At 42.3% G+C, this 115,343-nt stretch carries 95 protein-coding genes, 6 tRNA genes and 1 pseudogene (1 of these 102 running past the window's edge); 49 read left to right on the top strand and 53 right to left on the bottom strand.

The features are described from left to right. Positions 1–43: 43 nt before the first annotated feature. Positions 44–1,237, bottom strand: a complete 1,194-nt coding sequence (locus K333_RS0110415; RefSeq protein ID WP_024990518.1) for a tyrosine-type recombinase/integrase — start codon at positions 1,235–1,237, stop codon at positions 44–46. Positions 1,238–1,572: 335 nt separating this feature from the next. Here K333_RS0110415 and K333_RS0110420 point away from each other — a divergent pair, with 335 nt between their 5' ends. From K333_RS0110420 to K333_RS0110445, 6 genes are all read left to right on the top strand, one after another. After that, the gene (locus K333_RS0110420) at positions 1,573–2,169 is read left to right on the top strand and encodes an HU family DNA-binding protein (protein WP_024990519.1); all 597 of its coding nucleotides are present in this window, start codon (positions 1,573–1,575) and stop codon (positions 2,167–2,169) included. A gap of 53 nt (positions 2,170–2,222) precedes the next feature. Continuing rightward, entirely contained in the window at positions 2,223–2,912 is a 690-nt protein-coding gene (locus K333_RS0110425; protein WP_024990520.1) for a response regulator transcription factor, read from the top strand. Further along, complete coding sequence (locus K333_RS0110430) at positions 2,899–4,074, top strand: sensor histidine kinase (RefSeq protein ID WP_024990521.1); 1,176 nt, start codon at positions 2,899–2,901, stop codon at positions 4,072–4,074. The genes K333_RS0110425 and K333_RS0110430 overlap by 14 nt, the downstream gene beginning before the upstream one ends. Before the next feature lie 108 nt (positions 4,075–4,182). Continuing rightward, positions 4,183–5,265, top strand: a complete 1,083-nt coding sequence (locus K333_RS0110435; protein WP_024990522.1) for an efflux RND transporter periplasmic adaptor subunit — start codon at positions 4,183–4,185, stop codon at positions 5,263–5,265. Position 5,266: 1 nt separating this feature from the next. After that, positions 5,267–8,452 (top strand): efflux RND transporter permease subunit, encoded by a 3,186-nt coding sequence (locus K333_RS0110440; protein ID WP_027452677.1) that lies wholly within the window; start codon positions 5,267–5,269, stop codon positions 8,450–8,452. Further along, complete coding sequence (locus tag K333_RS0110445; protein WP_027452678.1) at positions 8,442–9,854, top strand: TolC family protein; 1,413 nt, start codon at positions 8,442–8,444, stop codon at positions 9,852–9,854. Before K333_RS0110440 ends, K333_RS0110445 begins: the two co-directional genes overlap by 11 nt. On the opposite strand, the gene K333_RS0110450 is transcribed toward K333_RS0110445, so the two are convergent. From K333_RS0110450 to K333_RS0110470, 5 genes are all read right to left on the bottom strand, one after another. Continuing rightward, positions 9,847–11,208 (bottom strand): MFS transporter, encoded by a 1,362-nt coding sequence (locus K333_RS0110450; RefSeq protein WP_027452679.1) that lies wholly within the window; start codon positions 11,206–11,208, stop codon positions 9,847–9,849. The genes K333_RS0110445 and K333_RS0110450 overlap by 8 nt on opposite strands. Positions 11,209–11,232: 24 nt before the next feature. Continuing rightward, a complete protein-coding gene (locus K333_RS0110455) occupies positions 11,233–12,855 on the bottom strand; it encodes an MFS transporter (protein ID WP_024990523.1) in 1,623 nt (540 codons plus the stop codon). A gap of 64 nt (positions 12,856–12,919) precedes the next feature. Beyond that, the gene (locus tag K333_RS0110460; protein WP_027452680.1) at positions 12,920–15,085 is read right to left on the bottom strand and encodes a S9 family peptidase; all 2,166 of its coding nucleotides are present in this window, start codon (positions 15,083–15,085) and stop codon (positions 12,920–12,922) included. Between the two features lie 7 nt (positions 15,086–15,092). After that, on the bottom strand, positions 15,093–17,030 hold the full coding sequence (gene yidC, locus K333_RS0110465; protein WP_024990524.1) for a membrane protein insertase YidC: 1,938 nt from the start codon (positions 17,028–17,030) through the stop codon (positions 15,093–15,095). After that, positions 17,030–18,637 carry a CTP synthase gene (locus K333_RS0110470; RefSeq protein ID WP_024990525.1) on the bottom strand — a complete coding sequence of 536 codons (1,608 nt, stop codon included), beginning with the start codon at positions 18,635–18,637 and terminating at the stop codon, positions 17,030–17,032. Before K333_RS0110470 ends, yidC begins: the two co-directional genes overlap by 1 nt. An 87-nt stretch (positions 18,638–18,724) precedes the next feature. On the opposite strand from K333_RS0110470, the gene K333_RS0110475 reads away from it, so the two are divergent. After that, entirely contained in the window at positions 18,725–19,987 is a 1,263-nt protein-coding gene (locus K333_RS0110475; RefSeq protein WP_024990526.1) for a DUF3078 domain-containing protein, read from the top strand. A 102-nt stretch (positions 19,988–20,089) separates the two neighbouring features. On the opposite strand, the gene K333_RS0110480 is transcribed toward K333_RS0110475, so the two are convergent. Both K333_RS0110480 and rlmD read right to left on the bottom strand, forming a co-directional pair. Next, positions 20,090–21,232 carry a porin gene (locus K333_RS0110480; RefSeq protein WP_024990527.1) on the bottom strand — a complete coding sequence of 381 codons (1,143 nt, stop codon included), beginning with the start codon at positions 21,230–21,232 and terminating at the stop codon, positions 20,090–20,092. Positions 21,233–21,360: 128 nt separating this feature from the next. Beyond that, positions 21,361–22,797 (bottom strand): 23S rRNA (uracil(1939)-C(5))-methyltransferase RlmD, encoded by a 1,437-nt coding sequence (rlmD, locus tag K333_RS0110485; protein WP_024990528.1) that lies wholly within the window; start codon positions 22,795–22,797, stop codon positions 21,361–21,363. A gap of 237 nt (positions 22,798–23,034) precedes the next feature. Between rlmD and ppdK the strand changes: the two genes are divergently transcribed. Next, entirely contained in the window at positions 23,035–25,755 is a 2,721-nt protein-coding gene (ppdK, locus tag K333_RS0110490) for a pyruvate, phosphate dikinase (protein WP_024990529.1), read from the top strand. Between the two features lie 256 nt (positions 25,756–26,011). Beyond that, positions 26,012–27,475 carry a tyrosine-type recombinase/integrase gene (locus tag K333_RS0110495; RefSeq protein ID WP_024990530.1) on the top strand — a complete coding sequence of 488 codons (1,464 nt, stop codon included), beginning with the start codon at positions 26,012–26,014 and terminating at the stop codon, positions 27,473–27,475. A gap of 366 nt (positions 27,476–27,841) precedes the next feature. On the opposite strand, the gene K333_RS0110500 is transcribed toward K333_RS0110495, so the two are convergent. Next, positions 27,842–28,204 carry a winged helix-turn-helix transcriptional regulator gene (locus K333_RS0110500; protein ID WP_036886555.1) on the bottom strand — a complete coding sequence of 121 codons (363 nt, stop codon included), beginning with the start codon at positions 28,202–28,204 and terminating at the stop codon, positions 27,842–27,844. 258 nt (positions 28,205–28,462) lie between these two features. Between K333_RS0110500 and K333_RS0110505 the strand changes: the two genes are divergently transcribed. The 6 genes and pseudogenes from K333_RS0110505 to K333_RS0110525 all read left to right on the top strand — a co-directional run bounded on the left by K333_RS0110505 (position 28,463) and on the right by K333_RS0110525 (position 31,258). Further along, complete coding sequence (locus K333_RS0110505) at positions 28,463–28,918, top strand: cupin domain-containing protein (protein WP_024990532.1); 456 nt, start codon at positions 28,463–28,465, stop codon at positions 28,916–28,918. Positions 28,919–29,007: 89 nt separating this feature from the next. Then, positions 29,008–29,124, top strand: a pseudogene (locus tag K333_RS13700) (pyridoxamine 5-phosphate oxidase); the annotation flags it as partial. A gap of 30 nt (positions 29,125–29,154) precedes the next feature. Further along, positions 29,155–29,382, top strand: a complete 228-nt coding sequence (locus K333_RS13515; RefSeq protein WP_238314507.1) for a hypothetical protein — start codon at positions 29,155–29,157, stop codon at positions 29,380–29,382. A 30-nt stretch (positions 29,383–29,412) separates the two neighbouring features. After that, positions 29,413–29,703, top strand: a complete 291-nt coding sequence (locus K333_RS0110515; RefSeq protein WP_024990534.1) for a hypothetical protein — start codon at positions 29,413–29,415, stop codon at positions 29,701–29,703. A gap of 6 nt (positions 29,704–29,709) precedes the next feature. Next, entirely contained in the window at positions 29,710–30,456 is a 747-nt protein-coding gene (locus K333_RS0110520; protein ID WP_024990535.1) for a protein-ADP-ribose hydrolase, read from the top strand. Then, on the top strand, positions 30,404–31,258 hold the full coding sequence (locus K333_RS0110525) for an SIR2 family NAD-dependent protein deacylase (RefSeq protein ID WP_027452682.1): 855 nt from the start codon (positions 30,404–30,406) through the stop codon (positions 31,256–31,258). The genes K333_RS0110520 and K333_RS0110525 overlap by 53 nt, the downstream gene beginning before the upstream one ends. A 439-nt stretch (positions 31,259–31,697) precedes the next feature. Here the strand turns inward: K333_RS0110525 and K333_RS0110530 are convergent, their stop codons facing one another. Genes K333_RS0110530 through K333_RS0110540 form a run of 3 tightly spaced genes read right to left on the bottom strand, consistent with a single transcriptional unit; the run spans position 31,698 to position 34,027 of the window. Beyond that, entirely contained in the window at positions 31,698–32,573 is an 876-nt protein-coding gene (locus K333_RS0110530; protein ID WP_024990705.1) for a radical SAM mobile pair protein B, read from the bottom strand. Continuing rightward, positions 32,560–33,273 carry a radical SAM mobile pair protein A gene (locus K333_RS0110535; protein ID WP_231480256.1) on the bottom strand — a complete coding sequence of 238 codons (714 nt, stop codon included), beginning with the start codon at positions 33,271–33,273 and terminating at the stop codon, positions 32,560–32,562. The genes K333_RS0110530 and K333_RS0110535 overlap by 14 nt, the downstream gene beginning before the upstream one ends. Further along, the gene (locus K333_RS0110540; RefSeq protein WP_024990707.1) at positions 33,260–34,027 is read right to left on the bottom strand and encodes an MBL fold metallo-hydrolase; all 768 of its coding nucleotides are present in this window, start codon (positions 34,025–34,027) and stop codon (positions 33,260–33,262) included. The genes K333_RS0110535 and K333_RS0110540 overlap by 14 nt, the downstream gene beginning before the upstream one ends. A gap of 142 nt (positions 34,028–34,169) precedes the next feature. Between K333_RS0110540 and K333_RS0110545 the strand changes: the two genes are divergently transcribed. The 3 genes from K333_RS0110545 to K333_RS0110555 are packed head-to-tail and all read left to right on the top strand — an operon-like array spanning position 34,170 to position 36,322. After that, positions 34,170–35,063, top strand: a complete 894-nt coding sequence (locus tag K333_RS0110545) for a helix-turn-helix domain-containing protein (RefSeq protein ID WP_024990708.1) — start codon at positions 34,170–34,172, stop codon at positions 35,061–35,063. A gap of 23 nt (positions 35,064–35,086) precedes the next feature. Beyond that, positions 35,087–35,380 carry a DMT family transporter gene (locus K333_RS12765; protein WP_024990709.1) on the top strand — a complete coding sequence of 98 codons (294 nt, stop codon included), beginning with the start codon at positions 35,087–35,089 and terminating at the stop codon, positions 35,378–35,380. Between the two features lie 15 nt (positions 35,381–35,395). Then, positions 35,396–36,322, top strand: coding sequence for an aldo/keto reductase (locus tag K333_RS0110555; RefSeq protein ID WP_238314573.1), 927 nt, complete (start codon positions 35,396–35,398; stop codon positions 36,320–36,322). Positions 36,323–37,244: 922 nt separating this feature from the next. On the opposite strand, the gene K333_RS12770 is transcribed toward K333_RS0110555, so the two are convergent. Beyond that, the gene (locus K333_RS12770; protein ID WP_154653045.1) at positions 37,245–38,300 is read right to left on the bottom strand and encodes a hypothetical protein; all 1,056 of its coding nucleotides are present in this window, start codon (positions 38,298–38,300) and stop codon (positions 37,245–37,247) included. A 142-nt stretch (positions 38,301–38,442) separates the two neighbouring features. Here K333_RS12770 and K333_RS13240 point away from each other — a divergent pair, with 142 nt between their 5' ends. Then, a complete protein-coding gene (locus K333_RS13240; protein WP_154653046.1) occupies positions 38,443–38,589 on the top strand; it encodes a hypothetical protein in 147 nt (48 codons plus the stop codon). Positions 38,590–38,700: 111 nt separating this feature from the next. Here the strand turns inward: K333_RS13240 and K333_RS0110565 are convergent, their stop codons facing one another. The 9 genes from K333_RS0110565 to K333_RS12495 form a co-directional block, all read right to left on the bottom strand. Next, a complete protein-coding gene (locus K333_RS0110565) occupies positions 38,701–39,192 on the bottom strand; it encodes an RNA polymerase sigma factor (RefSeq protein ID WP_024990027.1) in 492 nt (163 codons plus the stop codon). Positions 39,193–39,286: 94 nt separating this feature from the next. After that, positions 39,287–40,090 (bottom strand): nucleotidyl transferase AbiEii/AbiGii toxin family protein, encoded by an 804-nt coding sequence (locus K333_RS0110570; protein ID WP_024990028.1) that lies wholly within the window; start codon positions 40,088–40,090, stop codon positions 39,287–39,289. Continuing rightward, on the bottom strand, positions 40,087–40,890 hold the full coding sequence (locus K333_RS0110575) for a type IV toxin-antitoxin system AbiEi family antitoxin domain-containing protein (RefSeq protein ID WP_024990029.1): 804 nt from the start codon (positions 40,888–40,890) through the stop codon (positions 40,087–40,089). Before K333_RS0110575 ends, K333_RS0110570 begins: the two co-directional genes overlap by 4 nt. Before the next feature lie 674 nt (positions 40,891–41,564). After that, positions 41,565–42,608: an alpha/beta hydrolase gene (locus K333_RS0110580; protein WP_027452685.1), complete on the bottom strand. Its 1,044-nt coding sequence runs from the start codon at positions 42,606–42,608 to the stop codon at positions 41,565–41,567. A gap of 98 nt (positions 42,609–42,706) precedes the next feature. Next, complete coding sequence (locus tag K333_RS0110585; protein WP_024990030.1) at positions 42,707–43,243, bottom strand: flavodoxin family protein; 537 nt, start codon at positions 43,241–43,243, stop codon at positions 42,707–42,709. A gap of 65 nt (positions 43,244–43,308) precedes the next feature. Beyond that, positions 43,309–43,899 carry a cyclophilin-like fold protein gene (locus K333_RS12775; RefSeq protein ID WP_024990031.1) on the bottom strand — a complete coding sequence of 197 codons (591 nt, stop codon included), beginning with the start codon at positions 43,897–43,899 and terminating at the stop codon, positions 43,309–43,311. A 19-nt stretch (positions 43,900–43,918) separates the two neighbouring features. Next, entirely contained in the window at positions 43,919–44,602 is a 684-nt protein-coding gene (locus K333_RS0110595) for a dihydrofolate reductase family protein (RefSeq protein WP_024990032.1), read from the bottom strand. Positions 44,603–44,697: 95 nt separating this feature from the next. Next, entirely contained in the window at positions 44,698–45,603 is a 906-nt protein-coding gene (locus tag K333_RS0110600; protein WP_024990033.1) for a helix-turn-helix domain-containing protein, read from the bottom strand. A gap of 58 nt (positions 45,604–45,661) precedes the next feature. After that, positions 45,662–45,961 carry a helix-turn-helix domain-containing protein gene (locus tag K333_RS12495; RefSeq protein ID WP_306306341.1) on the bottom strand — a complete coding sequence of 100 codons (300 nt, stop codon included), beginning with the start codon at positions 45,959–45,961 and terminating at the stop codon, positions 45,662–45,664. Between the two features lie 399 nt (positions 45,962–46,360). On the opposite strand from K333_RS12495, the gene K333_RS0110610 reads away from it, so the two are divergent. The 11 genes from K333_RS0110610 (at position 46,361) to K333_RS0110660 (ending at position 59,064) form a co-directional block, all read left to right on the top strand. Next, positions 46,361–46,858: a hypothetical protein gene (locus tag K333_RS0110610; RefSeq protein WP_024990035.1), complete on the top strand. Its 498-nt coding sequence runs from the start codon at positions 46,361–46,363 to the stop codon at positions 46,856–46,858. 18 nt (positions 46,859–46,876) lie between these two features. Continuing rightward, positions 46,877–47,500, top strand: coding sequence for a DUF3256 family protein (locus tag K333_RS0110615; RefSeq protein ID WP_027452688.1), 624 nt, complete (start codon positions 46,877–46,879; stop codon positions 47,498–47,500). Between the two features lie 273 nt (positions 47,501–47,773). Then, a complete protein-coding gene (locus K333_RS0110620; RefSeq protein WP_024990037.1) occupies positions 47,774–49,006 on the top strand; it encodes a nucleoside permease in 1,233 nt (410 codons plus the stop codon). Next, on the top strand, positions 49,006–49,551 hold the full coding sequence (locus K333_RS0110625) for a UvrB/UvrC motif-containing protein (RefSeq protein ID WP_024990038.1): 546 nt from the start codon (positions 49,006–49,008) through the stop codon (positions 49,549–49,551). Before K333_RS0110620 ends, K333_RS0110625 begins: the two co-directional genes overlap by 1 nt. Positions 49,552–49,582: 31 nt before the next feature. Next, entirely contained in the window at positions 49,583–50,314 is a 732-nt protein-coding gene (locus K333_RS0110630; RefSeq protein ID WP_024990039.1) for an RsmE family RNA methyltransferase, read from the top strand. Between the two features lie 15 nt (positions 50,315–50,329). Then, positions 50,330–51,694, top strand: a complete 1,365-nt coding sequence (locus K333_RS0110635) for a DUF4836 family protein (RefSeq protein ID WP_051230965.1) — start codon at positions 50,330–50,332, stop codon at positions 51,692–51,694. Next, on the top strand, positions 51,695–52,339 hold the full coding sequence (locus K333_RS0110640) for an ATP-binding cassette domain-containing protein (RefSeq protein ID WP_024990040.1): 645 nt from the start codon (positions 51,695–51,697) through the stop codon (positions 52,337–52,339). Between the two features lie 17 nt (positions 52,340–52,356). Next, positions 52,357–53,556, top strand: a complete 1,200-nt coding sequence (locus tag K333_RS0110645) for a hypothetical protein (RefSeq protein WP_024990041.1) — start codon at positions 52,357–52,359, stop codon at positions 53,554–53,556. Between the two features lie 182 nt (positions 53,557–53,738). Then, the gene (locus tag K333_RS0110650) at positions 53,739–57,005 is read left to right on the top strand and encodes a TonB-dependent receptor (protein WP_024990042.1); all 3,267 of its coding nucleotides are present in this window, start codon (positions 53,739–53,741) and stop codon (positions 57,003–57,005) included. 28 nt (positions 57,006–57,033) lie between these two features. After that, the gene (locus K333_RS0110655) at positions 57,034–58,635 is read left to right on the top strand and encodes a BACON domain-containing protein (RefSeq protein ID WP_027452690.1); all 1,602 of its coding nucleotides are present in this window, start codon (positions 57,034–57,036) and stop codon (positions 58,633–58,635) included. Between the two features lie 96 nt (positions 58,636–58,731). After that, a complete protein-coding gene (locus tag K333_RS0110660) occupies positions 58,732–59,064 on the top strand; it encodes a cupin domain-containing protein (RefSeq protein ID WP_024990043.1) in 333 nt (110 codons plus the stop codon). A 121-nt stretch (positions 59,065–59,185) separates the two neighbouring features. Here K333_RS0110660 and K333_RS0110665 read toward each other — a convergent pair whose 3' ends face one another. The 15 genes from K333_RS0110665 to K333_RS0110735 form a co-directional block, all read right to left on the bottom strand. Beyond that, on the bottom strand, positions 59,186–60,883 hold the full coding sequence (locus tag K333_RS0110665) for an AAA family ATPase (RefSeq protein WP_051230980.1): 1,698 nt from the start codon (positions 60,881–60,883) through the stop codon (positions 59,186–59,188). A gap of 61 nt (positions 60,884–60,944) precedes the next feature. After that, the gene (locus K333_RS0110670; RefSeq protein WP_027452691.1) at positions 60,945–63,527 is read right to left on the bottom strand and encodes a transglycosylase domain-containing protein; all 2,583 of its coding nucleotides are present in this window, start codon (positions 63,525–63,527) and stop codon (positions 60,945–60,947) included. A gap of 35 nt (positions 63,528–63,562) precedes the next feature. After that, positions 63,563–64,474, bottom strand: coding sequence for a tRNA (adenosine(37)-N6)-dimethylallyltransferase MiaA (gene miaA / locus K333_RS0110675; protein ID WP_027452692.1), 912 nt, complete (start codon positions 64,472–64,474; stop codon positions 63,563–63,565). Next, positions 64,475–65,248: an acyl-ACP--UDP-N-acetylglucosamine O-acyltransferase gene (lpxA, locus tag K333_RS0110680; protein WP_024990045.1), complete on the bottom strand. Its 774-nt coding sequence runs from the start codon at positions 65,246–65,248 to the stop codon at positions 64,475–64,477. A 6-nt stretch (positions 65,249–65,254) separates the two neighbouring features. Next, a complete protein-coding gene (locus K333_RS0110685) occupies positions 65,255–66,640 on the bottom strand; it encodes a bifunctional UDP-3-O-[3-hydroxymyristoyl] N-acetylglucosamine deacetylase/3-hydroxyacyl-ACP dehydratase (protein ID WP_027452694.1) in 1,386 nt (461 codons plus the stop codon). A 13-nt stretch (positions 66,641–66,653) separates the two neighbouring features. After that, the gene (lpxD, locus tag K333_RS0110690; RefSeq protein ID WP_024990046.1) at positions 66,654–67,700 is read right to left on the bottom strand and encodes a UDP-3-O-(3-hydroxymyristoyl)glucosamine N-acyltransferase; all 1,047 of its coding nucleotides are present in this window, start codon (positions 67,698–67,700) and stop codon (positions 66,654–66,656) included. Between the two features lie 46 nt (positions 67,701–67,746). After that, entirely contained in the window at positions 67,747–68,967 is a 1,221-nt protein-coding gene (locus K333_RS0110695; RefSeq protein WP_024990047.1) for an HD domain-containing protein, read from the bottom strand. 5 nt (positions 68,968–68,972) lie between these two features. Further along, complete coding sequence (gene pyrF, locus K333_RS0110700) at positions 68,973–69,794, bottom strand: orotidine-5'-phosphate decarboxylase (protein WP_024990048.1); 822 nt, start codon at positions 69,792–69,794, stop codon at positions 68,973–68,975. Beyond that, the gene (locus K333_RS13365; protein WP_169714162.1) at positions 69,794–69,937 is read right to left on the bottom strand and encodes a hypothetical protein; all 144 of its coding nucleotides are present in this window, start codon (positions 69,935–69,937) and stop codon (positions 69,794–69,796) included. Before K333_RS13365 ends, pyrF begins: the two co-directional genes overlap by 1 nt. Before the next feature lie 21 nt (positions 69,938–69,958). Continuing rightward, entirely contained in the window at positions 69,959–71,071 is a 1,113-nt protein-coding gene (gene prfA / locus K333_RS0110710) for a peptide chain release factor 1 (protein ID WP_024990049.1), read from the bottom strand. 28 nt (positions 71,072–71,099) lie between these two features. Next, a complete protein-coding gene (locus tag K333_RS0110715) occupies positions 71,100–72,263 on the bottom strand; it encodes an AIR synthase-related protein (RefSeq protein ID WP_027452695.1) in 1,164 nt (387 codons plus the stop codon). A gap of 7 nt (positions 72,264–72,270) precedes the next feature. Beyond that, positions 72,271–73,017, bottom strand: a complete 747-nt coding sequence (locus K333_RS0110720) for a shikimate dehydrogenase family protein (RefSeq protein ID WP_024990050.1) — start codon at positions 73,015–73,017, stop codon at positions 72,271–72,273. A 12-nt stretch (positions 73,018–73,029) separates the two neighbouring features. Next, positions 73,030–73,764 (bottom strand): bifunctional demethylmenaquinone methyltransferase/2-methoxy-6-polyprenyl-1,4-benzoquinol methylase UbiE, encoded by a 735-nt coding sequence (gene ubiE / locus K333_RS0110725; RefSeq protein ID WP_024990051.1) that lies wholly within the window; start codon positions 73,762–73,764, stop codon positions 73,030–73,032. An 8-nt stretch (positions 73,765–73,772) separates the two neighbouring features. Next, positions 73,773–74,723, bottom strand: coding sequence for a phosphoribosylaminoimidazolesuccinocarboxamide synthase (locus K333_RS0110730; RefSeq protein ID WP_024990052.1), 951 nt, complete (start codon positions 74,721–74,723; stop codon positions 73,773–73,775). 22 nt (positions 74,724–74,745) lie between these two features. Further along, positions 74,746–75,777 carry a PhoH family protein gene (locus tag K333_RS0110735; protein WP_024990053.1) on the bottom strand — a complete coding sequence of 344 codons (1,032 nt, stop codon included), beginning with the start codon at positions 75,775–75,777 and terminating at the stop codon, positions 74,746–74,748. Between the two features lie 129 nt (positions 75,778–75,906). Between K333_RS0110735 and K333_RS0110740 the strand changes: the two genes are divergently transcribed. Then, a complete protein-coding gene (locus tag K333_RS0110740) occupies positions 75,907–76,746 on the top strand; it encodes a DUF5715 family protein (protein WP_024990054.1) in 840 nt (279 codons plus the stop codon). Between the two features lie 115 nt (positions 76,747–76,861). On the opposite strand, the gene glyA is transcribed toward K333_RS0110740, so the two are convergent. The 3 genes from glyA to pyrB all read right to left on the bottom strand — a co-directional run bounded on the left by glyA (position 76,862) and on the right by pyrB (position 79,710). Beyond that, positions 76,862–78,142 carry a serine hydroxymethyltransferase gene (gene glyA / locus K333_RS0110745; RefSeq protein ID WP_024990055.1) on the bottom strand — a complete coding sequence of 427 codons (1,281 nt, stop codon included), beginning with the start codon at positions 78,140–78,142 and terminating at the stop codon, positions 76,862–76,864. A 141-nt stretch (positions 78,143–78,283) separates the two neighbouring features. Then, complete coding sequence (gene pyrI / locus K333_RS0110750) at positions 78,284–78,739, bottom strand: aspartate carbamoyltransferase regulatory subunit (protein ID WP_024990056.1); 456 nt, start codon at positions 78,737–78,739, stop codon at positions 78,284–78,286. Positions 78,740–78,753: 14 nt separating this feature from the next. Further along, complete coding sequence (gene pyrB, locus K333_RS0110755; RefSeq protein WP_024990057.1) at positions 78,754–79,710, bottom strand: aspartate carbamoyltransferase; 957 nt, start codon at positions 79,708–79,710, stop codon at positions 78,754–78,756. A 114-nt stretch (positions 79,711–79,824) separates the two neighbouring features. Between pyrB and K333_RS0110760 the strand changes: the two genes are divergently transcribed. From K333_RS0110760 to K333_RS0110780, 5 genes are all read left to right on the top strand, one after another. Continuing rightward, positions 79,825–82,134, top strand: coding sequence for a transglycosylase domain-containing protein (locus K333_RS0110760; protein ID WP_027452696.1), 2,310 nt, complete (start codon positions 79,825–79,827; stop codon positions 82,132–82,134). Between the two features lie 4 nt (positions 82,135–82,138). Next, entirely contained in the window at positions 82,139–82,909 is a 771-nt protein-coding gene (locus K333_RS0110765) for a TPM domain-containing protein (protein WP_024990058.1), read from the top strand. 19 nt (positions 82,910–82,928) lie between these two features. Then, positions 82,929–83,513: a LemA family protein gene (locus K333_RS0110770; RefSeq protein ID WP_024990059.1), complete on the top strand. Its 585-nt coding sequence runs from the start codon at positions 82,929–82,931 to the stop codon at positions 83,511–83,513. 241 nt (positions 83,514–83,754) lie between these two features. Continuing rightward, positions 83,755–86,025: a glycoside hydrolase family 3 C-terminal domain-containing protein gene (locus tag K333_RS0110775; protein WP_238314406.1), complete on the top strand. Its 2,271-nt coding sequence runs from the start codon at positions 83,755–83,757 to the stop codon at positions 86,023–86,025. Between the two features lie 160 nt (positions 86,026–86,185). After that, positions 86,186–87,088: a LysR family transcriptional regulator gene (locus K333_RS0110780; RefSeq protein WP_024990061.1), complete on the top strand. Its 903-nt coding sequence runs from the start codon at positions 86,186–86,188 to the stop codon at positions 87,086–87,088. Between the two features lie 5 nt (positions 87,089–87,093). Here K333_RS0110780 and K333_RS0110785 read toward each other — a convergent pair whose 3' ends face one another. From K333_RS0110785 to K333_RS0110800, 4 genes are all read right to left on the bottom strand, one after another. Continuing rightward, positions 87,094–88,782: a putative transporter gene (locus K333_RS0110785; RefSeq protein ID WP_024990062.1), complete on the bottom strand. Its 1,689-nt coding sequence runs from the start codon at positions 88,780–88,782 to the stop codon at positions 87,094–87,096. Positions 88,783–89,496: 714 nt separating this feature from the next. Then, positions 89,497–89,569: transfer RNA gene (locus K333_RS0110790), tRNA-Lys, on the bottom strand. A 26-nt stretch (positions 89,570–89,595) separates the two neighbouring features. Next, positions 89,596–89,668: transfer RNA gene (locus tag K333_RS0110795), tRNA-Lys, on the bottom strand. A 122-nt stretch (positions 89,669–89,790) separates the two neighbouring features. Further along, a complete protein-coding gene (locus K333_RS0110800) occupies positions 89,791–91,362 on the bottom strand; it encodes a glycoside hydrolase family 10 protein (protein WP_373277002.1) in 1,572 nt (523 codons plus the stop codon). A 94-nt stretch (positions 91,363–91,456) separates the two neighbouring features. On the opposite strand from K333_RS0110800, the gene K333_RS0110805 reads away from it, so the two are divergent. The 4 genes from K333_RS0110805 (at position 91,457) to K333_RS0110820 (ending at position 95,044) form a co-directional block, all read left to right on the top strand. After that, positions 91,457–92,902 (top strand): carbon starvation CstA family protein, encoded by a 1,446-nt coding sequence (locus K333_RS0110805; RefSeq protein ID WP_027452697.1) that lies wholly within the window; start codon positions 91,457–91,459, stop codon positions 92,900–92,902. Positions 92,903–92,968: 66 nt separating this feature from the next. Beyond that, positions 92,969–93,580 carry a recombination mediator RecR gene (gene recR / locus K333_RS0110810; protein ID WP_024990064.1) on the top strand — a complete coding sequence of 204 codons (612 nt, stop codon included), beginning with the start codon at positions 92,969–92,971 and terminating at the stop codon, positions 93,578–93,580. A gap of 10 nt (positions 93,581–93,590) precedes the next feature. Further along, positions 93,591–94,028 carry a hypothetical protein gene (locus K333_RS0110815; protein WP_081657257.1) on the top strand — a complete coding sequence of 146 codons (438 nt, stop codon included), beginning with the start codon at positions 93,591–93,593 and terminating at the stop codon, positions 94,026–94,028. Next, positions 94,025–95,044: a glycosyltransferase family 2 protein gene (locus K333_RS0110820; protein WP_024990066.1), complete on the top strand. Its 1,020-nt coding sequence runs from the start codon at positions 94,025–94,027 to the stop codon at positions 95,042–95,044. Before K333_RS0110815 ends, K333_RS0110820 begins: the two co-directional genes overlap by 4 nt. Before the next feature lie 125 nt (positions 95,045–95,169). Here the strand turns inward: K333_RS0110820 and K333_RS0110825 are convergent. The 7 genes from K333_RS0110825 to lon form a co-directional block, all read right to left on the bottom strand. After that, a tRNA-Asp gene (locus tag K333_RS0110825) sits at positions 95,170–95,243 on the bottom strand. Positions 95,244–95,265: 22 nt separating this feature from the next. Continuing rightward, a tRNA-Asp gene (locus tag K333_RS0110830) sits at positions 95,266–95,342 on the bottom strand. Positions 95,343–95,510: 168 nt separating this feature from the next. Beyond that, complete coding sequence (locus tag K333_RS0110835) at positions 95,511–96,848, bottom strand: NADP-specific glutamate dehydrogenase (protein ID WP_024990067.1); 1,338 nt, start codon at positions 96,846–96,848, stop codon at positions 95,511–95,513. Between the two features lie 300 nt (positions 96,849–97,148). Further along, positions 97,149–98,774, bottom strand: coding sequence for a DEAD/DEAH box helicase (locus tag K333_RS0110840; protein ID WP_027452698.1), 1,626 nt, complete (start codon positions 98,772–98,774; stop codon positions 97,149–97,151). Between the two features lie 6 nt (positions 98,775–98,780). Then, entirely contained in the window at positions 98,781–100,061 is a 1,281-nt protein-coding gene (locus K333_RS0110845; RefSeq protein ID WP_024990068.1) for an LptF/LptG family permease, read from the bottom strand. Next, positions 100,061–101,188 carry a tRNA guanosine(34) transglycosylase Tgt gene (gene tgt / locus K333_RS0110850; protein ID WP_024990069.1) on the bottom strand — a complete coding sequence of 376 codons (1,128 nt, stop codon included), beginning with the start codon at positions 101,186–101,188 and terminating at the stop codon, positions 100,061–100,063. Before tgt ends, K333_RS0110845 begins: the two co-directional genes overlap by 1 nt. Then, positions 101,188–103,653 carry an endopeptidase La gene (gene lon, locus K333_RS0110855; protein WP_024990070.1) on the bottom strand — a complete coding sequence of 822 codons (2,466 nt, stop codon included), beginning with the start codon at positions 103,651–103,653 and terminating at the stop codon, positions 101,188–101,190. The genes tgt and lon overlap by 1 nt, the downstream gene beginning before the upstream one ends. 114 nt (positions 103,654–103,767) lie before the next feature. Here lon and K333_RS0110860 point away from each other — a divergent pair, with 114 nt between their 5' ends. Beyond that, entirely contained in the window at positions 103,768–104,466 is a 699-nt protein-coding gene (locus tag K333_RS0110860) for a tRNA1(Val) (adenine(37)-N6)-methyltransferase (protein ID WP_024990071.1), read from the top strand. Between the two features lie 32 nt (positions 104,467–104,498). On the opposite strand, the gene K333_RS0110865 is transcribed toward K333_RS0110860, so the two are convergent. Beyond that, positions 104,499–105,542, bottom strand: coding sequence for a diacylglycerol/lipid kinase family protein (locus K333_RS0110865; protein WP_024990072.1), 1,044 nt, complete (start codon positions 105,540–105,542; stop codon positions 104,499–104,501). 176 nt (positions 105,543–105,718) lie between these two features. Between K333_RS0110865 and spt the strand changes: the two genes are divergently transcribed. The 5 genes from spt (at position 105,719) to K333_RS13245 (ending at position 111,894) form a co-directional block, all read left to right on the top strand. Then, positions 105,719–106,906, top strand: coding sequence for a serine palmitoyltransferase (gene spt, locus K333_RS0110870; RefSeq protein WP_027452699.1), 1,188 nt, complete (start codon positions 105,719–105,721; stop codon positions 106,904–106,906). A gap of 222 nt (positions 106,907–107,128) precedes the next feature. Then, a tRNA-Pro gene (locus K333_RS0110875) sits at positions 107,129–107,202 on the top strand. A gap of 30 nt (positions 107,203–107,232) precedes the next feature. After that, positions 107,233–107,306 (top strand) — tRNA-Pro (locus K333_RS0110880). 731 nt (positions 107,307–108,037) lie between these two features. Next, positions 108,038–111,742, top strand: coding sequence for a M60 family metallopeptidase (locus K333_RS0110885; protein WP_081657258.1), 3,705 nt, complete (start codon positions 108,038–108,040; stop codon positions 111,740–111,742). Further along, entirely contained in the window at positions 111,739–111,894 is a 156-nt protein-coding gene (locus K333_RS13245; protein WP_154653047.1) for a hypothetical protein, read from the top strand. The genes K333_RS0110885 and K333_RS13245 overlap by 4 nt, the downstream gene beginning before the upstream one ends. A gap of 8 nt (positions 111,895–111,902) precedes the next feature. On the opposite strand, the gene K333_RS0110895 is transcribed toward K333_RS13245, so the two are convergent. Further along, on the bottom strand, positions 111,903–112,658 hold the full coding sequence (locus tag K333_RS0110895; RefSeq protein ID WP_024990074.1) for a DNA alkylation repair protein: 756 nt from the start codon (positions 112,656–112,658) through the stop codon (positions 111,903–111,905). Positions 112,659–112,759: 101 nt separating this feature from the next. On the opposite strand from K333_RS0110895, the gene truA reads away from it, so the two are divergent. The 3 genes from truA to dapA form a co-directional block, all read left to right on the top strand. Continuing rightward, a complete protein-coding gene (gene truA / locus K333_RS0110900) occupies positions 112,760–113,518 on the top strand; it encodes a tRNA pseudouridine(38-40) synthase TruA (RefSeq protein ID WP_024990075.1) in 759 nt (252 codons plus the stop codon). A gap of 2 nt (positions 113,519–113,520) precedes the next feature. Continuing rightward, on the top strand, positions 113,521–114,465 hold the full coding sequence (locus K333_RS0110905) for a DMT family transporter (RefSeq protein WP_024990076.1): 945 nt from the start codon (positions 113,521–113,523) through the stop codon (positions 114,463–114,465). A gap of 87 nt (positions 114,466–114,552) precedes the next feature. Further along, positions 114,553–115,343 carry the 5' portion of a 4-hydroxy-tetrahydrodipicolinate synthase gene (gene dapA / locus K333_RS0110910; protein WP_024990077.1) on the top strand. Its footprint extends 94 nt past the window's final position, so 791 of the gene's 885 nt are visible here — the first part of the coding sequence; the start codon lies at positions 114,553–114,555; the stop codon falls past the right edge of the window.

Genomic DNA, 115,343 nt, shown 5'->3' on the forward strand with positions numbered 1-115,343 from the left:
TCTCTTAGGAAGAGAATGAGATTTTTGCTAAACATATCCTTGTTTACAACAATTCGAGTATCATTTTATTGGCTTGGTCAACAACAGATGTTTCCAGCGATGCAAGATAAATCTGTGTCGTTGCTTCGCAATCATGGCCCATTCCTTCACTGATCACAGACAAAGGGATGTTCTTTGCCTTGGCTGCACTTGCCCATGAGTGACGTGCCACGTACATGGTCAATGGTCGTTGAAGTTTTAATATATCAGAGAGGTCTTTCAAATGGTAGTTGACTAGATGAAGGGCATTGTCATATTGTTTTCGCTCATTGCCTTGTCTCCTAATGATTGGGAGAAGATAGTCGGTCTCGTTTTGGGGGTATTTGGCAATGATTTCCGTCATGCATTTCTCCCATCTGATGGTGAGCTCTTGTCCTGTTTTTCTTCTCCGATAGGTAAGAATGCCATTCTTTAAGTTTGACTTTTTGAGGTAGGCCATATCTATGAAGGACATTCCTCTTGTGCAGAAACTGAACAAGAACATATCACGGGCAAAGTCCAATGATGGTTTTAACGATAAGTCCAGTTTCTTCAGAACCCTGATCTCTTTGATGGGGATGGCTCGTTTCACGGTCTTCTCGATTCCGGTATAGACGTGACGGAAGGGGTTGTTCTGTGGGGTGAGTTCTTTCTCTATAGCACGATTATAGACTGCACGAAGGATGCGCATATAGAAGGATATGGTGTTCATACGTACTCCTCTTGCTTTTAGATGTGCTTCGTAAAGGAGCATGAGGTCTGAGGTGATGCCGTCAAGGGGTATGTCTTGTTCTTTACGGAATACCATGAAACTCTTGAGTGTGGCGGTATAGGTTTCGGATGTACGTATCTTTCCCAATTGTTTTAATTGGGCGATGACATCATGCATGAAGGAGAAAAGGGATGTTTCCTTGGTTATCCGGTGGAATGTGGTTATTACATCATTCGTTGTGAATCGGTGGTTGTTGGTTTCTAGTTGCTTGATGGCTCTTTTCAAACGAGCGGTGTCCCATTCTAAATGTTCTTTGATACTGCATAGTATATTGGAGCGATTGCCTTCTGTAATGATGCTTTCTGATTCTGCGTCCCATTCATGTGCATATATTTTGTAGTCTGTATTTAACTGACGAACTACGCGGTTATGAATAATCTGGATGTAGATACATCCTTCTTTGCCTTCGATTATAGAAGGTCTAAACTTTATTTTTATAGATGTCATAGCATGAAATTTTTGTTATACTCGAATTGTTATAACATAACAAAATTGGTGATAAAATGTGGGTGTGTTATTGTGAAAATGTAGTTTCGTTTGGTGCGCGACGGCCGTGGTATACGTGTGCGACGGCCGTCGCACAGTTGTGTCACGGCCGACGTACAGTTGTACCACGGCCGTGGTACATGTAATAAACCAACGAGTTTATCACAATGTTATTGGTCCCGTGCAGTTACATTTCTGAGAAAAATACCGATAAAGATTAGGCTTTCTGATATTTCTTTGTACCTTTGTAGTATAATACGGAATCCTTACGTTATATTTATGGAAAGGATAATAAAATGGAAATAGAAATACGAGAAATTAAAAATTCTGAAGGAAAAGGTGAAAACAGAAAGTTTGTTTGTGTCCGTAATCAGCATGCTAATACAGAGAAAGAATTAGTAGAGGAGATTTCAAGTAGTTGTACGTTGACAAGAGGTGATATCATGGCTACTTATTGTGCTACTTCTGATGTCGGCGCTGAGATGTTGGGAGAGAATGGGTGTTTCTATCTGCCGGAAATCGGACATTTTAAGGTTTCCCTGAAAAATGATTTGCCTGAAGGTTCTTCTGTGGAAGATGCTAAAGCTCCTCATTTTAGTGTTCGTAATATCTCGTTCCGTCCTGATAAGAGCTTCTTGCAGAAGGTCGCACAAAAGGCTAAGTTTAGTAAGTCAAGATATTCTTCACTTTCCCAATCCTATACGGAGAAGGAAATGCTCGATATCGTCAAACAAGAAGTAGATAAGAATAGTTATGTGAATACGCGTATACTCCATCTGGAATATGGACTGAGTAATTATATGGCTCGTAAATGGTTGACTTATTTCGTAGAGAAGGGTATCTTGAATAAGACGGGTGTGCAACGTTCGCCAATATATGTGTTGGCAAAATGATGATGGAATAAACATTTTATGTATCTTTGCACATAAATGTAAACCTTTAGCGTATGAAAAAGATACTGATGGCGGAGGATGAGGAGAATATCTCTGACTTCGTGAGCCGTGGACTCCGGAATTTCAATTATGAGGTGACGGTGGCGGCTGATGGTGATGAGGCTTGGTGGCTCCTGGAAAAGGAAAATAATTTTGATTTGGTGATGCTCGATATCCGTATGCCGGGATTGTCGGGACTCGAGGTGTGCCGGCGTATTCGGGATGCCTTCGGGTATCGTACGCCTGTGCTCATGCTTACGGCCCTTGGGACGACGAATGATATCGTGGACGGTTTACATGCCGGAGCGGATGATTATATCGTGAAGCCTTTCATGTTTATGGAACTCATGGCTCGCATCGAGGCGTTGCTCCGTAGGTCGGGAGCTAATACGGAGCGTGTGATGACTTGTGGTGACCTGAAGCTGGATATTGCTTCGCATCAGGCATTGCGTGGTGATCGGACGATAGATTTGAGTATCAAGGAGTTGCGCCTTTTGCAATATATGATGGAGCATGAAGGTGAGGACTTGTCACGTAGGCAGTTGCTGAAGGATGTATGGGATAAGGATTTTGATACCAATACGAATGTCGTGGATGTGTATGTACGTTATCTCAGACAAAAAATAGATGCTGACTTTGATGCCAAATTGATTCATACGGTCGTAGGAACGGGTTATTGTTTTAGGAAAAATGAAAATAGCTAATAAGATTTCTTTTATCTATTCGGGAATCACGATAGGACTGGTATTGATATCAGCCTTTGTATTCTATTTCTGTGCCTCGAACAATACGAAGAGTATCTACTTCGACTATCTTGAAGAGAAGGCACATGCTGTGGCCGAGGAGAAATTCTCACAGGATGAATTGGATGTGGTGAGATATCAAAATGTGGTGTTACGGCGCAAACGTTCTATTCCTACATCGAAAGAGCTCTTTATCAATCTCTCTGATCTGTTTCGCGCTAAGGCGCAGTTGCGTAAGTATCTTAACGAAAAGGAAATCAAACGGTTGCTGGATAATGAGACCGTGGACTTTGAAACTCCTGAAGGGGTGGGCACAAGTTTCGTGTATTATGATAATACCGGAACTTTTGCTGTCATCGTATTGAGTCGAAATCCTTTTATTGATGATATCAACGAAATGCTTGTATGGGGGCTGTTGGTACTCATCGTGGTTTCTGCTTTCGTGCTCTTTCTGATCAGTAGACTTTATGCTTCGCGTGTACTCAATAGAATCGATCAGGACTATCAGACGGAAAAGATGTTTGTGAACAATGCTTCGCATGAAATCAATAATCCGTTGACGGCGATACAGGGGGAATGTGAGGTGGCCCTGATGAAGGATTATCAGCCTGAAGAATATAAAGGTATGTTGCAGCGTATCGCACATGAGACGCAACGTATTATCATCATCATGAAAGAGTTGTTGCAGTTCTCGCATGCTCGTAATGGTAGGTTTGACGACTCGGATTGGCAACAGGTGAGTATGGCATCGGTAGTGGAAAGGGAATGTAAGGATAAGGTGCAGCTCCGAGTTGTCGAGGACTTTACGGTAAAGGTTGATGTGGGATTGCTCTGTATCGCGATACATAATCTTGTGAGCAATGCCGTAAAATATTCGTTAGGTCATACTGTTGTCGTCTCTATAAATAATAAGGTGCTCATGGTAGAGGATCGGGGAATTGGAATACCGGAGGCTGACCGAGAGCATATCTTTGAACCTTTTTATCGGGCTTCGAATACGGGCGAGGTGTCCGGAAAAGGTATCGGACTGGCCTTAGCGAAAAGTATCTTCGAGAGATTTGGTGCGAAGATCTCAGTAAGTTCGACCGAAGGAAAGGGAACGGTGTTCTTTGTGGAATTCTGATGGTGGGGATAATATTTTTTAAACCTTTAATGAGAGTTTTCTAATCTGTTTTCATACTTTACTTCTTATTAAAAATATACTTTTGCCCCAGTTTTAAAAAGGTAATGTATGAAAAGGAACTTTTGGATTTATCTTGTGCTTTTCATGGGAATGATGTGCGCATGTAAGTCGGAGAAAGCTGGCAATGGTGAGCAAGTGGAATATACCGTTACAAATGCTGAGGTAACGACAATATCGATACCTCAGACGTATGTAGCAAATATTCAGTCGCAACGGAATATTGAGATTCGAAGTCAGCAGGATGGTGTCTTGCAGGCGGTGTATGTCGAAGAGGGTGAACGCGTGAAGGCGGGACAACCTCTCTTCAAAATTGCTGTCGTCGGGGCGAACGAGGAGGTAGCGAAGGCTCATGCTGACGTGGAACAGGCACGTATCGAACTGCAGAATGTGTCGAAACTGACGGTCAACAAAATTGTTTCGCGTAATGCGCAACGGATGGCTCAGGCTAAATATCAGTCGGCTGTGGCGGATTATCGCTTGGCGCAGACGCGTAGAAGGTTGTCTCTGATACGTGCTCCGTTCTCCGGAATTATCGGTAGAATTCCTAATAAGATAGGTAGTTTGCTGCATGATGGCGATCTGTTGACAAGTTTATCGGATAATGATAAGATGTATGCCTATTTTAATGTATCGGAACCTGAATATCTGGATTATCAGATGCATCCGGAGAAATATCGTGATCTGAAACTTACGTTGGTACTTGTCAATGGAGAGGATTTTCCGGCAAAGGGATATATTCGCAATATTGACGGCGAATTTGATAATACGACGGGTAATATATCGTTTCGGGCAGAGTTTCCGAATGTCCGTCAGATCTTACGAAATGGGGAAACCGGTAATATTCGTATAGAGAAACCGATGCCTCATGCGATGATAATTCCGCAACAGGCTGTGTATGAACTTCAAGATAAGAAGTATGTCTTTGTGGTAGATGCTGCCGGTATATTGCATTCGCGTGAGATTCAGATCGCTGCCGAGAAGAGAGGTATATATATCCTGAAGGGTGGTCTCTCTACAACAGACCGATTCCTTGTGGATGGTATACAGAAGGTTAAAGATGACCAAAAAGTAAAAGTACGATTCAAAGATGCACGTGAGGTGCTGAAATCGTTTCAATTAACAGCAGACTAATATGTTCAAGATATTTATCCGTCGACCGGTGTTGGCTATCGTCGTATCACTGGTTATCGTTTTTATTGGTATCATTTCATTGTTTAACCTGCCGGTTACGCAGTATCCTTCCATCTCGCCTCCTAAGGTGAATGTTACGGCCAGTTATCCGGGAGCTAATAATGAACTGACGATCAAGTCGGTGGTGATCCCTCTGGAACAGGCGCTGAATGGTGTTCCGGGAATGAAGTATATAGAGAGTGATGCCGGTAACGATGGTGAGGCTTCGATAAATGTGGTGTTTAAACTTGGTACTGACCCGAATGTCGATGCGATCAATGTGCAGAATCGTGTGTCGGCGGCTACGAATAAGTTGCCTCCTGAGGTCATCAAGGAGGGTGTGAGAATTTCGCGTGAGGAACCTAATATCTTGATGTATATCAACTTGTATAGTGATGACCCGAAAGCTGACCAGGAATTCCTCTTTAACTATTTTGATATTAATATCTCACCGGAACTGCAACGTGTGGACGGTGTGGGTGATCTGGATATTCTGGGTACTCGAAGTTTTGCGATGCGTGTGTGGTTGAAACCGGATAAGATGACGGCTTACGGACTGTCGGCGGATGATATCGCTGACGCGTTGGAAGATCAGAATATCGAGGTGTCACCGGGAAGAATAGGAGAGAGTAGTGGTATGGTGCCTCAGGCCAAGGAATATGTGTTGAAATATTCGGGCAGATATACCACTCCTGAAGAGTATGGTAATATTGTGGTGAAGAGTAATAGCGATGGACAGATGGTTCGTCTGAAGGATGTGGCTGATATACATTTGGGTAGTGAGGTGTATGATATCTACTCTACGTTGAACGGTCGACCTTCGGCTGCCGTTACCTTGAAACAGGCTTATGGTAGTAATGCGCGTGATGTGATCACTCAGGTGAAGAAGACTATGGAGCGTCTCAAGAAGGATATGCCGAAGGGAATGCACTATGAGATCAGTTATGATATCAGCAGATTCTTGAATGCTTCTATCAGTAAGGTCATACATACGTTGTTTGAGGCATTCCTCTTGGTTGCGATTGTCGTGTTTGTGTTCTTGGGTGACTGGCGGTCATCTCTGATTCCGGTGTTGGCTGTGCCGGTATCTTTATTGGGTAGTTTTGCGGTAATGCTCTTCTTCAATATCACGCTCAACATGATATCACTCTTTGCCCTTGTGATGGCTATCGGTATCGTGGTGGATGATGCAATTGTGGTGATAGAGGCCGTGAACGTAAAGATCGCACGTGAACATTTAGCGCCGCTCGAGGCTACACAGGCGGCAATGAAAGAAATCAGTGGGGCTATCATTGCTATCTCGTTAGTGATGGCATCGGTGTTTATCCCTGTCGCTTTCATGGGTGGTCCTGAGGGTATGTTCTATCGCCAGTTCTCTATCGTGATGGCATCGAGTATTCTGCTGTCTGGATTTGTCGCATTGACTTTGACTCCGGCTTTGTGTGCGCTTATCCTTACTAAGGAACAGGAACGCCATGTTCAGAAAGGGACTATCGGTAGATTCCTCGCAAAATTCAATCGGGGCTTCAATAAGGGTAGCGATAAATATCAGTCGCTGTTGCAACATACGATCAAGCACAAGGCTTGGACGATGACGGCTATTCTTGCTTTTTGTGTATTGGCTTTCCTGATTGATAAGAATCTGCCGTCCGGATTTATTCCTCAGGAAGATCAAGGTATGATCTATGCTGAAATCCAGACTCCACCGGGTTCTACGATAGAACGTACCAATCAGGTGGCATTACAGGTGATGAGAATTGCGGAACGTGAAGAAGGTGTAGAGAGTGTGTCTTCTCTGGCTGGTTTCGAGATTCTCTCGGAAGGAACGAGTGCCAACACGGGTAGTTGTTTGATCAACCTGCGAGATTGGAAGGACAGAAAGCGTACGGCCAAGGAGATTATGGACGATTTGGAGAAGAAATGCAAACAGATCACACAGGCTGATATCAATTTCTTTGAACCGCCTTCGATACCGGGATATGGTTCTACAAGTGGTTTTGAACTCCGATTGCTCGACAAGTCGGGAAAGAATGATTATCATGAGATGGAGCGTGTGAGCAAGGAGTTTGTCGATGCGGTGAACAAGCGTCCGGAGATCGGTCGTGCCTTCTCTTTCTATTCGGCCAGTTATCCTCAGTATATGTTGAAGATGGATGATGACATGGCTTTGCAGAAGGGGGTTGCTCCAGGTAAGGCACTGAACAATTTGGCTACACTCGTAGGCTCTGATTATGAAACCGGTTTTATCCGATTTGGTAAACCGTATAAGGTGTTGGTTCAGGCTGCTCCACAGTATCGTGCTTTCCCTGAGGATTTGCTGAAGTTGAATGCGAAGAATGATCAGGGTGAGATGGTGCCTTATGCTGACTTCATGACATTGCAGAAAACTTATGGAATGAGTGAGATTACGCGTCATAATCTTTATAATTCTGCAGAGGTGACGGGTTTACCGGCTTCTGGTTATTCGAGTGGTCAGGCCATCAAGGCTATTGATGAGGTGGCAGCACAGACGTTGCCTCGTGGATATGATTATGACTGGGCGGGAATATCAAAGGATGAGGTCGCTCAGGGAAATACGGCAATCATCATCTTTATCATCTGTCTGGGATTCGTCTATCTGATATTGGCTGGACAGTATGAGAATTTCATCCTTCCTTTGCCGATCATCACTTGTCTGCCTGCCGGTATCTTCGGTGCATTCCTCTTCTTGAAAGCCAGTGGACTGGAGAATAATATCTATGCACAGATCGCGTTGGTGATGCTTATCGGTCTATTGGGAAAGAATGCGGTGTTGATGGTGGAATACGCTGTACAACGAAAGAATATGGGAATGAGTATCCGTGAGGCTGCCATCGAAGGTGCTGTGGCACGTTTCCGTCCTATTCTGATGACGAGTATCGCCTTTGTGGTCGGTCTGTTGCCACTTGTCTTTACTTCGGGTGCCGGTGCGGTAGGTAATCATACTATAGGTACTGCTGCTATTGGTGGTATGCTTGTGGGTACTTTGTGCGGACTCCTCCTCATCCCAAGTTTATATGATATCTTTGCTAATTTAACGGATAAGATCGTACATTATCAGCGTGAAAAACCGTTGAGTGAACAGAAAGATAAAAGCTACAATCATAAAAAGGTTAATCATGAAGATTAGAATATATATGTTTATGTGTCTTGCATGTTTGTTGATGGGGGCATGCAAGACTCCTCAGGGTGTTGCAACTCAATCGGTAGCCCAAGCGACTTTGCCATTGTCGGCAAACGATAGTCTGCGACAGACCGTGCAGTTGCCATGGCGTGAGTTTTTTAATGATGCTGATTTGACGAGTCTTATTGATACTGCTCTGAAGAATAATCAGGATTTGAAAATCACGGTTCAGGAGTTGGCTGTTGCCCGCAGTGGAATTCTCTTTCAACAGGGACAGTTGTTGCCTTCGATATCGGCAGGCATGAGTATTGGTGCTAATAAGGTAGGAAGGTATACGAGTGAAGGTGCCGGTAATGTGGGAACGATGCTTACGGATAAGCATGAGATTCCTGATGTCATGACAGATTTCCATCCGAGTGTACAGTTGGATTGGAATGTCGATATTTGGTCGAAATTGAGTGCTCAGAAGAAGTCGGCATTGGAGAACTATCTGGCAACGGAAGAGGGTAGAAGGATGATTACGGCACAGCTTATCGCTGATGTTGCTGAGAATTATTATCAGTTGCTTGCTCTTGATAATAAACTTGATTTGATTCATCGTTATATTGGACTACAGAAAAAGGCAGTTGCGGTGGCTCAGATTCAAAAGGAGGCTGATGCCGATACGCAGTTGGCTGTGGAGAAGTTCAAGGCTGAACTGGCGAAGGCTTCTTCGAATGAGTTCTCTTTAAGACAGGAGATCGTAGAACGTGAGAATGCTATCAACTTGTTATTGGGGAGATATCCTTGTGCTGTTCATCGGGATAAGGGAAAGTGGTATGTGCTGAATCTGCCTCAGATAGCCAAGGAAGTTCCTTCCAAACTGTTGTTGAACCGACCTGATGTGATGCAGGCGGAACATCAGCTCAAGGCTACCAATTGGGATGTTGAGGCTGCGCGAAAGGAGTTCTTGCCATCACTTAACATATCTGCTGATTTAGGTCTTGATGCCTTTAATCCGAAATATCTCTTGGATTTACCAAAGTCTCTGGCTTTTGGCATCGTAGGGGGATTGACGGCTCCTTTGATTAACAAGAAGGCGATAGAGGCGAATTATCAGAAGGCTACTGCATTGCAGTTGGAAGCTCTTTATAACTATGATAAAACGTTGCTTTCGGCGTATTCTCAGACGTGTACGCAACTTGCGAAGATTCAGAATCTGAACAGATATTTCAGTCTGAAGGAGGATGAGTGTACTACATTGCAGAAGTCTGTGGAGGTGGCCCGACAGTTGTATATGAATAATCGGGCTACCTATCTAGACGTTCTAGACAGTGAGCGTGATGCGCTTGATGCTCAAATGGATTTGATAGATACTCGTTTGTGTCAGTTGTCAACGTTAGTAGAGATTTATAAAGGGCTCATGTAGTCCTTTTCTCTTTTGATGTGAGGATGATTGCCGTTATGGTTGCGGCAATTCCAAATCCGATAAAGATGAACATAGGATGGGTGTAGTCGACGGTGCCTGATGAGGATGTGTTTCTGTCGATGACATCGCCTACCCAAATAGGGACAAGCATCAATCCTAGATTCTGAATGTAATAGATGATGCTATAGGCTGTGCCTAACTGTTTGAGTGGAATGAGTTTTGGAATACTTGGCCATAATGCTGAGGGAACAAGTGAAAACGCTATACCTATCATGAGCATGATGAGGGTTGATATCCATGTGGCGTTTAGGGTTGGAAGGGTGAGCATGATATGTCCTAATGTCAGGATGCCACATCCTATTGCCATTAGGATTCCTCCTTTGCCACTTTTATCAAAGATGGTTCCGAAAAGTGGGGTCAGTATAATGGTTCCGTAGGGGATGATGGATACTACCCATCCGGCGGTGACACTGTTGATGGCATATTTGTTAACTAGTATGTCGGTAGCAAACTTCATGAAGGGACGGATGCTACTGTAGAAAAATACACAGATTAGGGCTATAAGCCAAAAACCCGGATTGCGCAGTACGGCGAGAATGTCGTGGAGGTGGAATCCTTCTTCTTGGTCGGCCTTTGTTTCCTTTTGACTGTTATCGTCGAATTTCTTGTCCATGATGCAATAGACGATGAAGAGGAATAAACCGATGGCAAGGATGGCGGAACCGGCAAGTATTGGGGCTGATATCCCAAAATGCTGGGCGATGATAGGGGATATACTGATGGCACTGGCTGTTCCTAAGCGGGCCAATGCTACTTGTACGCCCATGGCAGATGCTAGTTCATGACCGGTAAACCATTTGGTGACAATCTTGGAGATGGTGATACCCGTGATATCGCATCCCATGCCGAAGAGACCGAATCCGAGTGCTGCTACGAGTACTTGTGCCTTGACATGTTCGGGAATCAACCCAAACATGGTAAACCATACGTTGACTTCTTCAAGGGGGGAAATCATGGTGATGGCTAGATAGTTGATGATGCTTCCAAGGAACATACTCCCTGTAGCCAGTAATCCTGTGAATCGAATGCCAAACTTATCGAGGATGATTCCTCCGAAGAATAGCATCAACAAGAAAATGTTCAGGATGGAATAACTTCCTGCATAGAATCCATATTCTGTTGCAGTCCATGCCATACCTCCTTCTGAAAGAGGGGCTTTGAGTTGTGTGGCAAGGGGAGATACAATGTCCCAAAAGATGTATCCCATCATCATGATGATGGCCACGAGAAAAAGAACTGTCCAGCGACGCATAGTTGAGAATACAAAAAAGACAGATGCCACTATTGCAGGCATCTGTCTTTGATATGATAATGTGTATTAATCTTTAATGTTTGGTTCTTCAAGGCCAAGATGCTTCTTGCTGTCAACGACCTTGAGATATAGACCGATGATGAATGCTGCAATACCAAGACTTGCTAGCATGATCAGTGGCCATGTGTAGTTCAGTTGTGTAGGGTCGGTAACACCAACATTGGTCTTGTCGAGAACTTTACCAATGAGTAGTGGGAACAACCACAAACCGATGTTCTGAATCCAAAAGATCAGTGCGTATGCTGATCCGATAATCTTGGCATCTACCAATTTTGGTACTGATGGCCAGAGGGCTGCCGGAACCAGTGAAAATGATGCTCCTAATACTAGGATTGTGACATAGGCTACGATGACACCTCCTACTTGATTGCCTTTGAACTCTGGGAGTATGTAGGCAAAGGTGAGGTGGCAGAAGATGAGTAGCAATGATCCTAGGATAAGCATTGATGCTGCTTTACCTTTGTGGTCGACATAGTTGCCGAGAATTGGTGTGATTCCTACTGCGAGGAGTGGGAACACTGCGAAGATACTCTCTGCTGACTGACGCATATAACCCATATAGCAATAGCATACAAGTGCTGCAATAGATAATACCATGAGGACGGTCTTCATCACTTTATTCTTCTGGAAGTTGCTTGCGAAAGCACCTGCTGCGACAACGAGCATGATGACATACTGGATGATGGTAACAGAACTTGATGCCCAGAAACTATCTGCTGGAACTTCTGTGAATGAGAGGTTGCACTGGAGCATGTTTACTGCATATTTCTGGAATGGGAAGATGGCACTGTAATAGAGTACACAGAGTAAACTAACCAACCAGAATCCTTGTGATGAGAGAATCTGTCCGAGGTCGCTGATCTTAAATGGGTCGTCTTTCTCTTCTGCTTCACCGGTCTGTGCGTCGAGCTTCTTATCCATGAAGAAGTAAACTACGAGCATGATAAGTGCAATGCAGAGTAAGACAACACCGAATGCTACAGAACGACTTACGTTGATAGTACCGCCGAGCTTAGCAAAGAATGGTGAGAAAATCATACAGGTGGCAACACCGAGACGGGCTAATGCCATCTCTGAACCCATTGCTAATGCCATCTCACGACCTTTGAACCATTTTACGATACCACGTGATACGGTAATACCGCCCATCTCGGTACCGCAACCGAAGATCATGAATCCAATGGCTGCAAACTTGGCTGATGCTGGCATTCCATCGTAGAATGGTGATACTCCTAACTCGTCGAAGCATGGAATGTAGTTCAGGTTGTTGGTGAACCATCTTGCAAGTGAACTGTTATCAAAGGACTCGCTGATGGCATAGTATTCGATGCATGCGCCTACGAGCATGACAGCTCCGGAGAGGAGTGCTGTGAAGCGGACGCCCATCTTGTCGAGGATGATACCTGCGAAGATCAGGAAGAATACAAATACGTTGAGGAAAGTTTCGGCACCTTGCATGGTTCCGAATGCTGTAGAGTCCCAACCTCGCTCTGATAGCATCAGGTCTTTAATAGGTGATAGGATGTCTACGAAAATGTAGGCACAAAACATGGCAAGTGCCAGTAGCAAGAGGGCTGTCCAACGAAGGGCCGCTGAGTCTCGCAATGTCTTTTTAATTTCTTCTGTCATTTTATTTTCTTTTTTATTAAGTCATTTGGTAGTCCTAGTTTGATGATTGGACTTGCTCTTGTGTTTATTTCTTGAGCCAGCGATCAAGCCAGTTGAAGAAGGTGCGTTGCCAAAGAATACCATTCTGTGGCTTCAATACCCAGTGGTTCTCATCAGGGAAGATAAGTAACTCTGCTGGGATACCGCGCATGCGTGCTGCATTGAAAGCGCCCATGCCTTGGTTGGCGTTGATTCGATAATCTTTTTCGCCATGGATGCAGAGGATAGGGGTGTCCCATTCTCCTACAGAAAGGTGTGGACTATTTGCATAGGTCTTCTTCGCTGCTGCTGTCTGATCCTTGTTCCAGTATGCATCATCATATTCCCAATTTGAGAACCATGCTTCTTCTGTGTCGGTGTACATGCTCTCTAGGTTGAATGCTCCGTCGTGAGCGATGAAGGCTTTGAAACGCTTGTTGTGATGACCTGCAAGATAGTATACTGAGAAACCTCCGAAACTGGCACCTACACAACCTAAACGGTCTTTGTCTACATATGGCAGGTTCTCGGTAGCGTCATCGATAGCACTGAGATAGTCTTTCATACATTGACCGGTCCAATCGCTTGAGATTTCTTCGTTCCATTCACTTCCGAAACCAGGAAGACCACGGCGGTTAGGTGCTACAATGATATAGCCATGTGCTGCCATGATGTAAAAATTCCAACGGTAGCTCCAGAACTGTGATACCGGACTCTGTGGACCTCCTTCGCAATAGAGTAGGGTTGGATATTTCTTGTTTGCATTGAAATGAGGTGGGAGGATTACCCATACTAACATTTCTTTGCCATCGGTTGTCTTTACCCAGCGCTGTGTTAGTGTTGGCTTAGCTAGCTGATTGAGGATTTCTTTATTCTCGTTTGTGATCTGTTCTACTTTGCTCTTCTTTTCTACCTTGTTGATAGAGAGAATGTAAAGATCTTCTGGCTGAAGCATTGAATGGCGAGAAACTAATAATTTCTTAGAGTCTGGCAATGTCTGTACACTTCCGAAATCGTACCAGCCATCGCTCAACTGTTTAACAGTACCATTGAGTGAAACTTGATAAACGTTTACGCATGCATGCCAGCAGCCGAGGAAGTATATGCTCTTGCTGTCGTTAGACCATGTGTATTCGTCGACATTGCTATCGAAATTGTTTTTGTTGACAAGGTATGTCTTCTTTCCTGTAGCAATCTCATAGAGACAGAGACGGTTGAGGTCGCTCTCGTAACCGTCGTGTTCCATACTTTGCCATGCGATATACTTGCCATCCGGAGAGAACTTTGGATTTACATCGTAGCCGACATTGAAGTCGCCGTTCTGATGGTTGACGGATTGCTCTCGCATACTCTTGGTCGCGTCTATCGCTGGCTCTTTATAGTCTGCAGGTTTACAAAGATTCTTGGTAGTCTTTGTGGCGATATCGTAAAGATAGATATCTGCATCGGTAGAAATGGCATATTGTACGCCTTCCTTCTTGCGACAGGTGTAGGCGATTTGCTTGGAGTCATTGCTCCAGGCAATCTGTTCGATGCCACCAAATGGGGCTAACGGACTCTCGTAAGGTTCTCCTTCAAGGATATCTGTTGCGTCGCCGATACCATTTGCTGTGACATTGGCTACGAAAGGATGGGCGATGCTTTCTACATAGTGGTCCCAGTGACGGTAGTTCATATCGGTTGCTAATCGACCGGTAGCCAATGGTAGGTCGTCCGGATTCTTCTTGATCGTTCCATGATATGGAATGCTCTTGATGTATACTACTTTAGTACCATCTGGGGAGAAACGGAATCCTTCTACGCTGCCTTCTGTCTTAGAGAGTTGTTTGCGATCGGTGCCGTCTGGGTTCATACTCCAGATTTCTCCTTCGCGGATAAAGGCTATCTTCTTACCGCCTTCTATCCAGGCTGCATCGCTTTCGCTCTTGGCGTCGGTTGTGAGTTGGTGCTTGTTCTTACCATTGATATCCTGGATATATAGGATCGTATGGCTCTTGTTTTCCTTAACGCTATAATAACTTACCTGATAAACAACTTGTTTGCCATTTGGGGATGCTGCTGCACCACTTAGACGTCCCATGGCCCAAAGGGCTTCCGGTGTCATCAGGTCACTGCTCAGTTGAATATTATTCTTCTGAATCATAGTTTGTGCTTGTGCAAAACTGCCGCTCATAGTTAGAGCGGCAGCTGCAATGATCAATGATTTAATCATATGTGTTTTATTTTCCTAGTTGACTCTTTTTGCGCTCGAGCTCTTCTCTCTGCTTGCGAATCTTCTCTTGCTCGCGCTGCTGATACTCTTGCATAGCCTGCATGCGGGCTGCAAGACCGCTCATTTTCTTAGGATTGTTCTTGTTTTCTTGATAGCGTGCTTCAAGGATAGCGAGTAACTTCTCCTCGTTTGTTGTCTTACGCAATGTATACATGATAGCTGCGCTGAAGAACAAACTGACGAAATAGTAGAAGTTAAGACCTGCACTGTAATCATTGAACATGAAGAAGAACATTAATGGCATGAGATACATCATCCATGACATCATCTTCATTTGCTCTGCTTGCTGACCTACCATCTGGTCTTTCTGCTGTTGCATAGTAAACCAACTGTATAAGATTTGGGCTCCACAGAACAATACACAGGTAAGACTCAGGTGGTCACCAATGAGCCAGATGTTTGTTCCCCATTCTATAATTGGATCGAATGTACTCAAGTCGTTGATCCAAAGGAAACTCTGACCACGAAGTTGAATAGCGTTTGGTACGAAGTTGAACATGGCAATCCAGATAGGCATCTGGATAAGCATAGGAAGACATCCGCTCAATGGACTTACTCCATACTTTGCATATTCTGCCATCATTGCCTGTTGCTTCTGCATCTGATCCTCTGGTTTGTCATATTGCTTGGTAGCGGCATCCAATTTTGGTTTGAGCACACGCATCTTTGCAGAACTCATGTAGCTCTTCTTGACCATTGGATAGGTGATGACCTTGAGCAATAGTGTGATGAGTATCAATACGATGCCCATAGGGAATAACTTGCTCAACCAGTCGAATACGTATAGTGTGAACCAACGGTTGATGATACGGAACAATGGCCATCCTAGATATACCAGACGTTGCATCTCTAGGTCTTTACCGAATGTACTTTCTTTCTCAACACTCTGGAGAAGACGGAAATCGTTAGGACCATAGTAGAATTCAAACTCAGAAGGAGTCTTACCGGTAGGATCGAAGAAGGTCTTCATCTTAGCCTGATATTGCTTCAGGTAGTTAGAACCCTTCTGCTGAGGTATGCTAGTCATTAACGCACCTTTCTGGAAATCATTCTTTGCAATCATTACTGCAGAGAAGAATTGATTCTTGAAGGCTACCCAGTCGGTAGTCTCATCGATAGGTTCGTCAATCTTTTCCTTAGTTTCGTTCAAGTAATCCGTGCCACCTTCTGTCTCATGATAGGTGAGGGTGGCATAGCGATTCTCGAAGGTGAATCCACGTTCTTGCTGGCGACATTTGTCTTGCCAGTCGATATCCATGGCATTATAGCCTGGGGCAAAGAGACCTGCCATGCCGTTGGCCTGTAAAGACATATGAAGCATATAATCTTTGCCTAAGCGGTAGGTAAGGGTGATAGATTTACCTGCGCCTGCTTCTGCTGTCATTACTACAGTTGAATCGGTAACGTTGGAAGGTGTGAAATATAGGTCGCTGGTGATGATGTTTGCTTCCTTGGCTGCCAACATGAACTTCAGACTTTGATCCTTAGCATCAAATAAGGTGACGTCTTTGGCATCTTTAGAACCATCCTTCACATTAATATTATGACCTACATATCCTTTGATAACGGCCTTCTCTACGGTACCACCTTTGGTGTTAAGAGTTAATTCAACCTTCTTATTCTTAAGAACTACCTGTTCTGCTTTTCCATTCAAGGCTGAATAGAAAAGTGCTGTGGAGTCGGATTGGATCTTCTCCTTAGCTTCTGCTTGCTTTTTGGCTGCTGCTAACTTAGCGGCTTTCTCAGCCTGTTCTTTCTTGACTGTAGCGATAGAGTCTTGTACAAATTGTGCTCTCTGCTGTTCCTCTGAAGGCTGAGACCACCAACTGAAACCAATCAGTAAGGCTGCTATCAGTACAAAGCCAATGATATTATTCTTATCCATTATTTTTTACGGTTTTCAATTGCTGTTTTAACGAAATCAACAAACAGTGGATGTGGTTTCAATACTGTACTCTGGTATTCTGGATGATACTGGGTACCGATGTACCATTTCAATCCAGGAATTTCAACGATTTCAACCAAATCGCTTTCAGGATTACGGCCTACACACTTCATGCCGTTCTTTTCGTATTCTTTTTCGTAGTCATTATTAAATTCATAGCGATGACGATGACGCTCCTGAATATGCTCTTGCTTGTAGATGTCGAGAACACGACTTCCTTGACGAAGAACGCACTCGTAAGCTCCTAAACGCATGGTTCCACCCATGTTGCTGATGTTCTTCTGCTCTTCCATAATGTCGATAACATTATGTGGCGTCTTCTCGTCCATCTCACGACTGTTGGCGTCTGCATATCCTAATACGTTGCGTGCAAACTCGATAACCATCATCTGCATACCTAAACAGATTCCAAATGTTGGAATGTCGTTGATACGGGTGTAGTGGGCTGCGACAATCTTACCTTCGATACCGCGCTGACCGAATCCCGGGCAGATCATGATACCGTCCTGACCTGCTAACTTCTCTGCAACATTCTCTTCGGTAATCTCTTCTGAGTTGATGAAGGTGATCTTTACTTTATGGTCATTGTAGGTGCCGGCGTGAGAAAGACTTTCTCGAATACTCTTGTAGGCATCCTGAAGGTCGTATTTACCAACGAGACCGATGTTGACAACTTCTGTAGCCTTTTTGCGACGCTCGAGGAATTCTTTCCATGGACCAAGTGCCGGAGCTGGGCCAATAGGTTCACCGGTCTTGCGAAGAATTGCTACATCCAGACCTTGATTTTGCATGTTTACTGGTACTTCGTAGATGCTAGGAAGGTCCTCGCTCTGAACGACACAGTCGAAATCAACGTTACAGAATGCTGCGACTTTCTTGCGAATGCCATCGCCAAGGTGCTTCTCTGTGCGGAGAATCAAAATGTCCGGTTGGATACCGACACTTTGCAACTCCTTTACGGAATGCTGTGTAGGCTTGGTCTTTAACTCGCCTGCAGCCTTCAAATATGGAATATAAGTAAGGTGAACATTAACGGCTTTCTTTCCTAATTCCCATTTCATCTGACGGATAGCCTCCAAGAATGGAGCACTCTCGATATCACCAATGGTACCACCGATTTCGGTGATAACATAATCATAATGATACTTCTGACCGAGAAGTTTGATATTACGCTTAATCTCATCTGTGATGTGAGGAACAACCTGAATGGTCTTTCCCAAATAATCACCGCGGCGCTCTTTGTCTATAACCGACTTGTAGATACGTCCGGTTGTCATAGAGTTGGCTTTAGTGGTTTGGATACCTGTGAATCGCTCGTAGTGTCCGAGGTCAAGGTCTGTTTCCATACCATCAACTGTAACATAACATTCTCCATGCTCGTACGGATTCAGAGTGCCTGGATCAATGTTAATGTATGGATCAAACTTTTGGATAGTGATATTGTAGCCTCTGGCCTGCAGAAGCTTACCTATTGAAGACGATATGATACCTTTACCAAGTGAAGAAACCACACCGCCGGTGACAAAGATATATTTTGTTTCAGCCACGATAAATAAAAAATTAAATTACTTTTGTTATAACAAGTTGCAAAGATAGCATATTTTTCCTATCTTTGCAAGAAAATTTTAATTTTAATGAAACTTAGATTTACATTATTGCTAATACTAGCAACATTTACTTTACATATTAATGCACAGAAACGAACAAAATTTAATGAACCGAATCTTGTCAAAGCATATACCGACAGTTTGTCTCTTCTAAGAACGCGTATTGATACTATGACGATAGATTCTTCGGATATCCGTTCCTCGGTGTTGTTCGAACCGATGACTTTTTATTCGGAACCTATTCGTCAGATGCTGCGACTTGGTGGTGATAAGGATTCTGATTCTGCTATCGTGATGATTAATCGTACCTTGATGAATGTTTATTTGAATCGTCCTGATCTTGTAAGATATACTGAGAAAACGCTTATCGCTAGAAGTAAAACTCCTGATGCTTTAAATCCAAAGGAACAGAAATCACATCCTGACATCATCGATATGGTGGCACCTCGTACGCAGGATGCTGATGTGATGCCGATGGATTTGTTGGTTCAAAAACCTAATTTCTGGACAATCGGGGGTGACTATTATCTGCAGTTTATGCAGAACTATGTATCCGCTAACTGGTATAAGGGTGGCCAGAGTAACTATTCTATGCTGGGAAATCTTACATTAGAGGCCAACTATAATAATAAGCAGAAATTTAAATGGGATAACAAGTTGGAGATGCGTCTGGGTATGCAGACAGCTTCGGGTGATAGTATTCATAAACTTACGACGACGGAGGATTTGCTCCGCTATACGGGAAAGGTTGGCTTGCAGGCGTCGAAGCATTGGTATTATACTTTACAGGTGATTGCTAGTACTCAGTTTACACGTACTTATAAGAGTAATGATCCTTTTGTGTATGCTTCGTTCTTGTCGCCGTTTAAGATGAATGCTTCTCTTGGTATGGACCGCTCTGTTTCGTTGTTCAATAAGCGACTTACGGGTAATATTCACCTCGCTCCTTTTGCTTTGGATTATGTTCATGTGAATAGGCTTGAACTGGCAACGCGCAATGGTATCGATGAGGGAAAACATAATTCTTGGGACTATGGTTCGGAATTTACTGTTGACCTGTCTTGGAAGTTTTCCGATATGGTATCACTAAAGACACGTGCCTATGGTTATACCACTTATAAGCGAACAGAAATGGAATGGGAAAATACCTTTACATTTCAGTTTACTAAGTATATCTCTTCGAAACTTTTCGTATATCCTCGATTTAATGATAAATCAACACGAGATGAGCATTATGGATATTTCCAGTTGAAAGAATATCTTAGTGTTGGATTCTCTTATTCTTTCTGATAGAGAGGAGAATTTGTGTTGTTAGAATGTTAGATGAAATAAATTAAGCCTGCATGCAGAGTAAACTCAGTATGCAGGCTTAATTGTTATATACCTAATGATTTAGAACTTGAATCCTAATTCTATATCAATAACATCAGAGTTAGGTTCTGTAGCTAGAGCAGAACGGTCGTGGATGTGTGCATATTCTCCGCTGATCTTTAGGTTCTTAGAGAGCATGTAGTCGAGACCGAATTCGTATTGAGTTTTCTGTGTAGCACGAGTGGCGTCAGACTCATACATATCGTATCTTACTTTAGCGTGGAATTTGTCTTTGATGATAGGGGCAATGACGAGTGCATAGATACCTTGTGCCTTGTTACCCTTTGTGCCAAGGTTGCAGTCGGTTGATGTGTCATCATTGGCATTGACCAAACTTTTAGCAAAAGCATTACCCGTAGAGTGAGCATATTCAGTACGGAAGGTCCAGTCGTTTACCAGATATTCTGCAGAGAAAGCATAACGGTGTTGCTGGAGCTTACGGATCTTTGCCTTACTACTTTTGTCAACCTTTGGATTTGGATTCTCGCCATCTGTCCAGAACCCCTTACGAGCGTAAGAACCAGTCCAACCGAATGCACCAAGTCGCATACCTTTTACAGGCATTACCCAGAAACCACCGATAAGGTTCTTCTGCTGGTCTATATCTTTGACGTTGATACCTTGTCCGTTGAAAACGCCAACTTGATAGTGTAAAAGGTTGCGGCCATTTGCGTTCTTAAGGAAATCACCTTGAGCTTGAATACCAATGTCACGGCCATTGCTACTATGGGTACCTGCACGATCTGAAAAACCTGCCAAAGCCTGTACGACTTGTCCGTATCCCATAAAACCTTGGTCGATAGGGTTCATAGGGTTCTCGTATGTGAATGGGTTCTTGAATTGACCGAGTTTAACGCGGAAGTAATCGTATTTTTGCCACTCTATGAACATGTCGACAACCTTAGGCGATGACCCGAGGGTTGATGTGTTTCCGTTGAATTGAATTTGAGCCTTCCAATACCAATCACCCATAATTCGTCCATCTAAAGAGAAACGGGCGATACGAAGGTTGAAGGAATTACTGTTTGCCTCGTCCTTGAATGTAGCGGTATACTGCCCAATGCCGTAACCTGATAATTTTACATGATTAACCCAAGGAGTTTTTTGTGCGCTTGCTGTACCTATAGAAGTTGCCAACAGCGCTATGAGTAGTCCTTTTTTCATAAATAGTAATTTTGTTATTAGTTGTTATGTGAGTGCAAATATATGTTATTTACGTGAATATTCAAAAAAAAATATCAACAAAAAATGGCAAAAGTTTTTAGCTCTTGCCATTATGATTGTAATAAATATTATCTTCTAATCAATTGAACGACGTTCTCGACGTGTGGGGTATGTGGGAACATATCGACAGGTTGTACCTGTGCTACCTTGTAATCAGCGTCGAGTAATGCCAGATCTCTTGCCTGTGTCGCAGGGTTACAACTTACGTAGACAATTCGTTTTGGCGCTGCATTCAGAATCACATTTACAACGTCTGGATGCATACCGGCACGAGGAGGGTCTGTGATAATTGTATCTGGACGTCCATGTTGACGAATAAAGTCATCGGTAAGGATGTCCTTCATATCTCCTGCATAGAATTCTGTATTGTTGATGTTATTGATGTTGCTATTTACTTTCGCATCTTCAATAGCTTCTGGTACATATTCGATACCAATGACATGTTTTGCCTGATGAGCGACAAAGTTGGCAATTGTACCGGTACCTGTGTATAGGTCGTATACTAGTTCGTTTCCTGTAAGCTCCGCAAAGTTACGGGCTACGCTGTAAAGGTGATATGCCTGCTCTGTATTGGTTTGATAGAAACTCTTAGGGCCTACCTTGAATTTCAGATCTTCCATGGTTTCATAGATGAAGTCTGTTCCCTTGTATGTAATCAAATCAAGATCATTGAAGGTATCGTTGCCTTTCTGGTTATTTACATATATAAGAGATGTAATCTGAGGGAATGTGTCTGCAATATGTTGTAACAACAACTGGGCACGCTCTTCGTCACCTTCTTCGTCGTAATGGAATTGAACGATCAGCATCCATTCGCCAGTATTGCTGTTTCGGAAGACTAGGTCGCGCAATAGACCATGCTGTTCACGAATGTCGAAGAATGTCAATTGATTTGCTACGGCAAAGTCATAGATGTCGTTGCGAATCTTGTTGCATAGATCATCCATCAAGTGACATTTTGAAACCTGATATATCTTGTCGAAAGCACCATTGATATGGAAGCCGATAGCACCGGAAGCTAAATGACCTGGCTCGCCTTCTTTGCGAGGAGGAAGTTTCTCGAGTTCTTCCTTGGTGTACCATCGCTTATTAGAACAACCGAATTCTATCTTGTTTCTATATTCGCTAGTCTTAACGCTGCCCATGATAGGGTGGAACTCAGGAAGTTCAACCTTGCCAATTCTACTTAGTTGGTCGAAGACTTGCTGTTGTTTCGCCTTTAATTGCTCTTCGTAAGGAAGATTCTGCCACTTACAGCCACCGCAGAATCCGAAGTGTTCACACATTGGTGTCGCGCGTACCTTACTATATTGTATGAATCGTACAACCCTTCCTTCCATGAAAGAATGTTTCTTCTTGGTAATCTGAACGTCGACAACGTCACCAGGTACACAGAAAGGAACGAAAACTACTTTCTCGTTGTAATGGAAAAGACATTTACCTTCTGCAGCAATAGCTTCGATGGTAATATTCTCCAATAAAGGCAATGGTTTCTTTCTACTCATAATTCTTTTATATTTGGGTGCAAAGATACGAAATATTTCCCAAAATTGCTTACTCTTGTTTCTTTTTCTATTATTGTTCGCGATAACATGTGGAAATGTAAGGTCGAGTTGGCAAAAAAGCATAGAAAAGTTTGCATATAAACTAAAAAATCCTTATATTTGCATAACAAAATTCGCACTTAATAAACGAAACTTAATAAAAACATTTAATACAAAATTTAAGAATACCTATTAACTATGAGTGAGAAAAGAGTTTATACCTTTGGAAACGGTAAGGCTGAAGGTCGAGCAGATATGAGAAATCTGTTAGGTGGTAAAGGCGCTAACCTCGCTGAAATGAACCTTATTGGTGTACCTGTTCCTCCTGGTTTTACAATTACTACTGACGTATGTACTGAATATTTTGAGAAGGGTCATGATGCTGTCGTTGCTCTCCTGAAGGATGATGTGGAGAAAGCAGTAGCGCATATCGAATCTTTGATGAATTCTAAGTTCGGTGATGCGGAGAATCCTTTGCTTGTGAGTGTCCGCTCTGGTGCTCGCGCTTCTATGCCTGGTATGATGGATACTATTCTGAACCTTGGCTTGAACGATGAGGTTGCAGCAGGTATGGTAGAAAAGACTGGTAATGCTCATTTTGTGTATGATTCTTATCGCCGATTCGTTCAGATGTATGGTGATGTCGTACTTGAGATGAAACCTGAAAATAAAGAAGATATTGATCCATTTGAGGAAATCATTGAAAAGGTAAAAGCTGAACGTGGCGTAAAACTTGACAAGGATCTAAATGTTGAGGAGTTGAAGAAACTTGTGACCCTTTTCAAGGAGGCTATCAAGACTCGTACCGGTAAGGCTTTCCCTGATGATCCTATCGAGCAGCTATGGGGTGCTATCTGTGCTGTGTTCCGTAGTTGGATGAATGAGCGTGCAATCCTTTATCGTAAGATGGAAGGTATTCCTGATGAATGGGGTACTGCCGTTTCTGTGATGGCTATGGTGTTTGGTAATATGGGTGATACATCTGCTACTGGTGTATGCTTTAGTCGTGATGCAGCTACTGGAGAGAATCTATTTAATGGAGAGTATCTAGTAAATGCACAGGGTGAGGATGTTGTTGCCGGTATCCGTACTCCTCAACAGATTACAAAGATTGGTTCACAACGTTGGGCTGAGCGTGCTGGAATCTCTGAAGAGGATCGTGTTGCAAACTATCCTTCTATGGAAGAGGCTATGCCTGAAATCTATAAGCAGTTGAATGAAATTCAGGATAAACTGGAACATCATTATCATGATATGCAGGATATGGAGTTTACTGTACAGGAAGGTAAACTTTGGTTCCTTCAGACTCGTAATGGTAAGCGTACTGGTACTGCTATGGTAAAGATTGCTATGGATCTGCTCCATGAAGGTATGATAGATGAAAAGACTGCTATCATGCGTTGTGAACCTCAAAAACTTGATGAGTTGTTGCATCCTGTCTTTGATAAGGTAGCTTTGGCTCAAGCTAAAGTTCTTACTCAGGGTCTTCCTGCTTCTCCTGGTGCTGCATGTGGCCAAATCGTATTCCATGCTGACGATGCTGAGTCTTGGCATGATGATGGTCATCAGGTTGTAATGGTTCGTATCGAGACAAGTCCTGAAGATCTTGCTGGTATGTCTGCTGCAGAAGGTATTCTTACTGCACGTGGAGGTATGACTTCTCATGCTGCTGTTGTCGCTCGTGGTATGGGTAAATGCTGCGTTTCAGGTGCTGGTGGCATTAATGTTGATTATAAGAGTAAGACTGTAGAGATTGATGGTAAGGTATTCCACGAAGGTGACTATATTTCCTTGAATGGTTCTACGGGTCAAGTATATGAGGGTAAGATTCAGACTAAGGCTGCAGAACTTAGTGGTGATTTCAAGGAACTGATGGATCTTTGTGATAAGTATACAAAACTTCAGGTTCGTACAAATGCGGATACTCCACATGATGCACAGGTTGCTCGTGCCTTCGGTGCCAAGGGTATTGGTCTTACTCGTACGGAACATATGTTCTTCGATGACAAGAAGATTGTCGCTATGCGTGAAATGATCCTTGCAACAAATGCAGAGGGACGTGAGAAGGCTTTGGCAAAACTTCTTCCTTATCAGAAGGCTGACTTTAAGGGTATTCTTGAGGCAATGGATGGCTTGTCTGTGAATATCCGTCTGTTGGACCCTCCTTTGCATGAGTTTGTTCCTCATGATCTTGCAGGTCAGGAGACAATGGCTAAGGAAATGGGGGTAGACTTGAAGACTATTCAGCAGCGTGTAGCTTCTTTGGCTGAGAATAACCCTATGTTGGGCCATCGTGGTTGCCGTCTGGGTATCACTTTCCCTGAGATTACAGCAATGCAGACTCGTGCAATCTTAAGTGCTGCTTGTGAGTTGAAGAAAGAGGGCAAAGATCCTAAACCTGAGATTATGGTTCCGTTGATCGGTACTGTTGCTGAGTTCAAGCAGCAGAAGGAGATTATCGAAGCTACCGCTAAAGAGGTATTTGCGGAATATGGTGTTGAACTTGAATTCGAAATTGGTACGATGATTGAAATTCCTCGTGCTGCCCTGACTGCTGATACAATTGCTAGTGAAGCTCAATACTTCTCTTTCGGTACTAATGACTTGACTCAGATGACATTTGGTTATAGTCGTGACGATATTGCTAGCTTCTTGCCTGTATACCTTGATAAGAAGATCCTGAAAGTGGATCCTTTCCAGGTACTTGATCAGGAAGGTGTTGGTCAGCTCGTTAAGATGGCTGTAGAGAAAGGTCATAAGGTTCGTCCAAATCTTCGTACTGGTATTTGTGGCGAACATGGTGGTGAACCAAGTAGTGTTAAGTTCTGTGCTAAGATTGGTATGGATTATGCAAGTTGCTCACCATTCCGTGTGCCAATCGCTCGCTTAGCCGCCGCGCAGGGCGCTTTGGAGGAATAAGATAACGTAAAATAGAACTTTAACTAATTGGGGTAAGTCTTTAATTATAAAAGATTTACCCCAATTTTATTTGTTTTTCAAAATTTCCTGTATTTGGCAAAAAAGTGCAGAAAATCAACATTTGTTTAACACATTCTGCACGTGTTTTACGCAAAATGTGCTTGTTTATTCTGTGTGCCAATAGGTAAAAGAATACTGCCGTTTATCTGTTTTTGTTATTATATATTATAAGGTTTAACTTTAATAAAACAGATTTATGGCATTTTTCAAAGCAAAGGTATTACGTCAAAGAAAGGACGGAATGTATGTGGTATACATACGAGTTACACAAAACCGCAAAAGTCAATACATCAGGACTTCATGGATTGTTGATGACATGGGACTGAGCAAGGACAAACAAGATGTAATTGATCCTTTTGTAGCGGAACAGACTTCCAAAGTTATTGCTAGATACTACAGCATCCTGAATAGAATTGACACGCAGAACTGGACGGTTAAGGAAATTGTGGACTATATTCAGAAAGGGAAAGATGGTATATCGTTCTCAATGTACGCTCGTAAGCATATAGAGAAGATGAAAGCTAGAGGTCAGGAAAGGACTTCACGTGATTACAAGTGGGCTCTTTATAGCTTGGAAAAGTATGCGGGAAATAATGAGGTCATGTTTTCCCAATTGACATACTCATTCCTTTCCCGATGGATAGACTCTCTTTCTCAGACGGCAAGGTCTAAAAACAAATACCCAATCAACATCAGACAGATTCACAAAGCTGCTATGTTGGAATGCAACGATGAGGAAAGAGGTATTCAGTTAATCACAAACCCTTGGCCAAAGATTTCAATACCCAAAGAAGATACGCCACACAAAAGAGCGATAAGCCCCAATATGCTTCGCAGGTTCTTTGCCGTCGTTCCAGACTTCAGCAGATTTACGCATCCGCTCCAGGAACTTGGTCAGGATGTTGCGTTGATAAGTTTCTGCATGTGTGGTATCAATAGCATTGATTTATTCTTTGCGAAAAAGAGTCAGTATCACAATGGCATTTTCCACTATAACAGAAGAAAAACAAGTAAATCCCGTTCCGATAATGCATACTTTGAGATAAGGGTGCCACAATTTATAAAGCCCACATTCGAAAAATACATGTCCAAAAACATGGAATCTCCCTGGCTGTTTGACTTTCAAGACCGCCTAAGCACATCAGACTCATTCAATGCCAATGTGAATGCTGGCATTAGTCAAATCTGCAAGAAAGTCTCGCCAGACTTCCATGCCAGCCTGTATTCCTTCCGTCATTCATGGGCAACGATAGCACAGAACGGATGCGGTGCGTCCCTTGGTGACGTTGATTTTGCACTCAATCACTCAACCTACAAGATGGCAAGAGTATATACAAAGATAGATTACTCGCCGGCATGGGAATTGAATGAGAAAGTCATAGACTATATTTTCTTCAGCAATGAAGATATAGACAATCATGAAGATTCCGGTAAATCCTTTGAGAGGATGTCAAAGTACAATCTTATTCGCGGAGAGGCATTCATCGGCGGTGAGTGTATATCAGTAATTGAAGACTCGGGATTCACAAATGTTGAACATGTCATAACAGAATTACTTTTGTCTTTGTCAGATGATATACCGCGTCCAATCAAGGTTCAAATAAAGATTACAAATCTTGACAAGAGGCAAATTCAATTGTATCAGAGGACAATACGATAACATATGTGCTAAATAAACTGCAAACAAATAAGATCTCGTATTATTTCGGTTGAAGACTCAGACGGTACTCGCTGGGCGACTTGCCGAGGTGCTTGGTACAACTAAGTAAATACTGTTCGTATATCGTTGTAGGCAATAGAGACTTATAATACCATTTTGTACAAACTGTCCACAATCAGAAAGCATCGTGGAAGTTTTGTACGGTTATGTAAACTCGGCAACAAATCGCATTTGCTGCCGAGTTTATATTTGTGAAATTAGTTTCTACTGTTTGATATAAGGTTTACTCAATCAAAAAGAAAGAGAGTCCAAATTCCAGAAGCGGAAAAAGGACTCCTTTAATTCTAAATGATAAAAACCTCGTCCTTATAGATCACCCTCATCTCTAACTATATTCTCGAAGTTTTGGGTGGCCCATTCCATCAAACCGATGACATGGGGCATGAGGCTTTGGCCCAATTCAGTAATGGAGTATTCAACCCGTGGAGGAACCTCTGGATATACTTGACGAGCTACAAGACCTATCTGTTCCAGACGTTTCAGCGTTTGTGATAACATTTTCTGCGAGCAGTCCGACATGTCACGCCCCAGATCGTTGAAACGCATGGTGCCACGCTCGTTGAGATGATATAGCACCAACAGCGACCACTTGTCTCCAAACTTTTCTATTACGTTGCGTATGGGGCACGCTTTGTATTTCTCGTCTATTGCTCGATTTATCTTACGCATATGTTTGACTATTTTTAAATCCGAGTGCAAAGGTACAAAACTTTCCGAAAGTAAGCAAATTTCTGAAGTAGTAAATTGCACATAGACAATAATTTTAATCTTTAACATTTTTTATGATTAAAGAAAATGCCTGTATTTCAGCAATTCTAACAAAAAAGTAAGTAAGCCACTTTTTGGTGCCTTCTTGTAACGGTTGCCGAAAGTTAGTACCTTTGCACCGTCGAAACAAAAGTATTAACAATAAAAACAAGAAGAATTATGAAACAGATTGAGACAACAAAGAGTGGTAAGAATTACAAAGTGATTAACGTTGGTAAGTTCAGCGACCTGATGGACTACGAGCTTCCTCTTGGCCCGGACTTCACACTTCACGGTAAGGTGTTCGCTGGTCAGGCTGTAGGCGCAACAGGTAGCGACCTGTCATTCCAGACGCTCGTTCCTGGTCAGGACAGCGGTTTCCTGCACACCCACAAGACTCACGAGGAACTTTACATTATTCTGAAAGGTGAGGGCATGTATCAGGTAGATGGCGAGCAGATTCCCGTCAGCGAGGGCAGTATCGTACGCGTAGATCCTGCTGGCAAGCGTGCGCTGAAGAACACAGGCAGCGAGAACCTGACAATGATGTGCATCCAGTACAAAGCTAATGCTTTTACAGAGGCTGACAGTCCAATGGAGGATGGTGTGATACTACAGGAAGAACTGAAGTGGTAAATCCTAAAGATATGCTCAACAAAGCACTACATTTTCTGAGCGAACACTGCGAGATTGCCTTGGCCACGTGTCAGGGCAATCTTCCTAAAATGCGCATCTTCCAGATTATGCGACGGGAGGGCAATATGCTCTACTTCGCCACTTCTCCCGAAAAGGCTGTATGGCGCGAACTTCAGCAGAACCCCAATGTGGAGCTGCTGGCATACGCGGACAATGTTTCCGTCCGTTGCAGTGGTATGGTAAACTTCGACGTGGAGGATGACGTGAGACAATGGATCTATGAAAATAATCCCGTGTTGCCCCGTCTCTACACCAGTTGGGAAAGTCTGGCTTACTTCTGTCTGCCGATTGCCGAGATGGACTACTTCGACCTGACACCTACACCGCCTCTATTCAAGCATTTCGACCTGATGACGGGTGAAGTCAGTAACGGCTTTGTCGGTGAGCGATTCAAAAACAAATAACTTAGTATAAATTCAAAAAAGGTAAGAACAATGAACGAGGCTCATATCAGTCCGCTGCAGATTGGCAACGCTGCTGCTGTTGACGCTGAGTTGGCAGAGGCCAAGAAGGCTCTCGCTTCTGGTGCTAAGTACTTCATCGGCGGTCATGGCGGTCTAGCTGAGAAGGCTCAGGTAGAGTTCAAGATTGCCTATCTGGAGAAGGTGAAGGAGCTGATGGCAGCCAACAAGGATGCCGCTGCATTCACCGAGGCTCTGAAGGCCGCATATCCCGAACTGCCCGGCGATGCCGATGCACTGGCTCAGGCACTCTATAAGAAGTAAGGACAAATGGACAGGCTGGAAAATCTGAAAAACATCATCATGTATCTGATGGCTGACGAGCATGTCAGCCATCGGATTCCTTCTACACTCGAAGAGCGGCAAAGGATGATGCGGGCACTGATGAACGTATGGGAACCTCGCCCGATAGCAGAAGACATTCTGATGAAGCAGGATGTAGAGTTGCAGATGCAGCGAGAGGACAAAGGGGTTGTGAAAGTTCATGACGAAGGACTGACCATCTGGCAAGGCGACATCACCCGTCTGAAGGTGGAAGCCATCGTCAATGCTGCCAATGCTCAGGCACTGGGCTGCTGGGCACCGCTCCACAACTGCATAGACAACTGCATCCACTCCGCCGCCGGCATCCAACTGCGCAAGGAGTGTGCCGACAAGATGCAGGGACGGCTGCTGGCTACTGGCGATGCCTTCATCACACAAGGCTACAACCTGCCTGCCCGTTATGTCATCCACACCGTTGGCCCGATTATTCCCGACGGCATTCCCACGAAGGAGCAGGAAGAGCAGTTGGCTCAGTGCTACCGTTCCTGCCTTGATCTGGCAGAACAGAACGGTTTGGAGAGCATCGCCTTCTGCTGCATCTCCACGGGCGTGTTCCATTTCCCCAACGAACTGGCTGCAAGGATTGCCATCGAGACCGTCAAATCATATCCACGACATGCACTTAAAACGATTGTATTCAATGTTTTCCTCGACAAAGACCGTAACATCTACCAGCAGCTTCTCAGAGCGTAAAGAATGGCTCGGAGAGCAGATTGCTGAAGCCGACTACGTGCTGATTGGCGCAGGAGCCGGACTAACTACTGCCGCTGGCATCGACTATGCTGGTGAGGACTTCCGCAGGGAGTTCCGAGAGTGGACAGACCGCTACGGCATCACCGACCTCTACAGTGCAGGGTTCTATCCCTTCGAGACCGATGAGGAACGCTGGGCCATGTGGGCGAAGCACATCTGGTTCAGCCGCTATCGCACGGGAGCATTGCCGCTATACAAGAAGTTGCTGAAGATGGTGGACGGGAAAGACTATTTCGTCATCACCACCAATGTTGACGGTCAGTTCGAAATGGCGGGATTTGACACCGATCGCATCTTTGCCACTCAGGGTGACTACTGCTATTTCCAGCCTGCATCGGGTGCGCCCAAGGAACTGTATCACAATCGGAAATGGGTGGAACGTGCTTTGCCAGCCATCCACAACTGCCGCATACCCACGGAACTGATTCCACACACACCCGACGGCCAGCCCGTCAGCATGAATCTCCGTTGTGACGATACTTTTGTGGAGGATGAACACTGGAACCGTCAAGCCCAACGATACAGCGACTTCGTGCGCACGGCATCCGACAAGCGGCTCCTGCTTCTGGAGTTCGGTGTGGGCTTCAACACGCCCGTCATCATCCGCTTCCCATTCGAGCAGATGGCGACTCATTTTCCAGATGCTACTCTCGTCCGCTTTAACCGAGACCACCCACAGCCGTCTTTACAAGGAGTCAAGAGTTTAATAGCATTCACAGAAGATATTAACAGAACAATTTGAGCAGGTATATTATCCTACTTTCTTTTATGCTTCATATTATGCACTAATACACAAATCATATTTGTACATATTGAGTCATACTAATGGATTTCCTTGGAAAGATGAAGGAACAACAGTTACCTTTGCAACCTAATTTCATCCACTCACGGAAGCAGGAACGGCAGACGTTATAATATTTTTCTTTTTGTCGAAGACTGATTTATCAGTCAAAGGTAAATGATTGAAGCGGGTATCAATGATGGTGATTGCTACTTCTCAGTAAAAAGAGAAATTTAGATCCAGGAAGCTAATGCCGGATAAGTTTAGGTTTACGTTTACCCATGTATATATACATGAACCTCTAAACTGAAAATGGTAAACTCAATCACTATGGTTAGGGTTTACTACAAATTATATATAAGAACATCTAAACTTAAACCTAAACTTACACCGCAAGAGTCTATTCGTTTTTCTGCGTCAGCCTGATTTCCTCGTGGTAGAAATAGTTGACCACGACGGGATGGCCATACTCTGAGCGACCATAGGGCAGGTCGTTGATGACGTAGGGCATCTGGTGCTCCTTCGTGTAGGCTTCCACCTGCAGGGCGAGCGTCTGCCAGTAGTCACGGCGCTTGCGCTTGTAGATGTCGTCGTAGAGCGGTAGCAGGTCGGGATGCTCTTCGCGGATGTACTGCATGATGGTGGGCTTGAACTGTCCGCGAAGGTTCAGGTTCTCCAGCCATACAAGGTCAGAATAATCCTTAACACGCTCGATGATGGCAAAGACATCGGTAATGCCTGGGAAGATGGGTGACACGAAGCAGACGGTGCGGATGCCCGACTCATAGACCTGCTTCATTGCAGCCAGTCGTCGCTCGATGCTGGGCGCATCGTCCATCGCTTCCTTGAACTGCTCGTCGAGGGTGTTTACAGACCACGATACCGTGACGCGCTTGAACGTTTTCAGCAGGTCGAGGTCACGCAACACGAGGTCGCTCTTCGTGGTGACGATAATCTCGCAGTCGGCACCCTGTAGCTGTTCCAGCAGTGCACGGGTACGCTTGTATTCAGCCTCCTGCTCGTTGTAGCCGTCTGTCACCGAACCGATGACGATGCGCTCGCCGTCGTACTTGTGCGGATTGGTTATGGCAGGCCAGTACTTCACGTCGAGGAAAGTCCCCCACGGCTCGGTATGACCTGTGAAGCGCTTCATAAAAGAGGCGTAACAGTACTTGCAGGCATGGGTACAGCCCACGTACGGATTGACGGAATAACCGCCCACAGGCAGCGATGACTTTGTCATCACCGACTGCACTTGTTTGTCATTTATAATCATACCCCTGTTGTTTTAATACTTCCTTAAATTCCTGTGGCAACTCCTGTACCATATTTGCCTCCCCCATAATGGGAACGAGGTCTTCCTTCATGAAAACGGGAATGTTCAGCCGGTGTGCCTGTTCTGTCAAATTCTCCACCCAACTGACTTCCGACACGGCCTTGCCCTTGCGCTTACCCGTTTCCGTTCCTATCACAATCCAGCTAATGCCGTGCAAGTCAACCTCTCCAATATCGTTGAACATCGGCTCGAAGGTGACATGCAGGTGAGTTGAACCTACATTCTCCCGCAACTGGTCGATACGCTGCTTTTCCTTCGAAGAGGTCACCGTGACTCCAAACCATCCGTTGTCGGGTGTAACTGACATGTGCAGCAGGTCGGGCCGTTTACTGAGAAACAGATATTGGTGCTGCACGTTCTGGCGCATCTTGTCGAACACCAGTTCACGCCATTCGTCTTTCCACCCCGCGAGGTCACTCATGCCTGTCAGCAGCCAGTTGTGGGGCTTCGGATTGCCCATCAGCCGCAGCTTGCCAGGATAGAATTCCGGCACAGAGAAATCGTCTGTAATGTGGTAGCGACGACAATTGTTGCGGGCATAGCAATAACTACAGCCGATATTACAGCCAATCACAAGATTCATGTTCTGAATCAGGTCTTTGATACAAACACTCATCGTCTCTCGTTTACTTGCTGACATTTACGCTCTCACCGTCCTCGGGAATGTGGACGCGCCCAGCCACTCCATGCTCCCTGGCAGCCTGAAGGAGTGCGGCACGGGTGACGTGATTGTGGTTCACGCCCTCCAGGTGGGTGGCCACGAAGGTGGCCTTCGGTGCGTAGTCCATCGTCTTCAGCACATCGGGAATGTGCATGATGACATGCCCTCCCACATGAAACTTGTTGCCGCCAGCATTGACTATCACCACATCGGGCTGCCAGCGGTCAAGGTTGCGACGCACACCACTATACCAGATGGTGTCGCCAGCCAGATAGGTCGTAGGCTCCGCAGGGTGCTGGAACACATAGCCGCAGGTGTGGCCGGCCTTCGGCAGCATCCACCAGTGGCCGTGATGGCTCTCAGCCTTCGACAGACGAACATCGCCCAGCTGCATCTCGCCCTCAATCACTTTCACCTGCTTGAACCCATGCGACACGACCACCTCACGGTCCAGCTCGTCCTGCACGACGATGAGCATTTCCTTCGGCAGCTGCTCATAAGCGGCATCGTCTATGTGGTCAGTGTGCAGATGGGTCAGCAACACGCAGTCCACATCCCTTAATAGTTCGTCCACCGTCATCGGCAGGTCGTGAATCGGGTTGCGCAATTCCTGATGGTGCGAGAACGGGAACGGAGGCATACAGCCCTTTTCGCCCAGCATGGGGTCTATCAGCATCACCTTACCGGCATACTCAATCTTAATCGTAGCGTTTCTAATCTGTTGAATCTTCATGTTCTTTTCTGTTTTTTTGATTTCTGGGTGCAAAGGTACGGCGAAATGTTAAAGATGTCTATACCAGAACAACATGTTGTTATGCCATTTTGATAAATCACGCTTTTTTCGTACCTTCGCAGCCGAAATCATATAAAGAGGTATGGCAAAAACAACATACAGGCTCGTAGAGGTGCCTTTCAGCAAGACGGAATGTGGTGTAGATTTCTTTATCAACACCGCCCATGGCAGTGAGCGGAGGGGCGTGCTGACGGAATACCCCGTGTTCAAGACCGATTTTTTCGAGATGTTCTTCTTCCGTAAGGCCAATGGCTATCTGTTGCTGGGCTACCAGAAGATAGAACTGCGCGATGGCATGGTGCTCATCCTGAAGCCCCACCAGCAGCAGGAATGGCACATTGACGAAGATGCCCTCGACTACGATTTCCTTATCTTCCGCAACGACTTCATGCGTACGTTTATTGCCGACAAGTTCTTTGTCTATCGCCTGCAGTACTGCCAGCAGACCGACACGCCACCATACTTCATGGCAACAGCCGACGAACTGACGGAATACGAACGGCTGCTGAAGAAAATCCGCAGCGAACTGCGCCAGCCTGTAGCCGACAGCTACCATATCATCGTCAGCGTGCTCTACTATCTGCTGGCCGTCTTGAACCGACGCTATACCGAGACATATAGTCTGCCCTTTGAACTGCCGAAGAACCACTACGCTTTCCTGTTTGTGGAACTGATGGAGCAGCACATCCGCGACCTGCAGCGTGTGCAGGAATATGCCGACCTGATGCACGTCAGCCGGGTGACGCTTAACCAGAGCGTCATGGCGCAATATGGTGTTCCAGCCACCGTCCTGCTGAAGCAACGCCTGCTGGCCGAAATCAAGAACGGACTGTTGTTCAGCCACAAGACGGTCAGCGAGATTGCCTACGACTTCCACTTCTCAGAGCCTTCACATCTGATGCGGTTCTTCAAGAAAGCCACAGGCAAGACGTGTACACAATTCCAGCAAGAATACGAGAATGGAACGTTTGAATAACTCTTTTAGGTAAATTTCAATTTATGAAAGAATGGCTGTTTCTGATTGGTGCCATCTTCCTGGAGACGTTTGCCACCTCGATGCTCAAATACTCCGAGCAGTTTACTAAGCTGCTGCCCACCACCGCAATGGTTGTAGGCTATATGTTCTCGTTCTATTGCCTGAGCCATGCCCAGCGCACAGGCACCAGCGACGAGATTGCCGAGGCAGCAGCCTTCCTGCTGGGAGAGCATGCCAAGTTTATTACAGGTACCGACCTGCTCATCGACGGTGGTGTCATCGCTGCTATCCGCACGGGTGAATATCAATTAGGATAAAAAACAAAGACAACAATGAAAAAGGTAATATTTAGTTTAATCGCATTGATGACAGCAATGGTTATGAACGGACAAGTGAAGCAGACATATCTGACGCTGAACAACGGCGTACAGATGCCACAGTTTGGACTGGGAGTGTATAGTATCCCCGACGGTGATGAGACATACAACTCAGTATTGACAGCCTTGAAATGCGGCTATCGCCACATCGACACGGCACATGCCTACCGCAATGAACGCAGCGTGGGACGTGCAGTGAAGGACAGCGGCATCGACCGTTCTGAAATATGGATTACGAGCAAGCTGTGGCCCAATGAGTATGGCGAGGGCAAGACGCTGAAAGCCATCGACCGCATGTGCGGAAGATTGGGCGTTGACTATATCGACCTGGTTTATTTCCACCAGCCCGTAGGCGATTATGTGGGTGGCTGGAAGGAAATGGAACAAGCACTGGAGAACGGCAAGGTTCGCGCTATCGGCATATCCAACTTCGACGTGAATGACAGCATCTGGAACTCCATCGTCGAGAACTGTCGCATCGTGCCGCAGATTGTCCAAATAGAGTGTCATCCCTACGCCCAGCGTGAGTATTGGCAGAAGATGGCAGCCAAGCACAACATCCAGATAGAATGCTGGTTCCCACTCGGCGGACGTGAATCGAAAGGCGAGCTTCTGCTTGACCCTGTTATCAACGAAATAGCCAAGGCTCATGGCAAGAGTCCTGCACAGATTATTATCCGCTGGCACATGCAGATGGGCTTCTCGGTTATTCCCGGAGCTTCAAATCTAGACTATATCCACGAGAATATTGAGACCTTCGACTTCGCCCTGTCCAATCATGAGATGGAGCGCATCCACCAGTTGAACAAGGAGAAACGCTACTTCAATATGTCGTATGAAGACCAGGTGAAATGGTTCTCACAATTCAATCCAACTGATTAATAAATCAGACGACAAAATACGTTGGTATCATTAAGAAAGGATAAACGAATCCGTAATTTGGGTATAACCAGATTGCGGATTTCTTTGTAATTTTACCATATGGTAATTTTTGCAAACTAATTTCATCCACTCACGGAAGCAGGAACGGCAGACGTTATAATATTTTTCTTTTTGTCGAAGACTGATTTATCAGTCAAAGGTAAATGATTGAAGCGGGTATCAATGATGGTGATTGCTACTTCTCAGTAAAAAGAGAAATTTAGATCCAGGAAGCTAATGCCGGATAAGTTTAGGTTTACGTTTACCCATGTATATATACATGCTTCTCTAAACTTAAACATTAAACCTTCAATCTCCTGATTTAGGTTTACTACACCTTAATTATATATAAGAACATCTAAACTTAAACCTAAACCTCTGGCATTGAAATCCATCCGTTTTTCTTTTAATCGAAACAAGAAATTGGTAAATGGATGTGGTTTTTGCCTTAATTTATATTAAAAACAAACACATTCTGCAAGAAAAACGTGCTAAATAAGTGTAAAGTCAGAAGAAATTGCTAACTTTGCAAACAAAGTTTGCAGAACGTGTTTTTGGAGGCTGTTTCTTCGGGGCATGTGAAGCATTGATAGTTAAGGATTGTGAGACGTAGGGTCGAGCAATTTAGTGTAAAACAAAAATAGAAATAATAACATTAAAATGAAAATTCTGCTCCCCAAACACGTTGTAAGCGTGTAAAAATGCGCAGAATGTGTCGAAAAAGAGTAGCCAGTACTTTACACTAACTCTGTAAGTTGTTGATTTTCAATCCTTGTTAGCCGCCGCGCAGGCAGCAGTTGAAGAGTAATCCAAAACTCTGAAATAAATCAATTGGGTGCAACACTCTTATTATAAAGGGTTGCACCCAATTCTTTTCTAAGATTCACGATTTTGGCTCTGTGCCTCTAATCAGTATAGCTCCCTTTTCTTTCGTTTTTATAGTATTTACGAGAGGTTTCATGCGTATGGTGAGAACGGTGTCGGAAGGCTGGATGTCACAAATGGTCTCATAGCCATCACTATAGACTGTGAGCGTTTTGACAGTGCGAGGTGTCCAGATGATAAAATGACCGGCGGTATCAGTGGCGGTTCCCTGTTCATATTTTGAGAGCGAGACCCAGGCATCAGCCAGCGGCTTGCCGTCATCGCTGATGACGTAGCCTTCTATACGCCTACGCTGGGTCCGCAAATCCGGGTGCTGCTGCATATATATCTCGCTTAGCGTGTCGGTCGTGGTCGTTATTTCGATAATGGCGTCGGCAGATGGCAGGAAGCCGTAGCGTGCCTCGAACTGTTTCTTTAGTCTGTCACCCTTATAAACATTAATAGTGTTTATCATCTGTTGTTGCCTATTGATATAAACATTCCACATACCAATATTCAGTCCTATGGAGTCAGGAAGGATTTCACCATTGACGACAACGACGATAGAGTCTTTTCGATGTGCATGGCCCGAGCCGGTAATTCGTATAGAATGGCTAGTCTTCAAGTTTGCGGGTACAATATTAAGCCCTAAAATATTGTCTTGCAGATATTCTTCGTTTTGTCTCTGGGCAAGGAAAATCTGGCGTTCCTCCTTCGTTGCCAAAAATGGCACGGGAACGCAGTATTTTACGTTCACAGGGTGGCCAAACTGATTTCCCGGAGTCCATTTCGGCATTAGGCTGAGGATGCGCAGGCTCTCTTCACCCAGTTGCTGTTCTATCTGCTGCTTCAGCTGCTGCTGTCTGTCGGCACTCTCTTGGCTCAGGCGCAGGGTATCATAATTCAACTTCATAATCTTAGTAACTTTGTAGTTGGAGGTATAGCCCAGACTGTCGACAGTGAAGGTAGTGATGACGCGCCCTCTTGCGCCATACTCCATGGCCAGGTCGGGATAGCGTATGTTCGACTTGATAAACTCCATCAAGGCACGGTCGCCCCCAGGAAACTGTGGCATTATTTCCCCACAGTCATAGACCTTAGTTTCTGCAGATGGGGTGGGAGCCTGGGCTAGCAATTCTGCCCGCGGCCGCTGCTCAGTCTCCATCCTGACCGGCTCATCCTTCGCAGGCAAAGCGACGGGCTCTTCTGCAGCAACTATGGCCGATTTGTTGTCTGATGCTGTGGGTATTTCTGTTGTATTTGTAGTTTGCTGGGCTATTGCCTGCTGCTTTTCAGCATCGTGGTTCAACAGAAAGATGCCTGTCACCAGTGCGATAGAGGCTGCGATGCCAATGCCCCAGTAGAGCGGTTTCCGCGATGTCGTCTTTTGGTCGATGACCCCGCGTTCAAACTGTGCCCACTCCTTGTCCACGTCGGGCATGCCAATTTTTTTGTCAATATCCTGCTGCTTCATCTTACTTTGCAATTTTAAGGGTTTTACGAATCTTTTCCAGTGAGCGCGTGATGTGCTTGTTCACCGCTGAGGCGCTGATGCCGAGGACGGTGGCCGTCTCTTCGTAGGTCATCTCCTCATCGTAGTGCAGACTCAGTACGCGACGGTCTTGCTCTGTCAGGTTTTTGTCAATGACTTGCTGAAGTTGCTGCAGCAGCTCCTCGCGTTCCTCGCTCTCGCTGGCGGCGATGTCCTGCCGAAGTTCATCCTCCATCTGCCGCTGCAACTGCCGCGAGCGTAGCGTGTGTAGGCACTGGTTGCGCGTAGCCGCCAGCAAGTAGCCTCGGATACTGTCATCGGCTACCTGCGGTTTTCGCTTCCAGATTTGGACGAACACCTGATGCACCGCATCCTTGGCATCGTCAGCATTCTCCACCATCGAGAAAGCCATGCGGTACATGTGCGGATAGCTGTCCTTGAACAGGCGTTCAAACTCTTTTTTACTGTAATTCATAAATGTCTTTTGGCCTTTATTCGTATATAAGACCCTTGGGCGTTCAAATCAAATACCCCTCATTGCAAATATTTTTTATTGAAAGCGTGAATTTTTAATCTCTCTTTCCCTCCATCTTATCTATAAATGTCTCGTAGATGAGAGGATAAGCATCACTTGCATTGAATGTAATGCCTGGACGCAATAGAGATTGCATATCATTGGTAAACTCAGGATCTTCCATCTTCTCCTGCATGTTATTGACAAACTGCTTGTAAGATGGGGCCTTGTCAACGACAAACTCCATATATTTCTTGTAGCATTGAAGAACTTTATCAACATCTACTTCTTTTCGTTGTAAAGCAATATAAAGGTCAAATAGGTCACGACCTTTCTTTCGCTGGTAAAGGGCACGAAGTTTTGTTCCCAACAGTTCTTCAAAATGATAGGTGGTTAGTTCGGCTTCACCAGTGAACCAAGAGTTCTCCATGCGGAAAGGAACTTTGGTCAGTCCAAGTACATTGAAATGTTCAAAACAGTTGATTTCTACTTTCAGACGTATCTGAACAGTGGGAGGTATCTCAGATTCGACTCGGAACAACATCGTGTTGTTGTAGCGTTTCTGTTTGGTGACCCTGTCAGGAAGGAAATCGAGCACTTCACCAAGTCGATACATAATTGGCTTGATGGGACCGGAATTGATTTGTACCAAGTCAATGTCCTCGCTATAGCGTGGCTGGGGTGATAGATAGAGTTTGTGCAAGGCTGTTCCACCTCGGAACGCCAGCTGAGACGCAAGAAACTCATCGCTAAAGATGGAAACCAAGGCACGACATATAATCAGGTCTTGCTCAATCTGGGCATTATCAATCCAAGGTGCGTGATTACTCCATTGTTGTATGGCTGTTCTGTTAATCATAAATCATCTTTTTCAATTTGAACGTTTATATTTACCTTCCATCGACTATTTCTTTCGGAAGTATTATCTTCTGTCGATGTACTTAAAGGCATATACATGAGAGAACCTGGCAAGTTTCGTATTTGGTCATACAATTCATCTGCCAGTTCATTTTCTTCTACTACATGTTCAAGTATGTACCCAAGACGTTGCCAAACCACCTTTTTTACAAAGGTAGCAAGTGGAGCAAACTGGCTCTTAATGTCAATCTGTTCCGACAACTCTTCTAGTACCGTTGCTACGCGAGACAATCCTCCTATGTGCTGTTGATATTGAACAAGGTCGGCAGCAGTCAAGAGAGGATTTGAAATACGAATGGTTCCAGTTTCTGTGTTTTTTGTAATAAGAGCATCCTCTGGTAATCCCTCACGATAGAACCAGTCGATGATGACATTCCGTGTTGAAACGACCCGACGCTTTGGAAATGTGGTCATTACAGAGAATTGCTGTGGACGCTGATGAGCGGCACCAAGCAATTCGGCAGCACTGAGCATACATACATAGTAAGGTTTTTGAAGATAGGCCATTAGCTGGTCAATATAATAGGTTGCAGGAACGGAACCACGTAAAACATATTGAACAGGAATGATAACATAGAAGCCACGATACACACTGGCTATGGTCTTGTTGGAACAGAGTCTGTATAGTTCGTTCTGAAGAATTTGCTCTGAAGAGTACATGCCTGTCTCTCTCACGTCCTCTATAGAAAACGTGGGAAATCCATGAATGGCTCTATCCTTTATCCACTTTTGTAACGTCATATTGAAGGGTTTTGGTGCAAATATAATAATAAAATCATTATAAACGTGCAAATAATCCCCAAAAGGTACTTTATTTTATGCTATTTTAATAAAAAACAGCATTTTTGTCTCATTGAACTATCTTTTTTTTGCCCAAAGTAAAGCATCCTCAGTTAAAAGAGAAGTGTTTTCAGAAGGGGATGGAACACGAGATGGCACATTCTCAGTAAAAAGAGAAATGTTAAAAAACAAACTCATTCTGCAAGAAAAATGAGCAAAACGAACGTAATGTCAAGAGATATTTTTAATTTTGCAAGCAAAATTTGCAGAACGTGTTTGAAACACGGAGATGCAATCAGTGTTTAACAATTAATAGAATAAGAAATTAGTGACAAAGAATGAATAGTATGTTAGAAATAGAGGAAATCGGGTGCAGAATGTGCAGTTCATGCTCATAATGTTTCCAAAATGTTTCCCAGATTTCTGTAATGTACTGATAATCAGTCTCCGTTAGCCGCCGCGCAGGCAGCAGTTGAAGAGTAATTATCACTCTGATATAATTAACAAAGGGACCTGTCCGCTCGGGCAGGTCCCTTTTTAGTATCTTATTTGAGAAAATGTCGAAGTATAATCTTATTCGCGGAGAGGCGTTCATCTACGGTGAATGTATATTTGTAATTGAGGAGTACCTAAGCCTATCTCAAATACGTTTTGAAAAACTCCTCCAGTTTATCCCAAGGAATCATATTCTTGGGTTCGCCCTTACCTACGAGTTCAGTATATCCACCATCGTAGAGGTCGCAATGTGAGGCTCCTGGGATGATGAGCAGCTGCTTGTTCTCTGGGTTGGGATTGGGTTCGCCAACAAACTTGTACCCCTCTGCCTTACCATCAACCATATAGTGATAAGCTGCCTCACCAAAGTAGCGGGAGTGGGCCTTCTCGCCATGCATAACGAGGACGGCAGAGCGAATCTCGTTGATATAATATAGGAAGCGGCTATTGGCGTAGGCCTGGGTGCCGATGACACGCCAGCCATCGTTGGAGTTGCCGCTGCGTGCATGATAGCCTCTTTCTGTTTTATAATAATCATAGTAGTCCTTAACAAATTGTGGCGCATCATCAGGCAGTGGGTCGATGACTCCACCTGCCATTTCCTTCGGATCTGAAAGGCGCTGTTTGGAAAGTGCCTCGCGTGCGGCATGACGGTCAGGCTCGTTGTCGTTGGCATCATAATAGCCGTTGCCGCTCACACGTGTCATGTCGTACATCGTACTCGCAACGGTTGCCTTGATACGGGTATCTGCAGCGGCAGCATTGAGGGCGATGCCTCCCCATCCGCATATGCCGATGATGCCAATCTTCTCGGCATCGACGTTCTCCAACTGCGACAGATAATCGACAGCTGCCATGAAGTCCTCGGTGTTGATGTCGGGCGATGCCGTACGATGTGGCTCACCATTGCTCTCGCCAGTGTACGACGGGTCGAAGGCCAGCGTCACAAATCCGCGCTCAGCCATCCGCATGGCATAGAGTCCGCTCGATTGCTCTTTTGTGGCTCCAAACGGGCCGCTCACAGCGATGGCTGCAAGTTTCCCCTTTGCATCTTTTGGCTCGTAGAGGTCTGCCGCCAGCGTCAGGCCATATTGGGTTTCAAACGTCACTTTCTTGTGGTTCACTTTCTCGCTCAGCGGGAACACTTTGTCCCACTCCTGTGTCAATTCTAACTTCTGTTCCATATCGTTATTAGTAGTTTTTTTGTTGTTACATGCTACGAGGATACTGCATATCAGTATCGTGGCGAAAAAAACCTTTTCATTTTTCTCTACTTTCTATGTTATACCTTTTCTCCTAATTCAAATGCCTCTTGGAGTTTGGGATTACCCATTATCTCACGAGCTTCGTTCACACCTCCACAGAAGAGTGTACCTGCTAAGCGGCTCTTGGGATAACAGTCAATCCATCCCGTCAGTCCTATCTCAGCACGCTTCGGAGTCCCTTCCTCTTCCTCGGCAGCTGTTGTCAGCAGATAGACATCACGGAACTTGTAGTCCTGTTCGTACATACCGTTCATGCGGTCTATGAGGGTCTTCATCTGACCGCTCATCTCATAATAGTAAATAGGTGTAGCCCAACATACTACATCGGCCTCCAGTACCTTTGCCATGATGTCGTTCACATCGTCGTTGATGACACAGCGGCCCAGCTTTTGGCAACCGAAGCAGCCTTTGCAAAACTGTATATTCTTACCTACAAGAGAAATCTTCTCTACTTTGTTTCCGGCAGCCTTTGCTCCTTCAACGAACTTGTCTGCTAACATGTCGCTGTTTGAGCCGTGACGCAGACTTGTGGAAATAACTATAACTTTTTTCATTGTTTTCTAATTATCTTTTTGAACTTTGTTCGAGCTTGCTCACGCTCGGAAATGAAATCAAGTTTTCATTTCACTCGCTTAATCGCAACCTTTCCGTTTTGAATTATGATTCCTTTATGTCCGACTTGAGCCAAAGTTCCACTAAGTGTATATGCTCTCGACTTGCTACCGTCAGCTTTAACCTGACTAATGCCCGTGGTATTGCTCAGCGATAATGTGACGCTAATGTTGCTCTCGCCGGCCTTTAAGAACGTACGCAGCTCACTTTCCGACAATCCGTCAATTTTACCCAGAAGTGTGTAGTTCCATGAGTTTGTGCCGTAGAACATGCAGATATTGCTACCGTTGTAAAGGACGATGTCGCCAGGTTGTGCATTGATCTGTTCGTTGCTTGTTGGCAGCGAGAATCCCAGTGCCCCCCATATCTCAAAACCGCCACTGGAGTTAAGCGTTACCGTGACAGATGCCTCTTGCAATTTGGCGACCAATGCCTGCGTGGCACTATTATTGGTCAGCGTGACGGCCTCAGTCCTTCCATCGATAGTGATGTACATCTTTGTTGTCATTGTCTCGTAGTTCGTTGTCTGTGCTTGAATCTCGTCTCTGCTGCATGACATGACAAGCAACGCAGCTAAAATCATAAAAATCTGTTTCATCGCAATTCTCAAATTTCAATTATGAATTCACGACCTGGTATCTCATCCACACGATTCCGTCCTGCTCCTCCACGCTCTTGAAGGCCAGCCGGACGGGGTTCCGCTCCATCGTCCTACCATCGAAGGCAGCTGCCATGCCCTCGCGCCCGTCGATGCCGTAGCCGTACATTATGCTCACCTCGTCGATCAAACCCTGGTCGAGCAGCGATCCATTGATGTGCCCACCACCCACCACGGCCAGACGGTTCACGCCGAACACCGTGCGCAACGTCTCTAAAGCCGATGCCAGGTCGATGCCATCGCGCCCCGTGGTAATATAAGATATGTGTTTCTGCTTCAGATAGTTCAGATACTCCTGACTGGCCTGCTCCGATAGTATCATCAGCAGCGGACGCCCGAACAGCTCCGTGGTGTCGTCGTCCCATAGTAGCGTGCCGCGAGTATCAACGCCGATGGCATAACCGTTGGCCACTGTGGCCCGATAAATCTGTTGCCCGGCATTCTCATGCGCTTTCTGCGGTTGGAATTCGCCAGTCTGTGCATAGTGCATCGCCAGCGTTATCTTGCCCTCCAGCGTCGAAGGGCATTCGAGTTGTTTTAGTGCCTCGTAGTAGTGGTTCGTGTCATCAATCTGCTCTGTCATTGCGCAGTCTATCCTGCCGTCGAGCGAAGCCATCATGTGGCAAATTACGTATGGTCTCATTCTTGTTTGTTTTAAAATCCGCTGCAAAGGTACGACGATTTAACCATACTCCGCTTAGACGGATTACGGATAAATCTACCAAAAATGATGATTGTTTATTTTTTGCGCTGCTCGGCGAAAAATTGTGAGGGAGTTTGCCCTGTCAGTTGTTTGAAAAGGCGTGTGAAATGGTTAGGATACTCGAAACCAAGCGCATCGGACACTTGCGTGATACTCATGCCGCCAAGCATCAGACTTTTGGCACGCATGATGATGAAACCTCTGATGTAGTCTTTCGGACTCTCTCCCAAAGCACCACGCACGATGTCGCCGAAATAGCCAGGCGACAGACACAGCTCGCTGGCACAGTATTTCACGCTGGGGAGCCCCCCGGTGCGCTGACGGCCTTTGTCGTAGTAGTCGATAAGCACCTGTTGGAATCGGGCTAGGATGTCGCTGCTGCCAGCTGTCATCTCCTTAAATTGGCGGGCATAGAAACGGTTACAGTAGTCCAGAATAAGCAGGATGTAGTCTCGCACGATGTCGTCCTGTACATTATCGTCATCAGTTGTTTGCAGCTCCCTTCGAATGTTCGCCATCAAACCTGATAACGTGTCCTTCTCTTCGGTATTCAGAAAGAGTGCCTCGTTGTTGTTGTACGAGAAGAAATGGTAGTCCTTCATGCGTCGTTCAATCTCCGTGCCGTGGATGAATACAGGGTCGAACAGCAGCACCCAGCCGTGATACTGCCGCCTGCTGCTGTCATCGCGCTTGCCCCCAATTTGTCCCGGAGCAAAAGCAATTAGCGAGCCGTCGCCCTCGTGGTAGATGCCTATGCCGTAGGTCAGGTTCTCAGGGAACTCGCGTTGCAGGAAGATGCCGTAGCAGTCGATGCGGTTCAGCGAATGGCGTATCTCGCCCACCTCGTCGTAATGGATAATGGCGACGTGGGGATGTAGGATTGGCACACGAATGTCACGTGCATAGTCGTTAGCCTCGTTGATATACAGATCCAACTTCATTGCGGGTACAAAGTTACTAATTTTCTTCGAATTAACTGCAGAATAACATAAATGAGTCTTACAAATCAAGCTTTGGTTGCAGACTCAGACGGTATTCGCTGGGCGACTGGCCGAGGTGCTTGGTACAATAGCGACTGAAGTACGAAAGCGTAGTGAAATTCATAATTTCAGCTATCTGGGTAAGCGACAGTCGTTCGTCATTCAGATAGTCTTTTAATATAGGTATGGTATGGCGGTCGATGTATGAGGTGACGCTGTGTCCTGTCATGCGTTTGATGGTAGCAGAAAGGTATTTGGAAGACACGTTTAGTCGCTCTGCATAGTAGTTCACATCACGTTCTGCAAGAAAAACGTGCAAAACAAACGTAATGTCATGAGAAAACATTAATTTTGCAAGCAAAATTTGCAGAACGTGCTGAAAAGTCGTAATGCAATCTGTGTTCTAACAATAGTGTTTAACAACTAAATATTGAAATAAGTAGTCGAAGTGGCAAAAATGGTCGGATATTTTGAGGAAATCGGGTGCAGAATGTGCAGTACATGATCATAATGTTTCCCAAATGTTTCCCAGATTCACCGTAATGTGCTGATAATCAGTTTTCGTTAGCCGTCGCACAGGGCGCTCTCGAAGCTTAGTGAGCAACTGGTGAGATATCAATATTGTATATACAATTTTGAAAGTTAGAATAAATCAGGTGGATGTCCTTGTGGGTGTCCACCTTTTTTTATATATTTGCAATCAAAATAGGAATCAATCATGATGAGGAATTTTTTGTTGGCGATTGTGCTACTGTTCTCATCTGTAGTTTATGCTAAAGATGTAGAGCGTGTCGCAGGAGTTGATTTTGGATGTACGTATGAAAATGCTCTAGACAATTTGAAAGTTCAATGGGGTGAACCGGAGATGTGTGATGCTAATAGCATCGTTTATTTGCATAAGTTGTATGAGGATCTTGATTTCGATAAAATAATATTTGATTTCCAAAGAGATACAGTCTCTAGTTATCTGAATCAAGCTAGGTTCTATTCTGTTAGCAAGAGTAAAGCTGATGCTATAAGGAAAATGAAATCACTTGCTGAAAAACTAGGGGAAGAGTATTCTGTTTCATATGACGAGGAAGATAATCATACCCCTTTTTATAAAGGTGGATGGTCTTCTGTTGGCATGCGTCCTCTGTTTACGCTTTTTGTAGAGAGGGTAGAAGGACAATGGAATTGCATCTTGCGTTATGGAGCTTTCCCTTTTATAAAATAACTTTTTAAAAATAGTAAATTGAAGAAGTTTGTATTTGTAGCGTTGTTATCGTTTACGTTCTCATGTAATATGAGTGCTCAGTCTGTTAGGGAAATGTGGCTGAATATGCCAGATTCTATTATACCGTATCTCAATAAGAGTTTACGGCAGGAATGTATTGACTTTGTTGATATGAATGTAAAGGCAAGTGTGAAGAATCTGTTTCAGGGAGAAAGTATCATGGATACCTTGGCAACCGATTATGCTCATATACAACTTAATGAGTCGTCGATAATGGAGATGAAGATGTTCCCATCTAATACGGGTGACTCCATTCTTTGTGTTGTGCGTACCTTTGTTGGTCCGGCGCGTGAAAGTGAAGTGGCCTTTTATAATAAAGAATGGAATAAAATAGGTGAGGGGTTGAATTTTAAAAAGGCAGACTTTATGTCAAAGCCCGATACGATGGACGTAAAACGTTATGATGAACTTTTGTCTATGGTTCAACCGTTTATGTATTGGGCTAAGTTGTCTCCTCAGCAAAATAGTATCACTTATAGTATGTCTATTCCTTTGGCCTCAAAACAAGATAAAAAGGATGTTGAAGCTATTTCTAAGCAAATAAAGGTTAATTTGAAAGACTTAGTTGTTAAGCGATATTAAATATATGAACTTTTTCTATGATTAATTTGGAGATTACGATATTCTTAGTAATTTTGCATCGTGTTTTTCATGGTATTAGATTATTAAGGTTAATTAAAGATTGGTTGTCGTGATGATAACCAATTTTTTTTTGTGCAAGAATATCGCTGTTTGTCATTTATTCTTTAAATTAGGTAAAAACTGCAAAAAATCTTAATTTCTGTTATCTTATTCTCAATTTTAATCCTTATCTTTGCACTGTAATTGCAATTAAAAGTTAGTTTCAATACCAAAATGAATTTAAAAATACGGTTAGCATTGATGAACTTCCTTGAGTTCGCTGCCTGGGGAGCTTATCTTACTTCTATGGGAACATACCTTGTTAATATAGACATGGCATCAAATATTGGTTGGTTCTATGCTGTACAAGGAGTAGTATCAATTTTTATGCCTGCATTGATGGGTATAGTTGCTGATAGATGGATACCAGCACAACGCCTTTTAGGCTTATGCCATTTGTTAGCAGGCTTGTTTATGTTTGGAGCTGCTTATGCAGGTCTATCGCACAATTATCAGTTTATTTTCCCTTCTTACACCTTGAGTGTGGCATTTTACATGCCAACGTTGGCTTTGGCAAATTCCGTTGCCTATTCCGGTTTGACGCAAGCGGGAATGGATACAGTTAAAGATTTTCCTCCAATTCGTGTCTTTGGAACTGTTGGCTTTATCTGTATGATGTGGGTTGTTGATTTGTGTGGATTCCAACCTAACCAAAACCAATTTATCGTATCAGGTATTGTTAGCATCATATTATTCTTCTATAGTTTCACTTTGCCAAGTTGTTCTGTTGCAGAGGCTGGTGAAAAGAAATCTTTAGTGGATGCTTTCGGACTCCAAGCTTTTACCCTTTTCAAGCAAAAGAGAATGGCAATATTCTTTATATTCTCTATGATGTTGGGTGTTAGTTTGCAGATTACTAATGGATTTGCAAATCCTTTCATCACTTCATTTAAGGATATTCCGGAGTATGCCGGTACATTTGGTGTGCAACATGCAAATATCCTGATATCATTATCTCAGATAAGTGAAACCGTATGTATCCTATTTATACCATTCTTTATGAAGCGTTATGGCATCAAGAATGTGATGCTTATTGCCATGTTTGCATGGGTGCTACGTTTCGGCTTGTTCGGAGCAGGTAACCCGGGTAATGGCGTTTGGATGTTTGTCTTGTCAATGATCGTTTACGGCGTAGCTTTCGACTTCTTTAATATATCAGGCTCCTTGTTTGTCGATAAGTCAACAGATCCTTCATTACGTTCAAGTGCACAAGGATTGTTTATGTTGATGACGAACGGTATTGGGGCGACAGTAGGAACACTTTCTGCCCAGGCAATAGTAAATTCTCATACCGATGATGGTGTAACAGATTGGCAGACTTGTTGGTATATTTTTGCTGCTTATGCTTTGCTAGTTGGTGTTTCATTTGCTTTGATGTTCCGACCTAAAAAGGTGGAGGTAGAGTAATGGACAAAGTTCGGCTGTATTTAAAAGAAATTGTAGAAGTCTCTAGTAATACAGATATAGGACTTCTTATATTGGTTGACGAACAGGAAAAACGTCAACTCGTTATACCGTGTGACAAGTTGATGAAATATGAGTTGAACGCTCGTGTTCAGAAGAAAAATTGTTCACGAAGGTTACCAGAGGTGTTGTTGAATTTACTTAGGAATAATACCGATTTGAGTTTTGAGATACTGTTAACAGACATCATAGACGGAGATTTTAAGGCTCAATTATTTAATCTGGATAGCTTAGAAATGATTCCTATAAATGCAGCCGATGCCATTCTGATTTCAAAGATAGCCCATTTGCCTCTTTTCGCAAGTGAGAGACTGATGTTTCGTCAAAGTGCCAAATACACTCCAGGAGTAGCTAGCGTTTCTTTACCTATAAATATACTGACGAATGAAATGCTGCAAGAGGCTATGAATAAGGCTATCAGTGAAGAAAGATATGAGCAAGCATCACAAATACGTGATGAGTTAAAGCGCAGAGTCGAAGGTAAATAATAAAGATAACAAATTAAATAAATTAATACCGATGAAAGAAGTCCGATATTTCTATGTGCCTGATGCAGCAAGTCAGAATGAAATGCCTTTGGACGAGGCTATGCATGCATTAAGAGTGCTTCGATTGAAGAGTGGCGATGAAATGTTTCTCATGGATGGAGAGGGCTGTTTTTATAGAGCAGAAGTAACTTTGGCTGCTACTAAAAGATGCCTTTATGAAATCAAAGAAACGTTGCCGCAGCAACCTTCATGGAATGGGCACATTCATTTGGCCATTGCTCCAACGAAGATGATGGATCGAATAGAGTGGATGGCAGAAAAGGCAACGGAAGTCGGTTTTGATGAGTTGTCTTTCCTGAACTGTAAGTTCTCTGAGCGAAAAGTTATGAGAACGGTAAGACTAGATAAGATTATTGTTGCAGCTGTAAAACAAAGCAGAAAACCTTGGAAGCCGGTCGTTAATCAGATGGAGCATTTTAAAGACTTTATCTTAACTCCACGGAAAGGAAGGAAATTCATCTGTCATTGTTATGAAGAATTTGAAAAGCTGGATTTCTTTGAAGAATTGAATAAGCCAGCTTTAAATCCTGAAGACTTAGATGTTACGGTTTTAGTAGGACCGGAGGGTGATTTCTCGGTAGATGAAGTACGATTGGCTCTGGAGAATGGTTACGAGAGTGTATCTTTGGGAACTAGTCGGCTTCGGACAGAAACTGCAGGATTGACAGCTGTAATGTTAGCGAATTTAGCTAGACGAAAATAACATACTTAAGAAAAGATGATTAAAGCTAAACATTTTATATATTATATATTCATCGCGTCAGCGTTGTTTTTCAGTTCTTGTTCTGATAGTTATCAAAATGCCATACCAGCAGAAAGTTCTGCTTTAATTTCTGTTGATATGAAAAAGATGGCAGCAAGTTCCTCAAGTAAGCGATTGAATCTTCTTGCTGCGGTATTACATATAAAGAATGTTTCAGATTGCGGTATTGATTTAACCTCTAAAATGTACATGTTTGAGTCTCAGGATGGAAATCTTGGCCTTTGTGCAAAAGTGAGCGATTCTGATGACTTAAAAGAATACCTGGACAAGTTGTCAAAGAAAGGCGTTTGCACAAAGACAAAAGAACGTCGAGGTTTTAACTTCTCAGTATTAAAGGATTCTTGGGTTCTTGGATTCTCTGATGACGCATTGCTCGTTATGGGACCTGTCACTCCTGATGCACAGGCTGAACTACAGCAGAGTATGGCAAGATACCTGAAGCAAAGCGAAGATGAGAGTGTCGTATCCCGTCCGATTTATGAGAAGTTGGATAGTATAGAGGCCCCGATGGCTATTGTTGCAGAGGCTCAGGCATTACCAGAGAAATTTATTGCACCTTTCACATTGGGTGCGCCTAAAGGAGCAGATGCTTCTCAAGTATTAATAGCAGCGAAGATGTTTGTTTCTGATGGCTGTTTGAATATTGAAGGCAAGACCTTCTCTTTTAATAAAGAAGTTAATGCATCCCTTCAGAATGCAAGCAAACAATATCGCCCAATAAAGGGTAACTATGTTGCTTCTATGTCGCGTGATGCTACTCTTGGTATGTTCATGAATGTAGATGGAACAAAATTCCTACCTTTAATGCAAAATAATCAAGGCCTTCAAGCCCTTCTTGCTGGTATAAACACAGCAATTGATATGGATAACATCTTACGTAGTGTAAATGGAGATATGAGCATTGTTATTCCTTCTTATTCTGATGATAAGATGCAAATCACATGGGCTGCAAAACTGGCTCATGCAAAATGGCTAGCTGATGTGGACTATTGGAAGCAAAGTGTGCCAAAGGGAGGAAAGATATTGGATTCCGGTAAAAATTCTTATTATTATACAGATGGGAATACATCATTCTTCTTTGGCGTATCCCCAGATTTGCAATTCTATAGCGGAAGTGACAAGGCAACAGCTTTAGGTGCAATTAAGACCAATGTTCATCCTTTAGATATAAATTTACAAAAGAAGATTATTGGTCAGAAGATGGTCATGATCATTAATTTGAGTGATTTTGGCAATAATAAGGGAGTGATGTCGGCACTTTCAGTATTTATGAAACCGATGTTTGGAGATATAAGAAGTATCGTTTATACATTAAAATAAATGGAAAAAATTCTTTTGAATTCCGTTATACCTCAGGTCTTTTCTCAGCGTACAGAATGGAACTCTGATATTTGGAATACTGATGCAACCTTTGAAAAAGGTCACCTTTATCTTGTGGAAGCAGAAAGTGGACAAGGAAAGAGCACTTTCTGCAGCTATGTACTCGGGTATCGTCACGATTATAGTGGCGAAGTGATGTTTGATGATCATCTTACGTCCGATTATAAAGTATCAGACTGGGTCGATATTCGTAAGCGACATGTAAGTCATTTATTCCAAGAACTTCGTTTGTTCCCAGAACTTACAGCAATGGAGAATGTCATGATTAAGAATAATCTAACAGGATTTAAGAGTAAGGAACAGATTGTGGAGTGGTTTGATATGCTTGGTATAGGAGACAAACTAGATGCGAAGATCGGCAAAATGTCATTCGGTCAACAGCAAAGAGTTGCCATGATACGTGCATTGGTCCAGCCTTTTGATTTTATTCTTGCAGATGAGCCAATTTCTCATCTTGATGATAATAATAGTCGTATTATGGGAGAGATAATGATGACAGAAGCCAAGAAGCAAGGAGCCGGTGTCATCGTGACAAGTATTGGTAAACATATGGATCTAGATTATGAAAAGGTCTTTAAACTTTAAAAGATGAGGTAGGGATTATGAATCTTGTTTGGAAATTATTACGTCAACATATTAGTGTACCACAGTTTGTTGGTTTCTTCTTTGCCAACTTATTTGGTATGCTTATCGTTTTATTAGGATTTCAGTTTTATAATGACGTTATACCAGTCTTTACAGCAGAAGACAGCTTTATGAAGTCTGATTTCCTGATTTTGAATAAGAAGATAGGAACAGCAAGCACCATTAGCGGAAGAACAAATACTTTCAGCAATAGTGAGATAGATGAAGTTGGAGAGCAGCCTTTTGTCAAGAAGATGGGTAAATTCACTTCTACAGAATATAAGGTAAATGCCAACATGGGAATTAATGGAACGAATGTCTTGAACTCCGAGATTCCTATAGAATCCGTTCCGGATGATTTTGTTGAGGCTCCTTCACAAGACTGGAAATGGAAAGAGGGAGATCAGAAAGTACCAATTATTCTGCCACGCGCATATATAACAATGTATAACTTTGGATTTGCACAGAGTCATTCATTACCAAAGATATCTGAAGGATTGATGGGTATGATAGACTTTAAGATGTTTATCCAAGGTAATGGATATAATGAAGAATTTGACGGAAAGGTCATCGGATTCTCCAGCCGACTTAACACAATCCTTGTGCCACAGGCATTTATGGATTGGAGTAATAATCATTTTGCTCCGGAAAATCACAGCAATCCAACCCGTTTGATCATGGAGGTCGGAAATCCGGCAGATGAGCATATAACGAAATATCTTGATAAGAAAGGATACGAAGTAGAGGATGATAAATTGAATGCTGAGAAGACCACATATTTCTTGAAACTAATGGTTTCAATGGTGATGATTGTGGGATTGATCATTTCGATTTTGAGTTTCTATATATTGATGCTGAGTATATACCTTCTTGTACAGAAGAATTCCTCAAAGTTGGAAAATCTACTGTTGATAGGTTATAGTCCAGGAAATGTAGCCCGTCCATATCAATTTCTGACGATAGGTTTGAATGTTCTGGTCCTACTTATCGCATTGATTATATTGTTCTTTGTCAGGGCATATTATATGGATATCATAGAAACATTATTCCCTCAAATAGAAGATGGAAATATGCTACCGGCGTTAACTGTCGGTTTGATATTGTTTATACTGGTTTCGGTTCTCAATATAATTGTTATTCGACGAAAGATAATGAGAATTTGGTACAGAAAAGACTAATTTGCTTACAATTTGAAATATAATCCGCATTTAATATTAATGCGGATTTTTTTGTTTTTAATAACTTCTAATTTTAACACTTTTGTAACAATTATATGAGAAATTTTAATTAATTTTGCAGCATCTAAGTATTAACTGGGTTTATCCCCTCAAATTATTAATTAAATTTCAGTTAAAAAGGTATGCAAAAAAGATTGCGTTTTCTAATGGCGCTGATGTTGTTCTTTACAACATCAATTATGGCGCAAGTTACAACTTCTTCGATGAGCGGATCTGTGACTGAGAAGGCAAGCAAAGAGCCTATTATCGGTGCCGCAATCCAGATCGTGCATGAGCCATCTGGTACAAGGTATTCCGCAGTTTCAAACATTGACGGACGTTTTAACATCCAAGGTATGCGTCCAGGTGGTCCTTATACGGTTACAATTTCGTATGTAGGATTCTCTACAATGAAGTTCAAGAACATTACACTCCAGCTTGGTAATCCATTCTCTCTCGATGCAGAGATGACAGAGGATGCAAAGCAGTTGGGCGAAGTTGTTGTTATTGCACAAGGTACTAAGTTTGCCGCTAAGAAGACCGGTGCCGCAACCAACATCTCAAATACACAGATTATGAACATGCCTAATGTTTCAAGAAGTCTGACAGATGTTGCTCGTCTTTCACCTTATGGTGGTAATGGTATGAGCTTTGCGGGTACTGATGGACGTACAGCCAACTTTACTGTTGATGGTGCAAACTTCAATAACAATTTTGGTTTGAATGATGGTCTGCCTGGTGGTGGTACTCCAATTTCTCTTGATGCTATTGAGGAAATGCAAGTTGTTATTTCTCCTTATGATGTTCGTCAAACAAACTTTGTTGGTGGTGGTATCAACGCTATTACAAAGTCTGGTACAAATAAGTTCAAAGGTACTGCATACGCATATCATAGAAATGAGAATATGCGTGGTGACGCTATTGATGGTGTGCAGATTCCTACAGCTCGTGAAACTGACCGTACATCAACCTATGGTTTCACTTTAGGTGGTCCTATTGTTAAGGATAAACTGTTCTTCTTCGTAAATGGTGAAACCGTACAGACTCCTTCTGTTGCAAACCGTTGGAGAGGTAGTAAAGATGGAGTAGCTGATGTAAACCGTACAATCTCTCGTACTACATTAAGTGATCTTCAGAAAGTTTCTGACTTTGTTCGTAACGAATATGGTTATGACACAGGTTCATATACAGATTTCCCTTCTGATATTACAAACGATAAGTTCCTTGCTCGTTTAGACTGGAATATTACCGACAAGCATCGTTTGGCAATCCGTTACAACTATACAAAGAATACAAAGTGGATTGCTCCTAATGCTTCTTCTATGGACGGTGGTACTCGTTCTGCTTTTGGCCGTACATCAGAGTACTCTATGTCTTTTGCTAACTCAATGTATTCTATGGACAACCTTGTTAAGACCTGGTCTTTCGATTTGAACAGCCGTTTGACTGACAATCTGTCTAACCAGTTCTTGGCAACATATTCTAAATTGGATGATGTTCGTGGTACTAAGTCTGACGAGTTCCCATTCATCGATATTTTGAAGGATGGCGAAAACTATATGGCTCTTGGTTATGAGTTGTTTACTTATAACAATGCCGTACATAATACAGTATGGAATGTCAAGGATGACTTGAATTATACATTTGGTAATCATCGTATCTTCGGTGGTGTTTCTTATGAGCATCAGATGGCTGATAACCAGTACATGCGTAACGGAACCGGTTACTATCGTTACTCTTCATTGGATGACTTCTTGAATAAGCGTGCTCCTGAAATCGTATGTTTGACTTACGGTTATAATGGTGAAACTTCTCCTGCAGCTCGTGTTCAGTTCAATAAGTTGGGCGTATATGCACAGGATGAGTGGAATGTCAACAAGAAGTTTATGTTGACTTATGGAATCCGTTTCGATGGTCTCTTCTTCGAAAATAAAGACTTGATGCGTAATCAGGCAATTTATGACCTTGACTATAGTGGTCGTCATATTGACACAGGTAAATGGCCTAATTCTAGTTTGACAATTAATCCACGTGTTGGTTTCACTTATGATGTATTCGGTGATGGTACTTTGAAGTTCAGAGGTGGTACAGGTCTGTTCTCAGGTCGTTTGCCTTTGGTATTCTTCACCAATATGCCTACTAACGGTGGTCTTGTACAGTATCAGGCTCAGATCAATGAGAAGGAAGCTACAAAGAAAGGCTTCACAATGGACGAGTTCGCTGGTGGTCTTGTAACAGATGCTAACAAGCATGCTACAGTTCAGGCTCTTAAAGATAAATTGGAGAAGTTAGGTTATCCTATGACTGTTAGCCCAACAGATGGTACAGTTCCTTCTTCTATTTCTGCAGTAGATCCAAACTTCAAGTTGCCACAGCGTTGGAAGACATCTTTGGCAGTTGATTATCAGTTGCCTACATCTTTCCCTCTTTCTGTTACCGGTGAATTCATCTTCAACAAGACCGTATACGAGTCTACTATGACAGACTGGAGCATGATTTCTCCTAATGGTTTTGAGCACTTCAATGGTGTAGACAATCGTCCTCTCTTCCCTGAGACTTTCCGTCAGGGTACAAAGGCATTCGTTCTTGAGAATACTTCTAAAGGTTGGGGTTACCAGGCAAGTATCCAGGTTAATGCACAGCCTGTTGAGGGTATCAACTTGATGGCAGCATATACTCATACTGTTTCTAAGGATGTTACTGGTATGCCAGGTTCTAATGCAGAGTCTTGTATCGCTTATGTTCCTTCAGTTCAGGGTCCTAACAATGTAGGTCTCCACAATTCACAGTACACAACTCCTGACCGTATCGTAGCTTCTGCTACATTCAATGATAAGAGTGGTAACACATTTAGCTTCATCTATGAAGGCTTCAAAGGTGGTTACAACTATTCATATATGACCGCTAATGATATGAACGGTGATGGTTATAAATATGACCTTATCTATGTTCCAACAGATGAGCAGGTAGAAAAAGGTCAGTTCCGTTTCGTATCAGAGGATGATAAGACTCGCTTCATGGACTTCGTTCATGGTGATAGCTATTTGAAGCACCGCCAGGGTAAGTATGCAGAGGCTTATAGCGTATATTCTCCTTGGGTTCATCGTCTTGATGTAGCTTACAAGCATGATTTCAAATTGAAACTAGGTGCAACATCTCATAAACTTCAGTTGAGCTTCGACGTAAAGAATGTCTTGAATATGTTCAACGATAAGTGGGGTGTATCAAAGATGATGAATGCCTCTTTGGCAGAAGGTCGAATCCTTAACTATGAAGGTATGGATGCTGAGGGTTATGCAACATTCTCAACTCCTAAGGCTGTAAGCGGTAATACTCAGCGTTGGGTTTACAACCATGCTATCGGTCAGTGCTGGTATGCATCTGTTGGTATCAAGTATTTCTTTAACTAAAGATTTCATTTAATTTAAAAGTAAAGTAATGAAAATTAAATATATTCTTCCAACACTTCTTGCACTTCTTACGATGTTGGTAAGTTGTTCTAATGAAGAGGAAATGGGATGTCTTGATGGCATTCAGGTTTCTAAGTCTATTGTAGCTATTCCTGTTGATGGTGGAAGCACTGAAATTACAATCAAAGCTGCTGGTGACTGGAAACTGGAAAGAGCTATTCCAAGTGATCTAACTAAGAATTTGGCTAAAGCCAAGACTGAGGCAGACCGTGAGAAAGCTCAGAAAGCGATTGACAATTATCTGAATTGGGTAACTGTTTCTGCTACCTCAGGTACAGCCGGTGAGACTGTTGTAACTTTCTCTGCTGATGCTATTAAAGGTAACCGTTCTGGTTTCTATAATTTAGTATGTAATGGTGAGACCCAGATCCTTCATGTTATCCAGGGTGCAGCTAAAGTAGAAAATGCTACCTGTGCTCAGGTTCTCGCTGGTGCTGATGGTAAGACTTTCCGTGTAACAGGTGCTGTTACCAAGATTAGCAATACCGTATATGGTAACTGGTATATCAAAGATGAGACTGGTGAAGTATATGTATATGGTACTCTTGATAAGAATGGCGCTACAAAGAACTTCTCAAGCCTTGGTCTTGAGGAAGGTGATGTTGTAACAATCGAAGGTCCTAAGACTACATATAATGGTACTGTAGAACTTGTTGATGTTGCTGTAAAGAACATCAAGAAATCTGTTTTGAAGATAGATTCTATCGATGTAAATGGTGTAAAGAATGCTCCTATTGCTAAGGAGGGTGGTTATGCTACAGCCCATGTCTCTAGCAAGGGTAACATCGTATCAGTAGAAATTCCAGAGGATGCTAAGTCTTGGTTGACGATCTCTTCTGTAAAGAACAATGGTGAGTCAACAGACTTCGTATTCAAGGCTTCTGCTAATGAAAAGGGTGCTCGTTCTGCTGAGGTAGCATTTAGTGTTACCGTTGATGGTAAGACCACCACATTGAATGGTAAAGTTTCTCAGGCCGGTGGCATTGAGGATGTTACAGTTAAGGAGTTCAATGCAGCTCCTAAAGGTGACAACTTGTATCGCCTGACAGGTATTATCTCTGGTGTCAAGAATGCTGATAAGGGTCAATTCTATATCAAGGATTATACCGGTGAAACTTATATCTATGATTTAAGCAATTTCAAAGATAAAGGTTTGAAGGTTGGAGACATCGTTACTGTTGTTGGTAAGCGCGATGAGTATAAGACTACCATTGAGATGACAAGTGCAACTCTTAGCGACAGCAAGTCGGTAGAGGCAGTCTCTATCAAGGACTTCCGCTCTAAGGCAGATTCTAAGGATACCTACTATTTGATTTCTGGTAAGATTAGCAAGTCAACAGAGGCTAATACCAAATTTGATCTTGAAAAGTATGGTAATTTTGCTTTGACTGATGAAACAGGTACAGTTTATGTTTATGGTGTACTTGCTGGTTGGGGTGGTACCAAAGGTAAACTCAAGGAACAGGGCGTTACCTTGACTGATGGTGAGAACATCACTATCATTGCAACCAAGTCTACCTATAAAGGTCTTGTAGAAGCTGTAGGTGTTTATGTTTCTACAAAGAAGTAAGATTTAATTTACTTTAGATACAATATAAAATCGGATATTCTTTAAAGTGTATCCGATTTTTTTTATACTTTTGCTTTGATTTAAACAGATTATTTTATGGTTATAGATTTTAATACTATTGAAGAAGCCAAGGTTATGGGCTTTAAGGGTGGACAGGGAGAATTGGATACCCGTAATTTTGCAGATGAAAAAGTAAAGATCATGAAAAGTGTACTTACTCCAGGCGCTTCAAGTGGAAATCATGTTCATGAGGAGAACTGCGAGGTGATGTATATCTTAGAAGGCGAAATGACTTATCATTATGATGGTCGTGTAGAAGTAGTAAAAGCCGGACAAGTACATTATTGTCCAAAGGGACATTCTCATTATTTTGAGAATCTTACAGATCAGAATGTCGTATATCTGGCAATTGTTGCAGAACATCATTAATACCGATTATATGCATGAATTTACGCAGTTAACTTCATCAACTTACGCAGTTAACTGCGTAAGCTTACATAGTTAACTGCGTTGCCTTATGTAGTTAACTTCGTAAGCCGACGTAGTTAAACTATGATAATAGTTTATTCAATCTCTTCTTGGCAAGAGTATGTTCAGGGTATAATTCCAGAGCCTTTTTATAATTCCTAATGGCAGCATCGGTCATACCTTCTTTCTCACATTCCTTTCCCATTAGAGTATATTCCACAGCAAGTTTTTTAAGGAACACCTTCTGCTGTTTCATCTCCTTCTGTAGTCTGTTGTTTTCCTCCCTTAGCTTATTTACGATGTTGAGTTCCTTGCGAATAAGTCTTTTTACGCCAGGTTTCTCAATATCATATCGACTATGGATAGCAAGGAAGAAGTTATCAAGCATTTTCTGAATATCACCCTTTCGCCAAGCCTGCATGGCATCCCAATATTGTTTATCAGCTTTGCTCTGGCTAAGAGCTGTTTTGATGATATTCAGATTATTATAATTATGTGCGAACTGCTTTACCTCGTTACGAGTAAATACCTCATTTCTGTTGATAGGCTCTTGTAAGCTTATTCCTTCGAGTGAGGTGCATCGTGATAATGCTACATAGGCTTGTCCTCCGGCAAATACGCCACCGGTAAAGTCTATCTTTACCTGTTTGAAGGTTAAGCCTTGACTCTTATGTACAGTGATAGCCCATGCCAATCTTATAGGATACTGTTCATACCTACCGATTTCCTCCTCTTCAATTTTCTTTTCAGTTTCGTTGAAGTGATACCTCATGTTGCTCCATGTAGCCTCTTCCACGATGATGTCATCACCTTCCTCCGTCTTTACATAGATTTTAGCACCCTCGTTTTCGTCCATATCAAAGCCCGTGATGGTGCCCAGCGTTCCATTCACGAATTGATGGTTGATATCATTTTTGACGAACATAACCTGTGCACCGACTTTCAGATATAAATCTATTGGTGCAGGAAGACTGCTCTCCGGAAATTCTCCCTCTATGTTGCCATGGAATAATTGTAAATCACCTTCGAGCTGATCAAGCTGATTCTTATTAATATAATCGGCCGTGTCCCTTCTGGTGGACAATGTAATAGACAGTTTGCTATCCTCAGAGCTTAAGTCTGCTCCAACTCGGCTATTGAGCATTTTCAGATCATTATTTTCTACATTTGATGTACGAATATGGTCTAAAATGTTGATAAACAGAGGATCAGTCTGTCGGTATACCTTTTTCAGTTCGATACTGACTAGTTGAAAGTGCTGGAATATCTTCGCATTGAAGAAAAAGTTAGACTGGTAGAAGGGAGTAAGTAGTTTCCTGTCTTCTTCCTTTACGACGGGTTCTAACTGGTATATATCTCCTACAAGCAGAAGCTGTTTGCCACCGAACGGTTCTCGCATCTTCTGACAATACACTCGCAGTACCTTGTCGATGAAGTCGATGATGTCTGCTCTGACCATACTGATCTCATCAATAATGATTAGTTCAAGTTCTTTGAGAATCTTAATCTTCTCACTATTGTATTTCAGTGTTTTTCGGATATTCCTGATAGAATATCTGCTGTCATTGGGTAGGAGAGGGTAAAAAGGCAACTTAAAGAAACTGTGCAGCGTTACACCACCGGCATTGATAGCAGCAATGCCCGTAGGAGCGAGTATGACATTCTTCTTTTTGGTTGTAGCAGCGATATAGCGCAGAAACGTTGATTTACCCGTCCCTGCCTTTCCTGTTAGAAAGAGCGAGCGACGGGTAAACTGAATAACTTGGAGTGCATTTTGCAACTCCAAGTTTTCTATATCGATTTTCTTTATTTCGTTTTTCTCTTCAATCACTTTGGTGTGATTAGAGGTCGTCCAAAGTTACAGTCTGTTGAGTAGGGTGGTGCTTCTTTTCTTTCTTTTTATCAGTACCACTATCAGTAGGTTTCTTTGTTGTAGAATTAGATGAACTTGGAGTGAAGTTATCTGTTGTACTCTCAGACTCTGTAGACTTTGTTACAGGGTTTCCGTTATCATCCAAAACAATTTCTTCGGATGTAACAACTGTAGAATCTACAGGTTCTGCATCCTTCTTAACAGGAGCTACCCATGGTTGACATGTATACATATCACTCGTAATATCCTCATCTGTAGGTTTAGACCATTTCCCGTGATATTGCTTGAATTCAGGGTCTGCCATGACTGAATGAATGAAATATCCACAAATTGGTAATGCTGTCTTAGAACCTTGTCCTAAAGCACCTGTTCGGAAGTGTATAGATCGGTATTCACCTCCGACCCATGCTCCTACAACAAGATGCGGACTGACGCCCATAAACCATGCATCAGAATGATTGTTAGAGGTTCCTGTTTTACCACCCCAATCGGTGTCACGGAAAGAATTTCCTGCGTATTCTGCTGATGACATGCTTACAGAAGTTCCTCCTGCATCATGAGTTCCGGCTTTTAGCATTTCTTGCATCAAGAAAGCACTCTTCAATGGGATGACCTGCTCATCAGTTGTAGGTCCTGTGTATACTTCTTTTCCATCCTGGTCAACAATGCGAGTAACCAAAACAGGGTCATGATGCTTTCCATTGTCTGCGATTACACAATATGCGTTTACCATTTCAAGCAAGTTGACATCGCATGAGCCCAAAGCTAGTGAAGGCTGATCATCCAGAGGACTCTTGATACCCATAGCCTGTGCTGTCTCGATGATTCTCTTGATACCCATTTCCTGTCCCAAACGGACGGCAACAGAGTTGATGCTTCGTGCAAATGCACTTCTTAGTGGCATACTATCTCCGGAGAAAGAACCATTGGCATTACTAGGAGTCCAAGTGGTCATCTCATGTTTCTTCTTGTCATATACCTGCATAGAGATATACTCGTCTCGGCGCTTATCACAAGGCGTCAAGCCTTGGTTCATAGCCTCAGTATATACGAAGAGTTTGAATGTAGAACCAGGTTGGCGCATGGCAGTAGCCTTGTCATATTTCCACTGGTCAAAGTCGATGTCACCGACCCATGCTTTTACAGCACCAGTTTGAGGTTCCATAGCGACCATAGCACAATGCATGAAAGTCGTCATGTATTTGATGGAATCCTCTGAGGTCATGTTCTTGATGACTGTACCCTTGTCGTAATCAAATACCTTGACAGGATGAACCCATTCTTTATAGTAATATTTTACAGAATCAGGGTTGTTAGGATATTTTGCAAGTAAGGCCTTATAGAAAGGCTGGCGTTCAGCTATTCCTTGGATAAAGTTAGGAATGGTTTGTCCATTCTCATCTATCCATGGCTCTTGTCTCAGCCAATTGCTACTTTGGTTTCTATAAATAGACCAATGATTATCAAAGTTCTTCTGAACTTGTTTCATCTGTTTGCGAGCTGCGTCCTCTGCATATTTCTGCAAACGTGTATCTATAGTCGTATAAATCTTGAGACCGCTAGAGTAAAGGTCGTATCCATTCTCCTGACACCAATCCTTTAGATAATCAGCAACAGCCTCACGGAAATATTTAGCTTGTCCGTCATAGTTTTCTTCTACCTTGAAGTCCAACTTAAGAGGAATTTCTTTCAAAGAATCACATTCCGATCTTGTCAAATCTCCGTGGGTAAGCATATTGTTCAGTACCACATTACGGCGTTTCAAACTGTTCTCAGGATTTGACTTTGGATTGTAATATGATGTAGCTTTCAACATTCCAACAAGGACAGCAGCCTGTTCTGTGGTCATGTCCTTAGGGGTCGTGTTGAAATATGTCTTTGCTGCGGTCTTGATTCCGTATGCGTTAGAACCAAAATCTACGGTATTCGCATACATCGTGATGATTTCTTTCTTGCTATATACGGTTTCCAGTTTTGTAGCAATGATCCATTCCTTACTCTTGACGATAAGAATCTTAAGTCCTGGTATCTTACCCAATAAACCTGTAGAGTATTGTGAACGTACTCGGAACATATTCTTTGCCAACTGCTGTGTGATGGTAGAAGCACCACGACCTTCATGATGGGTGACAGCGTCTTTAACAGCACCAAAGATACCAATAGGGTCAATACCAAAGTGCTTATAGAATCGCTCATCCTCGGTGTCTACCAAGGCATGGAAGAAGGCTGGATTCACTTCTTCATATTTTACAGGAGTTCGGTTCTCATTAAAGTATTTGCCGATGAGTACACCATCTGCACTATATATTTCTGATGCAGAACTTGTCTGTGGATCCAGAATTCCTGAGAAATAACCAGGAGATTTACCAAATAACCAAAAAAGGTTAATATCTACTGCTCCTAAATAAAGAATAAAGGCTACGATGCAGGAAACAAAAGCAATTACCGTTTTTGTATACCAAGCACGTCCTTGATACAATCCTTTATACCATGGCCAGAATTTGCGAGCTTTGTCCCAACTCCAGCTTAATATGCTTTTTATTTTGTTCATATTATTATATGATAGTATATTTCACGCAAATTTACCTATTTATTTGTTATCTGCAGTGTTGTATCCAGATAATTTATGATTTCTTTAATGTTATCTGGGTGAAACCATTGTATTTCTTCATCATGTTTGAACCATGTCAGTTGTTTTCGCATATAGCGTCGGGAATTAGACTGTATTTGTCTTATTGCTTCAGCCTTGTCTATTTTCGACTCAAAATAGCTGAACATCTCTTTGTAACCAACAGTGTTTAAAGAATTGAGTCCTTTTAATGGAAATACTTTTCTAGCTTCAGCTTCCAGTCCGTTTCCTATCATATCCAATACTCTTTGGTTGATCCTGTTGTAGAGCTCTTCCCGATCTCTGTTCAGACCAATCTTTATGATATTGAATGGACGTTTTTTTATTTTGTTCTTTCTAAAAGAAGTGTATGTCTTTCCTGTCATGCTGCAGATCTCAAGGGCATGGACCACTCTTCGTGGGTTCTTTCGGTCTACTACCTTCCAATGTTCAGGGTCTACTTCTTTTAATTCTTCTACTAATGCTTCCAAGCCTTCTTCTTCGAGTCGTCTTTTCATGGTTGCTCTTGTCTCTTCATCTACAGTAGGGATGTCATCGATACCTTTGCATACGGCATCAATATACATCATGCTTCCTCCTGTCAAAAGAGCAATGTCAGACTTCTGAAAAAGTTTTTCTAAGAGAATCATCGTATCTTGTTCGTACATGGAAGCAGAATAATAATCTTGGATATGATGATTCCCTACAAAGTAATGAAATACACGACGTTGTTGTTCTAGGGTCGGAGCTGCCGTACCAATTGGCAGTTCCGCAAATATTTGACGTGAATCTGCATTGATGATTGGGATGCCATAATGCTCAGCAATTTGTAAGCACAGTTCCGTTTTTCCTACTCCGGTAGGACCTAAAACAACAACGAGTGTTTTCATTTATCGAATGATTCCGCGTTTAGAACTCTCAACGAAATCGATGATATATTGAATTTCTGGAGTTATTTCTAAATTCTTCTTGATTTCCTCAATACCTTCCTTTAAGATACCCTTAGAATATAATAAGCGGTATGCTTCATGGATATTGTCGATGAGTTCTCTACTGAAACCATGGCGACGAAGCCCGACAAGGTTGACTCCACAATATTTTGTAGGCTCCTTACCTGCAATGATATAAGGTGGAATGTCTTGACTGAAACGACAGCCTCCCTGAATCATTACATAGCCACCAATACGACAGAACTGGTGACATAATACTGTTGCGCTGACGATGGCATTGTCGTCAACAACAACCTCACCGGCAAACTTTGTAGAGTTTCCGATGATTAGATGGCTTCCTAATACACAGTCATGAGCAACGTGCATATTCTCCATCAATAAGTTATTGCTTCCTACGATGGTTGTACCTTTTGATGCGGTACCTCTAGAGATAGTTACATTCTCGCGGATACTGTTGTTATCACCAATGATACAAGTTGTATCTTCTCCTCTGAATTTTAGGTCTTGTGGCTTTGTTGAGATGCTTGCACCCGGGAATATTTCGTTCCCATTTCCGATACGAGCACCATAATTTATTGTTACACTATTCTGGAATACATTATTGTCACCAATTTCTGTATTCTTGTCAATGTAACAGAATGGACCTATGATGTTATTTTCTCCTAGTTTAGCCTCAGGATGTACAAATGCTAATGGACTAATCTGATTTGACATAATGTTTTATTTATTTTTTACAATTTGTGCTGTGAATGTTGCTTCTGCCACAACATGGTCACCAACAAAAACATAACCCTTCATAGAACTGATTCCGTGACGTACAGGAGCCAATAGTTCTACCTTAAATAATAAAGTGTCTCCAGGTATGACTTTCTGACGGAATTTTACATCGTCTATCTTCATGAAATATGTAGACCAACGTTCTGGTTCTTCCAACTGATTCAAGACGAGTAACCCTCCACATTGTGCCATGGCTTCTACCTGAAGGACACCAGGCATAACAGGTTCTTCAGGAAAGTGACCTTGGAAGAATGGTTCGTTAGCTGTTACGTTCTTTACACCAACGATTGTTGTTGGTCCCATTGCGATGACTTTGTCAACCAACTGCATTGGATAACGATGAGGAAGAAGTTGACGAATACGGATATTATCCATGATAGGTTCCTCGTTTGGATTATAGATAGGAGCCTGTATCTCATGCTTTCGAATCTCCTTACGCATCTGACGTGCAAACTTGTTGTTGATGGTATGTCCAGGACGGGTTGCAATAATGCGGCCCTTTATAGGTTTACCAATCAAAGCCATATCACCAATGATATCAAGCAACTTGTGACGTGTACATTCGTTCTCCCACATTAATGGACGATGCTGGATGTATCCCAGTTTGGTTGCATCAAGATGTGGAACTTTCAATAAGTCTGCCAGTTTGTCGAGTGTTGGCTGATCAACTTCACGCTCATAAATGACAATAGCATTGTCCATATCACCACCTTTTATCAGGTTGGCCTGAAGCAATGGCATGATGTCTCGAACAAAAACAAAGGTACGAGCTGCGGCAATTTCTGTTGCGAAATTCTCCATGTTGTCAAGGGTTGCAAACTGACTGTTGATGAATTTGCTTTCGAAAGAGCACATCGCAGTAATACTGAACTGATCTTCTGGTAAGATTGTAATAATAGAACCGGTCTCCTCGTCTTTTACTTCAATCTTATGTCTGATGATATAATAGTCCTTTTCTGCGTTTTGTTCTTCAATTCCTATTTCGTTTATCTTTTGTATATATAGTTCAGCAGAACCATCAAGGATAGGGAATTCAGGACCGTTTACTTGGATGAAACAGTTGTCGATGCCTGATGCATATAGTGCAGCCATTCCATGTTCAACGGTAGAGCAACGTGCGTCTCCCTTTGCCAATACAGTACCACGTTGAGTGTCAACAACATTTTCAGCGATTGCTTCAATGATAGGTTGCCCCTCAAGGTCTATTCGTTGAATTTTATATCCAGTATTTTCTGGGGCTGGATTGAATGTTACAGTAAGATTCAATCCTGTATGCAGTCCTTTTCCACAAAGAGAAAAACTGCCTTTGAGAGTCTTCTGTTTAGACATATCTTTTTATCCTTTATTTGTTCTTGTTTTTTAATTCTTCGATTTCCTTTTGCAATTCGTTTAATTGCTTATACATCTCTGGCAGACGACGGAATATTGCCTGAGATCTGAAATATCCCTTTGGATTCATTGGTGGTGTACCAATAAGTGTCTGATCGTCTTTGATGCTTCCTGGAGCTCCACTCTGTGCTCCAAGGAATACTTTATTTCCAATTGAGATATGACCAGCAACACCTACTTGGCCGCCAAACATACACCATTGACCGACCTTTGTAGAACCTGCGATACCAACCTGAGCAGACATGACGGTATTCTCGCCGATATCATCATTATGGGCAATTTGTACTAGGTTGTCAAGCTTGACGCCTTTTCTGATAAAGGTACTACCCATGGTAGAACGGTCGATACAGGTGTTTGCTCCAATCTCGACATCATCTTCAATGGTAACAATACCAATCTGAGGAATCTTGTCATAGCTGTTGGTTTCTGGATTTGGCGCAAAACCAAAGCCGTCGGCTCCGATGACACTTCCTGCATGGAGTGTTACTCTGTTGCCAATCTTGCAACCGTGGTAGATGGTTACGTGAGGGTAGATTGTACAGTCCTTGCCTAGTTTTACGTTGTCACCAATATATGCATTTGGATAAATCTGGCATCCGTCTTCTACGATTGCTCCATCACCGATATATGCAAAAGCACCTACGTATACGTTGTCTCCAACTTTTGCTTTAGGAGAGATAAAAGCCAATGAGTCAATGCCTGACTTTTTAGGATTTATGGCTTCTGAATACATTTGTAGTAGTTTTGCTACACAATCACGTGCGTCTTTTACGCGAATGATGGTAGTGGAAACAGGTTTTTCCAATTCGAGACTTGCGTCAACGAGGACAACACTCGATTTGGTTTCGTAGATATAATGAGTATATTTTGGATTTGATAGAAACGAAATCGCTCCAGGAACACCTTCTTCGATTTTTGCGAATGTATTTACAGTGGCATTCTCGTCACCTTCTACGTTGCCTTGAATAAATTGGGCAATTTGTTTTGCAGTAAATTCCATTTTAATCTTTGTTATTATTTATTTCTGCAAAGGTAGAAAAAATAAATCAAAAACGTTGATAATAGAGATAATATTTGCGTATTTTTTTTGATAGTAAGGCGACGTTTAGTAAGTCGGAGGCTTCTGCGATGTCTTTACATGTTCCGTCTTTGTAAAGAATTGTTATCTTATCATCGTTGATGTCATACATGTCTTTCTGAATGGTGCTATAGTTGATTAGATATTTGGCTTCTTCATAGGTTACACCTGCTTGCTCTGCTATTTTTTGTTGAATAGCAGTTAGTTCTTCTTCACTTATTGGCTCGTCTAAGACTTCAACTTTAAAGATATTTCTGTTTATCAAATCCGTTGCTAAAGTTGATAGTATCTTGTCTTCATGCTGCATCCATACTTTTACACTGCTCCAAATGTCATTATCATCGAGCATCTCATACATTTTCAATGCTTCTGGATGTGTGTGGAAGAATTCTGCATCTACATGGTTGTAAAGGAAATATTTTAGTTGTGGGGGACAGAATATGTCGGCACCTTGTGCTGCTAGATATTTCGCTCTAAGCAACAAATTGATGAGCACTTTTTCGCATGCTACAGCAGTCTTGTGATAGTAGACTTGCCAGTACATGAGTCTTCGAGATGTAAGATAATTTTCTATCGAATATATTCCTTTCGATTCAACTACAAGGTTGTCATCGACGACGTCAAGCATCTTGATAATCCTAGCACTTCCAATGTTCCCTTCGTGTACTCCTGTAAAGAAACTGTCTCTTCGTAAATAGTCTAGTCGGTCGACGTCTAATTGACTACTGATGAGTTGATGTAGAAAACTTTTTGGATAATCATTCTTGAAGATTTTTATAGCCAGATTTAACTGTCCGTCCATCTCTTTGTTTATTTCATCCATCATCAAGAGGGAGATGTCCTCGTGAGATATACCTTGTATGAGGGTGTTTTCAAGAACATGTGAGAATGGACCGTGCCCAATATCGTGCATTAAGATGGCTGCTTCAACAGCTTCGGCTTCGCTATCAAAGATAAAGATGCCCTTTTGCTGGAGCGAAAGAATAGCTTCGCTCATCAAATGGAATGCTCCAATAGAGTGCTGAAAGCGCGTGTGTTGTGCGCCAGGGTAAACGACGGAGGCAAGACCATTTTGCTTGATTCTCGTCAGTCTCTGCATAAGTGGATGCTTTACAATATTGTAGAGTAGACCACGAGGAATTTTTATGAACCCAAATACTGGGTCGCTAATGATCTTGCTGTCGTTCATAGGCTTTATTTTTTCGAAAGTTCTACTTCCATCTGTTGCTGCAAACTTTTTGCTTTTTCTGCCGCAGCTGTAGCAAAGTCTTCGCCATTGCTTGCATAGATGATGCCTCGGCTGGAGTTTACCAGTAGTCCACAGTCTTTGATCATACCATATTTACAAACTTCCTGTAAACTTCCGCCTTGTGCTCCTACACCTGGTACTAATAGGAAATGATTAGGTGCGCACTTTCTGATGTCCTTAAACATTTCACCTTGAGTTGCACCTACAACATACATCATATTTTCATCATTTCCCCATTCTTGTGACTTTCTGAGAACCTTTTCGAAGAGTCTTTCGCCGTCTTTGTCCTCAGTAAGTTGAAAGTCATGGCTACCTTGATTACTTGTCAGTGCAAGTAAGATGACCCATTTACCATCATATTCCAAGAATGGTTTTACACTATCTTCACCCATATATGGAGCAACAGTCAATGCATCCAGATTATACTCCTCGAAGAAGGTTTGCGCATACATTTTTGACGTATTACCGATATCCCCACGTTTTGCGTCAGCAATAATAAAGTGGTGAGGATAAGATTCTTTCAGATAATTGATGGTTTGTTCAAATGCGCTCATACCTTTTAATCCATAGCATTCATAAAATGCCAGGTTTGGCTTGTATGCTACACAGTATGGGGCGGTAGCATCAATGATCGCCTTGTTGAACTTGAAGATACCGTTCTCATCATCCTTTAGATGTGCAGGCATCTTATTTATATCAGTATCTAGGCCTACACAAAGGAATGTCTTTTTACTGAAAATCTGATTGATTAACTCTTTTCTATTCATTATTTAGGTGTTTCTGTTTTGGGTACTTCTTTCCTCCTATCAGGATTCTTTTTCAAGGAAACTTGGAGTTTCATGAAGTCTTCAGCCTGTATAGTCTTCTCCTCCTCTTCGTCATCTTTCTTTTTAGTATACAGTAATCCCATAACATTTAATGATTATATTATTTATAATTCACTTTCCTTCAATTTCTCAGCATTTTCAGCTACAGTCAATGCATCGATCATGTCCTGAATATCACCATTTAAGAATCCGTTGAGATCATGGGTTGTATATCCAATACGATGATCGGTCACACGACCTTGAGGGAAATTGTATGTTCTGATTTTTGCAGAACGGTCACCAGTTGATACCAGACTCTTACGACGACTTGCGATGTCATCTACATATTTTTGATGTTCGCGGTCGTGAATGAAAGTATAAAGTCGGCTTAATGCACGCTCCTTATTCTTAGGTTGGTCACGTGTTTCTGTACATTCGATGAGGATTTCCTCAACTTCACCGGTGTTTGGATTCTTCCAAGGGTAGCGAAGACGAACTCCAGATTCAACCTTGTTCACATTCTGTCCACCAGCTCCACTACTACGGAAAGTATCCCATTTAATGTCGCCTTCGTTGATGTTGACCTCAAACTTGTCAGCTTCAGGAAGTACAGCAACAGTTGCTGCGGATGTATGCATACGACCTTGGGTTTCTGTTGCAGGAACACGTTGAACGCGATGTACTCCACTTTCGTATTTCAGAACGCCATACACACCTTCGCCACTTATAGCACAGTCGATTTCCTTAAATCCACCGACAGCACCTTCAGATACAGATGTGATACTTAAATTCCAGCCCTTTTTATCGCAATATTTTTTATACATGTTGAATAAATCACCTGCAAAAAGAGCTGCTTCATCGCCACCGGCACCAGCACGAATTTCCATCTGAACATTCTTGGCATCTTCAGGATCTTTTGGTACCAGTGCAATCTTAATTTCTTCCTCGAGTTTTGGCTGGAGTTCTTCATTAGCTGACAACTCTTCACGAGCCATCTCTTTCATGTCAGGATCGCTTTCGTTGGCAAGGATATCCTTTGCTTCCTTAATACTGTTTAAGCATGTAATATAACGCTTGCGAGCCTCCATTACATCACTTAATTCCTTGTATTCCCTTGTCAACTTTACATAGCGTTGCTGATCGGCTATCACGCTAGGGTCGGTAATCAATGTTGATACCTCCTCGAAGCGAGCCTCCAAGCCATCTAATTTTTGTAATATGCTATTGTTATCTGGCATACTTTGTAAATTTGTATTATAATTAATTTTAATAATCGAACGTTCCGAATTCGCTCTTGATGGTTAATGAGCGTTTGCCTTCCTCAATATGACCTACAACCTGAGCATCAATGTTGAAACTCTTACTAATCGCGATTACTTTTTCTGCAATTTCTGGGCGAACATATATCTCCATTCTGTGTCCCATGTTGAAGACCTGATACATTTCCTTCCAATCTGTTCCACTACAATCATGGATAGCCTTGAAGAGTGGAGGTATTGGGAACATGTTGTCTTTAACGACTTTGCAGTTTTCACCAACAAAGTGGAGAACTTTGGTCTGAGCTCCACCGGTACAGTGTACCATTCCATGAATTTCAGAACGTAGTTCATCGAGAATCTTCTTGATGACCGGAGCATAGGTGCGAGTTGGAGAAAGTACCAACTGACCAGCATTTACAGGACTTTCTTCCACCTCATCAGTAAGTCTGTATTTACCACTATATACTAATTCATTTGGTACAGCGTGGTCAAAACTTTCTGGATATTTCTCTGCTAAATATTTAGCAAATACATCATGACGTGCACTGGTCAATCCATTACTTCCCATACCGCCATTGTATCTCTTTTCATATGTGGCCTGTCCTGTAGAACTCAATCCTACAATAACATCACCAGGACGAATGTTAGCATTGTTGATAACATCACTTCTTTTCATGCGGCTTGTTACAGTAGAATCTACAATAATAGTTCTTACCAAGTCGCCGACGTCGGCAGTCTCTCCACCTGTAGGGTAGATACCCACGCCCATATCTCTTAATTCTGCCAATAACTCATCTGTACCATTGATAATGGCAGAGATTACCTCACCGGGAACAAGCATCTTGTTTCGCCCGATGGTTGAACTTACTAAGATGTTGTCGACAGCTCCCACGCAGAGAAGGTCATCCGTGTTCATTACGATAGCATCCTGAGCGATACCTTTCCAAACACTCAAGTCGCCTGTTTCTTTCCAGTACATGTATGCTAAAGAAGACTTTGTTCCAGCTCCGTCAGCATGCATGATGTTACAATACTCAGGATCACCGCCCAAGATATCTGGGATAATCTTGCAGAAAGCCTGAGGGAAGATACCTTTATCTATGTTTTTGATGGCGTTGTGCACATCCTCTTTTGCAGCGGATACACCGCGCATCATATAACGATTGTTCATATTCTATTTATTCTTTTCCTTTCCAAAAATCCCAGCTGGCAAAAGCCTGTAGAAGTAGCATCTCGAGACCATTTTTTACAGTAGCACCTTGTTCTGCTCCTTTTCTCATAAATAGAGTCTGATCAGGATTGTAGATCAAGTCGTAGAGGAGAGTATGAGTGTCCATTGCCTCGTAAGGTAATAATGGACATTCATCAGCATGTGGATACATGCCAACAGGTGTACAGTTTACGATTACATTATATTCCTTGATGATCTCAGGAGTAATCTTTTCGTATTGTATCGTATTCTCTCGTTCAAATCTACTAACAAACAGAGTTTCCAAACCTAAAGACTTGAGTCCATAGTTTATAGCTTTGGAGGCACCACCAGTGCCTAGGATCAAAGCTTTCTTGTGGCATGGCTCCAGCATAGGTTCAATGCTTCGTGTAAAACCGATAACGTCGCTATTGTAACCTTTTAATACAACTTTGTTGCCTTTATGGGTTACCTTAACGACATTTACAGCGCCTATAGCTCGTGCCTCAGGACTTACAGAATCCAGATAACTGATTACCTTTTCTTTATATGGAATCGTGACATTAAATCCCTGAAGCTCAGGGTTAGAGTCTATCACTTCAGGAAGATTCTGAATGTTAGGAATTTCGAAGTTGATATATTTAGCAGATATACCCTCATTCTCGAATTTCTCGTTAAAATAGTTCTTCGAGAAAGAATGTCCTAATGGGTATCCTATTAATCCATATTTTTCCATAAACTTATGATTTTATTTAGTGGCAAAATACATTGTGCAGATTCCAAAAGTTAGGCGTTTGAATTTTGCCTCCGTAAATCCTGCTTTCTTTAATACTTCCACCATGGTCTCTCCTTGAGGGAAAGCTTCGATGGTTGCCGTAAGATAGTTATATGCACTTTGGTCTTTCGATATCAATTTACCGTATAATGGTAATATTGTGTGGGAATAGATTTTGAAAAGTTGGTGCATTGGAAAACTTACAGGTTGAGATAATTCGACGATACTTAGATGCCCGCCCTTCTTTAGAACACGACACATCTCCTTTAAACCTTTGTCCAAGTCTTGGAAGTTTCTAATTCCGAAAGCTGCTGTTATCGCATCGAAACTTTCATCCTCGAAAGTCAGGTTCAGACAGTCTTCTTTCTGAAATGAAATGATATGGTTCAGTTTCATCTTGTCAACTTTTTCCCGTCCGATATTCATCATTCCTTCTGAAATATCGGCACCGATGAGTTGACTTGGTTGTAGCATTTGAGCTGATAGGATAGCGAAGTCGCCAGTACCAGTGGCGATGTCGAGGATTCGCTTTGGCTTATAAGGAGCCAATTGCCTGATAGCCTTTTTGCGCCATCCTTTGTCGATATCCCATGATAGGCGATGGTTAAGCGTATCATAGGTAGGGGCGATGTTATCAAACATCTCCTCTACCAATTTTCCTTTATCACCTTCGCCCCCATAGGGCTTTATCTTTTCCTGTTCGTACATGTTATTGATTACTTGCGAGTAGCAAGATAGTTCTTTACATTATTTTCGATTCGAGTAGCGATATCGCCATCTTCTGTAGCCTTATCAAACTTTTCGCCAGTGATGTGCTCATACAGTTCAATGTAACGTTCGCTTACACTTTCTGCATATTCATCAGTAATCTCTGGCATAGTCTGTCCAGGTTCATTCATAAAGTTATGTTCGATAAGCCATTGACGTACAAATTCCTTTGAGAGCTGCTTCTGAGGTTCTCCTTTAGCGAATTTCTCCTCATAGCCATCAGCATAGAAGTAACGACTAGAATCTGGAGTATGGATTTCATCGATAAGGTAAACCTTTCCATCTCGCTTGCCAAACTCATATTTTGTGTCGACTAGGATCAAACCCTGTTTAGCAGCGATTTCCTGTCCACGTGCAAAAAGCTTACGAGTATAGTCCTCCATTACAGCATAATCCTCAGCACTAACAATACCCTGCTTGATGATTTCCTCCTTAGAGATATTCATGTCATGTCCCTCATCAGCTTTTGTGGTAGGAGTGATAATAGGTTCAGGGAAACGCTGATTCTCCTTCATACCATCAGGTAATTTGACGCCACAAAGTTCGCGGCAACCATTTTTGTACTCACGCCATGCAGAACCTGTGAGGATAGAGCGGATAATCATCTCAACGCGGAAACCTTCACATTTCAGTCCGACTGTTACCATTGGATCTGGTGTAGCCAATTTCCAGTTAGGACAGATGTCTGATGTTAGGTCAAGGAACTTAGCTGCGATTTGGTTGAGTACTTGTCCCTTGAAAGGAATACCTTTAGGTAGAACAACGTCGAATGCAGAAATTCTGTCGGTTGCAACCATGACCATCAAGTCATCGTTAATGTCATAAACGTCACGTACCTTACCGTGGTAAACACTTTTCTGTCCATCAAAATGGAAATCAGTCTTAGTCAATGCTTTCATTTTAGTTTTATATTATTAAATCCTAATTCTTTGTTGTCGTACTCTTTTCGATATAAGGAATTGAGTTTTTGTGAGAATTTTCTCTCTCAAGTTTACGTGTTTCCTTTTCCTCCTCTATTTTCTTATCGTAGGCATCGTAGGCATTAACGATTCGCGTGACGAGTTTATGTCTGACGATATCCTTCTGACCTAAGTTGATAATGGAGATACCTTCTATCTTCTTGAGAATTTTGAGAGCTTCCTTCAGTCCGCTTTTTTGTTCTCTAGGAAGGTCAATCTGCGTCATATCTCCAGTAATTATCATTTTAGTATTCCATCCCATTCTGGTTAGGAACATCCTGATTTGTTGTGGAGTTGTATTTTGAGCTTCGTCGAGGATTACGACGGCGTCGCTTAGAGTTCTACCACGCATGAAGGCGAGTGGGGCAATCTGGATGATATGTTTCTCCATCATGTCTTGCAGTTTTACCGCTGGTATCATATCTTCCAAGGCATCGTATAGCGGTTGCAGATATGGATCGATTTTATCTTTCATGTCACCAGGGAGGAAACCAAGTTTCTCACCGGCTTCTACAGCAGGGCGTGAGAGAATAATCTTTTTAGCTTGCTTTTCTTTCAGAGCCTTAACGGCGAGAGCTATACTGAGATAAGTCTTTCCTGTTCCGGCAGGGCCGACGGCAAACATCATGTCACTCTTTTCAAAGGCATCAATTAGTTTTTGTTGATTCTCGCTCCTACTTTTTATAGGGCGTCCGGAAATACTATATACCAATACACCTTTTGCTGCATCAGCTTTTGTCTTTTTTCCTTTGGCGATGTCGAGAATATCTTCGTCATTGATAGTGTTAAACTTGATGACATGTTTCCGCATGCTTTCAATGTCTTCCTCAAATTTAGCCATTTCTTCTTCATCTCCAAGCACGCGTAGAACGTTGTCTCTGGCTACGATGCGTAATTTTGGAAATAACGACTTAATCATTTGCAGATGACAGTTGTTGACACCATAAAATACTACTGGGTCAATATCCTCTAATACAATATGTTTCTCTATCAATGTACTACTTTAAAAACTGGTTTTACCTTATTTTATTAAACGCTGCAAATTTACAAAAAAATAGTGAAACTAGTCTCCTATATCTAATCTTTTTTGTACTTTTGCGCTTAAAATACACAAGAATATTAAATGAAGATTACAAAAAATACATTTCTTAAAGTTTTCTCAGCAATTGTTGTTCTCTTGTTTCTAATCAAACTGATATTTCCAGGGGTTGCCAAGAATCGAACTCCAATAGATTCAACCTCTGATTCTATAGCTGTTGATTCCGGTGCTTATGTTCTGTCTGGCAGTTCCGATACATCATCTGTTGAAGCCAATAAATCTCATACTTCAGTTTCTAAGATTTCTATTTATCAGTTTGCGCAGTCGCGTTTCTTTAATCCAGATGGATCTTTGGTTAAGAATCGTATCTATAGCGTACCTAATTTTGGGAAAACTTTCCCGGATCAGAATGATGTTCAGTTGATTGCTGCTCAGCAATTTGGTGTAAAGCCTATTTTGAATCGAGATGAAGCTGTGCATCAGAAAGATAAACTGGTGTATGTAGGTAGTAATCCTTATTTCTATATTGACAAACTTCATTCGAGTATACCATATTTAGTACCTAGGGCCTCTGTCCTTCTTCAGGATATTGGTCGTAGTTTCTATGATAGTTTACAATGTAAGGGTATTCCTTTGCATAAAGTAATCATTACGAGTGTATTACGTAGTAAAGATGATGTTTCGAAGTTGCGTACTCATAATGGCAATGCAACTCAGAACTCATGTCATATGTATGGTACAACATTCGATCTTTGTTATAATCGATATAAAACGGTTGAAGCCCCGGGGAAACCTCGTAGAAAAGTACGGAATGATACTTTGAAATGGGTGCTCAGCGAAGTACTTCGTGATTTCCGTGAAAAGAATCGTTGCTATATCAAGTACGAAGTTCATCAGGGATGTTTCCATATCACGGTAAGATAGTTTCCTTTTATATCTTCGGGATCCCTTCGGGATTCTTTCGGGATTGATTATAAAAAGAAAGGGCTGTGTCATCATGTGATGATACAGCCCTTTTATTTAGATTTCATTTATTCACTTAATAAGCGAAGAGAGGATAATCCTTCATGGTCGTATTTACTTTTTCACGAACACGTGCGATTACCTGATCATTCTCTGGATCAGCGAGGACCTCGTCGATTAAGTCTGCAATCAGATGCATCATGTCTTCCTTTGCACCACGAGTTGTCATGGCAGCAGTACCTAAGCGGATACCGGAAGTCTGGAAGGCACTTCTCTCATCATAAGGCACTTTATTCTTGTTTACAGTGATGTCAGCAGCAACGAGAGCATTCTCAGCCAACTTACCCGTTAGGTCAGGATATTTCTGACGTAGGTCGAGTAGCATAGAATGGTTATCGGTACCACCACTTACGATACTGAAACCGTGTTCGATAAGAGAATCAGCCAATACCGCAGCATTCTTTTTCACCTGTGTAGCATATTCAATCCAAGAAGGTTCAAGGTTCTCTCCGAAAGCCACAGCTTTGGCAGCGATGACATGCTCCAGAGGACCACCCTGATTACCTGGGAATACAGCAGAGTTGAATAAAGTGCTCATTTTCTTTACGACGCCCTTCTTTGTAGTGTATCCCCAAGGGTTATCAAAGTCTTTTCCTAATAGAATAACACCACCGCGAGGACCACGAAGAGTTTTATGTGTTGTTGTTGTTACGATATGAGCATACTTTAATGGATTTTTCAGCAAACCAGCAGCGATAAGACCAGCAGGGTGTGCCATATCAATCATTAAGAGAGCACCGACCTCGTCAGCAATCTTGCGCATACGCTCATAGTCCCATTCACGGCTATAAGCAGAACCACCACCGATGATCAGTTTAGGTTTATTTTCGAGAGCCAGTCTTTCCATCTCATCGTAGTCCACACGACCAGTTTCACGGTTCAGCGTGTAACCGATGTGGTTATAGAGCATACCAGAAGTGTTTACCTCGCTACCATGTGAAAGATGACCGCCCTGGTCAAGATCCAGTCCCATGAAAGTGTCGCCTGGTTTTAGTACAGCAAGTAATACAGCCTGATTAGCCTGAGCACCAGAGTGAGGCTGAACGTTAGCATATTCTGCACCGAACAATTTCTTGACGCGTTCGATAGCGAGAGTTTCAACTTCGTCTACAACTTGACAACCACCATAGTAACGCTTACCAGGATAACCTTCAGCGTATTTGTTGGTTAGGTAAGAACCCATAGCGTTCATCACTTCGTCACTTACGAAATTCTCAGATGCGATAAGCTCCATGCCTTTAAGCTGGCGCTGATGCTCTTTCTCGATAAGATCGAAAATCTCTTGATCTCTTCTCATTTTATTAGTGTTATTTTGAAATTTAAAATCTTCCCTTAAGTAAATATGCGTGCAAATTTACATATTATTTCTAACATCTGCAAAGAAAAATATAGGAATTTATATCATTTTGTTATTTTACTGATATTTGTCTATTCAGTATTAAATCAACTCTACTTTATCAATAAATTGCTCTTTATCACAGTATCGGCATTTCAGGATACCATGAGCTTTGTCAACCACATTGAATACGGTAGGCATTGGTTCGTTGTTGGTAATACATTTAGGGTTATTACATTTCACGATACCTCTCAGTTCATCAGGGGTTTCCACCGTTTTCTTTTCTACCACCTCATAGTTTTTGATGATGTTCAGTACGATTTTAGGAGCAACCACACTTAGACGGTTCACCTCCTCATTGGTAAAGAACTTATTAGAGATTTTGATAATCCCCTTTTTGCCGACCTTTTTTGAAGGAAGGTTGAATCCTATCGTTACAGGATGAGTCTCATTCTGAAGGTTGAGCAAGTTTACGACCTGAAAAGTTTTTTCGGTCGGAATATGATCGATAACGGTTCCATTTTCAATAGCAGAAACCAATAATTCCTTATTTCCCATTTTATATGAATGCTTTAAAACTTAGAATTGATGATGGTGTCATCATTTTTGATATCGTCGAGCGTAATACCCAGACAGTAGCTATAGATAGCTTCTCGGGCATAGAGTCCATTCTTAGCCTGCTGAATATAGTAGGCATGCGGATTCTCGTCTACATCGTATGCGATTTCATTGACACGAGGTAACGGGTGCATAATCTTCATGTTAGGCTTAGCATTTCCCAGCATATCATTCTTCAGAATATAGACATTCTTTACCTTTTCGTATTCCATCAAGTCGCTGAATCTCTCTTTCTGTACGCGAGTCATATATAAGATGTCAGCATCAGCGATAATATCCTCGTTGAATTCTGTATGCTCCACATATTTAATTCCATGCTCATTGCAATATAGTTTATATTCCATAGGCATGGCCAATTCTTTAGGAGCAATAAAGTGGAAAGTTGGGTTGAAGTGTCGCATCGCCATAATCAGAGAATGAACCGTGCGACCATATTTCAAATCTCCTACAAGATAAATATTTAGATTTTCTAGTGTTCCTTGAGTTTTATATATAGAATATAAATCGAGCAGACATTGTGAAGGATGCATATGAGCACCATCTCCTGCATTAATAATAGGTATTGGTGCTACCTCGCTGGCATATTGGGCGGCTCCTTCGATGTAATGCCTCATGGCGATAACATCTGCATAATTGCTTACCATCAGTATGGTATCTTTCAATGTTTCGCCCTTAGTGGTGCTTGAGGTTTTGGCATCAGAGAAGCCGATGACACGAGCCCCTAAGCGGTTGGCTGCTGTTTGGAAACTAAGTTGAGTGCGGGTTGACGGTTCAAAGAAAAGCGTTGCTACCACTTTTCCCTTTAACAGTTCTCTGTTTGGATGTTTTTCGAACTCTTGCGCCATCTGCAGGAGATAAAGAATTTTCTCCTTCGAGAGGTCGGCAATCGTCACAAAATTATGTTTTTCCATTTATAATTTGATTGATTGTTTCGAATTCGCCTCCAAAGTTACACATAATTTTCGATTTATGAGTCTCTTTTGAGAAAAATATTGTATTTTTGCACCTTAAGAAGTAGAATTAATATGAGAAAAGCTTTCATACACTTCCTTTGGGGAGCCTTATGTATAGGAATCCTTACCATAGCGTTGGCTTTTGTAGCCATTTGGAATGGTTGGATTGGATATATGCCGGATATAGAGGATTTGCAGAATCCTATTAACCGATATGCCACTCAGGTGTATAGTTCTGACGGTAAGGTAATGGGTACATGGAATCTGAATAAGGAAAACCGTATCGTTATTCCTTATTCCAAGATGTCACCTTATCTTATTAAGGCTCTTGTGGCTACTGAGGATGAGCGTTTCTATGAGCATTCTGGTATCGACTTCCGCGCTTTAGGACGAGCTATTGTCAAGCGTGGACTGTTAGGTCAGACACATGCCGGTGGTGGAAGTACTATTACACAACAACTTGCCAAGCAGTTATATTCTGCCAAAGTTCAGACCACTTTGGAACGCTTGATGCAGAAGCCGATAGAGTGGGTGATAGCAGTAAAACTCGAGCGCACTTATACCAAAGAAGAGATACTTGCGCTTTATCTTAACTATTTTGATTTCCTGCATAATGCTGTTGGTATCAAGACCGCAGCCAACACCTATTTTAATAAAGAGCCTAAAGATTTGTCACTTATAGAGTCGGCAACATTGATAGGACTGTGCAAGAATCCTTCACTCTTCAATCCAATTCGTTATCCGGATCGTTGTCGCCAACGTCGTAATGTTGTTTTAGGACAGATGTTGAAGGCTGGTTATTTGAGTAATGCAGAGTATGAGAAATATAGTTCTCAAGAACTTGTATTGGATTTTCACCGTACAGACCATAAGGATGGTAGTGCCGTGTATTTCCGTGAGTTCCTTCGTCAATATATGATGGCCAAGAAACCAGATCTTGCCGATTATCCGTCATGGAATAAGAATCAATACACGATAGATTCAATTGCTTGGGCCTCAGACCCTTTGTATGGTTGGTGCAACAAGAATTTTAAGAGTGACGGTCAACCATATAATGTCTATACCGACGGATTGAAGGTATATACGACGATAGATTCCCGTATGCAACAGTATGCAGAGGAAGCTGTCTATCAGCATGTGGCGAAGACCCTGCAGCCAGCATTCAATCGAGAGAAGGCAGGAAAGCCATGGTCACCATTCTCAGATAAGTTGAGCGCCAAAGATATTAAAGCCATCATGAATCGTTCGATGGTTCAGAGTGAACGTTATCGCGATATGAAGGCAGCTGGTTACTCAGATGAAGAAATCCGACAGGCATTCCACACCAAGACGGATATGACCATATTTACTTATCATGGTGATATAGATACTTTGATGACACCAATGGATTCCATCCGATATTACAAGACCTTCTTGCGTTCTGGTTTTATGAGCATGGATCCAAAGACTGGCGCAGTGAAAGCATATGTCGGAGGTATAGACTACAACCATTTCATGTATGATATGGTGATGAGTGGTCGCCGTCAGGTAGGTTCTACCATCAAACCATTCCTGTATTCACTGGCTATGGAGAATGGATTCTCGCCATGTGACCTAGCTCCAAACCGTCAGCAAACCTATATGGTGGCAGGAGTGCCTTGGACACCTCGTAATGCCAGTCATGCCCGTTATGGTCAAATGGTCACTTTGAAGTGGGGATTAGCGCAGTCTAACAACTGGATATCAGCCTATCTGATGAGTAAGCTCAATCCGCAGCAATTCTTACAGAAACTTCGTGATTATGGTATCAATAATCCAGACATCCATGCTTCTATGTCTCTCTGTTTGGGACCTTGTGAAGTGTCTGTTGCAGAGATGGTGAGTGCCTATACGGCCTTTGCTAATCATGGCATTCGTTGCGCGCCTTTGTTTGTAAGTCGCATAGAGGACAATGAAGGCAATACAATAGCCAAGTTCCAGCCACGTATGAGCGAGGTGATTAGTGCCGATTGTGCCAATAAGATGCTTGTTCTCCTTCAGGGAGTTGTAGATGGAGGTACGGCCAGTCGTCTTCGTTATATGTATAACTTCAAAGGTCAGATAGGCGCCAAGACAGGAACCACGAATAATAATTCAGATGGTTGGTTTATGGGTTTCACCCCACAGCTTGTTAGTGGCTGTTGGGTAGGAGGAGAAGACCGTGACATCCATTTTGATTCTATGCATATGGGTCAGGGAGCGATGATGGCATTGCCAGTATGGGCGATATTCATGCGTAAGGTATATGCAGATCCGATGTTACCTTATCATGACGACACCAAGTTTGACATTCCTGCAGAGTATAATCCTTGTCTAAAGTCAGACTCATCCCCGTCTGATGGAATAGACGAAGTTTTTGAGTAGCATTATGAATAGAATACTGTCGATATTACTTCTTTTGTTTGCCGTTCTCTTTTCAGGGAATGGGCAAGCCCGTGAGTGGTCGGCAGATAATGTGCCAATACCTTACCTTAAAGATCGCACACAGTATGTTTCAGATCCCGACCATCTGTTATCCTATGAGGCACGGGATTCGGCTAATCTCTATCTGATGAAGATGGAACGAGAGATGGGTGTACAGACGGTCTTTGTCGTTGTTGACAGCGTCGTCAATGCCGATGCCTTTCGTATGGCTCAGGATTTAGGAAACCATTATGGAGTGGGTAGTAAGAAAGAACGTAGCGGATTGGTAATTGTTATTGCCGTATCCAATCGTAAATATTTCATAGCTCCGGGCAAGGGTGTAGAAGAGCATCTTACGGATGTAGATTGTGCGGATATTGGGCGCGAATGTATAGTTGCCAATATGAAAGAAGGTAATCTCGACCGTGCCGTCTATATGACCAGTAAGGCGATATATAATAAACTTAAAACCGGTAATACAGGGTTTGAACAGGTAGATAACCCTGATGAAGAATTTAGTCTTTCCGACATTATTCTTATACTCTGTATCTTTCTACCATTGATTATTTTCATCTTCAGTCGTCACGATAACCATGGCGGCGGAGGGGGTGGAATGTTCATTCCACCATTTATCTTTGGTGGCGGTGGCTCTATGGGTAATAGTGGCGACAGCTTCGGTGGTGGAAGTTTTGGAGGAGGCAGCTTCGGAGGCGGAGGAGCCGGTGGCGGTTGGTAATTATTTAAAACCAAATGATATGAAGAACAAAGGATTATGGATTGTGATTGCAGTTGTTGCAGTTATCGTATTGTGGTTGTTAGGTGCCTATAATGGCATGGTTACGAAACAGGAAAGCGCTACAACTGCTTTGGCCAATGTTCAGGCTACTTATCAGCGTCGTGCCGACTTGTTGCCTAACCTTGCAAAAACCGTGAAGGCTTATGCCAAGCACGAGAGTGAGACCTTTAAGGAGGTGGCCGAGGCTCGTAGCAAAGTCTCTCAAATTAATCTGAATGCCGGGGATATCACTCCTGAAAAACTTAAGCAGTTTCAGGAGGCACAGGGCCAGTTGAGTGCAGCCCTTGGTAAGTTGATGGCTATCAGTGAACGTTATCCTGACCTCAAGGCTAGTGAGAATTTCAAAGACTTGCAGGTGCAACTTGAAGGCTGTGAGAATCGTATCAACGAGGCTCGTCAGAAATATAATGAGTCTGTACAGGATTATAATGTATCTATCCGTCGTATGCCTAATGTCCTTATTTCCGGCATGTTTGGTTTCGACAAGATGGCTAAGTTTGAGGCAGAAACTGGTGCAGAGAAGGCTCCAGAACTTGATATTTGATAAATCAGGTTTTATATAAATCATAAAAATATGGTGGATTCAATTATCACTTTTGTGGAATTGAATTCACCATATTTCAGTTTTACCTATTTTCGTGATAAGTAGAATATTTCCCTGAGAAACCAACTCTAATTGAAAATAATCAATTACCTTTGTAAGCACAAATCTATTAACGAAAATGAAGAAGCAAATCTTAACAATGTGTGCAGCTGTCGCTATGTCAAGTTGCAGTAATAGCACTATGGATATAAACAAACAAGTAAACAAGCTCTACGACAATATGTCGCAGGAGGAACGAATCAATCAGTTGAGAAGTGCCTATATGGATGACCTTTTCGACGAAAACGGTTGCCTTGATACCACTAAGTGTCATGAATTAATACCTAATGGTATTGGACATTTCTCGCAGTATGCCAGTCAGAAACCTCTTGATGCTAACACCCTTCGTGATCGTGTTGCTGCCGTACAAGATTGGTTAATCCATAATACCCCTAATGGTATTCCTGCGCTTTTCCATGAAGAAGTGCTCTCTGGCGTTAATGCCAAAGATGCCACGATCTATCCTCAGCAGATAGGACAAGCCTGCTCGTTTAATCCTGAGTTGGCAGAAGTCAAGACCCATCAAACGAGTGTTGATATGCGCAAGATGGGCGGTGTACTCTCGCTGTCACCGATGGTCGATGTTTGTCGTACTCCGAGTTTTAACCGTCTTGAGGAGTCTTATGGTGAGGATGGCTATCTTTCTGCCGTGATGGGTACAGCTTTTGTGAAAGGATTGCAGCAAGGAGATTTGAGAAAAGGTGTGGGTGCCTGCTCTAAGCACTATCTCGGCTATGGTGGAGGTGGTGACGCTGATGAAAAGGAACTGATGGAAGAAATCCTGTTACCTCATGAGACGATGATCCGTTTGGCAGGAAGTAAGGCCTTGATGCCTGGCTATCATGCCGTTTCCGGTACCAATTGTGTAGCCAACAGCAAAATCCTTACCGATATCCTTCGTAATTATCTGGGCTTTGATGGTATGGTGGTCAGCGATTATACGGCCATAGACCAGTTGCCAGATCTCAAGACTCCACTCGACAAGGCTGCAGCAGCCATCAATGCAGGTAATGATGTAGATTTCCCTACAGGAGATAACTATAAATTCCTACAGCAAGGACTTGATAAAGGTATTGTCAAGCATGACGCTTTCGAGCGTGCAGTCAAGGATGTACTCCGTTACAAATATCGTTCGGGCTTATTTGATAAGCATCCTTATCTCTATGGTCGAGAGTATATCAAACTTGACTCCAAGGAAGAACGTCAGACAGCCTACGATATTGCCAAACAGTCTGTTGTCTTACTGCAGAATAATGGTGTCTTGCCACTCGGTAATCAGAAGAATGTTTTCGTTACAGGCCCTAATGCCAACAGTATGTGGGCAATGTGTGGCGATTACACCTTCCCTTCGATGACCTACTTCTGGAAGATGAATACAGAAGACCTAGAACATCCTCATATCGTGAAACTGCTCGAGGGTATGAAGGACTTGAAACCTGAAGGTATGAATATCTCATATTCCCGTGGCTGTGATTGGACAGAGAAGATAGAAACAAAACTCAGTCAGGGTGGTGACGAACGTGCTTGGGATTACAAGATTCTACACCGTAAGGTAGATTCTGGCGAGAAAGCTAATAAAGCTGAGGCTCTTGCAATGGCCAAGAAAGCCGACGTTATCATTGCTGCCATGGGTGAAAATGTGATGCTTTGTGGTGAAAACCGAGACCGTGAAGGTCTGCGCCTTCCTGGTAAACAGGAACAGTATGTGGAGCAGCTCCTTGCCACAGGCAAACCTGTAGTACTTGTGCTCTTTGGCGGTCGTGCTCAGGTCATCTCCAAGATAGCCAACCGTTGTGCTGCTATTGTTCAGGCTTGGTATCCAGGAGAAGAAGGTGGCCATGCTGTTGCTGATATCCTATACGGTAATGTGTCGCCATCTGCTAAACTTTCGGTGAGCTATCCTAATCGTGAAATCTATAAACCAATCTGTTACAACTATTCGGCAGAGAAAGACCCTCGCGTAGAATGGCCTTTCGGTTATGGATTGAGCTATACCACATTCGAATACAGTAATCTAAAGGTGACTCCTGAAGCTAAGACCAGCGACAAGAGTATAACACTCAGTTTTGAGGTGAAGAATACCGGTGATAGAGATGCTGACGAGATTGCGCAGTTGTATCTTTCGCCTACAACAGATAGCCAGCACATCCGTCCTATCCAGCTTCAAGGCTTTGCCCGTGTGTCGCTCAAGGCAGGACAGACCAAAACGGTACGCGTCAAGATGTATACCGAGCAGTTTGGTTATTACACCCACACTGGTGAGCGCCAGTGGAATATTGCACCGGGTACATTTACTCTGAAAGTTGGTGCTTCTTCACAAGACATCAGACTTCAGCAGAATATCACTCTTACGGGAAGTGTCGTAGAAAAGAAACTTCGTGACTATTACTTCTCAGAATCTACCGTGAAGTAAGTTTTGCAGAATAAGAGAAGGTTGCCGGAAAACATTTCCGGCAACTTTTTTTATTTTCGTAAAAAGCTATAAAGTAAAGAAAAATATCCCGATAGTGCAGAATATTCGCAGAAATCATTAACTTTGTACCCGATAATGAAGGAATAGAGCATTAGAGGATATGGAATTACGACAATTACGCTATTTTATCAAAGCCGCCGAGCTCCACAATTTCTCGGAGGCTGCTAAAGCTATGTTCGTCACCCAGAGTACACTTTCACAGCAGATTAAGCAACTCGAAGACGAACTTGGCGTGATGCTATTCCTGCGTAATAGTCATGATGTGTCGCTCACCAATGAAGGCGAGCAGTTATTACCTTTCGCCCTAGAAACAGTATCTTCTGCAGATAATTGTGTCGAGCAGATGAATGGACTTAAAAACCTGCTCACGGGCAGTCTTTATATTGGTGTCACTTATTCCTTTAGTCCTATCATTACCGAGACTATGCTTGAGTTTAGTCATAAGCATCCTAACGTGATACTTCATATTGTCTATAAGACGATGGGTGAACTTATGACAATGCTTCAGCATCGTGAGCTCGATTTTGTGCTTGCCTTCAAACCTCTTGAGAATTATCCTAAGATTCAGAGCGATGTGCTCTTTCATGAGCCACTCTCGGTCATAGCCCGTACAGATCATCCCCTGATGCAACTTGACAAAGTTACTCTCAGCGACTTGCAGCGATTTGATATCGCTATGCCAGCTCGTGGTATGCAACCTCGTGAGATGCTTGATGCAGCTATAGCGGGTGAGGAGGAACAACAGCTCAATGTGCGGATGGAACTTAATGACGTTAGTATTCTGCTCAATGTTCTTAAGCAGAGTCAATATGTTTCAATACTCTCTGATACTGCCATCCATGATGTAGAAGGTCTCGCTTCTGTGCCCCTTGACATCGATCACAATCTGATGGAAGGTTGTATTCATAGACTGAAAGGCGTATATACAAAAAATTCGGCAGAGGAGTTCTGCCGAATCTTAAGAGAATCTACTGCTATAAAAAAATATAACCTCGATTTCTAAACGTTTTAGGCTATTGCCATGATGAGCACCTGGATAATGATGATGCGCAGTATCATGGCTAGTGGATAGACCATCGTGTAGCCGATAGAAGGCGCATCTGTCGAGGTGAACTCATTAGCGTAAGCGAGAGCAGGAGGGTTGGTATTGCCACCTGATAGCACACCCATCAATGTGAAGAAGTTGAGGTGCATCACGTAGCGGCCAACGATGCCACCAATTAGGATTGGAATCATGGTGATCATCAGGCCATAACCAGCCCACTGCAATCCTTCGCTTGTGATCACTGTTGCAACGAAATCTTTACCAGCTTGTAGTCCGACGCATGCCAGAAACATGGTGATGCCGATTTCACGCAACATATTTCCCGAACTAAACGTGGCTGTGTTAAGCCAGTGATTCTTTGTACCAAAATATCCCATTAATATAGCGATAATCATTGGACCACCAGCAAGTCCGAATTTTACAGGCTGTGGGAGTCCTGGGATTATGAATGGAATATGGGCAAGAATACAGCCCAAGGAAATACCTATGAAGATTGGAACGAGATCAGAATAAGAAGCGTGATGGTTGCGTGTCGTTACCTCACTTTCCGTGTGAGTCAACGCATTTTCACTACCTATCACGGTTAGTATATCGGCCGTCTGCAGTACAAACTGTGGAGTGGCCACATGGTCAACACCATTGCGAGTGATTCGTGTGATGTTTGCATTAAATCTTGTACGGATATTTAAATCAGCAATGGTCTTGCCGTTCAGTTTCCTTTCTGAGACAATCATGCGACGTGTCTTCATTTGACTGTCGAATTTAGTCCAGTCATAGTCTATGGAGTGACCGAAAAGTGCTTTTACTGCATCTTCATCCTTTGGTGTTACCACTACAAGAAGTTTGTCGCCACGGTGCAGAATAGTCTTACCGGAAACGATGTGACATTCATCCTCTTCGCCATCAAAAACGATGCGTGTAATCACGAATTCGCGTTTTACGAACTGACGGATGTCACCCAGCATCTTTCCGTCTATCATGTTGTTGCTAACCTCGATAGTGATATTTCTTACGGTCAGTCGCTCTGTGCTTCCCAGACCGCGCAGTGCAGTATGTTCTTCCTTGTTTAGGTTGATGCGCAATGCATATCTTAGAATCAGAAAAGCCAAGATTACACCAATCACACCCATAGGATAGGTCACTGCATATCCCATAGCAATCTTTGGAGCATCATATCCAAAAACATCCGTTGTAGCTTGCTGAGCTGCACCCAAAGCTGGTGTGTTTGTTACGGCACCGGAGAAAATACCTGCCATTGTTGTCATTGGTATTCCCGATATGTAATGGATGATCAGTGTGATAGCGATGCTTGAAAATAGCACTAACACCATCAGACTGTTCAGGGCCAGACCACCGCGTCGGAAAGAAGAGAAGAAACCAGGACCCACCTCTAAGCCAATAGCAAAGACGAAGACGATAAGTCCCAACTCTTTGATAAAGTGGAGTAGATTAGGTTCCAATGTTAGGGCGAAATGACCGAATATGATGCCCACGAGCAGCACCCATGCCAATCCTAACGATACATGTTTTACTTTAATTTTGCCCAATGTAAGACCTATTGCCATCACCAGTGATACGATAAGTACCGAGTGGGCTACTCCGCCTCCCCAAAATTCTGGGAAACCATTAAAGAGGTTATAAAATAAATTCATGTCTGTAATATTCTAATTCCTAATTGCGGAGGCAAAGTTACGTATTCTTTTTAATTCTCCGAAGTGTTGGTTCGTGGATGTTTCGATAACAGATATTAGAGATTCTAATAGCAATCTTTGGTGAGGGCATATCCATGAAACGTATTTTACACTATTTAAACTTTCCCATGGAACTGTTAAAAGGAAAATTGACAAATTTTTATTCCATCTAGCTTCGTATGGGAAGCCTGATGTCTTGAAAAGCAAGGGAAACGTCCCCAAAAAGGTTGTTTTTCCGAATGCAGTTAACTTCATCAGCTTACGCAGTTAACTGTGTAAGTTTACGTGAATAGGTATGTAGCCTGATGTAGTTAACTGAATAAGTCGATATTTCCAGTATATATTGAGGTAAAATAAGATGCGAAAAATGTAACTTATTGATAATCAATTGATTGTACTTTGCTTATAATTTTTATATTCATAATCAACTAGTTCTTAATTCTGAATTCTTGAATTATGCGCATCTTTTTGTGGTTGAAAATTAAACAATGAAAGGTTCGTTATATTAAAAAAGTATAATAGTGTCTTTTCCTTAACTTTATGAAGATTCCATCTTCTTCCTCTGAAATCAGAATGATGATAGCAAACTGATGATTTCCTTTGTATGTTTTCTGTGAGAAAGTATAGGGGTAAAACAAAAAGAAGTTCAAAACTTAATGTTTTGAACTTCTTTTGTACACCCTTAGGGATTCGAACCCTAGACCCACTGATTAAGAGTCAGTTGCTCTACCAACTGAGCTAAGGGTGCATGGCGAATTCATTGTCTGATGTTTGTACACCCTTAGGGATTCGAACCCTAGACCCACTGATTAAGAGTCAGTTGCTCTACCAACTGAGCTAAGGGTGCATACTCAACATCTTGTAGAGGTTTAAGCCTCATTTCTGAATTGCGAGTGCAAAGGTAGTAACTTTTTAGTAGACTACCAAACTTTTTATGCACTTTTTTGCGATTTTTTTTGTTTTTCTCTATCAGCGTTTGATGATAAACATACCCAATTTATGGGTTATTCCTTTGCTGTTCAGTGATTTAGCATAGTATATCCCTTCACGTATATTTCGGATATCGATAGTTGCTTTATTATATGGGTAGGTCTTCACTGGCGTTCCCTGTAGAGTTTCTATCAGAATAAACTTGGCATCTAATGTGCTTGGCTTTTCTTCAACTTGAAGTGTGCGCCCGTCACATTTAAGAAGTTCTGTAGTACTAACAGCAGTATGGATGGCTTGTTCTGGAATCTCCTCGTGATTGTATCTGTCGATAGTGGTAACCAGTGTATACTTCTTGTCTACACCTTTTATAATATGGTTGATGCTTTCACGTGTCTGTCTGATAGCGAGTAGATTTCGTGCATCTGTGGCATCTACAGGATAGGTATCACTCGCATATAGGTTGTATCTGATTTCGGTAGGCACCCGTTTGCCCCAAGTCATCTCAGGGACGAGGGCTGGGTAGCGATCGAAATCGTTTCGGGTGAAATCATAGATACCCTGATGGTTATCGACGAAGAACTTATTGCGGAAAAATGTATGTCCGAGATGGATGCGACGCAGTTCGTACATTTGGCGTGTTACATCCTCTATCTTCCATTGTCCTTCGCGTGGGTCGAGGAAGTAGATACCCAATCCGGGAGCTATGATTTTGCCATAGTTGTTTTCACTCCAATCTATCGCAAAAGGAAAGAATTGATTGTCTCGGAAATACATCATCGGGAATAGCTCGTCCATAAGACCGTCACGTAGCCATGCCTGTGCATCCTGGCATACTTTCTCGTAAGCATTCCATCCGTGGCTCCAGTATCTGGTAAGGTCGCAGTATTTGCCTATAGGAGAACAACTCATCTTCACCCATGGCTTTTCTGTTTTCACGGCATATGAAATCTTTTTAACGATATCCGTGATATACTGCCGTCCACGCTCTCTGCTCACCTTGATGCTCCAAGTTTCCGGATAGCGAATATAATCGAGGTGTATGCCATCGATATCGTAATTTCTAGTAATCTCACGACAAATGTTAGCGAGGTATGTTCCCGTGCGTGCGTCTTGTGGGTTCATATATCCATCGAGACCGATCTTTACAATCAGATTGCCAAATTTCTTTCTAAGAGTTCTGCATCCAAGGCCATCCCATTTTCCAACAGGGATCGTTACCACCCATGCATGTAGTTCCATACCCCTCTTGTGGCATTCTTCGATTGCAAATTGTAATGCATCATAACCAGGACTTCTGCCCGGGAATCCGGATAAACATCCATCCCAAGGTTCGTAGTTGGATGGATAGATCATGGTACCTCTTACGCGCGTTTGCAACAATACGGTATTGATGTTAGCCTTTTGTAGTTGATCGAGAATCTGTCTGAGTTCGTTCTTCTGTTTCTCTATCGAGTAGGTTGATTGTGCGTAAGAATGAGGCCAGTCAATACCTCCTATTGTAGTGAGCCAAACAGCTCTGACTTCTCGTTTAGGATTGTTCTCGTACAGGGATTGCGCATAGGTGCTGATAATCCCGCATAATAATAACATAAAAGTATAGATTCTTTTCATCATCTTTCAATTTGGCAACAAAGATAGTGATAATTTTTCGTTTTTCAAATTATTTGTGTACTTTTGCGTAGCAATTTAAAACAAACAAGAAGAAATGATTACTTTTGTCGTTAGTATGATAGCTCTCGTTTTGGGCTATTTTGTTTATGGAAAGTTTGTTGAGCGTATTTTTGGTCCCGACAATCGTCCTACGCCAGCTATAACAAAGGCAGATGGCGTAGATTTTGTTGTTCTTCCTTCTTGGAAGATTTTCATGATTCAGTTTTTGAATATTGCGGGCACCGGTCCTATCTTTGGTGCTATCATGGGTGCTAAATTCGGTCCTTCGGCTTATTTGTGGATTGTCTTCGGATGTATCTTCGCCGGGGCAATGCACGATTTTATGAGTGGTATGCTTAGTGTGCGCCATGGGGGAGTAGGACTTCCGGAATTGGTCGGTAAGTATCTTGGGGGACGTACCAAGACGATCATGCTTATCTTTACAATTCTGTTATTGATCATGGTAGGAGCCGTGTTTGTGTATAGTCCGGCTATTATCCTGAGTGGTATGACCGAGGATTTCGTACATTGGGATCCCATGACAGTGACATTGGCATGGTGTGGCGTAATCTTCGTGTATTATGTTGTTGCCACATTGATGCCTATTGATAAGATTATAGGTAAGATTTATCCGTTGTTTGCATTTTCGCTTCTCTTTATGGCGATAGCCTTGGGTGTTTATCTTCTGGTAAAGTGGCCTTCTCTTCCAGAGCTTACAGATGGATTAGCAAATATGAATCCTAATGGTGATGCAATCTTTCCAGCTTTGTTTATTACCATTGCCTGCGGTGCTATCAGTGGTTTCCATGCTACTCAGAGTCCTTTGATGGCCCGTTGTCTTAAAAGCGAAAGCTATGGTCGACCAGTGTTCTATGGTGCCATGATCACTGAGGGTGCTGTGGCTTTGATCTGGGCCACGATATCTATGTATTTCTTTTATGGAGGTGCGGCAGAACAATTGGGTGCAGCATTGAATACCCCGGCTCCTCAAGTGGTGACAATTGTGAGCAATGGATGGTTGGGAACTATTGGTGGTATATTAGCTCTACTTGGTGTTGTGGCAGCACCAATCACAAGTGGTGATACCGCATTGCGTAGTGCTCGACTGATTATAGCAGAATTCTTGCATATAGAACAACAGTCTATTCCTAAGCGTCTGTATGTTTGTGTTCCCTTGATGCTGGTAACATTGGGATTTCTATGGTTCAATATTTCTGATGAGGATGGATTTAATGTCATCTGGCAGTATTTTGGATGGGCTAATCAAACGTTGAGTGTCTTTACTTTATGGACGATAACCGTTTATCTGGTGCAACAGAAGAAGAAATATGTTATCTCCCTGATCCCTGCGCTGTTTATGACTACGGTATGTGCTTCGTTCCTCTTTGTAAGTCCGAAGGCTTTGGGCCTGAATCTTACTTTAGGTTATCTGCTGGGAGCAGTTGTTTTTGTAATTTCTCTGATTTGGTTTGTGCTTTGGTATCGTAAGGTTATGAGATAATTCTAATATGTAAAATATTTAAGGCGGACATTTCACAGTGTCCGCCTTTTTTCGTATCTTTGCGCTATGGAACAACATTATCCTTCTCAGTTATTGGAAAAGGCGGTAAGCGAATTTGCTAAATTGCCGGGTATCGGAAGAAAGACAGCTCTTCGTCTGGTTTTGCATACTTTGCGACAGACTGATGAGGATGTTGATCAGTTTGTGACGGCAATCTCTAGAATGAAAAAAGAGGTGAAGTATTGTCGTGTGTGTCATAATATCAGTGATACGGATGTGTGTCCGATATGTTCAAATCCTAAGCGCGATACTTCTACGATCTGTGTCGTGGAGAATATACAGGATGTTATGGCTATAGAAAATACGCAACAGTATCATGGACTTTATCATGTGTTAGGGGGAATAATCTCGCCAATGGATGGTATTGGTCCTAATGACTTGCAAATAGGTTCCCTTGTGGACAGAGTGAGTGAAGGTGGAGTGAAAGAAGTAATCTTGGCGCTGAGTAGTACGATGGAAGGTGACACCACAAATTTCTATATCTCTCGCAAACTCGCTGATTATGAGGTGAAGTTGAGTGTAATTGCTCGTGGAATCTCTGTAGGAGATGAATTGGAATATACTGATGAGGTAACGTTAGGTCGCTCTATCTTGAATCGTACACCTTTTGGAAAATAAAATTTGATATATGATGAAACAGGTACAATGTATGTTGATGATCAGTTTTCTGGTCTATATTCTCTTTGGAATCTTACTCGTAGTGTTTTTTGAGATGGATTGGGTTCCGGATAATTTTCTTGATAATGGTCTGACAGATTCTGGATGTTTCCTTGTTCAGATATTGATGCAGTTGATTACAATATGTGTTATCCCTGTAGCTTTACGTCTTTTTAAGTTTAAGAAGATTCATGAATCCTTGATCAGCCAGCCGGAAAGGGCTTTGGCAAAATGGGCAGGGATTCGTATTCATATGTTGTGCTTACCTATGGTTCTCAATATCTTGTTCTATTATCTCACGTTGAGCGCAGGATTTGGATATATGGCAATAATTTTGTTTCTATGTCTTTTCTTCATCGTTCCAACGATGGGGCGTTGTGTTGCTGAGACTACTGACGAAGAGAGATGAAACTCAGTGTTGTTATCGTAAATTATAACGTTAGGGTCTATTTAGATCAGTGTCTGCGATCGTTGCAATGTTCTTTGCAAGGGGTGGATGCGGAAGTTATTGTTGTCGATAATCACTCGCGTGATGATAGCGTTGAGTGGATACGCGGGCATTTCCCATGGGTAAAGGTTATTGCAAATCAACATAACTTGGGATTTGCGTGTGCTAACAATATGGCTATCAAAGAGTGTAAGGGCGAATATGTGCTGTTGTTGAATCCTGATACTATCGTGGGAGATACTACGATTCGTGAATGTCTTGATTTTCTTGCCTTACATCCTGATGCTGGAGCTTTGGGGGTAAGGATGTTGCATACAGATGGTACAGATGCGCCCGAGTCGAGGAGGGGAGTTCCTTCACCGATGACCTCTTTTTATAAGATGATAGGTCTGTGCAGCAAATATCCTCATCATCCTCGTTTCGCCCACTATTATATGTCTGGAATTTCCTGGGATAAACCGGCAAAGATAGAGATTGTGAGCGGTGCTTTTTGTATGTTAAGGAAATGCGCCTTAGATCAAGTGGGATTGCTTGATGAAGACTTCTTCATGTATGGCGAGGATATCGATTTGTCTTATCGTTTATTGAAGGGTGGATGGCAGAATTATTATCTTCCGGCGTTGATTCTTCATTATAAGGGAGAGAGTACTCAGAAATCCAGTTTTCGCTATGTGCATGTATTCTATGAGGCTATGCTTATATTTTTGCGTAAGCATTATCCGTCTTTACGTTTCATGTTCGTATTACCGGTAAGGGCAATCATTAGTGTGAAGGCTTTCTTCGTTCTGTGCCAAATGGTTAATACGTATATTCGAAAGAGTTTGGGCTTTAGAGTTTCTTTACCGAAAAGAAGTGTGCGTCCTCTTGAATTTGATGCATCTATCATGGGCTATGGTGATATGCTGAGAGTTCTTAAAGATTCTGATCATTCGCGTACGATTTCTATCAAATACGACGATTATACGATAGAGGGATAATCATAGGGGAAAGTTAATGTGGAAAGTGTAGAATAGGGAATACGAACCTTCTTCTTTATACTGGGAAAGTAGATTCATTACTTATAGAAAACAAAAAGCCTTCAAGAAAAATCTTGAAGGCTTTGCGGTGCGTACGAGACTCGGACTCGTGACCTCCTGCGTGACAGGCAGGCATTCTAACCAACTGAACTAACGCACCAGTTGTGCAATCTTGAACTTTGTGGCGGTGCGTACGAGACTCGGACTCGTGACCTCCTGCGTGACAGGCAGGCATTCTAACCAACTGAACTAACGCACCAGAGTAGCATTTTTCTTAATTGCGAGTGCAAAGGTAAGCAATTTTATTTATACTACCAAATATTTCTCGTACTTTTTTCAATGTTTTTTTATTTTTCTTTGTGGTTAAAATAATAAAGGGTTGTCTCATAATGTGGCAACCCTTTGTATATGAGATAGTTAATGCCTTTTATACGATTCCTTGTGCCATCATTGCTTTTGCAACCTTCAGGAAGCCTGCTACGTTAGCACCCTTCACATAGTTGATGTAACCGTCAGGCTGTGTACCATATTTCACACAGTTTTCGTGAATATCGTTCATGATAGCATGAAGTTTTTCGTCAACTTGCTCGCGGCTCCACTTCAAGCGCTCTGAATTTTGAGTCATCTCAAGACCGGAAACTGCTACACCACCAGCATTTGATGCCTTACCTGGGCAATAGAGGATCTTTGCATCCTGGAAGACTTTGATAGCTGCAGGAACAGTTGGCATGTTGGCACCCTCAGAAACTGCAATTACACCATTCGCAACAAGTGCTTTGGCTGCTTCTTCATTAATTTCATTCTGAGTTGCACATGGAGTAGCGATATCAGCCTTCTCGAACCAAGGCTTTTCACCCTCATGGTATACGGCATTAGGATATTCTTCTGCATATTCCTTAATACGGCCACGCTCTACATTCTTTAATTCCATGATGTATGCGAGTTTTTTCTCGTCGATACCATCTGGATCGTAGATATATCCATCTGAATCTGAACATGTCAATGGCTTAGCACCAAGTTGGAGTAATTTCTCAATGGTGTACTGAGCTACATTTCCTGCACCTGATACAAGAACGGTCTTGCCCTTTAGATTATCGCCACGTGTTTTCAGCATGTTCTCCAAGAAGTATACATTACCATAACCTGTAGCCTCAGGACGGATGAGTGAACCACCGAACTCCTGTCCCTTACCAGTAAGGATTCCTTGGAACTGATGTGTAAGTTTCTTGTACATACCGAACATGTAACCTACCTCGCGGCCACCTACACCGATATCACCTGCAGGAACATCCTCGTCTGGACCAATGTGGCGATAGAGTTCGCTCATGAAAGCCTGGCAGAAACGCATAACCTCTGCATCGCTCTTTCCGCGTGGTGAGAAATCTGAACCACCTTTCGCACCACCCATAGGAAGTGTTGTCAAAGAGTTTTTGAAAGTCTGCTCGAAAGCAAGGAACTTCAAGATTGAAAGGTTTACTGATTTGTGATAGCGGATACCACCTTTGTAAGGCCCAATAGCATTGTTGTGCTGTATGCGATAACCCATGTTGGTTTGAACATTACCTTTGTCATCGACCCATGATACACGGAATTCAATCACGCGATCTGGAATGCAAAGGCGCTCAATAAGATTAGCTTTTTCAAACTCAGGATGCTTGTTGTATTCGTCCTCAATAGTGCCGAGCACCTGACTTACGGCCTGAATATATTCAGGTTCGCCTGGAAATCTTGTCTTTAGTTTTTCTACAACTTCTGTTGCTTTCATAATTTTTTTTATTGGTTGGTTTAATAGTTTCTATGAATAGGGTAAACTGTATATTGCTTCTTATAATAATATGAGTGAGTATAAGTTTTACCCTCTTATCTCTCTTTTCGATTGCAAATATAAATGTTTTTATTTGAAATACAAACAAAAAGTAAGAAAAAGTAATTAAAAAATAGAAATAAGTTAGATTCTGTTATTTCTTTTATCTTTTAGTCACTTATTCTGATGATTGTTTTCTTTTTATACCTTATATATAAGAAAATCCCCTTCCGCCCAATAGGGCAGAAGGGGATTTGTTTTTTATTTCTTGAAACCGAATATCTTTTTAATAAACTTCTTGATTCCACTTTCTTTCTTTTGTGGAGCTGCTGATAGCTTACGATTATCATTTCGTGTTTGTTGATTTTGTCTCTTCTTGTAGTTGCCTTCAACATTTCCGCGATGTTTCTTATGTGCGCGAGCATTGTCACCATTAGTCTGCTGGGTGTTACGGTTTTTGTTGTAACGAGACTTCTGTTCATTGCTGTTTGGCTTACGGTTGTTATTGCGGCGACTGTTTTTCTGTTCACTATTCTCTGTTCGCAGCGCGTTATTTTGTTTATGCTGTTCACCGTTTCGCTTTTGACCATTGTTTGGCTTAGGTTGGCGTTCGTTATTCTGGTCGTTGCGCTTGCGACGGTTGGCTTGTTTCTTATCTTTGTGTGAGTTATGGTCACGATCCTGACGTCGACGGTCCTTTGCGCTCTTTTTGTTGTGTACAGGGCGCTTTAGTTTTGCATATTCAGGACCTTCGCCGAGTCCATCTGGTAATGCGTTCTTTTCAACGCCTTTTTCTAAGAATTCTTCTATCTGCTGGAAATAGAACATGTCTTCTTCGTTAACGAAAGTGATAGCTACGCCATCGCGCTCAGCTCTTGCTGTACGACCAATGCGGTGAACATAATCTTCTGCATCATGAGGAACGTCATAATTAATGACCATCGTAATATCATCGATGTCAATACCTCGTGAAACAATGTCTGTAGCGACGAGAACATCGTATTGTCCGCTCTTGAATTTAAACATTACTTCGTCGCGTTGTACTTGGTCGAGGTCACTATGCATTTCTCCGCAGTTTATCTTCATGCGCTGAAGAGCACCTGTTACCTGTTTTACCTTCATCTTACTTCCACAGAAGATAATTACACGCTTTAGGTCACCTGCTTTGAAAATATCTTTGATGATACCCATCTTCTGAGTCTCGTAGCATACGTATGCGCTCTGTTTTATCTTCTCTGCAGGTTTGCTGACTGCCAATTTAATTTCAACAGGATCCTTGAGCAGGGATTTTGCCAATTCCTCTATCTTCTTAGGCATAGTGGCCGAGAACATGATGGTATGGCAAGTCTTAGGCAATTTCTTTGCAATCTTTATGATGTCATCAGCAAATCCCATGTCTAGCATACGGTCTGCTTCATCAAGTACAAAGAAACTAACCTTACTCATATCTACATTGCCCATACTAATATGACTGATTAGTCGTCCTGGAGTTGCTATCACAACATCAGCTCCCAGTCTTAGACTCTTTACCTCTTGGTCATATCTGTTTCCGTCATTGCCTCCATAAACAGCTACGCTGCTCACACCGTCCAAATAGTAGCCAAAACCTTGCATGGCTTGGTCGATTTGTTGGGCGAGTTCACGGGTAGGGCTCATGATTACGCAGTTGATAGCACCTTCAGGATAGTTGCCATCATCAAGTTTACTAAGTATTGGGAGCAGATATGCTGCAGTTTTTCCAGTTCCGGTTTGTGCTACACCAAGCACATCGTTACCCTTCAAGATCTCAGGAATACATTTCTCCTGGACAGGGGTGCACTCCTCAAAATGCATATCATATAGTGCATCGAGTACATTGTCGTTTAATTCTAAATCTTCAAATCTCATTTCTTATTAATTTGGTGCCTGTCTATAACAGAAATAGGCAATGATTGCATATAATAAATTAGGTGTCCATGCGGCCAACATCGGTGGAGCACCTGCATTGATGGCGAAAGTCGCCGATATGGTCTGTAGCATGATGTAGATGAAACTCAGGGCGAGACCAAGTCCCAGGTAGAGTCCCATGCCTCCTTTTCTTTTACGCGAAGACAATGATGCTCCGATAATAGTCAGGATAAATGCAGCAAAGGAGGAAGCAATTCGTTTGTGATATTCTACTTGATATCTTACAACGTTGCTTGAACCACGATTGATTTGTTTTGAGATATACTCTTTCAGTTCAGGGGACGTAAAAGTTTCTTGTTGTCCTTTTGAGTAAACAAGATCTGTTGGTTCCATTGTAATCATTGTATCTTTTACGGCACCACTTGTTACTACTTCTTTCAAGCCTCGGAGCTGTCTGATTTTCCAATTTTGTGCTTTCCAATGATATTTGCTATCCGATATAGTATCGTATTGTACTTGCATAGCAGTCATATGGCTGACCAATTTCTTGTTCTCGAATTTATCGAGAGAAAACCCATAACCGGTTTTGGTGTTATTGTCGTAATGCTGAATATAGGCTATCACACCTTTTTCTACTTGTAGCATTACATTTTCTGCTGCAGTATTTTTCTTGTTGTTCTTGTAAAGTGACTCAAAGTTTTGCTTTACAACAGTACCATGTGGAATGACATAGGCTGCTAGAACATACGACAGGATTGCAATGAAACCACATGAAATCATGTATGGGCGCATCAGCCGCTTAAACGAATTACCTGCGGCCAGCATAGCGATAATTTCAGAATTACCAGCAAGTTTCGAGGTAAAGAATATTACCGCGATGAATACGAATAATGCAGAGAATAGATTGGCGAAATAAGGGATGAAATTAAGATAATAGTCAAACACAATTGCCTTTAGAGGGGCATGATATTGTGTAAACTTCGCTAGATTTTCATTCACATCAAAGACGATAGATATCGAGATGATGAGCATTATCGAAAAGAAATATGTTCCGATAAACTTCTTGATAATGTACCAGTCAAGTCTGTGGATATATCTAAAGATATTCAGATATTTTAAGACACGGAGGAATCTCAGTTTATGAGCAATCCAACTACACATCTTATATAACCAAGCCAGATGCTCGTGTCTCCATACCTTTTGTTTCTGGGCACGGCGTTGCCATGTTCTGCCAATGCGGTAGAGCTTATGATACTTCTTGATGTTATGAAAACTTTTTAATTGCATTATATTCTTTTGCCTAATTGGTCGATAATGGAATTTTTCCATGTTACGAAATCGCCTTGTTCAATATGTTGACGGGCATCAGTTACAAGACGAAGATAGAATGCTAGGTTATGGATACTTGCAATCTGCATAGCCAAAAGTTCCTGTGCTTTAAAGAGGTGATGCAGATAAGCCTTTGTATAAACCAAGTCGGTTTCGCATCCATCTGGGTCGATAGGCGAGAAGTCCTTTTCCCATTTTTTATTGCGCATGTTCATCGTACCATTATAGGTGAAGAGCATCGCATTACGTCCGTTACGTGTAGGCATTACGCAGTCGAACATATCAACACCTCGTTCTATTGCTTCTAGAATATTCTGAGGAGTACCTACACCCATTAAATATCGAGGTTTGTCTTTAGGGAGAATCTCGTTTACAACCTCTATCATCTCATACATTACCTCAGTAGGCTCACCCACAGCCAATCCGCCAATAGCATTTCCGTCAGCACCTTTGTCTGCGATGAATTTGGCAGCTTCTCTTCTCAGGTCTTTGTATGTACATCCCTGTACGATAGGGAATAAACTCTGTTTGTATCCGTAAAGAGGTTCTGTTTCGTTGAATCTCTTGATACATCTGTCGAGCCAGCGCTGCGTCATGCCCAGACTCTTCTTAGCATATTGATAGTCACTCTGTCCAGGAGGACATTCATCAAAGGCCATCATGATGTCAGCACCGATGATTCTCTCTGTATCCATTACATTCTCAGGAGTAAAGAAATGTTTACTTCCATCGATATGTGAACGGAATTCGCATCCTTCTTCCTTTAGTTTTCTGATACCAGTTAAAGAAAATACCTGAAAACCACCAGAGTCCGTGAGGATAGGACGTTCCCATCCGTTGAAACCATGCAGACCGCCTGCTGCTTTCAGAGTGTCGAGTCCTGGGCGGAGATACAGATGATAAGTGTTTCCGAGAATAATCTGAGCTTTAACCTGTTCTCGTAACTCTCTGAAATGTACACCCTTTACACTTCCGCAAGTGCCCACAGGCATAAAGATCGGAGTCTTTATCTGTCCGTGGTCTGTTGTGATGATACCTGTGCGGGCATCGCTAGCATTGTCTGTATGTTGTAATTCGAATTTCATTATTCTTTTTTCTCGTTTTTTTCTTCAGGAATAGTATATTTAACGGGATTGTCTACCAGTTCGTCTGTCAAGGCAAAGTTCCAGACATCCTTCACATTCTTCACGTAATGGAAGGTAACTCCCTTCAAATATTTCTCAGGAATCTCTTCTATATCCTTTCTATTTTCCTCGCAGAGCATGATGTCTGTGATTCCGGCACGTTTTGCAGCTAGAATTTTTTCTTTGATACCACCGACAGGAAGAACCTTTCCGCGAAGTGTGATTTCGCCTGTCATAGCAGTATTCTTGCGAACCTTGCGTTGTGTGAGGGCAGACGCAATAGATGTTGCGATAGTAATACCTGCTGATGGACCGTCTTTAGGAGTGGCACCTTCTGGGACATGGATATGAATATTGTAGTTCTCGAATATGCGATAGTCTATGCCCAGATTTTCTGCATGTGCTTTTACGTATTGCAAAGCAATCATGGCACTTTCCTTCATCACATCACCCAAGTTTCCTGTAAGTGTTAGATGGCCACCTTTAGCCATATTCAAAGAAGTTTCGATGAATAAGATCTCTCCACCAACACTTGTCCATGCCAATCCTGTTACAACACCGGCATAATCATTACCTTGATAGATGTCACGATAGTATGGAGGCTTACCGAGTAAGTCCTCTATCATCTTTGGTGTTATGTCGGTATCTGTCAGTTCGTCATTTAGAGCCTTCTTATAAGCAAGTTTGCGTAAAGCCTTGCTGATTTGTTTGTCGAGAGAACGTACACCACTTTCTCTGGTATAACTTTCCACGATTTTCTCCAAAGCACCCTTACTGAACTTTACTTTTGGGTCATTTCCGTTAAGACCAGTATTCTCTAATTCCTTAGGGACAAGATGTCGTTTGGCAATCTCCACCTTTTCCTCTGTGATATATCCAGATACCTCAATAATTTCCATACGGTCAAGTAATGGGGTAGGAATTGTGCTCAGATCATTTGCCGTCGCGATGAAGAGAACCTTTGATAAGTCATAATCAGCATCGAGATAATTATCGTGGAAGGTCGTGTTCTGCTCAGGGTCAAGTACCTCAAGCAAAGCTGATGCAGGATCACCGTTTACGGTGTTCTGTGTCACCTTGTCGATCTCGTCAAGAATGAATACAGGGTTACTACTTCCAACCTTCTGGATGTTTTTGATGATTCGTCCCGGCATCGCACCGATATATGTACGTCGATGACCGCGGATCTCTGATTCATCATGCAGACCGCCGAGACTCACGCGCACATATTTACGTTTCATAGCAGCGGCAATACTCTTTCCGAGTGAAGTCTTACCAACTCCAGGAGGGCCATACAGACAGAGTATCGGACTCTTCATATCACCTTTCAATGATAGTACAGCCATATATTCCAAGATACGCTCCTTTACCTTTTCCATGCCGTAGTGGTCTTTGTCAAGAATTCGTTTAGCACGTTTTAAGTCAAGGTCATCGTCAGTATATATACCCCAAGGCAAATTCACCAATGTCTGCAGATAAGTGAATTGTACATTATATTCAGGGTTTTGAGGATTCAAATTATCCAATTTGGCTAATTCTCGATCGAATAGATTCTGGATATCATTGTTCCATTTCTTTTCACTGGCGAGTTTCAATAGTTCCTTTCGGTCTGGATTACCTTCGAAACCTCCTAACTCTTCCTTAATGTTCTTCATCTGTTGCTGCAAGAAGTAGTCCTTCTGCTGCTTATCAAGATCCTGATGCGTTTTCTCGTTGATACGCATCTTGATGAGGTTGTATTGTTGTTCTCTATCAAATACCTGTAATAGTTGATAGGTACGACTTGTCACAGACTCTTTGCAAAGGAAGTCGTATTTGTCTTTATCTGGGAATGGGAAGTTCGCGCAGATAAAGTTTATCATCATCGTAGGGTTTTTGATGTTGTTGATTGCCATCATGATCTCATTTGGCAATTCAGAACTTGCTCTAATGTATCTTTCGGCAGCATCTTTTGCAGTTTTGATAAGCAATTTCGTTTCTTCGCTGTCCACGTCCTCGAGAAGTTTCTCCTCCAAAGGGGTAACATTTCCTCTGTAGAAAGGTTTCTTCTTAGTGATTTGGTCTAAGCGACATTTACCCTCAGCCTGGACGATAGCTGTTAGATTATTACCACTTCCGTCCATGTCTACCACTCTTATCAGTTTGGCAAACACACCTACAGGATATAAATCATCTGCAGTAGGATTGTCTACAGATTCATCTTTTTGCGCGAAAATGCAAAATACGTCATCGTATTTTTTCTCTAGGTGTCTGATAACTCTAATACTTGCCTTGCGACCAATCATGATAGGTATTACCACACTAGGGAATGCCATTAGTGTTCGAGTACACAGGATAGGGTAGTCTCCAGCTTCGTATTTGTTCATGAGAATATTTGGATCGTCGTTAAAATCGGCAATCATTTCAAAACCGTTTTGCTTATTCATTGAATAAATTCAAAATTTTATTTAGGGTGCAAAGATACGCAAATTTATTTTGATTATCGCATGTATCTTTAATTATTTTATAATATTCATTGTTTTTTGTCGTTTATTAGGTATATGAGTAATAGCTTTTTTTCTTTTCGCCAATTTTCGATTTCTCAAGATCGTTGTGCAATGAAGGTGGGTACAGATGGTGTGCTGTTGGGCGCTTGGGCTCCTGGCGGGCAGCGTATTCTTGATGTGGGTACAGGAACTTCGCTTATAGCTCTGATGATGGCTCAGCGTTTCCCGACATCTCATGTCGTTGGAATTGATATCGACGAAGAATCGTGTTCGCAGGCTATTGAAAATGTTAATAATTCTTCTTTCTCTGATAGGGTAGATGTCGTGAAGTCGAGTCTGCAACAATTCTTTGTAGAAGAACCTTTTGATGCGATAGTTTCCAATCCTCCGTATTTTGTCAATTCTTTGAAGAATCCAGATGTTCGTCGTACACTTGCTCGGCATACGGATAGTCTGTCATTCGAGGATTTGTTTCGTGGGGTAGATAGATTGCTCTCTGAATATGGCGTATTTTCGGTAATTATACCTACTGATGCTCTTGAACAAATATTGATAAATGCTTGTCGCTTTGACTTTTATTTGTCACATCGAGTAGCTGTAAAGACTGTAGAGAGGAAATCACCTAAACGGTATTTACTTAGTTTTCGTCGACAACCATTTGAACATGTTGCTGAAGAGATAAAAGTAATGACCGATTCCGATGGAAATCGGTCGCTCTGGTTTGATGCCCTTACGCGAGATTTCTATCTGTAAATCTTCGATTTTGAGTAAAATGAAATTCTCTTTTATAGGTTCAGTTTGCGCTGAATAGCACGACTTAAAACCTCTATTCTTTTTCCAGATTTGTTAATATCTTTCTTGAGGTCACATCTGATACCATGTATCTGGTTGAAGAATTCAGTGAAGGCAGTCTGTACCACGTTAGGCTGTCGTTTGTTCTTGTTTGCGTGAGGATTCACGATAATTTTAATGCCTTTCTCATGCAATTTTACATCAATGTCCTTACCAGTCATTACAGGGTCTCCATCGTAATGAATAACACCCGGTTTGCTGCGATGAATATGTAATTCTTTACAAGTGAAAGTCTTAATTCTGGAATTCTTATTTAGGGTCTTGTTGAACATATCGAAACTCACCTGTGGTGCTTCCAATACGTCGAAAGGCTCCATGATAATCACATCCATCACCCCGTCACTCATCGAAGCTTGTGGTGCAATATATGCATTATTGCCATATTGCGAAGCGTTAGCGATACTGATCAAGAAAGCCTCGTATCTTTTTGTACCGGTTTCATCTTCAATGGTGTAAGTCTCAGGTTTGTATTTTAAACCTTCCCTTAGAACGTTTTCGACATAGGTAATAGGACCACGTTTTCCGGATTCCGCAAATTTCATGCTGACGAAAGCATCAAATCCCATGCCGCAAGTACAGAAGAATGGAAAATTATTGATTACTCCGAAATCCAAATCGTGAATTTCGCATTCGTTAATAATCTGAATGCTTTTCTTGATGTTGATAGGGAGCATCAGATGGCGTGCGAGCCCATTACCAGAACCACAAGGGATAATGCCCAAAGCCGTGTTTGAATGTACAATAGCTTTGGCAACCTCGTTCACGGTACCGTCTCCACCTACAGCAACTACGATGTCAATATTATTCCTCATTGCATCTTGAGCAATCTCAGTAGCGTGACCAGCGCGTTCTGTATATTTTATTTCATAGTCGAACTTATCGTGATCGAGAGTATGTTTGATAATTTCAGGGATGCCAGCCTTGCTGATAGTTCCTGAAATAGGGTTCATGATGAAAATAATGCGCTTTTTATCCATCTTATAAAGTTTTGTGTTGCAAAATTACATAATTCTGTCGAGAAAACATCTTTAAAAGCATTAAAAAATACTCACGAAGTAACTTTCTTTTGAAAAAATGAATATTATTATCTAAATTTTTGTATCTTTGCACGCTGTAAGCAAAAATGAAATAAACAAAAGTACACCTATTAATAATGGGACAGTTACAAGAAAGATACAAAAATTATCGTGAGCCTCAGAAATATATGGAGGCTGGCGTTTACCCTTATTTTAGAGCCATTACTAGCAAACAAGGCCCTGAGGTAACAATGGGAGATCATAGTGTTTTGATGTTTGGTAGTAATGCTTATACTGGTCTTACAGGTGATGATCGTATCATTGAGGCTGGTAAGAAAGCTCTTGAGAAGTATGGTTCTGGTTGTGCCGGAAGCCGTTTCTTGAATGGTACACTTGACATCCATGTTCAGTTGGAGAAAGAGTTAGCCGAGTTTGAACACAAAGATGACGCGCTTTGCTTCTCTACAGGTTTTACCGTTAACTCTGGTGTTATCCCAGCAGTTGTTGGTCGTGGTGATTATTTGATATGTGATGATCGTGACCATGCTTCTATCGTTGACGGTCGTCGTTTGAGTTTCGCCACTCAGCTTCATTACAAGCATAATGATATGGCAGATCTTGAGCGTGTGCTCCAGAAGTTACCACATGAGGCAGTTAAACTTATCGTTGTTGATGGTGTGTTCTCTATGGAGGGTGACTTAGCTAAGTTGCCAGAGATTGTAGAACTTAAGCACAAGTATAACTGCTCTATCATGGTTGATGAGGCTCATGGTCTTGGTGTATTTGGTAAGCAGGGTCGTGGCGTATGTGACCATTTCGGTCTTTCTGATGAAGTTGACCTTATCATGGGTACCTTCTCTAAGAGTTTGGCATCTATCGGTGGTTTTATCGCATCAGATAAAGATACAATCAATTATCTTCGTCATACCAGTCGTACCTATATCTTCTCGGCTTCAGACACTCCAGCAGCAACAGCTTCAGCACTTGAGGCTCTTCATATCATTCAGAACGAGCCAGAGCGAATCCAGCATCTTTGGGATGTTACCAATTATGCATTGAAGCGTTTCAAGGAGGAAGGTTTTGAGATTGGTGACACAGAGAGTCCTATTATTCCTCTCTATGTTCATGATGTAGAAAAGACATTTAAGATCACCGCATTGGCTTACGAGGCTGGTGTATTCATCAATCCAGTAATTCCTCCAGCATGTGCTCCTCAGGATACACTCGTTCGTTTTGCCCTTATGGCTTCTCATAATCAGGAGCAGGTTGAGCGTGGTGTACAGATTCTTAAGAAGATCTTTGTTGAACAAGGTGTTATTAAGTAATTGATTAGTTTTTTATATCTCTATATAGTAAATAGGTTGCAATTGGTGTTGCAACCTATTTTTTTTGATATTAGATGAACCTAGAGATGGATTGTTTATGGCATTTTTAGAAGAAAAGATATTTTTATTAAAAAAAGTCCATTGAAAGTTTGGTGGAATGAATAATTTATATTACCTTTGCACTCGCAATTCAGAAATGAAGCTTATTTAATAAGCTAGTTTCGGGGTGTAGCGCAGTCCGGTAGCGCTCCTGGTTTGGGACCAGGTGGTCGCAGGTTCGAATCCTGTCGCCCCGACATTATTCTGAAAGAAATCTCCTTATAGTTCGGGGTGTAGCGCAGTCCGGTAGCGCTCCTGGTTTGGGACCAGGTGGTCGCAGGTTCGAATCCTGTCGCCCCGACAAGAAAAGAAGTTAGAATTATTTCTAACTTCTTTTTTTTATGTATAAAGTTTCTTGCATTTTAATTTATACGTGAATTCAAACAAGCAAATGCATATTCCCCGAACAGTTCCCGAAGGCATCCCGAGGGGATCCCGAAGAAAATATTTTATAATCTTTAAACTTTATCCAGAAACTGTTAAAAGAAAAAGTGTGCAGTTTTATGTTCCATCTAGAACGAAAGAGAGCCTTTTAAGTCCTCAAAATACAATTAAAATCTTCTCAATAAGTTGATTTCCCGAATGCAGTTAACTTCATCGGCTTACGAAGTTAACTTCGTAAGCTCACGCGAATAAGTATGTTGGCCTATGTAGTTAACTGAATAAACCTATATTTCCAGTATATTCTAATGGTAAAAATAGATGCCTTGGAACAACTATCTGATAATCAGAAGGTTATGATTTTCCTATAATTTCAATATTCATAGCCCATCCAACTATTAAAGCTAAATTCACGAATTATGAGCATCTTTTAACGATGGAAAATTAAATAATGAAAGGTTTGTTAAACTTTAGTGCGTCCCAAGAAACTATTTAAATATGTTGGCACTTTCATCGGTACTCTGATACTTTTGAATTTTTAACAATTTATTTCTTCTATCCAATTCGTTTTATATTTATATTTGCGAAAATAACATCTTATAACTATAAGAAATTCCGAAAAGGAACAAATATATCTTAAAACAACGATAAATGGGAAGTATTAGACATCTATTAATGAAAATAGTGCGACGCTTCATGATTCTTTGCCTTTTGATGACTATAACAGAACAAGCGTCAGCCTATACCTTTGTAACCTCTCTCGACGATGTTGAAACGGGTTATTATCGTGTTTACTCTCAAGCCTACGATATGACGATGGCGATGAGCGAGGCAACGATGCCACATAATGTATTCTGTGATACACCTGATGCAAGTAAATATATTCAGGTGTGGAAAATTACAGTCAGTAACCCTACTGCTACAACCAAGGACATTACATTGGAAAATGCGGTTACAGGACTGAAAATTAATCGCTCGTCGGGTAATTTCCATACTCATGAAAATGCAATGCTCTTTTTACTCGAGTTTACAGAGGATGGTTTTACGATAGCTGTGAAAGCAGATCCTAAAAATGGCTTGCATCACCAGCAATCGGGTCATGACGTGGTAAGTTATGGGAAGGGAGCCGCAGCATCGAAATGGCAACTGGAGAAGGTAACTGTCGAAGACGAAGAGTTAGCTGCTCAACGTGCAAAATATGAGAAATTCAATGATATCGTAAATCGGAAAGCTACTATAACTACCGCATTGAGTAAGTATTTTACCGATGGAAGTTGCTCGGAACTTCAAGATACATATAAGAGTTATACAGATAGTCAACTGCAAGATGCCATGGCCACAGACAATATTCCGCAAATTTGTATTGACATGGCAATGAAGGTAAAGAACAATAGTTGGGCAGTATATCAGGATGGTTGGAGCATCAACGAGAAAAGTTTTCGCATTGCCAACTATAAACCGATGAGTAACAGTGGTATTTGGAGGAATCTGATAGGGGCGGGATATGCCTTGGCACCCAACTCTGATCCTACAGGTATTGCTGTACATGCTAATGATATTCTTTCTATCTATGTGGGTGGCGATATTCCTGCGACAGCTACTTTGGCTTTACGAGATGTGGAACATTATAGTGGTTCGGGTGATGGTTATCCCCTTGTTGAAGGATTAAACGTTATTGAAGTTCAAAAATCCGGACTCCTCTTTATAGACTATGAGGTTGATAATACCACAGGAGGAAAGGCTCCTTTTACCTTACTTAGCAGCTATCCGGACCTTAATATTCATATCGAGGGAGGTTCTGTGAATGGCTGCTTTGATATTACCCGTGGTCATACCAATGCCGACTGGGCTATCATGAAAGAAGTTCTCTTCAAGGAATATGATTATTTGCAACTCCGCAGTAACAAGCTGTTGTTTAATATGAATAAAAAACAGGTTATCGCAGCTTGTCCGGAGAAAATGGTAGGTGTGCTTGGCTCTTGGGATGATATAATCAATATGGAGCACGAAGTGATGGGACTTAGTGAGTTTGAAGGCTTCTTTAATACGCCACTTATGGCAGTCTCGATATCAGGAGGTTATATGTATGCATCAAGTTTTGGTACATATTATAACGAAAGCACCATCTCTACGGTCATGAACTATGATAACTTATTTAATGGTGGTGCTCTATGGGGACCAGCTCATGAGAATGGACATATCCATCAGAAGATCTTTAATATGATAGGTCAGTCTGAGGTATCAAACAACCTTTTCTCTAATGTGGCGATTTTTCTAAATGGTCATCATACCAGTAGGGCAGAGTATATCTCTAATACCTTCCAGAATATGGCAGAGGGGAAGTACTGGCTTTATCGAGGTATTTGGGAACGTACCCATCTCTATTTCCAGCTCTATCAGTTCTTCCATGTTCAAGGTTACATGTCAGATTTTTATCCGAAGCTTTTCCAAGCTTTGCGTGAAGATCCGATGCAATATATCCAGAATCGGTTTGTCGATGCCACGGAAGACTATCTGAAGTTTTATAAGAAAGCCTGTGAGGTGAGCGGTTACGACCTTACCGAATTGTTCCAAGCTTATGGATTCTTCATTATCCCTGCAGACGGAAGTGAACGCTATGGTGAGTTTACTGTGAATAATGAAACCCAAACAGCCTTCCATGTTACCGACTATGGTGAGTTTTATATCCGGATAACTCAGGAGATGATAAATAACGCTATAGCATACGTTAAGTCAAAGAACTTGAAGAAGTGTAATGCTGTATTTATAGAAGACCGAGTGACTGCCCCTGATGCTTCATATCCGGGCGTCGCTTCAGGAGAAAAGAAAACGGAACTGGGTGGCTATGCTATTGGTAAAGGCGACGTGGGGCAGTATACCGACTTCCGTAGTGATGTAGCAGCACAGGGCTATTCTGCATCTTACACAGCAAATGCCAATGGTGGTCTCGATGTGTTCATCAATACTCAGAATGCATCAGGAGCTGTTGGCTTCAAGGTGTATGATGCCAATGATAATTTGGTCTATCTTTCTAATACCTATACGTTTACTGTTCCTGCTGTTGTCTATGATAAGATTAAAGGTACGGATTTCAAGATTGTGGCAGCCGGTGCTGACGGAAACGATCTGCAGATGGAAGCTGATAATCATTTCATAGAATGGGTGGTAAAAGACAAGGCCTCAGGCAATGTTATCAAAAGGTATGCCCAAACGGTTTTTGTAAATCAGTTAATTATCGATTATCCAGATGAAATCAAGAAGGCTTTTGTCAATCTTCCGGAATTTCAGAGTTTCACCTATACAGAACCAGTAATCAAGAATATTGAAGCAGACATCGTTACGCCGTTCCTGGTTTCCGATGACCACACCGGTCGGTATTATTATATTAAGGTGCGCAATGGATATCTTGCTCAGAATATGGTGGAAGGTGTCTCCGTACCAACACTTACCGTTACAAAGGTTGATGCAGATAATTATCGCTGGGCTTTCTATGGAAATCCGTACGATGGCTATCGCATTCGTAATCTTGCTACAGGGCAGTGGTTATATGCGGGTAATAACTTTGGCAATGGAGTGGTACCACAGTTGGATTCTCAGAACTCAACCGATTGGGTAATCAATTATTTTAATAACGATATTTCTAATAGTCCACAATTCCAATTAGCGGTGCCTGGTAGAAATACCTATCTCAATGACTATGGCGGAAAAGGCACGAAGATAGCCTATTATGGCAATAGTTCTACAATTTCGGTAGAGGCATCAACGGTTCTAGAGATGCCAGTTGTTGACATCAATGTAGATAGTCATCTCGCATCTTTCAGTTATCCGCGAGCACTTGTGGTCCCTGATGATGTCAACATCTTTATTGCTACTCAAGCTAACGATAATAGCGTGCAGTTACTATTGCTCGAGACTAAGGTGATTCCTGCAGGGACGGGCGTTCTTCTTTATAGTACGGAGACTGGAGAGAAGCCACTCGTATTGGGCGCTCTTGTCGATACAGAAGTGACAGATATGTATGATGCAAACTTGTTCAAGGGTACTTCCGATGTACCATTTACGGTGACGGCAGCTCAGAATATCTATGCACTCTATGCAGGTAAGCAAGCCTTTGCCAAGGTGAAGACGGGAGTAACGATACCAAAACAGAAGGCTTATCTCGAAGTAACCACGGAACAAGCTGCTAAGATGTTGAATCTCAATTTTGGAGGCACCTCTACAGGTATAATCAAAATAAATGCAGAAAATAAGGATGATACTCTCGATAGTCCTTTCTATAATGTAAATGGTCAGCGCGTATCTCGCTATTATAAAGGTGTAGTGATTAGAAAAGGCAAAAAAATAATACAGCGATGAAACGAAAGTATATAATACCAACTATTCGTGTACACCATATAGGGTCGTCAACGAGTATTCTGGCAGCTTCCAACTTTGATGGGAATAAAGAAACCCCACAAAATATTGATAATCTGTTGGATGAGATAGAAGACGAAACTCAGGTAGGTTAAAAGGCATTCTAATCCTTTTTCATCCAGTATCGGCGCTCGTCTTCGTCCATCTTTTCTATAGCATAACGTAAAGTTGTTCGGGACATCTCGTGTATATGTTGGCGCAGAAAGTCGCGCAGTAGGTCGAGACTGACCCGCTTGCCCATCTCGCGGAGCATCCAGCCTACTGCCTTTTGCATCAAATCATGAGGATGGTGAAGGTGAATCTCTGCATAGCGCAAACACCATGAAGGATCGCCCTGTTGCGATGTCTTCCACGAGCATACCATACTTATGCGTTGGCACCATAGGTTGTCACTGAAGGCCAAACGGTCGACGAGTTTAATCTTATCGCCTAGATGTGTGGGGAGTAGAAGCCAGTTACCGAGGATTTTTGGTGCAGAGAGGTCAACAAGGTCCCAGTTGTTGGCTTGTTTCGCATAGCGCAAATATAGTTGCAATAAGCTATCGCGCTGATGAATGGCATCTTCATCGGATGCCAGACGTGTTGTAGAAAGAAACTCAAAACGCCATACGAGGATGAGAAATCCACAGAGCCTGACTTCGTGCCATTTGGAAAGTAGTAGCTCGGGTACTTCAGAGAGTGGAAAATCACGCGCCACACTTTTTACGACGCTACGTGTCTGAGGTACTTTGATGCCAAGAAATTCGTCGCCTTCACCATATTGGCCAGGAGCGGTTTTGAAGAATCCCATGAGAACCTTGCGCTGTTTGTCGTTACGCATCTGTTCCATTTGTAGTATGATGTCTTGAGCTGTTTTCATATTAATTGCAAAGATACAAAAATCTTGTAAGTAGTCAAGAAATAGTGATTTTTTTTGTAACTTTGCATCCAAATCATTTTGTGACATATAAAGACATTATTATGCAGCGATACTTCATCACCTTTGCCTATGACGGCACCTCTTATCATGGTTGGCAACGACAGCCTAATGGCATCTCGGTACAGGAGGTGCTGGAGAAAACCCTGTCGACAATCTTGAGGCGGAATATCGAAGTCGTGGGTGCTGGTCGAACTGATGCTGGAGTACATGCACGTACGATGGTGGCTCATTTTGATTGGGATGATGTCCAGAGGGAAGGACAAAAAACTTCTGCTTTGGATACAAAGCAACTGGTGTATCGTATGAATCGTATGCTGCCTAAGGATGTGTCGGTGAGTCGGGTAGAACCTGTGGGTGAGGATATGCACGCACGATTCTCTGCCAAATGGCGCACCTATCATTATTATGTGCATACAAGAAAAGACCCATTCCTCCGCCATTATTCTTTGGAAACTCATTATGACCTCGATTTTGATCTGATGAATCAGGCTGGTGAGATGATGAAGAATCATAAAGATTTTGCGGCCTTCTGCAAGGCGGGAGCTGATAATAAAACAACGCTTTGTGATTTGAAGGAATGTAGATGGGAGAAGACGGGTGATGCACAATATATGCTTGTGATAACGGCTAATAGATTCTTGAGAAATATGGTAAGAGCTGTTGTAGGCACGATGTTTTTAATAGGTAGACACAAAATGACACTTGAAGAATTTGAAAAGGTGCTGAACGAGGGTACGCGCAGTGATGCCGGTGAGAGCATGCCTGGCAATGCGCTCTTTCTCTGGGATATTATTTATTGAATATGTGGTTAATATTAGCTTTTGTCTCAGCGACGTTGCTGGGATTCTATGATGCCTTCAAGAAGAAGGCTTTGCAGGGTAATGCAGTGATAACGGTGCTCTTTCTGAACACACTTTTCTCTACATTGATTTTTATGCCTCTCATTGGTCTGTCGTATTTCACTCATGTGCTGGACGGAAGTGTCTTTCTTGTGGGTAACAATGGGTGGGCTACTCATCAATACATTATTCTAAAAAGTCTTATCGTACTTTCAAGTTGGGTGTTCGGCTATTTTGCTATGAAGCATCTTCCTCTTACCATTGTGGGGCCAATCAATGCTACTCGACCAGTGATGACACTTGTAGGAGCTATGCTCGTATTTGGAGAGCGGCTCAATGTGTATCAGTGGATTGGTGTACTGCTAGCTATTATCTCTTTTGCCATGCTGAGTCGCAGTGGGCGCAAAGAAGGTATCGATTTTAAACACAATCGATGGATATTCTTTCTGGTGTTGGCAGCCATGTTGGGTGCTGTGAGTGGACTATACGACAAGTTCCTGATGGCACCAGTGGAGAATGGTGGAGTAGGGCTCGACCGTATGGAGGTGCAGAGCTGGTATAATTTCTATCAGATGTTGATGATGGGCACTGTCCTGTTTATCGCATGGAAAAAACCTTTTGCGAAATTCCGTGGTGGAAAGCCATTATTTCCACAGAGCGCCTTCCATTGGGATTGGGCTATTATTTTCATCTCCTTATTTTTGAGCGCAGCTGACTTTGTGTATTTTTATGCGCTGAGTCTGCCGGGTGCAATGATTTCTATTGTGAGCATGATCCGTCGTGGGTCTGTTATCGTAAGTTTCCTATTTGGTGCGGCTGTCTTCCATGAAAAGAACTTGAAGGCTAAGATGATAGATCTTGCTCTTGTATTGCTAGGAATGGTATTTTTATACATCGGCTCGCATTAATGTGTAAGATAATTGATATTTTTCTTTGCAAATTGATAATAATATTGTAAATTTGCGACCGAATGTGAAACAATAAGCTACAAAGCTATGCAGAATATTTTTAAAGGCCTGGGTATTGCCTTAATTACTCCCTTTACTGAAAATGGTGAAGTTGACTACCAGTCGCTAAAGAAACTTGTAGAGTACCAAATAGAGAATGGTGCCGACTTCCTTTGTATCCTTGCCACAACGGGTGAGGCTCCTTGTTTGACTCGTGAGGAAAAGAATAAAATTACAACGCTCGTGAAAGAGGTTAATAGGGGTCGTGTGAAGATTCTGAAGTATTGTGGCGGTAATAACACCCGTGCGGTAGTGGAAGAAATCCAAACTACTGACTGGACTGGTATCGACGGTATCTTAAGTATCTGTCCTTACTATAATAAACCTTCGCAGGAAGGCTTATATCAGCATTTTAAGGCAATAGCAGAAGCTAGTCCTCTTCCTGTCGTTTTATATAATGTTCCAGGACGTACCGGTGTCAATATGAAAGCAGAGACAACCTGCCGATTGGCTCGTGATTTCAAGAATATTGTAGCCGTGAAAGAGGCTTCTGGCTCACTTGAACAGGTCGATGAGATTATTAAGAATAAACCAGATAACTTTGATGTAATCAGTGGCGATGATGCTTTAACATTCTCGATGGTGGCAAGTGGCGCAGCTGGTGTTATCTCTGTGATAGGTAATGCGCTTCCTAAGGAATTCAGTCGTATGATCCGGTTGGAATTTAATGGTGAATATGAACCTGCACGTAAGATACACCACATGTTTACTGAATTGTATAGTCTACTCTTTGTGGATGGTAATCCTGCTGGATGCAAGGCTTTGCTCAATGATATGGG

The organism is Segatella albensis DSM 11370 = JCM 12258, assembly GCF_000426565.1.
GTDB lineage: Bacteria > Bacteroidota > Bacteroidia > Bacteroidales > Bacteroidaceae > Prevotella > Prevotella albensis.

Bases quoted from the DNA above. Each gene is read 5' to 3' on its own strand.
- K333_RS0110450 (WP_027452679.1), bottom strand. From the start codon at position 11,208: ATGCCTGCAATAGTGGCATCTGTCTTTTTTGTATTCTCAACTATGCGT.
- K333_RS0110570 (WP_024990028.1), bottom strand. From the start codon at position 40,090: ATGATTAACAGAACAGCCATACAACAATGGAGTAATCACGCACCTTGG.
- prfA (WP_024990049.1), bottom strand. From the start codon at position 71,071: ATGCCAGATAACAATAGCATATTACAAAAATTAGATGGCTTGGAGGCT.
- K333_RS0110580 (WP_027452685.1), bottom strand. From the start codon at position 42,608: ATGGAACAGAAGTTAGAATTGACACAGGAGTGGGACAAAGTGTTCCCG.
- K333_RS0110420 (WP_024990519.1), top strand. From the start codon at position 1,573: ATGGAAATAGAAATACGAGAAATTAAAAATTCTGAAGGAAAAGGTGAA.
- K333_RS0110535 (WP_231480256.1), bottom strand. From the start codon at position 33,273: ATGTCAGCAAGTAAACGAGAGACGATGAGTGTTTGTATCAAAGACCTG.
- K333_RS0110425 (WP_024990520.1), top strand. From the start codon at position 2,223: ATGAAAAAGATACTGATGGCGGAGGATGAGGAGAATATCTCTGACTTC.
- K333_RS0110780 (WP_024990061.1), top strand. From the start codon at position 86,186: ATGGAATTACGACAATTACGCTATTTTATCAAAGCCGCCGAGCTCCAC.
- K333_RS0110720 (WP_024990050.1), bottom strand. From the start codon at position 73,017: ATGGAAAAATATGGATTAATAGGATACCCATTAGGACATTCTTTCTCG.
- K333_RS0110865 (WP_024990072.1), bottom strand. From the start codon at position 105,542: ATGGATAAAAAGCGCATTATTTTCATCATGAACCCTATTTCAGGAACT.
- K333_RS0110845 (WP_024990068.1), bottom strand. From the start codon at position 100,061: ATGCAATTAAAAAGTTTTCATAACATCAAGAAGTATCATAAGCTCTAC.
- K333_RS0110815 (WP_081657257.1), top strand. From the start codon at position 93,591: ATGATGAAACAGGTACAATGTATGTTGATGATCAGTTTTCTGGTCTAT.
- K333_RS0110520 (WP_024990535.1), top strand. From the start codon at position 29,710: ATGGACAGGCTGGAAAATCTGAAAAACATCATCATGTATCTGATGGCT.
- K333_RS0110555 (WP_238314573.1), top strand. From the start codon at position 35,396: ATGAAAAAGGTAATATTTAGTTTAATCGCATTGATGACAGCAATGGTT.
- pyrF (WP_024990048.1), bottom strand. From the start codon at position 69,794: ATGAATAGAAAAGAGTTAATCAATCAGATTTTCAGTAAAAAGACATTC.
- K333_RS0110610 (WP_024990035.1), top strand. From the start codon at position 46,361: ATGATGAGGAATTTTTTGTTGGCGATTGTGCTACTGTTCTCATCTGTA.
- K333_RS0110860 (WP_024990071.1), top strand. From the start codon at position 103,768: ATGAGTAATAGCTTTTTTTCTTTTCGCCAATTTTCGATTTCTCAAGAT.
- lon (WP_024990070.1), bottom strand. From the start codon at position 103,653: ATGAATAAGCAAAACGGTTTTGAAATGATTGCCGATTTTAACGACGAT.
- K333_RS0110905 (WP_024990076.1), top strand. From the start codon at position 113,521: ATGTGGTTAATATTAGCTTTTGTCTCAGCGACGTTGCTGGGATTCTAT.
- K333_RS0110440 (WP_027452677.1), top strand. From the start codon at position 5,267: ATGTTCAAGATATTTATCCGTCGACCGGTGTTGGCTATCGTCGTATCA.
- K333_RS0110835 (WP_024990067.1), bottom strand. From the start codon at position 96,848: ATGAAAGCAACAGAAGTTGTAGAAAAACTAAAGACAAGATTTCCAGGC.
- K333_RS0110435 (WP_024990522.1), top strand. From the start codon at position 4,183: ATGAAAAGGAACTTTTGGATTTATCTTGTGCTTTTCATGGGAATGATG.
- K333_RS0110645 (WP_024990041.1), top strand. From the start codon at position 52,357: ATGAATCTTGTTTGGAAATTATTACGTCAACATATTAGTGTACCACAG.
- K333_RS0110715 (WP_027452695.1), bottom strand. From the start codon at position 72,263: ATGAACAATCGTTATATGATGCGCGGTGTATCCGCTGCAAAAGAGGAT.
- K333_RS0110515 (WP_024990534.1), top strand. From the start codon at position 29,413: ATGAACGAGGCTCATATCAGTCCGCTGCAGATTGGCAACGCTGCTGCT.
- pyrB (WP_024990057.1), bottom strand. From the start codon at position 79,710: ATGGAAAAACATAATTTTGTGACGATTGCCGACCTCTCGAAGGAGAAA.
- K333_RS0110800 (WP_373277002.1), bottom strand. From the start codon at position 91,362: ATGAAAAGAATCTATACTTTTATGTTATTATTATGCGGGATTATCAGC.
- K333_RS0110460 (WP_027452680.1), bottom strand. From the start codon at position 15,085: ATGATTAAATCATTGATCATTGCAGCTGCCGCTCTAACTATGAGCGGC.
- tgt (WP_024990069.1), bottom strand. From the start codon at position 101,188: ATGAAATTCGAATTACAACATACAGACAATGCTAGCGATGCCCGCACA.
- K333_RS0110585 (WP_024990030.1), bottom strand. From the start codon at position 43,243: ATGAAAAAAGTTATAGTTATTTCCACAAGTCTGCGTCACGGCTCAAAC.
- K333_RS0110475 (WP_024990526.1), top strand. From the start codon at position 18,725: ATGAAACTTAGATTTACATTATTGCTAATACTAGCAACATTTACTTTA.
- yidC (WP_024990524.1), bottom strand. From the start codon at position 17,030: ATGGATAAGAATAATATCATTGGCTTTGTACTGATAGCAGCCTTACTG.
- K333_RS0110840 (WP_027452698.1), bottom strand. From the start codon at position 98,774: ATGAGATTTGAAGATTTAGAATTAAACGACAATGTACTCGATGCACTA.
- K333_RS0110600 (WP_024990033.1), bottom strand. From the start codon at position 45,603: ATGAAGTTGGATCTGTATATCAACGAGGCTAACGACTATGCACGTGAC.
- miaA (WP_027452692.1), bottom strand. From the start codon at position 64,474: ATGAAAACACTCGTTGTTGTTTTAGGTCCTACCGGAGTAGGAAAAACG.
- K333_RS0110650 (WP_024990042.1), top strand. From the start codon at position 53,739: ATGCAAAAAAGATTGCGTTTTCTAATGGCGCTGATGTTGTTCTTTACA.
- K333_RS0110575 (WP_024990029.1), bottom strand. From the start codon at position 40,890: ATGACGTTACAAAAGTGGATAAAGGATAGAGCCATTCATGGATTTCCC.
- K333_RS0110525 (WP_027452682.1), top strand. From the start codon at position 30,404: ATGTTTTCCTCGACAAAGACCGTAACATCTACCAGCAGCTTCTCAGAG.
- K333_RS0110455 (WP_024990523.1), bottom strand. From the start codon at position 12,855: ATGACAGAAGAAATTAAAAAGACATTGCGAGACTCAGCGGCCCTTCGT.
- K333_RS0110660 (WP_024990043.1), top strand. From the start codon at position 58,732: ATGGTTATAGATTTTAATACTATTGAAGAAGCCAAGGTTATGGGCTTT.
- K333_RS0110785 (WP_024990062.1), bottom strand. From the start codon at position 88,782: ATGAATTTATTTTATAACCTCTTTAATGGTTTCCCAGAATTTTGGGGA.
- K333_RS0110765 (WP_024990058.1), top strand. From the start codon at position 82,139: ATGAATAGAATACTGTCGATATTACTTCTTTTGTTTGCCGTTCTCTTT.
- K333_RS0110505 (WP_024990532.1), top strand. From the start codon at position 28,463: ATGAAACAGATTGAGACAACAAAGAGTGGTAAGAATTACAAAGTGATT.
- rlmD (WP_024990528.1), bottom strand. From the start codon at position 22,797: ATGAGTAGAAAGAAACCATTGCCTTTATTGGAGAATATTACCATCGAA.
- K333_RS13240 (WP_154653046.1), top strand. From the start codon at position 38,443: ATGGCCGATTTGTTGTCTGATGCTGTGGGTATTTCTGTTGTATTTGTA.
- K333_RS13245 (WP_154653047.1), top strand. From the start codon at position 111,739: ATGAAACGAAAGTATATAATACCAACTATTCGTGTACACCATATAGGG.
- K333_RS0110635 (WP_051230965.1), top strand. From the start codon at position 50,330: ATGATTAAAGCTAAACATTTTATATATTATATATTCATCGCGTCAGCG.
- lpxA (WP_024990045.1), bottom strand. From the start codon at position 65,248: ATGTCAAATCAGATTAGTCCATTAGCATTTGTACATCCTGAGGCTAAA.
- K333_RS0110820 (WP_024990066.1), top strand. From the start codon at position 94,025: ATGAAACTCAGTGTTGTTATCGTAAATTATAACGTTAGGGTCTATTTA.
- K333_RS0110495 (WP_024990530.1), top strand. From the start codon at position 26,012: ATGGCATTTTTCAAAGCAAAGGTATTACGTCAAAGAAAGGACGGAATG.
- K333_RS12775 (WP_024990031.1), bottom strand. From the start codon at position 43,899: ATGAAACAGATTTTTATGATTTTAGCTGCGTTGCTTGTCATGTCATGC.
- K333_RS0110895 (WP_024990074.1), bottom strand. From the start codon at position 112,658: ATGAAAACAGCTCAAGACATCATACTACAAATGGAACAGATGCGTAAC.
- K333_RS0110625 (WP_024990038.1), top strand. From the start codon at position 49,006: ATGGACAAAGTTCGGCTGTATTTAAAAGAAATTGTAGAAGTCTCTAGT.
- K333_RS0110730 (WP_024990052.1), bottom strand. From the start codon at position 74,723: ATGAAAGCATTGACTAAGACTGATTTCCATTTTGATGGACAGAAAAGT.
- glyA (WP_024990055.1), bottom strand. From the start codon at position 78,142: ATGAGAAGAGATCAAGAGATTTTCGATCTTATCGAGAAAGAGCATCAG.
- K333_RS12765 (WP_024990709.1), top strand. From the start codon at position 35,087: ATGAAAGAATGGCTGTTTCTGATTGGTGCCATCTTCCTGGAGACGTTT.
- K333_RS0110540 (WP_024990707.1), bottom strand. From the start codon at position 34,027: ATGAAGATTCAACAGATTAGAAACGCTACGATTAAGATTGAGTATGCC.
- K333_RS0110695 (WP_024990047.1), bottom strand. From the start codon at position 68,967: ATGAACGACAGCAAGATCATTAGCGACCCAGTATTTGGGTTCATAAAA.
- K333_RS0110685 (WP_027452694.1), bottom strand. From the start codon at position 66,640: ATGTCTAAACAGAAGACTCTCAAAGGCAGTTTTTCTCTTTGTGGAAAA.
- K333_RS0110655 (WP_027452690.1), top strand. From the start codon at position 57,034: ATGAAAATTAAATATATTCTTCCAACACTTCTTGCACTTCTTACGATG.
- K333_RS0110545 (WP_024990708.1), top strand. From the start codon at position 34,170: ATGGCAAAAACAACATACAGGCTCGTAGAGGTGCCTTTCAGCAAGACG.
- K333_RS0110630 (WP_024990039.1), top strand. From the start codon at position 49,583: ATGAAAGAAGTCCGATATTTCTATGTGCCTGATGCAGCAAGTCAGAAT.
- K333_RS0110770 (WP_024990059.1), top strand. From the start codon at position 82,929: ATGAAGAACAAAGGATTATGGATTGTGATTGCAGTTGTTGCAGTTATC.
- K333_RS0110620 (WP_024990037.1), top strand. From the start codon at position 47,774: ATGAATTTAAAAATACGGTTAGCATTGATGAACTTCCTTGAGTTCGCT.
- recR (WP_024990064.1), top strand. From the start codon at position 92,969: ATGGAACAACATTATCCTTCTCAGTTATTGGAAAAGGCGGTAAGCGAA.
- K333_RS0110415 (WP_024990518.1), bottom strand. From the start codon at position 1,237: ATGACATCTATAAAAATAAAGTTTAGACCTTCTATAATCGAAGGCAAA.
- K333_RS13365 (WP_169714162.1), bottom strand. From the start codon at position 69,937: ATGGGATTACTGTATACTAAAAAGAAAGATGACGAAGAGGAGGAGAAG.
- K333_RS0110595 (WP_024990032.1), bottom strand. From the start codon at position 44,602: ATGAGACCATACGTAATTTGCCACATGATGGCTTCGCTCGACGGCAGG.
- K333_RS0110885 (WP_081657258.1), top strand. From the start codon at position 108,038: ATGGGAAGTATTAGACATCTATTAATGAAAATAGTGCGACGCTTCATG.
- K333_RS0110530 (WP_024990705.1), bottom strand. From the start codon at position 32,573: ATGATTATAAATGACAAACAAGTGCAGTCGGTGATGACAAAGTCATCG.
- truA (WP_024990075.1), top strand. From the start codon at position 112,760: ATGCAGCGATACTTCATCACCTTTGCCTATGACGGCACCTCTTATCAT.
- K333_RS0110500 (WP_036886555.1), bottom strand. From the start codon at position 28,204: ATGCGTAAGATAAATCGAGCAATAGACGAGAAATACAAAGCGTGCCCC.
- K333_RS0110740 (WP_024990054.1), top strand. From the start codon at position 75,907: ATGAAGATTACAAAAAATACATTTCTTAAAGTTTTCTCAGCAATTGTT.
- K333_RS0110640 (WP_024990040.1), top strand. From the start codon at position 51,695: ATGGAAAAAATTCTTTTGAATTCCGTTATACCTCAGGTCTTTTCTCAG.
- K333_RS0110775 (WP_238314406.1), top strand. From the start codon at position 83,755: ATGGATATAAACAAACAAGTAAACAAGCTCTACGACAATATGTCGCAG.
- K333_RS0110430 (WP_024990521.1), top strand. From the start codon at position 2,899: ATGAAAATAGCTAATAAGATTTCTTTTATCTATTCGGGAATCACGATA.
- pyrI (WP_024990056.1), bottom strand. From the start codon at position 78,739: ATGGGAAATAAGGAATTATTGGTTTCTGCTATTGAAAATGGAACCGTT.
- K333_RS0110480 (WP_024990527.1), bottom strand. From the start codon at position 21,232: ATGAAAAAAGGACTACTCATAGCGCTGTTGGCAACTTCTATAGGTACA.
- lpxD (WP_024990046.1), bottom strand. From the start codon at position 67,700: ATGGAATTTACTGCAAAACAAATTGCCCAATTTATTCAAGGCAACGTA.
- K333_RS0110760 (WP_027452696.1), top strand. From the start codon at position 79,825: ATGAGAAAAGCTTTCATACACTTCCTTTGGGGAGCCTTATGTATAGGA.
- K333_RS13515 (WP_238314507.1), top strand. From the start codon at position 29,155: ATGGTAAACTTCGACGTGGAGGATGACGTGAGACAATGGATCTATGAA.
- K333_RS0110670 (WP_027452691.1), bottom strand. From the start codon at position 63,527: ATGAACAAAATAAAAAGCATATTAAGCTGGAGTTGGGACAAAGCTCGC.
- K333_RS12770 (WP_154653045.1), bottom strand. From the start codon at position 38,300: ATGCCACAGTTTCCTGGGGGCGACCGTGCCTTGATGGAGTTTATCAAG.
- K333_RS0110445 (WP_027452678.1), top strand. From the start codon at position 8,442: ATGAAGATTAGAATATATATGTTTATGTGTCTTGCATGTTTGTTGATG.
- K333_RS0110805 (WP_027452697.1), top strand. From the start codon at position 91,457: ATGATTACTTTTGTCGTTAGTATGATAGCTCTCGTTTTGGGCTATTTT.
- K333_RS0110565 (WP_024990027.1), bottom strand. From the start codon at position 39,192: ATGAATTACAGTAAAAAAGAGTTTGAACGCCTGTTCAAGGACAGCTAT.
- ppdK (WP_024990529.1), top strand. From the start codon at position 23,035: ATGAGTGAGAAAAGAGTTTATACCTTTGGAAACGGTAAGGCTGAAGGT.
- ubiE (WP_024990051.1), bottom strand. From the start codon at position 73,764: ATGTACGAACAGGAAAAGATAAAGCCCTATGGGGGCGAAGGTGATAAA.
- spt (WP_027452699.1), top strand. From the start codon at position 105,719: ATGGGACAGTTACAAGAAAGATACAAAAATTATCGTGAGCCTCAGAAA.